A 113,569-nucleotide genomic window follows, 5' to 3' on the forward strand; every position below is an offset into this window, starting at 1 on the left:
CAGAGCGCTGACTCGGCTTCAACCTTCGGCATCACGCCGAAAGTGGCCATGGTCAGCTACAGCACCGGTGATTCGGGCACTGGCGACGATGTGGAAAAGGTACGCAAGGCCACGGCCATTGCCCAGAAACGGCGCCCTGACCTGATTATCGACGGTCCCCTGCAGTACGACGCGGCAGCCACCGAAAGCGTGGCAAAAAGCAAGGCACCGAAGAGTCCGGTTGCGGGCAAGGCAACGGTTTTTGTTTTCCCCGACCTCAATACCGGCAACACAACCTACAAGGCAGTCCAGCGCAGCGCCAATGTGGTGAGTATCGGCCCCATGCTCCAGGGCCTTCGCAAACCGGTCAACGACCTGTCGCGGGGTGCCCTGGTGGACGATATCGTCTTTACAATCGCGTTGACCGCCATCCAGGCGCGCCAGGTGGAGACACAGGGTCTGAACTGACGCAAACGGCCCGGTCAGGAATTCTTTTTCTTGCGCCGTGCCTTTTTGTCTTTCTTTCTGACGTGTTGCATCAGGCGCGCCTTTTTCTTCTTCTGGCGCGGCGTCAATGGGTTCTTGCGGCCCTCGAAAGGATTCTCCGGCGAGCGGAATTCGAAGCGGATGGGCGTGGCCTCGACCTTGAGCACATTGCGGAAGGTATTCTCAAGGAAACGCTGATAATCCCTGGGAACGGAATCCGTCTGGGTTCCGTGAACAATGATCCTTGGCGGACAGGACCCACCCTGGTGCGCGTAACGCAGCTTGATCCGGTGGCCCCGCACGATCGGGGGCGGGTGCTGTTGAACCGCATCCTGCAGGATTCTGGTCAGCTGGTTGGTGGACCATTTCGCCATCGCGGAGGCATACCCAGCATCAATGGACGCGTACAGGTCCCCCACCCCGGTGCCATGCAGTGCCGAGATAAAGTGGATCCTGGCATAGTCGAGAAAGCCCAGACGCCATTTGAGGGTTTCCTTGACCCGCTTCCGATCATCGGGGTCCATACCATCCCACTTGTTGACGGCAATCACCACCGCCCGACCCGCGTCCAGTGCAAACCCGATCAGGTGCATATCCTGGTCAACAAGCCCTTCCCGGGCGTCGATCACGATCACCACAACATGGGAATCCTCGACCGCCTGAAGCGTCTTGACCACGGAGAACTTCTCAACCGTCTCGCGCACCTGCCGCCGTCGGCGCACTCCCGCCGTATCAATCAGGGTGTACTGGGTGCCCCGGCGCTCATAGGGAATACGGATGCTGTCCCGGGTCGTTCCGGGCTCATCGTAGACCAGGACGCGCTCCTCACCGAGGATGCGGTTCACCAGAGTGGATTTGCCAACGTTGGGCCGGCCAATCAGCCCCACCCGGATACTGTCGGCATCCGCCTCAGGCTCATCCTCGTCGACGTCTTCCTCATCGCCGAGAAGGCTGTCCAGCAGCTGTTTTATACCCCGATTGTGCGCTGCGGAAATGCGGTGCACAGGGTCCAGACCCAGACCGTAGAACTCGCTCGCGGCCTGATCCTCATCCTGGCCATCGGTCTTGTTAACCACAAGATGGACCCGCGCCCCGGTTCGCCGCAGCTGGTCCGCGATCTGCTGATCGCCCGGAGTGAGGCCCGCACGACCATCAACCAGGAAAAGCACATCGTCCGCTTCCTCAATGGCCGCCAGTGACTGCCCGGCCATCAACTCATCCACGCCTTCCTCGTCACCGGCAAGCCCGCCAGTATCAATGGCGATGAACCTTCGCCCGTGGTGGCGCCCCTCGCCATACTGACGGTCCCTGGTCAGGCCGGGAAAATTGGCCACCAGGGCATCACGGCTACGGGTAAGCTGATTGAACAGCGTGGACTTGCCGACATTGGGCCGGCCGACAACGGCAATTACGGGAACCATCTCTGTTCTCAGGGCTCCACGATGCGATAGGAGGCGATCTGACCGCCATTACCGAAAAGAATGACACGGTCGCGGTAACGGACCATGGGCGAGCGGATGCCTTTCCCGTCAACCTGCGCCCTGCCGTCGATCGAACCATCGGCCTGACGGATGGCATAGAGGTAACCCTCGAAATCCCCGACGAGGACATGATCCCCGAGGGTGACAGGGGAATTGAGGCGGCGCCACTGAAGCTTATCATGGCGCCAGACCTCGCGCCGCGACGCCAGATCATAGCCAATCACCCGTCCATCATAGGCCGCCACAACAACATTATCGTTACCCACAGCGGGCGACCGGAGACTCGAAACCGAACGGCTCCAGCGCTCTTCCCCGGAACGCAGGGTGAGGGCGGCAACCTTGCCCTGGTACCCGGTGATATAAACCGTTCCATCACGGACAACCGGCGAGGAATCCACATCCACAATCCGCTCAAGTTCCGTGCGCCCCGATGCCGTTCCCAGGGCCTGCTGCCACTGGACACGCCCGGTGGTCACATCCAGGGAAACAACCCGACCATTATCAAAACCCGTGACGACCCGGCTGCCATCCACGTAGGGGGTTGCGTTCCCCCGGAAGCTCAGGACCGGCATATTGCTGTCATACTGCCAGCTGCGCTCACCATCGTCCTGGTCATAGGCAAGGACCTCGCCATCGATGGTCTGAACAATGACCTGGCGGCCATTGCTCTGGGGTGGGACCAGGGATTCATTGGGAAGTGCGGCTTCCCATCGGGGCTCGCCCGTGTGGGACAGGGCCATCAGCTTGCCGTTTCGCGTCACCACATAGAGATGATCGGAATCGGCTCCGACACCCGCAATCAGGCGGGCGTCCAGTTGCTTCCACCAGTCGCGGCGGCCCAGGCGCGCATCGTAGGCGCCAATATAACCATTTGCCGTCGATATGAAGACCTGGTCCTCAACCACAACCGGGGTCATGAAAAGGTATTCACCGTCGTGACCTTCGGCAAAACGCCGGCTCCAGATTTCGCGAACCGGCGCCTCCCCCGTCACCTCCGGCACGGCGGCAGGTTGCTCGCGTGGCTCCGTGGAGCTGCACCCCGACAGCACAATGCCGGCAAGGACGCAGAGAACGGGCAGAAAACGCTGCATTGGCCCCAATGGCACCATCAGGACGCCTCCGGCGCCGCAAGATCACTCAACTTGAGCTCCAGCAGACGGTCGTTACTATCTTCGTCCAGCGCTTCTCTGGCCGCCTGATAGGCCTGGCGGGCTGCCTGGTCGTTACCCATCGCATGCTGGGCATCGCCCTCGAGCTCGCGGTAAAGCGGCTGGAACTCACCCGCCTCACTGCCTGCCTGCAGGGTCTCCACAACACCCTCGTAATTACCGCTGGCGAACTGGGCGCGCGCCAGACGCAGCCGGATCACCCTGGGCAGTGGCTGCTGATGGGCCTGATCAAGCGCCCACTGCAGTTCCCCGGCGGCGGCTTCGGGGTTACCCTCGTCCATATAGACGCCTGCCGCAATCATGGCGGAGAAAACCGCATAGGGGCTGTCCGGGTACTTGTCCTTGAGGTTATCGAGGGAGTACTCCATGGTCGCCAGACGCTCTTCACTCTCCTGGTCTGACGACAGGGTGCCAATCACGCTGTCAAACCCCTGCCTCGCCTCGGCACGCGCGTTCGCTTCCCGGCTTTCCCAGTACTGCCAGCCCGCAACGGCGAGCACCGCGATGACAATCGCGAAGAGGATGCTCTGGCCGTTTCGTTTCCACCACTGTTTGAACGCTTCAAGTTCTTCGTCTTCAGCCAACGTTATGCTCCTTGATCAATTCGCAGCGCCGAGACGCTGATAGCAGGCCGCCGCCAGATCCTGGCGGGCGACCCTCACCTGTTCGGCATTGGTCATGTCCTTGAGGCTGACTTCACCCGCCGCCTTTTCATCATCACCAATGATGATCGCCAGTCTGGCGCCCGAACGGTCCGCCTTCTTCATCTGGCTCTTGAATCCCCCGCCCCCGCAATGGCTGACCACGGACAGGTCGGAACACTGGTCGCGCAGAGTCTCCGCCACGGCGAAGGCATCCTGGCGCAGTTCGTCGCCCATGGCCATCACATAGATATCCGGGCGGTCGTGAACCGACTCCGGAATCAGTTGCGAATTCTCCAGCAGCAGGATCAGCCGTTCCATGCCCATGGCAAAGCCGATGGCGGGCGTGGAACGCCCGCCCAGCTGCTCCACCAGGCCGTCATAGCGCCCGCCGGCACAAACGGTGCCCTGGGCGCCAAGAGCGTCGGTCACCCACTCGAAGACCGTCTTGCCGTAATAGTCCAGCCCACGTACCAGGTTGCTGTTCACGGTGTACGGCAGTCCGGTCGCATCCAGTAACTGGCACAGGCCCTGGAAATGGGCCCGGCTTTCCTCACCGATGTGATCGGCAAGCCTGGGCGCATCCTCGAGTATGGCCTGGGTTTCAGGCACCTTGGTATCCAGGATGCGAAGCGGGTTCGTGCCCAGCCGTCGCTGGCTATCCTCGTCAAGCTGCTCCCGGTGTTGTTCGAGATAGTCGGTGAGCGCCTGCTGGTACTGCTTGCGATCCTCAGCGGTGCCAAGGGAATTCAGCTCCAGGCGAACCTGATCCCGCAGGCCCAGAGCCTTCCACATCCGGGCGGTCATCAGCAACACTTCCGCATCAATGTCCGGCCCGGCCATGCCAAAGCACTCCACGCCAATCTGGTGGAACTGGCGGTAACGTCCCTTCTGGGGCCGCTCATGCCGGAACATGGGGCCCGTGTACCACAGCCGCTGGATCTGGTTGAAAAGGAGACCGTGTTCCTCCGCCGCCCGGACACAACCGGCGGTTCCCTCCGGACGCAGCGTCAGGCTGTCACCGTTGCGGTCCTCAAAGGTGTACATCTCCTTTTCGACAATATCGGTCACTTCGCCGATGGACCGTTGGAAAAGTTCTGTTTTCTCGACAATCGGCAACCGTATCTCACGGTATCCATAGGCACCGAGCACCTTGCCCAGAACCCGCTCGACATACTGCCAGCTCGCTGACTGGTCCGGCAGGATGTCGTTCATGCCCCGTATTGCCTGGATTTTTGCCAAGGTACTCCCCTGCTTTATTACTCCGCCCGCCGTGGTCAGCCTTTGGCGATAATGGATTCTTCTTCGGCTTTCTTGCGGGCAACCCGGTCGCGGATCTCACGCTCCAGGTCATCCACGAGTGTTGCCTTCTCGATCTTGCGGAACTTTTCGCCATCCCGATACATCAGGTGCTCGGGCGTACCGCCCGTAATGCCGATATCCGCTTCCTTGGCCTCACCGGGGCCATTCACGATGCAGCCGATAACGGCGACATCCATGGAGGTGTTCACATCCTCCAGCCGGGATTCCAGCTCGTTCATAGTGCCGATCACATCGAAGTTCTGCCGGGAACAACTCGGACAGGCGATGAAATTGATACCACGTGTTCTCAGCCGCAGGCTCTTGAGGATGTCGTAGCCAACCTTGATCTCCTCGACAGGATCCGCCGCCAGCGAGATGCGGATGGTATCACCAATGCCCTCGGCCAGCAGCATTCCGAGGCCAACCGAGGATTTGACCGCGCCCGAGCGGAAACCACCGGCCTCGGTAATACCCAGATGCAGGGGCTGCTCGATCTTGTCGGCAATGAGCCGATACGAATCCACTGCCATGAAGACATCCGACGCCTTCAGGCTGACCTTGAAATCCTTGAAGTCGTAGCGGTCGAGGATCTCGACGTGCCGCATGGCGGACTCAACCAGCGCCGCCGGGGTCGGTTCCCCGTATTTGCGCTGCAGGTCCTTTTCCAGTGAACCGGCATTGACGCCGATCCGGATGGGAATGCCCTTGTCCTTGGCCGCGTTGATGACCGCGCTGACCCGGTCTTCACGGCCGATATTGCCCGGGTTGATGCGCAGACAGTCGACACCCAGCTCCGCAACCCTGAGGGCAATCTTGTAGTCAAAGTGGATGTCCGCAACCAGCGGAACATCTACCGCCGCGCGGATTTTCGCGAATGCCTCGGCCGAATCCATATCGGGCACCGAGACCCGCACGATATCGGCTCCCGCCTCTTCGAGACCGCGAATCTGTGCCACGGTTCCCTCGACGTCACAAGTATCCGTGTTGGTCATGCTCTGTACGGCAATAGGCGCATCGCCGCCTACCGGCACGGAGCCAACATAGATCTTGCGGGAAGGCCGACGTTTAATCGGTGTCTGCTCATAATGCATGGTTAGAACCCTGTTCTGCCTAAAGCGCCAGTGTCGTCAGCTTGTACCGTTGGACGCCCCAAGCACAAACTGGGTGCGACCCGCTCTCACCGGGTAGTCCTCAAGGTCTATGGGCTCGCCCTTGAAGCGGATACCGGCAACCGCATCCACGTTACCGAGCAGCACTTCCAGCGGGCCGGGCCCTTCGTACTCAATGTCGCGTCCAGCTTCGGCAAGCGTAACAATGACACGCTCGCCTTCACCATTAACAACTTCCACCCAACAGGCATCATTAAAGCTGATTACCAGTGAAACCGTCTCAAGGGCCGAGGTCTCGCGGGGAGAAGATTCATTCGTCTGCTGTTGCCCACGCTCTTCAGGCGCATCAACAACGGGCACGGGTGCCATGGAGGTCGGTGAGGACTCGGTGGAAGCATCACCTTCGGGTCCCTCCGGCTCAGCCTCCTCCGATGCGGGCGTACTGCCCGCATCCTCATCACTGGTATCGCCATCCGGCTCTGTGGCGGCGGGGGATTCCCCCTGCTCCGCGCCCTGCTCACCGGTCTCGTCAATCAGATCCCCCGTCTCATCAGCAATCCAGGGGCCATAAAACAGCAGAACCCAGCCAACGATAAGAGCAGCAACAAGCGCTATCAGGGTGCCGACGACACGCCGCCGCCGCTCTTTCCTCAACTGGATGATTTCCGTCGTGCTGGGCTCCTTCTGCTGCTCCTCGCGCCTGAGCGGCGCAAGTTCGCGATCCAGCCGCATCACCAGGTCATCGCCATCCTGTTCGGTCAACCGTGCATAGGAACGCACATAGCCTTTCAGGAAGAGCTCACCCGGCATCGACTGGTAATCCCCCTCCTCGATGGCACGAATGATGGAGGGGCGCAGATGAAGCTGATCCGCTACAGCCTGTAGCTCCAGGTTATGCCGTTCGCGTGCCGCCCTGAGGGTTTCACCGACGGTTTCCGGCCCGTTTTCTTGTTTGGTGTTCTCGGATTCCTCGTCAGTCATCAGTCTTCATTGACCTGTATTCACGGTGTTCTTTCGAATCCGGGAACCGCTTGCGAAGCTGCAACGCGAGGCTGGCCACTTCATCTTGGTTCCCCTCGTGCTGTGCAATCCGGATTCCCGCCCAAAGAGAGCGCGGTGTATGGTTTGCCTGGCTGGACCTCCGGATACGCGCTTCCAGCTGATCGAACAGCGGCCGCGCCTCGTCATACCGGCCAGCATCCACCAGCGCGGCCACCGCACCAAGATGAGCCCGAAGGTTGCCACGATCAAGCCGCATTGCCCGCTTATAGGCATTCGCGGCCTCCACATGACGCCCCAGTTTGTCAGCAGCTCGCCCCAGATTGACGAACACGCCAGCACGCTCTTCAAAATCCATGTCCTTTGAAGCCTGCCTGAACTGTTCAAACGCCTCTTCATAGCGCTTTTGATTGTACAGGAATACGCCAAAGTGGGAACGGCCACGAGTATAGTCGGAATCATACTCAAGCGCCTCCCGGAAACGCGATTCAGCCAGTTGATACTCGCCCTGCTCCTGGCTGATCAGCGCCTTCGCGGCCAGAGCGGGTGCACTTTCATCATTGATTTCCAGGGCACGATCCAGGTGACGCCGGGCGCGTTCGTAATTCTCATCCTGAATGTAGGCTAGCCCGAGACGGACATAGGCCTTCTCTGCCTCTTTCTTGTCCGCCTCAGAGGAAAAAGCGCCCTGGCGCTGGGTGACGCAGGAAGTGAGACTGACAGCGACAAACGCAATCAGTATGGCCCCAAGGAAATATTTCGAGACTTGCCGGATCATCAACAACCTCTTTGATTCGCGCCCGGCCTGAATCAGCTTACTTCCTGATGCACCGGAATGTAACGCTGGCTTCGGCGGGTTCGATCCTCAAACTGACCCACGAGCTGTCCGCAGGCCGCGTCGATATCATCACCACGAGTGGTGCGTACCGTTGTAATATAGCCGGCCTGATTCAGGATGTCCTGAAACCGCTTGACGGCATTACCGCTTGGACGCCGGTAATCACTCTCGGGAAAGGGATTGAAAGGAATCAGATTGATCTTACAGGGCACGTCAACCAGAAGGTCAGCAAGCTCCCTGGCGTGCTCCGGCTGATCGTTCACGCCCTCCATGAGGGTGTACTCAATCGTTGCCCGACGACGGTCCGACAGGCCGGACAGGTAATTCCGGGTGGCCCTGAGCAGCTGGTCGATCGGATACTTGCGGTTCAGCGGCACCAGCTCATTGCGGAGCTCGTCATTGGCCGCATGCAGGGAAATCGCGAGTGACACGTCCGTCACTTCACCCAGTTTCTCCAGTGCCGGTACAACGCCGGAAGTACTCACGGTAACGCGCCTCTTGGAAATGCCGTAGGCCCAATCATCCATCATCAGGTCCATGGCATCCACTACATTGTCAAAGTTTAATAGAGGCTCGCCCATGCCCATCATGACCACATTGGTCACGGGGCGCTCCTTGGTCCGGTCAAAGGGCATAAAGGTCCGCAGCGCGGCCCACAGCTGGCCGATGATTTCCGCCGATGACAGGTTGCGGTTGAACCCCCGCTTGCCTGTGGAGCAGAAACTGCAGTCCAGGCTGCAGCCAACCTGCGAGGAGACACAGAGGGTCCCCCGTTCACCATCCGGGATCAGCACGGCTTCAATACTGTTGCCCTCGGCCATGCGCATGACCCACTTGCGCGTGCCGTCCTGGGAGACCTCATCAAGCAGGACTTCCGGTCCGCGGATCTCCGCCAGCTCTGCAAGACGCGCCCTGAGGGGCTTGCTCACATTGGTCATGGCCTCAAAGTCATCCACACCATACTGATGGATCCACTTCATGACCTGCCCGGCCCGGAACTTCTTCTCGCCGATATCGACGAAGAACTGCTCCATTTTCTGCCGGGGCAGCCCCAGAAGATTGACCTTGTCGTTGTGACCGTCGGATTCAGTCATGGTGTTTCAGACTCCAGCTGCAGACGCGAGATCAGATGGTGCGCGGGCAGATCTCGCTGTCATCAAAGAAATAGGCGATTTCGCGCTCTGCGGATTCCGGCGAATCGGATCCGTGAACGGCGTTCGCGTCAATGGTTTCCGCGTAATCCGCGCGGATGGTGCCCGCCTCGGCTTCCTTGGGATTGGTTGCGCCCATGAGCTCACGATTGCGGGCAATGGCATTCTCACCCTCGAGCACCTGAACAATCACCGGACCCGACGTCATGAACGCCACCAGATCCGGGAAGAACGGCCGTTCGCTGTGTTCCGCGTAAAAGCCCTCTGCCTGCTGTTGGCTCATGTGCAGCATGCGGGCGGCGACGATATTCAGGCCGGCCTTTTCAAAGCGGCTCTCAATGTCGCCAATAATGTTCTTGGATACGGCGTCAGGCTTGATGATTGAAAACGTCCGTTCGATAGCCATCAGGGAAGCTCCTGTTGAATGTGCGTAAGATGATTACGGCGCGAATTATACGCACCTCAGGCGCAAAGTCACACCGTCGCGCGCCGCCCCGCGGCATGGTCGCGAAGCCGCCCGACCGCCTCCACAACACGCCCGGCAGCCTCATCCACCTCCTCTGCGGTGGTGAAGCGGCCAAACGAGAAACGCAGTGACCCCTGGGCTATGGATTCCGGAAGGCCGATCCCCCGCAGGACATAGGAGGGCTCCATGGTGGCCGAGGCGCAGGCTGAGCCGGAAGAGACCGCCAGCCCCCGCAGGGCCAGGATCAGGGACTCACCATCAATGTCCTCGAAGCCCAGGTTCAGAATGCCGGGCACACGCTGGGTCTCATGGCCATGAACATGGACGCCGGGCAATTCGGCGAGTCCATCAAGGAAACGCGCCCGGAGCCGCTCCAGCTCCGCCCTTTCATCCTCCAGCTGCGCATCGGCGAGCGCGAAGGCATGCCCCATCGCGGCGATCTGGTGCGTCGCCAGGGTTCCGGAGCGCAGCCCTCTTTCATGCCCACCACCATGCATCTGGGCGGCCACCACCACATCCGGGGAGCGACGGACGTAAAGCGCCCCGACCCCTTTGGGTCCGTAGACCTTGTGTGCGGACAGCGCCATGAGATCCACAGGCATCCGGCTCACATCGAGCGCCATCTTGCCGGTAGCCTGAGCCGCATCCACATGGAATATCACGCCCTTCTCGCGCAGCATTGCGCCAACACGCTCAATGTCATTACAGACACCAAGCTCGTTGTTGACCGCCATCAGGGAGACCAGAATCGTATCCTCCCTCAGCGCATCAGCCACGGTATCCGGGGCAACGCGACCTGTATGATCGGGATCCAGCCAGGTCACCTCAAACCCCTGGGTCTCGAGCCACTCAAAACAGTCAAGCACCGCCTTGTGCTCGACACGCGATGTGATGATGTGGCGACCACGCTGCGACGCCGCCTGGGCCGCCCCCTTGATCGCAAGGTTGTCGGATTCGGTGGCCCCGGACGTCCACACCACTTCCCGGGCGTCACAGCCAATCAGCGCCGCAACCTGCTTGCGTGCCTGCTCAACGGCCGCTTCGGCCTGCCAGCCCAGTGCGTGGGAGCGGGATGCCGGATTGCCAAAAATGCCATCGGGCGTCAGGTACTTGGTGAGGGTTTCGGCAACACGGGGGTCAACCGGTGTTGTCGCCGCATAATCGAGGTAGATGGTCTTGGTCATGGGTTCCGTTTGCTGGTAACGATGGAAAGGTGAGGCTACAGGGCGCTGGCGCGGTGCTTATCGTCAGTGATTACGGCGCTGTCACGCTGGCGGCGATCCTGGCGTTCAGCCACTGCCAGTATCTCCGGCTTGCTGCCCAACTCCGCCAGGCTGATGCGACTGAGAAACTGGTGGATCTGCTCGCCAAGGTCCGCCCAGAGATGATGGGTCAGGCACATTTCGCCATTCTGGCAGTCGCCCTTGTGCTCACATCGGGTTGTATCGAGCGATTCATTCACCGCATCCACCACCTGCGCAACAAAAATCCCCTCGCCGCTTCGGCTCAGGCGATAACCACCTCCGGGTCCCCGAACGCTCGTAACGAGCTCGTTGCGTCTGAGGCGCGAAAAAAGCTGCTCCAGGTAGGAAAGCGATATGCCCTGGCGCTCGGAGATATCGGCGAGGGAGACCGGGCCGCTCCCCGAATGGATGGTCAGATCGAGCATCGCCGTTACCGCGTAGCGCCCCTTGGTCGTCAGCTTCATGGTGTCCGCCCAGTCCAGCCAGAGATGAGACTTTGATTATCAATTAACCAAGTAAAACAGTCAAGTATTTGAGCTGTCCCCACTTCCGGGCTTACCGTCGGGCTCGCTATCGCCACAATCAAAATCCTCCCGCGGGACCGGGGGCAGTTCGGAGGATTCCCGATAGCTCGAGTCCAGGTCTTTCAGAACGCGGCACATGTTCTCGACGCGCTCATCAACAACATGCATATGGTCCAGGATACTGCGGATGGAACGCGCAACCGGGTCCGGCATCTCCTCGCTCAGGCCATAGGCGTCGAAGCCGATTTTCTGCTCCATCGCCTTGCGACGCTGTTCATCCTCCTCGCTGGGCTTGGCCACGATCCTGCCCGGTATACCAACAACGGTGGCGCCTTCCGGAACCTCCTTGGTAACCACCGCGTTTGAGCCCACCTTGGCATTCCGCCCAATAGTAAAGGGGCCGAGGATCTTGGCGCCCGCGCCCACAACCACGCCATCCTCCAGCGTGGGATGGCGTTTGCCATGCCCCCAGCTGGTACCGCCCAGGGTCACGCCCTGATAGAGGGTGACATCATCCCCGATGACCGTGGTCTCGCCAATGACAACACCCATGCCGTGATCAATGAAAAACCGGCGTCCGATGCTGGCCCCGGGATGGATCTCGATACCCGTGAACCAGCGCGCCAGGGTCGAAAGGGTCCGGGCCAGCCATTTGAAGCCCCAGCCCCAGAGCCGGTGGTTCATGCGATGGAACATCAGCGCGTGCAGCCCCGGGTAATTGGTCAGGACCTCAAACGCATTGCGTGCCGCGGGATCCCTGTGGAAAACGCTCCGGATATCCTCGCGCAGTCGGTTAAACATTGGCGCCTCTGTCTCTGTCTGATCCTGGCTTTTCCGCCAGCCGGTCAACGCTGGTCAGAATCCCCCTGAGAATATTGATCTCCATCTGGTCCGGATGGGCACGCTGGAACAGCCGTCGCATTCGCACCATCAACTGTCTGGGACGCTCGGGGTTGTGAAATCCAGTGGTTATCAGGGTTCTTTCGAGATGCTCCAGGAAGTGTTCGGTTTCCTGAACAGTAGCAGCACGCTCTTCCCAGCCTGCCTGCGACGGGTCGTGAGTACTCGCCCACCCCTCTGCGGCCGACTCGCCCGAAAACAGCGTATGCATGCGCATCTCGTAGGTCATCACCTGAACGGCCATTGCCAGATTCAGGGAGCTGAAGTCCGGATTCGAAGGAATCTGCACATGGTAATGGCAGCGCTGGAGCTCCTCGTTGCTCAGGCCGTTGTCCTCGCGACCGAAAACGAGCGCGACCGGCCCCGCTTCGAGCCTGGCGCAGACCTGCTGCGCACAATCCCGGGGATTCAGCACCGGCCAGGTGAGAGTGCGGGAACGGGCGCTGGCGCCAATCACCTCCACGCAGTCGGCAATAGCCTCATCCAGGGTCTCGACCACTCGCGCACCATCCAACAGATCGCTGGCACCCGCAGAGCGTGCGAAGGCTTTTTCATGCGGGAACGCCTCCGGGCGCACGAGGACAAGCTCGGTTACGCCCATGTTTTTTATCGCACGGGCAACCGCACCGATATTGCCGGGGTGGGAAGTTTCCACAAGCACCACGCGAAGCCCCTGAAGCGACGGATATGACCCCATGCATTGATCCCGTTATCGATTTCCGACAAATCCCGGTGCCAATGCTAGCATGATCGACTCCTCCACCGCAGTGTCAGGGATTCTTCGTATACACCGATGTCACTGGACGATCGTGTTGCGCCCTCTTTTCTGTTATTATCCTGCGCCCCATCCGAGCAGGACCAAATTGGTAGCCCGATGCAGCCAGCAATCAAGATGGCCTTGCGCGCAGCAAGGCAAAGCAGCGATTTTCTCAAGGACCAGCATGCCCGCCTGGAGCCGGCCAGCCAGAAGGCCGACGCCCTCCTGCGCAGTGTGCGAGCCATTGAAAACACGGTATATGAGCGCAGTGTGGAATCCCTGCAGCGCGCCTACCGGGATCACTGGATCGCGCCCGCGGGCAGCATAGAGTCCAACGACTACGTCCAGACCTGGCATATTTTCCCGATCCTGGGGGAACAGAACTTTGCCCGGGGCCTTCCGGAGTTCGCGACCGCGGTTCTTCAGAAAATCAACGACCGGCCGGAAAACCTGGTCGTTCTGTGCCCCCTGACGGGTGAGGAATACGCATTCAGTCGGGGCTATGGCGCGGTCCTTAACAGCCGCCGCATCCGCATACGCAACAGCGACCACCTGGACCAGACACTGCTCAGCTGCAATCTGTTCACCCGCAGCCAGGGTGCGGACAGCAACCTGTGGCTGGACATGACGGGAACGCTGGTGAGAGAAGGCGCCGGCCTGCGCCACACTGGATGCGCGGTGCTGGATATGGCACGGGTAGCGGGCGGCTTTCTGGATGGCGTGGCACTGGTCAGCGAGGAGCGCCATGAACAGGTCATGGCAACACTGATCAGTCAGGAATCCGGTGCGCTGAGCGGGGATCTCAGGGGCAACCCCCTGAGCCGGAAGAGTCGCGAGCTGCTGATCGCCAACAGCCCCATCTTCCGCGAGATACTGAAGCAGTTCCAGCCCTACCGGCAGCGTCTGACCGGGGCCTGAGGCCCCGCGATCATCACTCCATGCGCTTGAGCCAATCCGGAGGCTCTTCGGTTTCCGGTTGCTCGTCTCCCGCGCCTTCTTTCTTCGGAACATAGAGATCGTCCCGATTAACACCAAGGACGACCAGCATGTTGGCTGCCACATAGATCGAGGAATAAGTGCCCACAACAACGCCGACAGAGAGCGCGAGGGCGAAATTCCGGATCATCTCACCCCCGAAGACCAGCAGAGCGATCAGCACAACCAGAGTCGTCCCTGACGTTACGAGTGTCCGGGTCAGCACCTGGTTCAACGAGGTATTGATGATCTCTTCCGGCCCGCCTTTGAGGATGCGCCGGAAATTCTCCCGTATGCGATCAGAAACCACGATGGTGTCGTTCAGGGAGTAGCCAATCACCGCGAGCAGGGCCGCCAGTACCGTCAGGTCAAAAGTCAGCTGGAAAACTGAAAAGACACCAAGGACCAGAAGCACGTCGTGGACCAGTGGCACTACCGAGGCAAGGCCAAACTTCAGCTGGAAGCGCATGGCCACATAGACAAGCACCACGAAAAAGGCCAGCAGCAGAGCAAGTCCGCCTTTCTCCCGCAACTCCTTGCCCACCTGGCCTCCGACGTATTCCGACCGTTGCAGCGAGATGTCCTGACCCTGACTGAGAGCCGAAACAACCTCTTCGCCGACGCTATCATCAAAGGTGGCAGGCAGGCGGATCAGCACCGCGGTATCGGAACCGAAGTTCTGGACCATGGGACCCTCGAAGCCAGCCTCATTGAGCGACTGGCGAACATCAGTCAGATCCGGCGCCTCGGCGTAGTCAAGCTCAACCAGGCTGCCGCCGGTAAAGTCCAGCCCCAGCGCAAGGCCACGCACCCCGAGGCTGACGGCAGCGCCAAGCACAAGAATGATGGAAATGAGGGCCGCAATCTTCCTGACCCCCATGAAGTCGATGTTGCTGATTGCCCTGGAAGACATCCTCGTTCCCCCGTCAGATTGACAGTGCGTTGATATCGCGACGTCCGCCAACGGTCGCATTCACGATGGCCCGGCTGACCATCAGCGCGGTAAACATCGACGTCAGGATCCCGATCAGGAGCGTCACGGCGAAGCCCTTGACCGGTCCGGTTCCCACGGCAAACAGGATGGCGGCCACCAGGAAGGTGGTGACGTTGGCGTCAAAAATGGACACGAAGGCACGGCTGTAGCCGGCATTGATGGCCGACTGGACCGGCAGCCCCTCGCGCAACTCCTCCTTGATCCGTTCAAAGATCAGCACATTCGCGTCCACTGCCATGCCCACCGTCAGAACGATACCCGCGATGCCAGGCAGGGTCAGTGTCGCGCCCAGGGCGGACATGATGCTGACAAGCAGCGTCAGGTTCACGACCAATGCGAGGTTCGCCAGCAGCCCGAAGAGCTTATAGATGGCCAACATCATCAGTGCGACCAGGATAAACCCGAGAATCACCGAATTGATGCCGGACTCAATGTTTTCCTGTCCGAGGCTTGGCCCAATGGTACGCTCTTCCACGAAATACATTGGCGCCGCCAGTGCGCCCGCGCGCAGCAGAAGCGCCAGTTCTGAGGCTTCACCCACACTTTCCAGCCCGGTCACGCGGAAGTTGCTGCCAAGCGTACTGCGGATGGTTGCAAGGCTGATAATGCTGCGCTCCGTTTCGCGAACCCGCTCGGTCACGGTCTCGCCGTCGACCTGGCGCTCCACTTCCTCGCTGCTGTGCTCAATGAACAGAACACCCAGCTGGCGCTGGATCGCGTCCCGCGTTGTGTCACGCATCATGCGGCCACCGGGGCCGTCGAGGGTGATGTTCACCTGGGGCTGGCCGTTTTCGTCAAATGACTGCTGGGCATCGGCAACGTTGTCACCGGTGATGATCACGTCACGCTCGAGCTCGGCAGTACGCTCCGGATTATTACGGAAAGGGAAGCTTTCCTTTCTCGAGGAAGGCGCATCAGACTTGGCCTCAAGCCTGAACTCGAGATTGGCCGTGGAACCAAGTACCCGTTTCGCTTCGGCCGTATCCTGTACGCCCGGAAGCTGAACGACGATTCGCTCCTCACCCTGCTGCTGGATCAATGGCTCGGCGACGCCCAGCTCGTTAACCCGGTTGCGCAGTGTTGTCAGGTTCTGGTTCAGGGCGTAATCCTGGATTTCGGCAACAGACTGGTCGGAGAGCTCGAGGTACAGCAGATAGTCCTCGCCGTCGGAATCACGCTCCAACCGGAACTGATCGTATTCGGAACGGACCATCGAATGTGCCTCGTCCCGGGTCTCCTCATCGGGAAATACAAAGCGCAGGCGCTGACCATCATCCAGGTCACCGCCACGGTACCGCACACGCTCTTCACGAAGCTTGCGCTTCATTTCACTGGCATAGACCTCAAGCCGGCGCTCAACAGCAGCCTCCATATCCACTTCCATCAGGAAATGCACACCGCCGCGAAGGTCAAGACCGAGGTTCATGGGCATGGCGCCAATGGCGCGCAACCATTCAGGCGTCGTTGGGGCCAGGCTCAGCGCCGCGACGTACTCTTCCCCCAGGGTCTCCTGGAGTGTCGACCTGGCGCTGAGCTGCGCCTCGCTGGTATCGAACCGAAGGAGCGCCACATCGTCGCCAACCTCGGGGTTGCGGTAATCAATCCCGGCGTCGCTCAGCGCGTTCTCCGCGCGCTCAAGAACCTGTTCATCCACGGTGGCACTGGCGCTGGAACCAGCCACCTGAACGGCGTAATCGTCTGGGAACAGGTTCGGCAGTGCATACACAAAACCGAGAAGAACCACAATTGCTACCAGAAGGTTCTTCCAGAGGGGATACTTGTTAAGCATCGGTGATCCTTGTTACGGGATAGTCGGGTTCAGATGTCCTTGAGCGTACCCTTGGGAAGCGCCTGAGCCACGGATTGACGCTGCACCTTGATCTCAACGCCGTCCGAGACTTCGAGCACGAGATAATCGTCGGTCAGACGGGTAATTCGACCGGCGAGACCACCGCCCGTCACCACCTCATCACCCTTATCGAGGCCGCTGACCAGCGCCTTGTGCTCCTTCGCCCGCTTGGACTGGGGACGCCAGATCAGGAAATAGAAGATCAGGATGAAGCCGCCAAAAAGAACAACCTGGGAAATCGCGCCGGGCCCGGCCTGGGGAGCGGCCATGGCGGTAGCGGGAAGCATGACCATTGAAAGCAGGGCAATAAGGGTGTGCCTGAAACTCATCGGGAATCTCCGCGTAACTGATAGAACCGGTTCGTAAAGGCCGACAATGTACCTGCTTGAATAGCCTCACGCAATCCGGCCATCAGTGTCTGGTAGTAGTAAAGGTTGTGGATGGTGGCCAAATGCGCACCGAGCATCTCACCACACCGGTCCAGGTGGTGAAGATAGGCCCGGGAGAAATGCCGGCAGGTATAACAATCGCAATAGGGGTCCAGGGGGCCCGTGTCATGGCGGTGGCGCGCATTGCGGATGCGCACGATGCCTTCGTGCACGAAAAGGTGTCCATTACGGGCGTTTCGGGTAGGCATCACACAGTCGAACATATCCACACCGCGGTTGACCGCCTCAACAATATCCTCCGGACGCCCTACCCCCATCAGGTAGCGGGGCGCATCCGGCGGCATACGCGGCTCAAGGCTTTCAAGAATCCGGTGCATTTCCTCGCGGGGCTCGCCCACGGACAGCCCGCCGATGGCATACCCATCAAAGCCAATGGCCTTCAGCCCCTCCAGGGAGGCATGTCGAAGCGACTCATGCATGCCGCCCTGCACAATCCCGAACAGCGCTGCTGGATTACCCTCATGAGCCGCCCGGCTGCGCGACGCCCAGCGCAGCGAGAGTTCCATCGACGCCCTGGCCTCTTCCTCGGTCGCCGGATAGGGCGTGCATTCATCAAAGATCATGACAATATCGGCGCCCAGCGCCTTCTGCACTTCCATGGAGCGCTCGGGAGTGAGCTGGACCTTGGCCCCGTCCACTGGCGACCGGAAAGCCACCCCCTCCTCGGTTATCCTGGTCATTTCGCCAAGGCTGAATACCTGGAAGCCACCGGAATCGGTCAGTATCGGCCGCTCCCAGCCGGCAAAATCGTGCAGGTCCCCATGTTCGGCGATCACCTCGGTCCCGGGGCGCAGCATCAGGTGGAAAGTGTTGCCCAGGATGACATGGGCCCCGATCGCCTCGAGGTCGCGCGGCGTCATGCCCTTGACCGTTCCATAGGTTCCCACCGGCATGAAGGCGGGCGTTTCCACATCGCCCCGGGGGAAGCTCAGCCGACCGCGCCGGGCCGGCCCATCGGAGACAAGGGTCTCGAAACGCATCTGTACGGGAGTGCTCATGAGTGGGTACTGCCGTCCTCTATCGCGTCGGGGTGGGGAAAGATCAGCATGGCGTCACCATAGCTAAAGAAACGGTAGCGTTCCGAAATCGCCGCGCGGTAAGCAGCCAGTGTCTGCTCGCGCCCCGCGAAGGCGCTGACCAGCATGATGAGCGTGGACTCGGGCAGATGGAAATTGGTGACCATGGCATCGGTGCTGCGGAAGCGGTAACCCGGATAGATGAAGATGTTGGTTTCGCCCGCGAAAGGCGCCAACCGACCACTGGCCGATGCCGACTCCAGCGCCCGCACGGCCGTGGTACCCACGGCAACAACCCGCCCTCCCCTGGCTCGGGTTTCGGCGACGGCATCCACCACCGACTGCTCCACCGACAGCCACTCCTGGTGCATATGGTGCTCTCGGATATCCTCGGTCCTGACCGGCTGAAAGGTTCCCGCTCCCACATGGAGCGTGACGAAGGTACGGCGAATGCCGCGCGCCTCAAGCCGTGCCATCACCGACTCATCAAAATGGAGGCCCGCCGTGGGCGCCGCCACCGCGCCGGGTTTCTCACCGAAAACGGTCTGATAGCGCTCCTCGTCCGTCACCTCGTCCGGACGATCAATGTAGGGTGGAAGCGGCATGTGGCCGACCGCTTCAAGCACCGCCATCACCGGGCTGTCCGTAAAACGGAGCCGGAAAAGGCCTTCCTCCCTCGCCTCAACAACGGCCTCATGGCCGCCCTCGAGGATCAGGCGCGCGCCCACCGCCGGGCTGCGTGAAACCTTCAGGTGCACGAGCGCCGCATCCGTCGCCAGGACCCGTTCAACCAGCATCTCCAACTGGCCACCGGACGCCTTCTTACCGTACACGCGCGCAGGGATAACCCGGGTATCGTTGAAAACCAGCAGGTCCTGCGGTTGCAGAAGATCAGGGAGTTCCTCGAAGCGCCGATGATCCACGGCGCCATCGGCGCCATCCAGGCACAGAAGCCGGCTGGCAGTGCGTTCTGCAAGCGGATAGCGAGCGATCAGCTCGTCCGGCAGTTCGTAATGGAAATCAGAGCGCTTCATCGGGTTTGAGGGTCCGGAGCCAAGGTGCGGGGAGCGTATTCGATCGGGATGTGGCTTGGCAAGCGGAGCTTATTACTCCGCAGGGGACTGCATGCATTCAGGGCAGTAAAGAGTACCCAGACGCAGATGATAACGGACTGTCGTGCCCGCATCGATTTCCTCGCCGCAGCTATCGCAGAGAGAGCCAATCTCCAGCGTGACCTCTCCATAGCCCGATACCGGAATTTCCATGTCGCCTATTTTCCGGTTCCAGGGCTCATCCTTGACAATATCCTCCCTGAAACTGTTTTCCAGACCACGCCATCGCTCTATCAAGTGTTCAGGCAGATTGTGGCGCCTCATGGATTCCACCATTATCGACTCTCTATAATCGAATAGATCATCGGATATCACCATCCAGTGATGAGCGTTGCGCGGCCTGTCTCCGAAATAAACCTTTTCTCCCGTAAACTTCTGCTTCATGAAAAGATACTGCTTTTCCTGCACCCGTTGCCGGGTTACGCCGTGAAAAAATGGGGAGAGCCGTTCATCCGAAAAAACCCGGATGTAGAAATCCTCAAGAATTTCTGACAGAACACGGCCGTTATCCAGTGCCTCCCACATTTCTGGATCCGGCGACAGGAACGTTTCTTTACGGCTTGTGGACGACTTCCTTTTAACACTGCCTTTTCCCGCCGGAACAATCGAGAGTCCTTCTATCGGTCTGCAAACACAGGGAAGAAAACATCCCTGCTCAACCTGTTCATCACTGAGTCCTTTCTGGGATTTTGGGGGCAGTCTCCCCTTTTCAGCAATGTGCATGCAGGTGTGACAGGATCCCTTGCGGCAGGAAAAAGGGAAATTCACACCCTGTCGCAGCATTGCTTCAAGCAGGGTTTCGTGCGGATCACAATCATAACTGCTGCCCGAATACTCAATCCTGAACATAACAATTGCTCACGCGTCAGTAATTATTTCCGATTAGTTCGTCGATTTTTGAGGCCGATTTGCGTGCCTCGAGAAAGATCCGTCCGAGGTTGACGCTTGGTTTGGCAGCTATGGCGAGAACCTTGTCACCGCCGGCCCTCACCAGGAGCATCAGTCCTTGAGAGCCTTCTATCAGCAGTTGCTTCATCTCGCCGCGGGCGATCTCGTCCGCGGCCCTTTCAGCCAGTGCAAGCAGCGATGCGCACATTGCCGCAAAGCGGTCCTCATCGGTATCTTTCCCCAGCACCGCGCCAATGATGTAGCCATCGGAGGTCATCGTGGCAGATGCTTCTATGTCGCTGGAGGAAGCATTCAACTCCCGCAAAACCCCCCTTGCTGACGTTGCCGCAGTTGCCGCACTTCCTTTTACAGGATTCTGTCCGGAATCAGTCGAGGCGCTCATAAAGTCTTCCTGTTCAATGTCGCACTGTCGGAGTTTTCTGGCCGGGCTTAACCCGACCAGACAACTGATTAAAGTCCAGCTTCAACCGTAGAGAGAGCCGTGCGTGCCTTTGTAAGGACCATGCCCAGATTGGCGGTTTTCCGGCAGACAAACGTCACCACGTGATCCTGATGGGCCTTGGCTCGCATGAATACGTGAATGAGGTTTTCGCTGTTCACAATGATTTCCTGGAAGTAATGGAAGTCATCAAGTGGCAAGCCCCTCGCTTTTTTGAACATGTTCTCGATGCTGACGACATTCGGTCCCTGGAAAAGATCGGCAGTAGCGGCAGCGAGCATTTCCAGAACTTCGTCCGGATGCGAATCCACCGTTTTGATTCCAAGAAGCATCCCGCTGGAGATGTCGACATAGCCTCCAGCAAGGCATTCGGGAATGGTTGTAATCGCTTCTTGTATGGTGTTATCGAGGTCAGACATCTATCGTCCTCCTTATCTTTTTTAAAGGTACGCGGAATCCGTCAGGATCCCTGCGCGGTTTTCGCCCGTTCCGTCAGAAACAGGGCAAATTTCTCCAGGAATTCCACCTGTGCTTCGGATTGAACCCAACGGGGCTCGATGCGCCGGACCATTTCCAGTGAATCCAGCGCGGCCATGCCTTCCCAGATCAGGCAGGAGGCAAGTACGGTTCCGGTACGACCGAGACCAGCCCTGCAGTGGACAGCGACAACGCCACCTTCATCACAGAGCCTCTGGATCCTTTTGCAAAGGCCCGCAGCCTGGGTGATTGAGGGGGCCGCCATGTCCTGGAAGGGTGACCAGAAATTGTCGATGCCGTACTCGGCCAGGGCTTCGGTGTCAGGTCTGGTTTCGGTCAGGGTGATCAGTGTGGTGACGCCAACCCGTTTCAGTGCTGCGAGGTCATGCTCAAGATCCTGAACAATTCCCGGTCTGGGTGTTCCAGCAAGCTGTCCTTTCTTGAGCCAGAGAAAACCTCTCGGGCCGAAACTGTCGCTGACAAAGGATCGTGCTTCCTCCGGGAGGGGCGGGGGCGCAGGCGTTTCAGGAGCGAGGGTCTCAGGGTCCGCATCGGGAGCGGCAACGGCGCAGGATCCGGTTCTCACGAAGCTTTGCCCGGCCTCGCTGACCGGAGACTTGAGAAAGTCGCTCGTTTTTGCCGCCTCATGAACGCTGCCTCCCGCAATTAAAACCATGCGTCCGCCAAGCATTGAGGCGTGAGAAAGATTGTGCAGCGCAATCAGGATTGAGCGCCGATGGGCCTCGGAAGCAATGTAATCCAATAGGCGCCGTGCTTCCTGATCATTCAGGCCGGTCGTTGGTTCATCCAGCAGAATCAGGCGGGCCCCTGTTGCCGCGAGCCTCATGGTGGCGAGATGTCTTTGCTGTGCCAGATTCAGGTGAATGGCCGGCTCGTCAATCCGATCAATAAGCTCGTGCAAACCGGCTGCTTCCAGAAGTCTCTGCGCCAGTTCGCGCTGCTGAATCGGGGACAGGGACCTGCGTTCGGGCAGATCCTGAATGATGTTTTCAAGGATGCTCGCCATCACCATTCTGGCGTTCTGTGCGGCGAGTACGGGCCGTTCCCCATCGCCCAGGGGGTTGCCAAGGTAATTCACACTGCCCCAGGTACGAAGGTTGGGGTTGGGATCGTTAAAACCGGCCAGGGTCCGGAGCAGTGTCGATTTTCCGGTTCCGCTGGGGCCAAGGAGAATGGTGACCTCACGGTCCGGAACCTCAAGATCGATACTTGCAAGTACGGTTTTCTCGCTGAAGGCCACGCCAAACCCGCTAAGCGAGAGAACCGACGGATTTGAGGCATCCTGTTCAGGGGTGTTCAACGCTTAACTCCAGGGTCCAGCATGGCCAACAACGCCTGCAGCAGAACGGTAATATCGTTTCTTTCGCGGGCATCGACTTCAAAAACCGGGGCCTTCACACCAAGCTCATTCAGCTTGGTGTGGTAGGAATACAGGCCAGGCCGGGCCTTCATATCCATCCGGGTTACACCGATGACCATGGAGCTTTTCTTGATGAAAGGGCGAAAGGCCTGGATAAAGAATTCCAGGTCAGCAAGTGGATCTTCCCGTTTGTTGTCGAGCAGCAGGACGAGGCCAAGCCCCCCGATTGTTATGATGTCCCACATAAAGCTGAAGCGTTCCTGGCCAGGAGTCCCGTACAGGTGGATTTTCTGTTCGCCTCCGACATCCAAAGTGCCGTAATCCATGGCAACAGTGGTCGTTTCCTTGCGCTCCGAAACGTCATCGCTCGCCTTGCTCTCGGTGCTGACCACCTCGATATCGCTGATGGTCTGTATTGCTGTCGTTTTCCCGGCCCCGACAGGACCGGCGAAGATGATTTTATGTTCCACAAAGAACTCCTAACGTCCGGAGAGCTTGCCGAGAAGCGAGGACAGGAGAGTCTGGTTGCGATGGGGCTCCAGTCGCGGCTCCTCTGGCTTACGGTTGATGGGGCGAGCAAAACCGGCAGCACGGGCTGCGCTGTAAATCTGGTACATTTCCTTGGCTGGAACTTTCAGCAGCCGGGACGCAAAGAAGATGGATGTCGGGTGTTGGTAGAACAGGGCCAGGCTTCTGAATGTATCGGGTGTTAAAGGCAGACGCGTCAGGTTGGGCCAGTAATCGAGCTGAACAACATCGTTCCAGCTACACCCCTCCATCAGGCGGCCCTTGGAGACATGAAAGGCGGTTTGCCACATCAGTTCGTCTATATTCCTTCCGACCCGGTTCGCGTAAGGCGCGCTGTCTTCTTCAGAGACAATGGTTACGCGACACTTGTCGGGGGGAAGCTGAAGGAGCTCTGGCAGATCCGGGCTGTCTGCAAAGTACTCGCCCCGGGTACTGAGAAGCACCAGGCTTCCATGTCCTTCGGCAGAAACCCGAATGTTCTGCTGATTCGCTAACGCCCGTCTAAAGCTGGTGATCAGGCAATCATCAGGGCTGAAAAACTCTGGAGCTGCCGCATTATTCGAGTTCTGGGGGTCTGCTCTTACGTCCATGCGCCTTCCCGGAAAGATGGGTTTATTTTTCTGATTTTTTCTTAACCATGATCCTGCTATTAAAAAATTAGCAGCTGTATCCGAGGGCAATTTCAGGTGTGCAATATCCGGCTATGGAGGGCGCCAGATACGACCTGTCTTGCAATAAACGTACTTCTGCCCTCCTGGGCAGATGATGCCAGGGACGCGCTTTCGCATCTGGAAACAACCCGAGCGCTGGGGGGGGGGGGCTATGGTAGGGACATTCGGAGTTGCAGCAGGCCCTCTGTGCACCAGACAGACCTATGACTCATCGATAATGATTTATCGTGGGTAATTTTCGTACGGGGGAATCAGGGTTGGTGCCGAGGGTGGGACTCGAACCCACAAGGCTTTCGCCACCTGATTTTGAGTCAGGCGTGTTTACCGGTTTCACCACCTCGGCGACGGAATCGGATTATACGCGTGCGCGGCAACAGGTCAATCAACCCGCGGCCAGGCGGGTTAATTGTTAGCCGGCCCATTTGCTGATACCGTTACGCTAAAAGGATCCGATCGTTAACCCATGATGAACGCACCGTTAATGCCCTCGGGCATCACCGCCATGGATCGCAAACAGCGACCGGCCGCGATACCGCCAATGCCGGACTACCATGCCCGTGTCATGGGCTACATGGCCGGCGGCGCCATCATCATGACCGGGGTACTGATCGACCACTTCCCCGCCCACCTGATATGGCTGGTGCCCCTCGCCCTGCTCTGGCCCCATGCCCTGTACTTCCTCAGCCGGGCACTGCTTCCCAAGCGGACCGCCGTAGTCCGCGAGCGCATCCTCCTTCTGGACGGCGTAATCATCGGGTCTCTGATTGTACAACTGCAGTTCAGTCTGATCCCCGCCATCATGCTACTGCTGATGGTCAGTTTCAGCTGCATCATCGTTGGCGGGCTGCGGGCGTGGGCCATGAACATGGTCGCCCTGGCCCTGGGTATCGCCGGTACCGTTGCGGTACTGGGCGCGGAATTCCAACCGGAAATACCCCTGACCCTGGCGATGGTCAGTGCCGTGGCAACGGCGGTCTACGTGTGCATCATGGCCTTCTATACCTACCAACAGGCCAGGGCCCTCGTGCTCGCCAAGTCCCAGATCCAGTACCAGCGGGAACAGTCCATTGCCCTGTCCCACAAGCTGGCCAAGTATCTCTCTCCCCAGGTCTGGCAGTCGATCTTCACGGGCGAACGGGATGTGCGCCTGGAGACCCAGCGCAAGAAACTGGCTGTCTTTTTTTCGGATATTCAGGGCTTCACCGAGCTGTCCGAGGAAATGGAGCCGGAAGGGCTTACCGACCTGCTCAACACCTACTTCACGGAAATGTCCCAGATCGCGCTGAAGTATGGGGGCACCATCGACAAGTTCGTGGGTGACAGCATCATGATCTTCTTCGGTGACCCCACCAGCCAGGGCGCCAAGAACGACACCATCGCCTGTGTGGCCATGGCGATCGAGATGCGCAAGCACATGACGGTGCTGCGCCAGAAGTGGAAAAGCCAGGGCATCCGTACGCCGCTGGAAATCCGCATGGGCATCAGTACCGGCTTCTGCACCGTGGGCAACTTCGGCGCGGACAACCGCATGGATTACACCATCATCGGCAAGGAAGTGAACCTGGCCAGCCGCCTGGAAGAGCTTGGAGACCCCGGCGAGATCCTGGTCTCCTATGAGACCTTCTCCCTGATCAAGGACAGGATCATGTGCCGCGACAAGGGCGAGATCACCGTTAAGGGTTTTGCCCGGCCCGTTCCCATCTACCAGGTCATCGACTTCCGCCAGGACATTGGCAACAGCCGCAGTTTCATCGAGCACGAAGGCGACGGCTTTGCCATGTACCTGGACTCGGAAAAGGTGGACGCCAACGAGAGGGAGCAGATCATCCAGGCGCTGGACAATGCCGCCCGCCACCTCCGCGAAGACTGACTACTGGCGGCATAGCCTGATGCCTGGCGCACTACCCGTGTCGGTTGAACGCCAGGGATTGATGTCCAGGCCACCCCGCCTGGTGTACCAGGCTCCCACGCTCAATCGCGCTGGACCAAGATGGTGCTGGAGGTCGGTGAAAATCCGCTCCACACAATGCTCATGGAAGTCACGCTGCTCCCTGAAGCCAATGATGTAGCCAAGCAACGCCCCCCTGTCGATGCGTGGGCCGTCATACTCAACCAGAAGCGTTCCCCAGTCAGGCTGGCCCGTCACCGGACAGAGACTGCGCAGAAGATGCGAACAGAGCCGTTCCTGAACCCGTTCGCCACGGGCTTCAACCAGGTGCGACAGCGGCTCATCCGCAGGCAGCACCACGCCACCGGCATCATCAATCAACGCAGCCTCACTCGGGCGAGCCTGCGCCTGACGCATTTCCTCTACCGGAAAGAGCCGCGCGCTGACCAGCGCCCCCGCCTTTTCCGAGAGGTCCGTTTCCAGGGTCCGGATCAACTCGACCTGGGTCGGAAAAACCCGGTTATTGAGCGAGTTCAGATACAGCTTGAAGGACTTGGACTCTATCAGACAGGGAGAATCCGCCGGCACCCGGAACTCACCCACGGCAACCCGCGGGACCCCGTCGGGCCTGAGCCAGCTTATCTCCCAAGCCTGCCACCGATCCTCTCCGTACCAGGGCCAACCGCCCTGACCAAGCCCCAGTTCCCGGCGATTATCGACGCGAGGGACCGGGAAAAGCAGCTCCGGATCGTAGCTTTCCGGATAGTTGGTGGTCCGCCCCAGCGGCATGTCATCCTGCGTCATCGTCCACTCCCGTTACTGGCGAATACCCTTGCCCCGGTCCAGCAGCCAGAGACTCAGGCTGAACAGGGCCACGGCGAAGATCACCAGCATACCAATCGCATAGAAAGGCGCCACGTCCGACGCCCCCAGAACCCCGTACCGGAACGCATTGACCATATAGAGAATGGGGTTGGCCATGGACAGCCCCTGCCAGAACGGAGACAGGAGATTGATGGAGTAGAACACGCCGCCCAGATAGGTCAGCGGCGTCAGCACGAAGGTCGGCACAATCGAGATGTCATCAAACTTGGTGGCGAACATGGCATTGATGAAGCCTCCCAGGGAAAACACCAGGGAGGTCAACAGGGCCGTGGTTACCACGAGCAGCGGGCTGTAGAAGTCCAGGGATGTAAAGAACAGCGACACCAGCATCACCACGAAGCCCACGATCAGGCCCCGCGCCATACCGCCGGCCAGGTAGCCGGTGAGAATCACCCAGTTGGGCGTGGGCGAGACCAGCAGCTCCTCGATGCTGCGCTGGAACTTCATGCTGAAAAAGGAAGACACCACGTTCGCGTAGGAACTGGTAATCACCGACATCATGATCAGCCCGGGAACAATGAACTCCATGTAGTCATAGCCTTCCATGGGGCCAATCCGGTCACCGATCAGGTTCCCGAAGATCACGAAATAGAGCGTCATCGTCACCGCCGGCGGCAGCAGCGTCTGGGGCCAGATGCGGGTAAACCGCCGCACCTCCCTCACAACAATGGTGATAAAGGCAATCCAGATCTGAAAGGGCGTCATTCAACCACCTCCCCGTTCTGCTCGGGCAGGTTCCTACCCACCATGCTCATGAACAGCTCCTCCAGACGATTCGAACGATTGCGCATACTGACGATGTCGAAGCCCTGCTCGGAAAGCTGACGGAACGCATCGTTCAGGCTGGCGCCCTTCTGTACCTCCAGCATCAATGCCCCTTCGTCATTACGGGTGCACTCAAAGCCCTCAAGGCTCGGGAGCGTGCCCGGATCATCCCGCACATCCAGGATGAAGTGCTCCATGCTCAGCTGGCGCAGAAGCTCATCCTTGGGCAGGTTCTGCAGTATCCGCCCCTGGTCGATGATCGCAATGTTACGGCACAGCGCCTCGGCTTCCTCCAGGTAGTGGGTGGTCAGGATAATCGTCACCCCCTCCCGGTTGATCCGCTCCATAAAGGCCCACATCGACCGTCGCAGCTCAATATCCACGCCGGCCGTCGGCTCATCCAGGATCAACACGCGCGGCTCATGCACCAGCGCCCGGGCAATCAGCAACCGCCGTTTCATACCACCGGACAGCATCCGCGCCGGCGAATTGCGCTTGTCCCACAGCCCCAGCTCACGCAGGTAACGCTCGGCATTGCGCGCAGCCTGCTTCAGGGGCATGCCGTAATAACCCGCCTGGGTCCGGACAATATCCCCGACCTTCTCGAACTGATTGAAATTGAACTCCTGGGGCACAACACCAAGGTAAGTCTTCAGGCGCGCCGGATCCTTGTCCAGATCCGCATCAAACACCGATACCTGCCCGGAGGTCTTGCGCACCAACGACGCCAGAACTCCAAGGGTCGTCGACTTACCGGCGCCGTTCGGCCCCAGAAGCGCAAAGAAATCCCCGGCTTCCACGCGCAGATCGATACCCTTCAGCGCTTCGAGTCCTCCCGGAAAGGTCTTGCGTAGATCTTTGATATGCAAAGCGTCTGTCATGCTACCCCCAAACTGAGGATGAAAACGGTGGAACGGGCTGGGGGCAGCCTTCCGGGAAGCTCTGGAGCCATGGATGGCGGAAGCGCAGCGTACATGGATGTATTCATAGCGATTCCCGGAAAGCTGCCCCCAGCCCGTTCCACCGTTTTCATCCGTCTCAACAGGCTGCAAATTATGGAGCCCAACAACCGCATTGCAACATCTTTATTCAATCTGCGACCTGTGTCCGGTCACTCCCCCGCATGGTTACCTACAATAACCCCAACGTCGATATCTGCGAGTCAAGTGATAGTGTGATAGGACATCCCGTGAGAGAAACCAAACTCAAACCCCTTCTGTTACCGGGCCTCTGCGCTTTCGTCCTGACCGGCTGCCTCGACAGCGATGACAGCAACGGCAACGACCGTAACATTGGAACCTTCACCCAAATCGGCGTTGAAAACCTCAGCTACGAGACCCGCAGCAGGTCAGGAACCACAGACGAAGAAGGCCGCTACAGCTACCTGCCGGGTGAGACAATCAGTTTCTCCATCGGCGACCTCCCGATTGCCAGTAACGTGCCGACTGCCCCTTTCCTGACCTCGATGGATTTCACCGAGGAACAGCGGCAGCGGCTACAGGAGGGCGATATCAGTGAGGAGGGCTTCCACACCCATCGCATAGCCGAGGAGGAGCTTGCCTCAAGCAACCGCATTGCCATCAACACGATGCGGCTGATTATGGCCCTGGGCGAGGATTTACAGACCGATCCCAGCAAACCGATCCGGATTACGGATCGAACCATCGAGCAGCTCAACCGCTACCTCGCCGAGAACGAGCCGGATATCGACTTCAGCCAACCCGTATTGTCCTTTGCCAGCCCGAGAACACCGAAGTACGACAAAAAGGGAAATCTGGAGGGTGGCTCAGTCGTAAACCAGATGCTCGATGAGATCTGCTTCGAGCCCGAGGGCGACGAACTCTGTGAGCCTCCGCCCACACGGAAGGAGATCAGCGAGACCACGGACGACGGGTTGAGGCAGGATCTGGAGCAGAAACGCCAACAGATCCTGGATGCGCGCCATACACTCAGCGAAATCAGTCAAAACGACGTCAAGAATTTCCTTTTGTCCGAAGCAAAAGACTTCAGGCTGGATCTGGAGGCGCCCTATTTCCTTGACCCGGACGCCGTGACATTAGCTCCCGACGAGACCGGCATTCAGGAAATACGCATCCGCCGCATCGGCTCCGGTGGGGTACAGCTTCAGGGCATTGGTGCCCTTGATGCGAGCGCTCAGGGCGATGCGCTCAACCTCCACAGCGTGGACTGGCAGAGCGGCGTGGTTGAGTATTCTCATCATGGCGATGCCGGGGATTCCGGAACAATCCTGGTCAACTTCAAGATTGAATCTCCGGACTTCGAGAATTACAGGTGGTTCCGAAAAACCGTGAAAGTGTGTGTCACAGAGAACAGCCAGTGCTCCCAGTAACACACAGCCCTCATCCGCTCATAAGGTGACGCCAGCTCCAGCGGGACCCCGCGCCAGTCACTTCGTAGCGGGACGCGTCAATGCCACCATACCCCAGCGGTTTACAGTTGGCGACCTTGAGGTCCCCGCCCTCTTCCTGCGCCTTCGCAAGGTCCACAATATGGCCATTCTTCAGCGGCGTATGGCTCTGGTCGGTGAGCACCAGAACACTCGGCCACAGGCGCCGCTTCGGGGTATGGGAAATAACGACGCCCAGCTCCCGGGTTGAGAGTTCAACAATAGTGCCCGTCGGGTACACACCCACCGCCTGGATGAACTGGTCCACCAGATCCTCCTGGAAGAGGCTGTTACGCCGTTCGAAGAGTTGCGATACGGCCTGGGCAGGCGTCAGCTGGCCACTGGTATCGCGGGGCTCAATCATGGATTCGTAATAATCCACGAGACCCACGATCTTGGCCAGCACTGGAATTTCCTCACCGCTGACCCCCTGTGCGAAGCCCGAGGCGTTGTGACGCTCGCGATGATAGCGGACGACATTAGCCACAACCCTGGGCAGGCCCGATGCTTCAACAATCCCCGCACCTAGCTCCGGGTACTTAATGTATTCCTGCCACTGACCTGCCGACATATGACTTTCACTGATACGCAGCGAAGCAGGAAGCTTGGCCTTACCAACATGCGCCAGGATTGCGCCCATCGAGAGCTTATGCAACACATCCGGGGCCAATCCAAGCTGACGCCCGAGCAGCAGTGCCCAGATACTGAGATTCAGCGAGTGCCTGTAGGTGTAGTTGTCACGGCTCTGGACGCGGCTCAACCACAACAGGGCGTCTGGATTACGGGCGACACTGTCAACCATTGAGCGCGCCACGGACTCAACCGCCTCCACATCCGGCCGCTGGTCGCCCCTTGTGATACTCTCACTGAGGCGATCCAGGGCCTGCTCCACATCGTCGAGCAACGGTTCCACATCCTTCAGTTCACGCTTGAGGGTGCGGGTTGTCTCGTAATGGTGTGGGTTACGGATCCGCACAGCGGGAAGCTTGACAACCCGCTCCTCCTTGCTCTTACCCGAAGCCTGGGGCTTCGCTGCGCCAGCCGTGGTTTCGGGCTTCTGGCGAACTTCCGCCACGTCCACAAACACATGGCGGCAACAGCGGATGAGCTGATCAATCTCCTGCTGATTGCGTATGTAGAAACCCTGAATCGGGAATGGCGTCTCATGCCATGGCCGGTCCAGATTGGCCACGAACATGCCGATTTCGAGTTCCTGTACGAGAAATTTTTTCCGTTGCACACCCATGGCTGCACCTCAAGCGCGGATTACCGTCTTCTTGCATTGTTTCAAATTGAGCGCGGGAAACAATCAGTTCGTCGTGAAGATCAGTAAACTTCCACCCTGGAAATGTAACGAGTATTTACACTCTGTGCTTTACTCGTCCAGGTCACAGACACTGTCGTCCAGTTCAGGCGGGCGTTGGGTCAGGCTGCCAAGGGGCGCAGCGCGCACCCGGAAGTTATAGGGAACTACCGAAGCTCGCAGGTAATCCGCATTGGCAGTTTCGTCACCCATCTCAATCTCGGTGTGACGGGGATAGCAGCTGACGGTCACCTCAACCCGCTCACCCAGCTCCAGAATGCGGTCACTGCCCTTTTCATCGGAAACGGTGATGCACTGGTGCTCTGTGGAATCGAGCAGCTCCCGATCCGTGTCCAGATCCAGTGCCGGATCCCCACAGGCGCCAATGGAGTCGGTGGAACAGGATTCCTCCATACCGGGATCCTTGATGCGCCAGACACGGCGGCTGCACTGGGTCTCCATGCGGATCGGCGTTGCCTTGTCCTGGCGCCAGTGCCAGGACGGATAATGCGCCGTGCGCCACGTGAGCCGCACTTTGCGCTCCTTGCCCGAGGATGTCGCTGCCTCAATAACCGAGTAGTGGGATTGGTAGGATGCGCAGCCCACGCCAACCAGCGGCAGAACAATAAGAACAAGCAAAGTCCGGTAGAAGCGCATCACCCGTGATCACCTCGGTTCAATCAATGAGTTGAAGGCCAGAGCCCACTTGCGGAAAGTCGTCATTATCCACAATCACGAAGAGTCCGCCATCGGACAGATCACGCATATTGAAAACCGGCTACCCGAAAGGATTATAACAGCTGCAACGCGGATTACCGGCAGGTGGCCACTGACCGAAAAAGGATAGCACCTGAGAATCATTTGCATTACAATGCGTACTATTAATGCGGACGTTCAACAAAAAGGAGATTCCGTCTATGCAGCGCGCCCTATCCGGCCTCGTCGTTCTGATCCTGATTGCAGCGGCTGGCTACCTCGGCCTTTCATCATTTCAGCAAACAGACACACTCACCCTCTATTCCGGGCGCGGCGAATCCATGGTCAAGCCCATGATCGAGCGGTTCGAGGAGAAGACCGGGATCAACATCGACGTTCGCTACGGCGATACCGCCCAACTCGCGGTACTGCTGCAGGAAGAAGGCGAACAGACCCCGGCCGACCTTTTCTGGGGCCAGGATGCCGGCGCCATGGGCGCACTCGCCAAGGGAAACCAGCTTCAACCGCTGCCGGAATCGCTCTATGCCGATCTACCCGCCATCTACAAGAGCAACACCGGCGAATGGGTTGCTGTTACCGGCCGGGCCCGCACCTTCGTCTACTCGCCGGAGCGCGTCTCCGAGGACGGGATGCCCGAGAGTGTCTTCGACCTGACCGGCGAGGCCTACGAAGGGCGCGTCGGCTGGGCACCCACGAACGGCTCCTTCCAGTCCTTTGTCACCGCCATGCGCCACCGCCACGGGGATGAGCGCACACTGCAGTGGCTGGAAGCCATGGATGCCAATGGCGCCAAGCGCTTCCGGAACAACAGCTCTCAGGTTGAAGGCGTTGCCGATGGTGAAATTGATTTCGGGCTTGTGAATAATTACTATTTGCCGCGATATAAGGCCAACGACCCCGATTTCCCGGCCGAGCAGGCCTTCTTTGCACCCGATGACATCGGCAACCTGGTGAACGTCGCCGGGATTGGCCTGATCAAGGATGCCGGGAACCCGGAAGAAGCCCTTGAGTTCATCCGCTTCCTCCTCTCGTCGGAAGCCCAGAGCTACTTCACGCAGACCGTTCACGAGTATCCGGTCCAGAGCGACGTCGAGCGGAACGAGAACCTGCAGTCCTTCGAATCGCTGCTTGAGGTTGCGCCCGAAATCAACCTGGATGAGCTGGAGGATCTTGAAGGCACCCTGGATCTTCTCCGGGAAGCGGACCTGATCTGAGCCGACGCCATGACGCTGTGGAGACCACATGGTAAAACGCCCGCCACTGCACATTATGGGGCCCTCCCTCCTGGTCGTGGCGGCCATGCTGGTTCCCCTTGCCTATCTGGTACTCAGGGCCTTCCAGGCGGATCCGGCCACCGTTGTTGAGCTGGTCTTCAGGGAGCGCAACCTCTGGCTGCTGATCAATACGCTGGCACTGACCGCCAGCGTGCTGATCCTGACCACGCTGATCGCGCTTCCGCTCGCCTGGATCCTCACGCGCACCCGGATTGCCCATAAACGCCTGCTTACCGTGCTCGGCGTTGTGCCCCTGGCGGTTCCCGGGTACGTCATGGCCTATGCGCTGCTTGGCGTCGGCGGACATTATGGGGTTACGGCGCAGCTCTTTGGCTGGCAACTGCCCCGGATTGATGGCTATACAGGCGCCGTGCTCGGCCTGAGCCTCTACACCTTCCCCTACCTCTTTCTGAACCTGCGCTCCGCGCTGCTCGGGCTGGATGCCAACCTGGAAGAAAGCGCCCGCAGCATGGGCTACAGCGAGTTCGCCATATTCCGCCGCATCATCCTGACCCAGCTCATTCCGTCACTGATGGCGGGCTGGCTGGTCATCGGTCTCTATACGCTGGGCGATTTCGGGGTTGTTGCGCTAATGCGCTACGAGGTCTTCAGCTACGCCATCTTTAACCAGTATTCCGGCGCCTTTGACCGCATCTATGCCGCCTGGCTGTCCCTGATGCTGCTCGCCATTGCGCTCGCTCTGGTCATGAGTGAAAGCCTCATTCTAAAGCGCCGACGCCTGGCCAGTGTCGGGCGCGGTGTGGACCGCCACCCGCGCCCCCATGAACTTGGACCCTGGCGCATCCCAGCCTATGCGTTCCTGGGCCTGGTGTTCGCGGCCTCCATCGGGTTGCCCTTGATGATCCTGGCCTACTGGCTGCTGATGGCGCCTCCAGACCCGCAGTTCTTTCTGGAGGTGCCGGTGGCCTTTGCCCGATCCGCCGGGGCCGCCATGCCAGCCGCCGTGCTTGCCGCCGCCATGGCCCTGCCCATCGCCTATTACTCGGTGCGCTACCCATCGCCACTGTCCAACATAGCGGAGCGTTCGGCCTACATCGGCTATTCCATCCCACCACTGACGCTCGCGCTCGCGCTGGTATTCTTTGCACTCCAGACAGCCACCTTCCTGTACCAGACACTGGCATTGCTGATCCTCGGCTGGACCCTGGCAACCGTGGCCCTGGCCCTGGGCCCCATCCGCAGCACCCTGATGCAGATGCGCCCCAGCTTCGAGGAAGCTGCGCACTCGCTTGGCCACAGCCCCAGATCCACCTTCGTGCACGTCGTCTTTCCCCATCTGCGCAAAAGCCTGTTCGCATCCCTGGCGCTGGTGTTCCTGTTCTGCATGAAGGAGCTTCCCATCACCTTCCTGCTGGCGCCAACGGGTTACACGACACTGGCCGTGACTGTATTCAGCCGCACCTCAGAGGGTATGATGGCAGAAGCGGCCCCCTTCGCCGCCGCCATCATCCTGTTCTCGGGGCTGTCCGTGGCACTCATTCTCAATCGTGAGGGGGCCCGGGCCTGACATGCTGGAGGAAACCTCTATTTATCCCATGAACCAAGATACTGACGACACCCAGCAGCGCCCGCCAATGGGCCCGCTGCTCAGTATCAGCAGCCTGAGCAAGCAATACCCCCGCACACAGGCACGGGCGGTCAACGATGTTTCCTTCAACCTTTATTCGGGCGAGATCCTGGCACTGCTGGGACCCTCCGGCTGCGGCAAGACCACAACCCTGCGCATGCTGGCCGGCTTTGAGACCCCGGATACGGGCTCAATCCACCTCAAGGATCGGGACATCACCTCACTGCCGCCCCAGAAACGCCACATCGGCATGGTCTTCCAGGATTACGCCCTCTTCCCGCACATGACGCTGGCCGAAAACGTGACCTTCGCGATGCAGCAAATCGCGCGCGACCAGCGCTATACCAAGGCCCTGGAATGGCTGGAACTGGTGGGACTGGGCGATCTGGCGGATCGATTCCCGGAGGAACTCTCGGGCGGTCAGCAACAGCGGGTGGCCCTGGTGCGCACCCTGGCCGCGGAGCCGGAGCTGGTGCTACTGGATGAGCCCTTCTCCAACCTGGACGCGGGGCTGCGGGAGCGCACCCGCAAGGAAATGCGGCGCCTTTTCAAAAAAACAGGCACCTCGGTAGTACTGGTGACCCACGACCAGGCCGAGGCCATGACCATGGCCGACCGGATCGGGGTCATGAAAGATGGCGATCTGCTGCAGCTCGGTCCGCCCCAGCAGGTTTACCGGGAACCGGCGAACGCCTTCGTTGCGGAATTCCTGGGCCACACCAACCTGCTCGAAGCGCAGGCCAGCGGCGAATCCGCCGCAACGCCACTGGGGCAGGTGGATCTCAATGCGCCGGCCGAAGGCAGGGTAACCCTCTCACTGCGCCCCGAGCATCTCGCCCTGGTACCCTCGGACGACAGCGACAGCGCGACGGTGGTGGATCGCGAGTTCCGGGGGCACGACTACTTCTACGTCCTGCAGCGGGGCGAGCAGCGCTATTGCGCCATCGTCCCCAACCACGAGCCGCTTGAAGTCGGCGACCGCGTACGCCTCAAGGCGCACCGGCAGGCTTCAGTGCTGCCCGCCGAGCAACAGCGGAAGCACTGACCTCAGTCTTCCCAGATGATCGTCTGGCTCCGGCTGTACCAGTCGTCCATCTTGTTCTGGTAGGCATCCTCGACCACATTGCGCTTGAGCTTCATCGTGGGCGTCAGGAAGTTGTTCTCAATGGTCCACTCATCACGCACGACCACCATGAACTTCAGCTGCTCGTGCGGGTCCAGACCCTGGTTCACCTCCTCCATCAGGTGCTCCAGCTGTTTATCCACCTCCTTGCGGTAATTCGGGTTTGAGATCCGCGGGCGGACGTCCTCGCCCAGCATCACCAACGCATAGGGGCTGGTCTGGTTTGCCCCGCTCACACAGGCCACTTCCACCATCGGGTGCGCCACCAGCTCGTTCTCGATCGGCGCCGGCGCCACATACTTACCCTTGCTGGTCTTGAAGATCTCCTTGATCCGGCCCGTCAGCTTGAGCCGCTTGAGCTCATCCTCCTCGCCCTTGTCACCGGTGGCGAGGAAACCATCCTCGGTCATGGTCTCGGCCGTCTTCTCCGGGTCCCGGTAGTAACCCATCATGGTTGCCGGGCTGCGGACCTGCACCTCGCCTTCCTCGGTGATGCGGGTCTCCACCCCGGGCAGGGGTTCGCCCACATAACCGGTGCGCGAGCGCCCTGGCATGGACATGTGAGAATAGGCAAAGTTCTCGGACATGCCATAGCCCTCAAGCAGCTCCAGCCCCAGGCGCCGGTACCACTCCAGGATCTCGCCGGCCAGCGGCGCGGACCCGCTTCCCGCGAATTTCACGTGCTCAAGCCCGAGGTTGGTCAGGATCTTCTTCTTGATCACGCGGTTCAGCAGCGGAATCTTCAGCAGCCGATCCAGCTTTTCGGGCGGCATCTTCTGGAAGACGCCGGCCTGGAACTTCGTCCAGATCCGCGGCACCGCAAGGAAGAGCGTGGGTTTGGCGCGCTGCAGGTCCTGCAGGAAGGTATCCAGCGTCTGCGCGAAATACAGGTGGAAGCCCGCGTAGAGCGACCCCAACTCCACAACGAAGCGTTCGAACACATGGGCAAGCGGCAGATAGGACAGCATGCGCTCATCCGGCGTCACATCCAGCGCCTGGATGCAGCCTTCCGCCGCATAGGCCATGTTGGCAAAACTCAGCATCACGCCCTTGGGTTTACCGGTACTACCCGAGGTGTAGACGATGGTCGCCATCTCATCCGGATCGCGTTCGGCCACCGGCTGCAATGGTGACTGCTGGGCCACGATCTCGTTCCAGGTGGGAAAGTCCGTCTCCGGGCTCAGTGGGTAGGAGATGCAGTGCATCGTCTCGGGAACACCCGGCTTCATCATCTCCCAGTCATCCAGCTTCCCCACAAAGGCCACTTCGGCCCCGCTGTGATCCAGGATATAGCGAACGGTCTCAGCGTTGAGCGTGGGATAGAGTGGCACGGAGACATGGCCGGCCATCCAGATGGCCCAGTCGGACATGATCCAGTGCGCGCAGTTCTTGGAGATAATCGCAATGCGGCTTCCCGCCGGCAGATCCATGGACTTGAGGTAAGTCGCCATGCGCCGCGCTTCGCCCACAGCCCGCCGCCAGGTATAATCCACCACCTCACCATTGCCCATGGGCTGACTCAGGTAGATTTCCTGGGCCTTCTGCTCCTCCCAGTACTGAACCTTGTCCAGGGGCAGGCTGAGTTTTCTCGCCATTGAAATTATCCTTATTGTGGTTGTTTCAACTATGGGAGACTATACAAACAAAATGGTGTCTCAGAAACCCGATAATGGAGTGCCTATGCTGGTCTGCACCAACTGCAGGCAGGGCCTGATGGACCCTATAAGAGATGACGAGGAACCCGAGTACACGGACCGCTACCAATGCGGCCACTGTGGCCATATCGCCACCATCCCCTCCGTGCTGATTGTCACCAGCCAGATCATCTCAGCCCTGCTTGGGGGCGGCATTACGGTCTACCTGTTGGTTCTTCATGGCGGCAACATGCTGCAACTCTGGCAGTATGGTGGCGAAGGGAGCCTGCTGCACGAGGGAGGGCTGGCAGTCGCCGCCCTGCTGCTGCTTGGCGGCTTTCTCTACATCATGGTCCGGGCCGCCAGCGGCATCGCACTGCGCGTACGCTACCGCCAGCCCCAGGGCAGCAGCTAGGCAAGCGCGCCCTCGGCATCAAGCAGCGCCTTCTTCCGTGCCGCTCCGCCCGCGTAATTACCCGTACCACCGCCGGAAGGGAGCACCCGGTGGCACGGCACCAGCACCGAGACCGGGTTATAGGCCACTGCCCGCCCTACCGCCTGGGCGGCGCCGGACTTGCCCAGCCGCGCGGCAATATCGCCGTAAGTCACCGTCTGCCCGGGCTGCAACCGAAGCAGCAACCGCCAGACGCTCTGCTGGAAGTCGGAGCCAATCATCTCCAGGGTTGGTATCCGTTTTCCTGTAACCTCAGGCCACTCCGCCAGCAGGGCCTGTAGTTCTTCAAGCCGGGCATCCGTCGGCTCCATCATTGCCGGCTTTTCACCCCAGAGCCGGGAAACCGCGTCCAGCTCTTCGTCCCGGCTTTCCGGATCATCGACAAACACCAGGCGCACCAGTGCATCGTCATGCCAGACCGTCAGCACCTCGCCCCAGGGGGAATTCAGGGTGCCGACCTCGACCCGCTCCGATTCCACCGGCTTCGCCAGCCAGATCACGTTCATTGGCGCTCCTTCCTGTTCCCCATAATGAGGACCTCGGTGCGATCCACATCCTCGGGGCCGAAATTCACCGCCCCGTCCTCAATGCTGTAGCTCAGCCGCCGCAACAGCGCCCGCCCGGACTGATGCTCCATATGGGCCACGACCATCTGGCTCCGGTCACGGGTATCCAGCAACTGCCCTTCCCCGGTGGCATAAACCACGAAGGCCACAATATCGTCACCCTGCGTCATGGCCCTGATGCTCTGAAAGATCAGGTCAAGCCGGTCCTCGTGGTCATCCCCGGCCCGCGGCGAGATATGGACGCCGCGCACGCCCCCGAGCCGGGAGAGCACAAAACCGCGCGGATAGAACGGCTCTGGCTCATTCACCAGCGCGTCGCGCACCACGGGCAGGGTCTCGCGCATCAAGCGATTCCAGGAGGCCATGGGCCGGTCATCCTGCACCTTCTCCGGCGGCGTCTGGCGCTGCATACTCTGGTCAACCGTGGTACAGCCGTTAACCACCACCATTGCGGCCAATGCAAGCAACGCTGCAACAAAACGCATCATGGGTTCCTTCACCGTAATCCCGCCCTGAAAGAGACAGCATAACCGATTCCGCCGCCGTGATCAGCAAACACTATATCTAGTAATCGCTGATTGACAGCAACACCACGCGAACCACTCAGCCCCCACGGATCAACAACCTGGCGCCCATCAAAAATTTCATCTCTCCGTCCCGGATTTTTTCTTGACACTATTCGGACCTGGACCACAATATACAGGCATCAACAACAACAAAAAGCCGATATATTGGGGTAAACAAAAATGACACCGCGTGTCAACAGGCCGGCATTCTCGCCGCTACCGCCCTCATTCCCGCTTATCATGGCGCCATATTCCCGCCGGAGGACCGTCACTCCGGGGCTCGGCGGCCCATGATCACCGATTGAACGAAAACACAATATATGGTGGTTGCACCGAGCAACCATTTTGATAAACACCAGGGACACCGAGGCCTTTACATGAACGCCAAGATTCAGGATCTCACCAACAACATCCCGTTTCAGGAAACCTCCAAAGACATCTGGGAAAGCAAGTACCAGTTGAAGACCAAGGCCGGTGAACCGGTCGACAAGGAGATCGAGGACACCTACACCCGGGTTGCTGAAGCCCTGGCCTCGGTGGAAACGGCCAAGAAGAAGGACAAGGTCCTCAAGGACTTCGTCTGGGCGCTGCGTAACGGCGCCATCCCGGCCGGGCGCATCATCTCCAACGCCGGCGCGGAAGCGCACAAGCCGTCCACGTCCACCATCAACTGTACCGTCTCCGGTACGGTCAAGGACTCCATGGACAACATCCTGGTGAAGAACCACGAGGCGGGCCTCACACTGAAGGCCGGCTGCGGCATTGGCTATGAGTTCTCCACCCTGCGCCCGCGCGGCGCGTACGTGGCCGGCGCCGGCGCCACCACCTCCGGCCCGCTGTCGTTCATGGACATCTTCGACCGCATGTGCTTCACCGTCTCCTCCGCCGGCGGGCGCCGTGGCGCGCAGATGGCCACCTTCGACGTGCACCACCCGGACATCATCGACTTCATCGAAGCCAAGCGCGAAGACGCCCGCCTGCGCCAGTTCAACCTCTCGCTGCTGATCACCGAAGACTTCATCGAGGCCGTTAAGAACGACACCGACTGGCAACTCTCCTTCCCCGTCTCCAGCGAGGAAGTCGAGAAGGAAGGCCTGGACCTGAACGACCCGAAACAGTTCGTCTACCGCGACTTCCCGGTCAAGGAAGGCTACGTCACCGACGGCAAGGGCCGCGTCGCCTGCCGGATCTACCGCACCCTCAAGGCGCGCGCGATCTGGGACAAGATCATGTCCTCCACCTACGACTACGCCGAGCCGGGCTTCATCCTGATCGACAAGGTCAACCGGATGAACAACAACTGGTTCTGCGAGAACATCCGCGCTACCAACCCGTGCGTGACCGCCGACACCTGGGTCCAGACCAGCAAGGGCCCGCGCCAGGTGAGCGAGCTGATCGGCAAGCCCTTTACCGCCATGGTCGACGGCCAGCCCCATGACAGCGGCGCGGAAGGCTTCTTCCACACCGCCGACAAGGAAACCGTCACGCTCAGGACCGCCGAAGGCCACGAGCTGCAGCTGACCAGCGATCACCGCGTGCGCCGCGTCAGCGCCTTCACCCGCCACCGCACCGAGACCGAATGGTGCGCCGCCGGCGAACTGACCCAGGGCGACCGCGTCCTGCTCAACGATCACCGTGAGATGGCAGACTGGGAAGGCGAGCGCACAGAACAGGAAGGCTACCTCCTCGGCCTGCTGGTCGGCGACGGCACCCTGAAGGACGACAAGGCCGTTCTCTCCGTCTGGAAGCCCGCCATGGCCGCCAACGGCGGCCCCACCGCCTCGGGCGTGGACGCCATGATGAGCTACGCCGAAGAAGCCGTGCGCACCCTGCCCCACCGCAGCGACTTCAGCGGCTGGCAGACCGTTGGTGGCCGCAACGAATACCGCCTGGCCACTGCCGCCCTGAAGCAGCTTGCCTCGGACGCCGGCATGGCACCGGGCAACAAGGCCATCACGCCCGAGATCGAGAAAAGCTCCGCCGCCGCCTATCGCGGCTTCCTGCGCGGCTTCTTCGACGCGGACGGCTCCGTGCAGGGCAGCCAGGCCAAGGGCGTGAGCGTCCGCCTCGCCCAGTCTGACATGGGTCGCCTGCAGGCCGCCCAGCGCATGCTCCTGCGCCTGGGCATCGCCTCCACCATCTACCGTGACCGCCGCGCCGCCTCCGAAGCCACCCTGCCCGACGGCAAGGGCGGCCAGAGCGAGTACACCATCCAGCCGCAGCACGAGCTGGTCATCACCGGCGAGAACCTCAGCCGCTTCGCGGACCAGGTCGGCTTTGTGGACACGGACAAGCAGGCACGCCTGAACAACAGCCTTGAAGGCTACCAGCGCAAGCTCAACCGTGAGCGCTTCGTGGCCCGTGTGACCGCCGTGGAAAAGGCCGGCTCCGAACCCGTCTACGACGTACAGGTTCCTGGAATCAATGCTTTCGATGCTAATGGTATTCACGCTCACAATTGCGGAGAACAGCCATTACCGCCCTACGGAAGCTGCCTCCTGGGCTCGGTCAACCTCACCCGCTTCGTGGAGTTCCCCTTCACCGAGAAGGCGCGCTTCAACTACGAGAAGTACCGCCAGGTGGTGGGCATCTTCACCCGCATGCTGGACAACGTGGTCGAGATCAACGGCCTGCCCCTGGACAAGCAGCGCCACGAGATTGAATACAAGCGCCGCCACGGCATGGGCATCCTGGGCCTGGGCTCCACGCTCACCATGCTGGGCATGCCCTACGGTTCCCCCGAGTCCGTGGCCTTCACCGAAGAAGTGAACAAGGAAATGGCCCTGGAAGGCTGGCGCGAAGGCGTCAAGCTGGCCGACGAGAAAGGCCCGGCGCCGATCATGAACGACGAGTTCGAGCTCACCGAGGAAATGCTCGAATGGCGCCCCGAGATGCGCGAAGACGGCTACAAGGCCGGCGACAAGGTGCCCGGCCGCATCCTGCACGCCCGCTACAGCCGCTACATGCAGAAAGTCGCCGAAGCCGAGCCGGAGCTGGTGGCGCAGATTGCCGAGAAAGGCGCACGCTTCACGCACCACACCTCCATCGCGCCCACGGGCACCATCTCGCTGTCGCTGGCCAACAACGCCAGTAACGGCATCGAGCCCAGCTTCTCGCACCACTACTCACGCAACGTCATCCGCGAGGGCCGCAAGTCCAAGGAAAAGGTCGACGTCTTCTCCTACGAACTGCTGGCCTACCGCGAGCTGATCAACGGTCGCGCCATGCCCTTCTCGGAAAACCCGGAAGAGCAGCTGCCCGAGTACTTCACCACTGCGGACGATGTCTCGCCCAAGCAGCACGTGGACATCCAGGGCGCGGCCCAGAAATGGGTGGACTCCTCCATTTCCAAGACCGCCAACGTCCCCACGGACTTCGCCTACGAGGACTTCAAGGACATCTACATGTACGCCTACGAACAGGGCCTGAAAGGCTGCACCACCTTCCGCTTCAACCCGGAAGCCTTCCAGGGCGTACTCGTAAAGCAGAAGGACCTCGAAGGCACACAATACGAATTCACGCTGGCAGACGGCAGTACCGTGAAAGTGAGCGGCGATGAGGACATTGAGTACGACGGCGAGATCCACAACGCCGCCAACCTCTTCGATGCGCTCAAGGAAGGCACCTACGGTAAGTACTGAACCGAATCCAGACTACGGAGACACGAACAATGACCGTCCGAATTGAACAGAAAATCGTCGACCAGCGCGTGCTCAAGGACGAGAACGCCGCCAACGAAGAGCAGCAGGCGGCGAGCCCGGAAAACCAGCCGCTGGTGATGAACGAGCACATCGAACGGCCCGAGTTCCTGCTGGGAACCACCTACAAGATCAAGCCGCCGATCGATGACCACGCGATGTACATCACCATCAACGACATCATCCTCAACGAAGGCACCGACCACGAAACCCGGCGACCCTACGAGGTGTTCATCAACTCCAAGAACATGGAGCACTTCCAGTGGGTGATCGCCCTCACCCGAGTGCTCTCCGCCGTGTTCCGCAAAGGCGGCGACGTGACCTTCCTGGTGGAAGAGCTGCGCTCCGTGCACGACCCCAGCGGCGGCTACTTCAAGAAAGGCGGCGTCTTCATGCCCTCGCTGGTGGCAGAGATCGGTTACATCATCGAGAAACACATGAAGGCCATCGGCCTGATTGAAACCGAAGAGATGAGCGAACTCACCCAGCGGATGATCGCCGAGAAAAAGGCCGCCTTCGAGGCCAATGGCGAACCCGCCTCCAACGCCGACGGCACCTACCCGCCCAACGCCACGGTCTGCGGCAAATGCCACACCAAGGCCATGGTGATGATGGATGGGTGTGAGACCTGTCTTGCCTGCGGCGAGAGCAAGTGCGGCTAACGCCGGAAACCAAACCCCCTGCGGTGTGAGCCCAGGGGGTTTTTTATTGGGGCTGATTGAGTGCGGGTAAACGAGAACTCAAGATATTACATAACGAAGCGCCGACAAACCTCCAACTGCCTGATTCCTGAAAAGAAAGGCGGTCGGCAGACAGAAAAGGCGCTGGCGCTATACCGACGTCGCGAATATCAATAATAAAGAGTTCTAACCATTACCTGTTATGCCTGAAAACTTAACTGGATCGCAGTCAATGGGTGTTTTTGAGGTTTTGCAATGAATCCACCGAGAGTATTTGTTTCCTATTCTCATGACTCTGCTGATCATAAGAGATGGGTACTAGATTTTGCCACTACTTTGCGGAATCGAGGTATTGATGCAGTTCTTGATCAATGGGACCTGAAACCAGGAGACGATCTTCCGCATTTTATGGAAACACAGCTGGAGTCAGCGCAGTATGTGCTGATGATTTGCTCAAACCGCTATGTGGAGAAGGCTAATGCAGGCGAGGGTGGAGTTGGGTACGAAAAAATGATCTTGACCTCAAACCTGCTCTCAAAAATTGATAGCGCAAAAGTTATCCCCATTATTAGGCAGCCAGCTGGCACGCACAACACTCCAACTTTTTTGCGCACGAAACTGTTTGTTAATTTTTCTAATGATGCTGAACTTGAGTTTAGCTTTGACGAATTATTGCGGCATTTGCTCGACGCCCCTCTGTTTGAAAAACCTGAGATAGGCTCGAATCCTTTTAAGCCAATGGAGAACTCCGCTCCGGATAGGAGTTCTGATGGGATAAAAGAGGTCATGAAAGCTGTTGCGCGGTGCTATAACAAGACATCGGCTTCTTATATCCAATTTCACAACCTTCTCAATGACTTGAGCATGCATAGGATTACTTCAGAGAAGTACTTATTGGAGGCTAAACAAGCAGGCCTTCTGACTGCAGTTCGGAACTTCCCTTCTCGAATAAGACTGACACCGGAAGGGAGAGAGTATCTTTTTGAACATGGTATTGTGGATAAATAAAGCATAACCAGTGCAGGCACGGCGACGCCCTTTACATTGCGCCTTCGGCTCCATTTCATGGCCGCGCATGCTGCAAGCGTTAAAGGCCTAGCTACGTCGCTTTTGGATTTGGTGTTTGGGCGCAGCTTGGCAGTAGTTTTCAGGCAAAACACAGCCGCCTGTCTGGCGGCGGTTTTGGCCGCTATTTCGGTGTTCAGGTTGCGGGGCAATCCGGCGCATTCGTCGTGCAGTTTCCGCTCATTCGGTGCTCTGGTTCCTGGCGCTATGGGTCGAGCTAGTACACAGTATCGGGAGTAGGCATTCAGTATTGGGTGCCAAACCAAAAAACAAGGGTAAACAGGCCCTTAACAAGTCGCAGCAGTACGCGGCCTACGGCCGCCGGACGCCCTTTCCATGGCTCCTTCGTCGCCATTCCAAGGTCGCCGCTGTGCTCAGCGTTAAATGTACGGGGAACTATGACTGAGAAGACCACCGCCAAGCTCTCATCTCTCATAGGGTCAATATTTCTGGCTATCCTGTACATCGTCGACATAGGCTTTGATGGGTGGGCATATGTTTTTGCCGCAGGAACTTGGGAAGGCGTGAAGCTAGCCGCAGATACGTTTTGGGGTATAGGCTTCCTCGTGCTTTTTATTAATCTATTTTTGATGTGGCGTGATATGTACAGGGAAGGGAAATGGGGTTGGTTTATCGCTACGGTTTTCTTGTTTTTCTTTAGTGCTCTTGCCTACTATTTCATTGAATACAGGAATCGTAACGTTCGAGATATTTGACTGTCGCCCAAGTTAGCAGCCTTCCGGTATGGGGCTCGCAAGCTGACGCCGCGGTGCTTACTGATAGAACGAGTCGCAACTATGAGTCTAGGTGAAGCCCTTACGATTTTATCAGGTCTTCTGGGGTTGTCAGGAACCATATTATTTTGTGTGGGTATTCTTGAAGTTCGTCGGCCTGAGCTAATCTGGCTTGCAATCAGGATGTATGGTGCTGGACAGCAAATGGCACTGGGGATGAGAGCGCAGCAGGTAGACTTCTTTTTTGGCTTGGTTCTAGTCGGCCTAGCGTTCATTCTGCAAACATTGGGGGTTTTGAGTTCAGGAAAGTACCTAGTTGGTGCCAAATCTATTGGGTGCCCCGCAACCCTGATATTATCTAGTTTTACTCTTTTTATTCTAGTGTATTTAGTGGTCTGGCTCTTAGTTAGAAAAAATAGACTGAAAAGCCTTAGATTCAGAATTGAGCAACATGACAAGAGCTAGAACTTTTTTAACAAGTCGCGCAAGGCGGACGCCCTGGTGGGCGCCGGCTTCGCTCTGCGTTATACCTAAATAGGCCGAAATGCGTGCCGACGTGAAAATTCGACGAATGTCACTGTCTGACCTCCCTGAGATTTCTCGCGTACAGCGGGAGTGCTACAACGAGAGCATTCTTGAATCTGTAGATTCATTTTCCGCAAAGCTCTCTGCTTCCCCTGATTTCTGTTTTATGGCTGTCCAAGGGGATCTGGTGGTGGGCTATGTTGTATCTTTGCCATGGGTGTTTGGCGAGATACCCGACTTGGACGGCGCCGAGTATCTTGTGCCTTCAAATGCGGATAGTTTGTGCATTCATGATATGGCGGTGACTCCCTCAGCCCGTAAGGTTGGCGCCGCGAAACAGATGTTAAACACTGTGCTAGATAGCGCAAAGCACAGGGGGTACAAACGGATATTCTTGGTTGCTATCCAAGGGGCGTCCTCGTATTGGATGCGCCATGGTTTCAAAGCTGTGCATGTAGGTGAGTCGCTTAAGAGGGATCTATCCGCATATGGAGAAGAAGCGGTATGTATGGCCAAAACCGAGGATTAGGTATAGCACCGTTATAGGCCGAGCATCGCCGAAGAAGGAGAAGAATTATGGGTCCCGAACATTTTGGCTGGGGTGGTTGGTGGGTGTTCCCCGTAGTCATGCCGCTCGTAATGATCATTTTTCTCATTATTTTTCTTTACATTGTGTTTGGTCGAGGTGGACCCAAGCCGCCGTGGTGGAATAACTCTGAGGGACCATCGAACCACAATAAGGATTCTGAAACGGCGATGGAGATACTCAAGAAGCGCTACGCCAAGGGTGAGATAACGCGAGAAGAGTTTGAGCAGATCAGAAAAGATCTTGAGAGTTAACTCGGGGGAGGATCTGAAAAGCGGATGCCTTCAACGGTGAGGGAGCATGATGAGATGGCCGCCAGAGGTCGGGCATAACCCCCTCTTTTGGGCTGGTCCTGAGCGGTCTTCATAGGGTTAGCAAGACATGAAGTTTTCGATGTATAGCGAGTCTGATCGACAGGAAATAGAGGCCCTGTTTACCCGGACGTTCTCTGATTCGGAAGGCCAGTCCGAGGGAAAGCTGATTGGGCAATTAGTGCATGAATTGATGATCGGGACCGAAACCGATGACATGCTCGGGTTCATCGCCACCGAGCAAGAGCAGATCGTCGGTTGTATCTTCTTCACTCGGTTGTCGTTCAGTTCCCCTGCTAAAGCTTTTCTGTTGTCACCAGTAGCAATAGATACAACTCATCAGGGCACAGGCATTGGCCAAAAACTGATTAAGTTTGGAATTAGGCACTTGGGTGCATTGGGTGTTGAGCTCATTTTTACCTATGGAGATCCCAGCTATTATTCAAAAGTGGGTTTCAGGCAGGTACCTGAAGAGGTTGCGGCAGCACCATTTAAACTAGCTCATCCAGAGGGTTGGCTGGGGCAATCATTAGACGGAGGCAGTCTTGAGTTCCCACTGGGACAGGCTAGTTGCGTTGAGCCATTCAATGATCCTCAGTATTGGTAAACCTATCTACCGGACCGGGAATCACATAACAATTCGCGTAAGACGTCCCTGACGGGCCGCCGCTTCGCTCGGTAATCCCCCCCCATTTTTAGAAGGCTTCAAAAGTAGAGCTCAGGCCACAGCGGCCAGTTCAAGCAGCGAGAGCTTGCGCTTGGTATGATGTGAAATGACAGCCAGGACGCCCAATAACCAGGACACCTACGCAAGCGTGGTGGCACTGCTTTAAAAAGCGGCCGCTTTGCGCTTTCTTAGATGGAAAAGGAAAAATATGTCAGCAGAGCGATCTGAAATCGAGCAGTTCATGCGGGGACTGGAACACCGGAATCCACACGAGCCGGAATTCCACCAGGCCGTGCAGGAGATCGCCGAGTCGGTGATGCCCTGGTATCTGGCGCATGAAGACTACCGGAAAGCACAGATTCTGGAACGGGTGACGGAACCGGATCGCATCATCAGTTTCCGGGTGTCGTGGGAGACGGATGATGGCGATATCCGGGCGAATCGTGCCTGGCGCGTCCAGTTCAGTCACGCGCTGGGCCCCTATAAGGGCGGCTTGCGTTTTCATCCAACGGTGACGCAAAGCGTTCTCAAGTTCCTCGGGTTCGAGCAGATTTTCAAGAACAGCCTGACCGGCTTGCCGATGGGCGGGGCCAAGGGTGGCTCGAATTTTAACCCCAAGGGCAAAAGCGAGCGCGAAGTGATGCGGTTCTGTCAGTCGCTGATGACAGAGCTGTATCGCCACATTGGTGAGGATGTGGATATACCCGCGGGGGACATTGGGGTAGGCACCCGCGAGATCAGTTTCCTGTTCGGCCATTACATGCGGCTTCAGAACCGCTGGACGGGGGTGTTAACCGGCAAGGGATGTTCTTTCGGTGGCAGCGCGGTTCGCATGGAGGCCACGGGCTACGGTTGTGTCTATTTCTGCGAGCACATGCTGAACCACCACGGTGAAGGACTGGAAGGCAAGTGCATCGCCATCAGCGGCAGTGGGAATGTCGCGCTCCATGCCGCCGAAAAAGCAGTCGAGAAGGGCGCAAGGGTTGTGACGCTCAGCGATTCCGATGGCTTTGTTTACGTCAGGGAGGGGCTCCAGCAGGAGCACCTCGAATTCGTGAAGGACCTGAAGCAGAACCGGCGGGGTCGAATCTCCGAATTCGCGGAAAACTACAGGGGCGCGGAGTTTCACGAGGGGGAAGATCCATGGAGGGTGACCTGTGACATTGCCTTGCCCTGTGCGACTCAGAACGAGCTGCAGGAAAACGATGCCGAGGCGCTTATCAGGAACGGCGTGATGGCTGTGTGCGAAGGCGCGAACATGCCGTTGACTGCCGGGGCAGCCCGGTTATTCGCCGCCCACAATATCCTGCATGCGCCGGGCAAAGCCTCGAATGCCGGCGGAGTCGCGGTCAGCGGACTTGAGCTGAGCCAGAATGCCATGCGCATCAGCTGGTCCCATGATGAAGTCGATTCGCTGCTGCAGAAGATTATGACGGAGATCCACTTGAGCTGTGTCCAGCACGGTACGAGCCACGGGCGAGTCGACTACGTGCGCGGGGCCAATATCGCCGGCTTCAAGAAAGTGGCCGACGCCATGCTGGCTTACGGTGTCTTTTAGCGCTATCAGCCCTGGGCGATCTCGGCCTGTGTCGGGAAGCGTCGCCCCTTGAGACGTTCCGTCGCGCCTTCGATGTCATCGACGAAAAGCAGCAGGAAATCCCCCTCCTGGGCCTCGGCAATGGCTTTTGCCACTGCATCCTGTTCACTCATGATCGTTTCGACCTGAATGGATGAGTCGGCATGCGTGGCACCGCGGTGAATGAGCTTCGCCGTCTCGCCGGTCTTGCGCCCACGGGCATCCGTCTCATAAACATAGAGAACATCGCACATACTGGCGAGCTGCCCGCCCAGGGCCCAGAGATCTTCGTCCCGCCGGTTGCCGGGTGCCGTGGCAACACCGATCCTGCGTTTGGTGGCCAGCCCATTGACCAGATGTTCAAGCGCCTCCAGCGCCGGGACGTTGTGACCGTAGTCGATAAGGCATTTCACCCCATCCGCCTCGAAATAGTTCGTGCGGCCCGGCATCTGCGCCGGTGTCGGATGGAAGGTCAGAAGCCCCGCCCGAACGTCGTCGATCTCTACCCCGTGGCTGATGGCGGCCGCGGCGGCGGCCATCGCGTTCTGTACGTTGAAAGGCGCATGGCCTTCGAAGGCGATCGGCACATCGTTGACTTCGACGATTTCGACCGTGACCTTGCCTTTCAGCAGAACGATCTTCCCGTTCTTCACGGTCAGCACCATGCCGTGGTTACTGAGGTGCTCGGCCAGCGCCGGATTATCGGGATTCATCGTGAAGTATATGATTTCACCACGCGCCCAATAGGTGCCGTGCTCCATCACTAAGGGGTCGTCGGCGTTGAGAACGCAGTACCCGCCTTCCTTCTTCACCGAATCGACGACGACGGTCTTGCAGCGGGCGAGTTCATCCAGCGTATGGATATCGTTTTCGCCCAGGTGATCGGAGGCGATATTCAACAGGACGCCGACATCGCATTCGTCAAAACCCAGTCCGCGACGCATGATGCCGCCGCGCGCGACTTCAAGCACGGCGTGCTCGACCGTCGGTTCCCGAAGCACGGCCTGCGCCGCCGCGGGGCCGGAATAGTCACCACGCAGGATGACATGGTTGTCGATCTCGACTGTACCGGTACACCCCATGCCGACGGAATGCCCTGCCTGGCGAAGGATATGCATCGTCAGGCGCGTCGTGGTTGTCTTACCGTTGGTACCGGTAATCGCGGTTATCGGAATCCGGCCGTTATTCGTCGGGTCGGGGAAGAGCATATCCACCACATGCTCGCCCACGGGACGTGGTGTGCCATGGGTCGGCGACATATGCATGCGGAAACCCGGTCCGGCATTGACTTCGACGATACCGGCTGACTGCTGATCCAGCGGTACGAACAGGTTTTCGGCCAGAAGATCGATGCCGATCACGTCGAGCCCGACAAGCCGGGCAACGCGTTCCATCGTGAAGCGCACTTCCGGGTGCACCTCGTCGGTCAAATCCGTTGCGGTACCGCCCGTCGAGAGATTGGCGGTCGATTTCAGATACGCGATCTCGCCTTTCGGCAGCACGGTATCCAGCGTATGGCCCGCCTGCTCCAGCATCCGGTGGGTCTGTGCGTCCACATGAATCTGGGTCAGCAGGTTTTCATGCCCCACACCACGGCGCGGATCGGCGTTCTCACTATCGATGAGTTGCTGGATCGTGTTGGTTCCATCGCCCGTCACATGAGCGGCCCGACGGCGTGCTGCGGCCACGAGTTTGCCGCCGATCACCAGAATCCGGTGGTCCTCGCCCTTGGTGTAGCGTTCCACAAGCACGGTTTCGTGCTTCGCATAGCCAGCTTCATATCCGGCTTTGAGATCTTCCAGAGAGTTGATGTTGGTTGTCACGCCGCGTCCATGATTGCCCGACAGCGGTTTGGTTACGACCGGCCAGCCGAGCCAATCCGCCGCGCTTTGCGCCTCCTCCCAGGAATAACAGGCTTGTCCGCGCGGCACCGGAATCCCGGCATCATCCAGTATCTGCTTGGTCCATTCCTTGGAGTCGGCGATCGAGAAGCCGATGATCCCGGATGAATCCGTCACCGTCGCCTGAAACCGCCGTTGTTTGACGCCGTGGCCAAGCTGCGTGTAGCTGGTGCCTTCGGTAAGATTGTAGGCCGGAATGTTTCGGGCCTTGGCAGCATTGATGATCGATCCGGTGGAGGGGCCGAGCGCGTTGGCGTCGCGAACCTCTTTCAGGCGATCGATAGTGGGACCGAGGTCCACGTCCTCGCTATCGTAGAGCTTCTGCGCGATCTCCACCGCAGCCTCGCCCGCGGCGAGGCCTGTGGCTTCGTCCCGGTAGCGATAGACCACGCTGTAGATTCCGGGGTCATAGCTATCGACGGTTTTTCCGTATCCGACCGAAAAGCCGACCAGGTTCTGCAACTCGATCGCGAGATGCTCGACCAGATGCCCGGCCCAGGTGCCCTCTCTGAGCCGCTGCAGAAAACCACCCGGTTCCCCAACCGAGCAACGGTGCTCGTTGATGCTGGGAATCAGGCTCAAAAGCTTAGCCGCTATCCCCGGAACCTGGTCGCTGGGCCTGTTTTCCAGTTCATCAATAGCGAGCCGCATGTAGATGGCTTTGTAGCGGCTATAGTAATTGGGCCCACGCAGGGCGCGGTGTTCAAGAATTCGCAATCCAGTGCTCCAGCCCTTCCGCCCTGAGCTCTTCGGGGCCCAGGACCCGCCGATTCGTCAGGTTAAATCCATAACCATCGACCAGCGCATGCATGATGATATTATGTACGGTAACAGCTTCCCCGTCCGAAAGATCGGACACGTTCGACCCTGATATCTGGGAACTGTCAACGATGATGACATGACCGGGCCCGAAAGCCCGCATTACATCACCCTCGAACAGGACAGCCGCATCCTCACCCAGACCGACGCCCAAGTATTCCGGGTTGGTGGCTCCCACTTCCATCAACCTCGAAAAGCGTCCACGCTCAAGGAAATGGGTATCAATGATGATGCCCTCAACCAGGCCGAAGCCGGCAGTCATCTGCACCGCGCCCTTGCGCAGGGAATCGTCAGCCGGACCGCCGTAGACCATGGTCTGGGACTGACAGGCCGCCCCGGCGCTCGTCCCCGCGATCACGGTGCCCGATTGATGCCCCGCACGGATCGTCTCCATAGCGGGAGAACCGCCGAGAACATACGTTAGCCGCATCTGGTCGCCGCCGGAGATGAAAACAATGTCCGAGTTCCGGATCATCTCAACGAATTGGTCCGACGCCGCGTCGCTGCGCTCGCGGATCCGGATGTCCAGTACTTCCGACGCGCCCAGGTTCGAAAACACCTCGCGATACGCGCCGAATACATCGTCGGGAACGCTGCTCGCCGTGGTGATGACACCGACGATTGGCGCCTCCTTTTTCGACAACAACAGCACACGGCGCAGTATCTCCGACTCGGACGTCTTGTCCTCCGCGCCGCCGATTGCGACAAGCGGCCCTCTGGGGGTAGTTTGGGCGGGTATGCTCATTGACTGCACTTCGAACCCCACAATTGAATTCTCTGGGTTAGTATACATGTATTATCGAGCCCATTGGCCGATGACGTAACCTTCTGGAGAATGAACATGATTCGCGGTTTTAGTCTCGCAATTCACGGCGGCGCGGGCGTTTTGCACCGCGATTGCATGACGCCGGAGCGTGAGGCCGAGTATCACGCCGCGCTGGACCGAGTGTTGAGCACGGGTGAAGCGGTTCTCGACACTGATGGTTCCGCGCTCGACGCCGTGACGCAGGCGGTGTGCGCCCTTGAAGACGAACCGCTTTTCAATGCGGGCCGCGGCGCCGTCTTCACGCGCGATAAGCAGCAGGAAATGGATGCCTCCCTAATGGATGGCAGCAATCGCCAGGCGGGTGCCGTCGCCGGAATTTTCGGGCCGAAGAACCCCATACTGGCTGCCCGTAGCGTTCTCGAGAACACCGATCACGTTTTCATGATTGGAGAGGGCGCACTTGCCGTCGCGCGCGCCGCCGGGCTTGAGTTCGAAGAGAAGGATTACTTCTTCACACAGGATCGGTGGGACTCATTGCAGGAGACGCTGAAGATGCGGGCGGAAGGGACGCTCGACGACGACCCCGCCCGCCGTCACGGTACCGTCGGTGCTGTGGCATGCGATCGGAACGGCCATCTAGCGGCGGCGACCTCCACCGGCGGCATGACGGCAAAGCGATCCGGTCGCGTAGGCGACAGCCCGGTAATCGGCGCCGGGACCTATGCCGATGACGCCACCTGTGCGGTATCGGGAACCGGCGATGGCGAAGCCTTCCTGCGCTTGTGTGCCGCCCATGAAATCGAGGCGCGCATGCGGCTCACCGGCGTAGCATTGGAACGCGCCGCCGAGGACGTGATAATGACCCAGCTTACAGCCTTGAACGGAACCGGCGGCATCATCGCGCTGGACCGCAACGGCGCCATCACGACGCCCTTCAACTGCGAGGGAATGTATCGCGGCTGGAGCGTCGAAGGGGACGGTCGAAAAACCGCAATTTACTGAGGGATCCGGCGAATTTCAGTGGGCACCACTGAAACGGAGCAGAAGCGACAGGATCAGAAACCATGTCCAACCTGAAAGATCCAAGAGTCCTCTTCGCTGCAGAGCGGACATTGCTTGCCTGGAACAGGACGAGCCTGTCTCTGATCGCGTTTGGTTTTGTCGTTGAGCGCGCGGGCCTGCTCCTGGATGCCCTTTCCTCTGCAGCTTCCCAGAGCACACTCACGTTCTGGCTCGGACTAGCCTTCATCGCGCTCGGTTCAGTTACCGCGGGCTACTCTGCGCATCAGTATTCAGTGGTCCTGCGCACCTTGAGCCCGGAGGAGTTCCCTGCCGAATACCAGGCCAGGTGGGGCCTGGTGGTTAATCGCCTGGTTGCCATCCTTGGTGTGTTGCTGATTATCGTAATCGCCCTTGGTCGTGGGTAGGTTATAGGGCCGCCTTAATGCTCATCACGATTGCAAGCTACAGCTTTCCATTCGAAGCTCACATTGCCCGGTCACGCCTGGAGTCGGAAGAGATCCCGGCCTTTGTCGCCGATGAGCACACCATCAACATGCAGTGGCTGTATTCGAACGCGCTTGGCGGCGTCAGGCTCCAGGTTCCCGAGGAGTTTGTTGAGCTCGCGCTTGAGATCCTGAATGAGGATCGGGAGCAGGATTTGGTTGAGGAAGTCGGAGTTGACGCCAGGTCCTGCCCGCACTGCGGAAGCACGGATACGGAGTTCCATCAGATCGGCCGGCGCTGGGCCTTTCTGGTTTTCCTGGGGCTGAATTTCCCGCTATTCCCAGTGAGGGATGGCATTCGGTGCAATCACTGTGGGAAAGTTTCCGAAACCTAGTTCCGGTGGCTTCAAGCTCCGTTCATCAGACAGAATGCCAGCCGGAGGAACAGCGAGGACAATTCGCCCATACGGCGGAAGGCTACAGGATTGTCTGCATCGAACAGAACGCAGAGTTTGCTGCACCCTTTTAGATTATGATGTAATACAATGTAGTCACAAAATTTAAGGGTACAGCCATGAGTGTCACTACAGTTCGCCTTCAGACAGAAATTGAGCAGAACCTGGAGGCAATCGCAAGCAGGCTTCATCGGAGCAAAGGCTGGGTGATCAACCAGGCACTTTCGGAATACATTGAAAAGCAACAGCTGGAACAGGAGCGTTGGAATCAAACGCTCGAGGCCATGGAGTCTGCCACCCAGGGAAAAGTGGTTGATGCCAGCGAGGTCCATAGCTGGCTCAATAGCTGGGGAACTGAAAACGAGCAGGAGGCACCGAGGTCAGGTAAGTGAAACTGGTTTACACGGATGAAGCCATTGAAGATTTGAAACGCCTCAGGCAGTTCATTGCAGCTCACGACCCCTCTGCTGCAGCCAGAGTAGCAGCAGAACTGGTAGCTAAAATCGAGTTACTGCCAGATTTCCCTAAAATGGGGGCGCCGGTTGAAGTGGCTCCAGTACCTGATTCCATCCGAGATATGGTTTTTGGCAAGTACATTGTCCGCTATTCAGTCCATGCCAGTGCCATCATCATTCTTCGGGTATGGCATGAGCTGAAGGGTGAACGGTAGCTATTTAACCAGCCGCTGAGCGGATCCAGAATTGCCACAAGGCTCCGAGCAAGCACGATGGAGGACAGGATGTCAGCCAACAGTATTGATCAGGACTATTTTCTCGCCAGTGATGAAGAGCTGGGACGACTCCAGGTCCAGGCACAGGTCTGGCAACCCGATGCAGAGTCGATGCTGGACAGGATTGGGGTTGGTTCAGGATGGGCCTGCGCCGACATGGGCTGTGGAGGTGCCGGCATTCTGGGCCCAATGTCGCGTCGTGCGGGTGACTCCGGATCGGTCCTGGGCTTCGACTCTGATCCGGGTCTTCTGGATTCAGCCGCTGCTTATCGGGAGACGGAAGATTTAAGCAACGTTTTGCTCCAGCTGGGTGATGTCACACAACCGGATCTTCCTCACGGCGCTTTCGATCTGGTCCATTCCCGCTTTCTCCTGCCGCATGTTGACTCGCCCGTTGACGTACTGGGCAATAAAGTCGCGCTGGCGAAACCAGGTGGTGTTGTCGCATCCCAGGAGAACGACCACAGCTCGTGGAACTTCTACCCACATTGCCCGGAGTGGGACGAGCTTCTGGATCTTCTGGAGCAAACATTTGCCTTGCGTGGCGACATCAACATCGGTCGCCGGACGTTCCATATGTTCAGGGAGTGCGGCCTGGAGGATGTACGGATTCGAACATCTGTCCAGGCATTGCAGGACCAGCACCCGTATATGCGCATGCCCCTGATTGGTGCTAAAGCAATGCGCGAGAGAATGCTTGAGGCGAAGCTTACAACGGCGCAGGAGCTTGATCGTTTAATCAACGGCGTCGAACAGGCGGTGGATGATCCCGACCGTGTTCAGTTCACCTTCACCCTTGTGCAGGTCTGGGGAAGGAAGAGTCCAACATGGAATTAGCCAATGTAGTCCCATGGGGCCGGTCTTTTGATGAGTACCGGGCAATGTTCGGGTTATCCGAAGACGACCTTAACGGTCAAATCCTTGGGTGTGGTGATGGCCCCGCCAGTTTCAATGCAGAGGCAACAGCACGTGGATGCGACATCACCTCCTGTGATCCCGTTTTCCAGTTCCCGGCTGAAGCAATACGCTACCGTATTGATGCGGTGTACCCGGAGATCATGGCCAAGATGAAGGAAGGGGCGGACAACTACATCTGGGACTCCCTCGGCAGCGTTGAGAAGCTGGGGGAGGTCCGGATGGCGGCCATGTCGAGGTTTCTTTCCGACTTTGATGCCGGTTACCGGCAAGGGCGGTATATTCCAGCATCATTGCCGTCGCTGCCCTTCCCTGACGCCAGCTTCGATCTGGCGCTCTGCTCCCATTACCTCTTCCTTTACAGTGACCATGTGGATGAAGCGACTCACCTGGCATCAATGCGGGAACTTTGCCGTGTTGCCTCAGAGGTCCGCGTCTTTCCCGTGATCTCGCTGGATGGAACGCCATCGAAGCATCTGGATGCGGTGATGACGGCGCTTTCCGAGGATGGTATTGATGTCTCATTCCAGCCCGTGAGCTACCGCTTTCAGAAAGGCGCTACGGAGATGTTGGTGGCAAGGGCCGATTAGTCAGTGGCTCCCGGCAGATGCACCTGCCCTGGGATTGGTCCGGGTGGATTTCACGTCTTTCAGGAGCGTATGGATATGGCGGATATAGTGCTGGAGTCAACGATCACATGCCCCAACTGCGGCCATCAGAAGGCGGAGACCATGCCCACTGATGCCTGCCAGTATTTTTTCGAGTGTGAATCCTATCGTAGCCTGCTGAAGCCAAAACACGGCGACTGCTGTGTCTTCTGTTCCTACGGCACAGTGCCATGCCCGCCCATTCAGGAGGGAGCAGGGTGTTGTCCGCCTGGGCAATAAGAGGGGCTGGCAATGCCGACTCCTGAGGAAATACTTCTAGGCCTGGAGGCGATTGCCAACGACTGGCTGTGGCTCGCGGCGTTGTGGCACCTCTACTTCGCTGCGATCGTGTTAGTACTCGCCTTCGGGGTTCGGCCGTCACGACGCACCACTGGTCTCTTGCTGACCCTGCCCCTGCTCTCCGTCAGCCTTCTGGCCTGGCTCTACGCCAATCCGTTCAACGGCGGGATCTTCGCTGTCGCCGCCCTCGCACTGGTCGTCGTCAGCATGAAGCTTCCACGTGCGCCCGTTCGCCTCGGTCCGCCCTGGCTGGCCGTACTGGGAGGGTTGATGGCCGGATTTGGGTGGGTATACCCGCATTTCCTGACCGACTCACAACCATGGCTCTACTTGTTTGCTGCGCCAACAGGCCTTTTGCCCTGCCCTACGACTTCAATCGTTCTTGGATTATCATTGGTTCTGGGCGGCCTTGGTTAAAAGCTGTGGTGTCTGATATTGGCTCTCGTGGGACTGTTTTACGGGGCCTTCGGCGCTGCAGGGCTCGGCGTTTCGATTGACTGGACGCTCTTCGCTGGCGCCTTGTTGATCCTGTATGCCGGTCTGTCTCAACGACTGATAACCGCAAGGGTCGTAGGCTAAAGTTGGCGACGGAAATCAATCCACTTGCGGAGCAACATTAATGCCAACCGCCACTGACAAGTCAGCCTTTTCCTGGCCGGTGCTCCTGGCGCACATACTGTTTCTGCTCGCCGCCTGGACGCTGTTCATCAAATACCTCTTCCCGGTGGCGTTCGCGCTTGCCGAGGGCATCGAGTGGCACACCTACATCTATTGGGATCTGTGGCCCATCGCCCATGTCTGGCTGGGCTGGGCATTGCTGGCACGCCCGGGCTATACCCGGGCGCTGGCGATTGGTATGGCACTGGTGGAAATCGCCATCATCGTCACGCTGTTTTGGCTCTTCCTGGCCGACCCGGAATGGTCGATCTGGCGGACCAACTGGTTCGTCAACAAGGTCTTTGTCCTGGCCTGCTTTGTTCTGGTGCTGTATGCGGCACTGCGGCACCCGGAGGGTTTCAGTGCATCCCGTTGATATGGCGGGAAACGGCGAGTGGATTTTGTGTATTATGTATGTGGTTTACTTTCATCTCGGAGAGCGCTATGGCAGGTGGATGGTCACGGGATGGCGCCGTTCAGGATCAAATCGACGCCAGCGTTGAAGATGCCGTACAACGCGCACGGAGCCAATTGGCTGACGGTGAGAGTGCCGTCAATTGTGAAGAGTGCGACCGCCCTATTCCGGAAGAGCGTCGCAAAGCGATTCCCGGCATTCAACTCTGCGTTGCCTGTCAATCCGCTCTCGAAAAGCAGGACGTTGCTTCAGGAGGCATTAATCGCCGCGGCAGCAAGGACAGTCAGCTCAGGTAATCGACAGCAAGCTCCTGAGCATCCTGCGCCACAAATCAGCGAAAATGTTCTGCACGATTAACCATATCGATCATGTGATCCGCCGCTTTAACGGTGAGCGGGTGTTGGGTGAAGCCGGTTCTCGGGGCTATATAGCTCGCCATTTCCCGGGCAACCTCAAGCTGGTGATCGGACCCTTCAGCAAGCAGCGTTATGATCAGGTTCTCCAGCGCAATCACGCGAACCCGAAGATGGACCAGTTGGGGGTTTGTCAATTCGGGAATATCAGCTTGCGCTTCGTCTGGAAACGCTCCACCTTCATCGTTCCATACCGAAAGAGCCTCCGGGAATTGCCGGGATTCTGCTTCCTCCGTGCTCGAGCTTGAAATAGCCATCTGCGAGTTCCTCCTGCCGAACCCTGTTTCTGAGGAATACCCAATCTAGCTCCAGAGCTCAGGCGCGTCTGTTCGGCGACGCACAGACCAGGCCTTCCGATGGACGCAGACTCTTGTAAAAGCATGCTTTGAACACCATGTTGATTAATAGGGCCAGGTTTTGGCCATCGACGACGCAAGGAGGATCGTTATGAGCGGTGACGAAAAGAAATGGGTACAGGCTTACGAAAAGTTTGCCGCACAGACCAAGGATTTTTTCGAGGAGTCCCGGGAAAAAACCGTGTCCTCACTGGAACACGCCCTGGAGCGCGCACGGGATCAACTGGTAAAAGCCGGTGATCTGACCCAGGAGGAAAGCCGGCAGATCAAGGCTTATCTGCGCCGCGATCTGGAACAGACCGCTACGGATCTCCGTGAAGCCGGCGATCGTGCCAGGAAAACGGCCAGCCCGGCCGCGATCCAGGCTGGGTTTCTGGATCTCACCCAAAGCATTGCCAAAGGGACCAGCGGTCTGTTCGACCGACTGGCCGAGTGGGCCGATACAACGGCGGCCTATCATACGGGCGAAGTGGCCGCGCAGGGTACCTTCCGGTGCCGGAACTGCGAGCATGAAATCCACTTTGCGGAGACCGGGCGCATTCCCCCATGCCCGAACTGCCATGGAACCGCGTATCGGCGCGTGGAATAGAACCGGCCTGAAGTAAGGATGGCGGTGGCGTCAGACCCAGGATTCCGGAGGCGTTTGCTGAGGCTGCACTCGAAATCCTGAACGGGGATTGGAAAAAGGATTTGCAGAATGAGTGAGACACTGCCAGTTATTGGCGCCACCATCACTTTTATCTTCGGGCTTCTGAGCCTGGTAATGCCGCTCCAGGTATCACGCACCCTCGGCATCGACCCGGAAGGCCCTTTGGGGCTCTCCGAAGTCCGCGGCACTTATTCGCCTGGGATCAATCCGGTTTTGACGGGTCGCGGAGCGGCACGAACATGGCAGGCCTTGCCGTGGAAGCGGTTACCGGGCCCGTCAGATTTTTTTACAGGTTTCCTGTCGCATTCCTCCCCTCTTTCCCTTAAGTAGCGCTCTACAGTGACTTTTCCCTCAAACCGGCATGGTTTCTGCTGTCTTCGATCGTTCAGGACAACCAGAGAACCAAGGAGTAAACCATGCAAACGATCAGACACACCTTCCTCGTTTCTGTTGGCGCCATTATGGCCACTGTCAGCTTTCATGCATCAGCTGCACTCGTGACCTATGACGGTATTGATTTCCCGGAAGGGGATGTCAGTTTTGCAGACGAAGTGATTACCTATAACCCATCCTACAGCGGTGGCAATGTGCCAACGGATTCGAACTACACGGATCCCCAGGAAGCCGTAGGCCCCCCGGATTACAGCGCCCCGAACGGGTCGGTTTCGCTGGGTTCCGGCGGGCTTCTTGAGCTGGCGTTTACGGATAACTCACTGACCAACAGCGGTACAAATGAGGATGACCTCCACGTCTTTGAGGTCGGTCCGGATGTGGAAGATACCTTCGTCGCCGTCCGCCCGACAGCGGAAACCTACAACCTGCTCAGCGCGAACTTCACGGCACAAAGCGATGGTTTCTTTTCAGTGGGGAGCGTAAGCGGTTCAACCTCCTCAATTGATATCGATTCCGTATTTACCGATTTTGCTGCGGGCGCACTGCAGTTCAATGCGGTCCAGCTGATCGATGATCCGAACGAAGGCAACACCGGGGGCTCAACGGTTGGTGCGGACATCGATGCTGTGGGCGCGATTGCCTCGGCGCCTCCCGTTAACCAGGTACCGGAACCGGGAAGCCTGGCGCTGCTTGCCGGTGGTCTGCTGGCCGGTGGCGCCTTCCGCCGTTTTGGTCGGCGTTAAAAGAAAGCCCCCACTACAGTTTCGGCCCTCGCCGCCCCGGATGAGGGCCGAACAATCGACACTGTCCCTTCCCCATCCCCGTCCGGCCCAGCTCAATCCGACTCATGACGACTGGGTATTAAACCTTGGCGGAACACTGATTTACCGTTACGTTGAACTCACAGGTGCGTAAGCACAGGCAGGACGGGCGATGAATGAACCAACCGATCACGACAGCCCTCAGGACAACATTCTAGAGGTGGTCGCCCAGACCCTTCACCAGGGTGACACATCCCGGGCTGAAACAGCGGCCATCAGCCTGGATAGCCATCTCGACAGCGACCTGGGCTTTGACAGCCTCACCCGGGCCGAACTTCTGGTGAATGCCGAGCGCCGCTTCGGGGTGCAGTTGCCGGAAGCGCTGCTCAATAACGCGCAAACACCTCGGGATATCCTCGACGCCGTTGCCACGGCACGCGGTGAACAACCTGCCGAACCGAGCATCGCGCGCCAGGATGGCACGGGCGCCCTGGCGCAAACGGACGCCGACCGCGAACATTTTACCGTCCCCCCTTTTGAAACCCTGCAGGAGGCGCTGCAGTGGCATGCCCGCAAGCATCCCCAGCGCACGTACCTGCATTGGGTCATCAGCGACAACGATGTCCGTGCGCTGAGTTTCGAAGACCTCCATAATGGCAGCCTGCGAGTCGCCAACGGCCTGTTCCGGCATGATCTGGAGGAGCGGAATACCGTGGCCCTGATGCTCCCGACCAGTCACGACTATTTCTACGGCTTTTTCGGCGCCCTCTATGCCAATGCCATCCCGGTTCCCCTCTACCCACCGGCACGCGAGGCCCAACTGGAGGAGCACCTGCGCCGACAGGCGGCCATACTGAATAACGCCCAGGCCCGGGTCATGATCACGGTTCCGGAAGCCAAGCGCCTGGCCACCGTCATCAAGGCGCTGGTACCCAGCCTGGAACACGTGGTCACGCCCGAAGACCTTTGGGGCAACCCCCTGATGTACCCGGTAGCCAACGCCGGCGGGAACGAGATCGCTTTCCTGCAATACACCTCCGGCAGCACCGGTAATCCCAAAGGAGTCCAGCTCAGCCACGCCAACCTGTTTGCCAACATTGGCGCGTGCACGGAGGTACTGGAGGTGGGGCAGGACGATGTCTTCGTCAGCTGGCTGCCCCTCTATCACGACATGGGCCTGATCGGCACCTGCCTCTCCAGTCTCTGGTTGGGCCTGCACCTGGTGGTGATGTCCCCCCTGCTCTTCCTGACCAGGCCCCGCTATTGGCTATGGGCCATCCATCACTTCGGCGGCACCCTCTCACCCTCGCCGAACTTTGGCTACGAGCTCTGCCTGCACCGCCTGACCGACGAGGATATGGAAGGACTCGATCTCAGCTCATGGCGTGTGGCCTTCAATGGCGCCGAAGCGGTCAGTGCTGACACGGTGGAGCGTTTTACCCGGCGTTTCGCGCCCTGGGGATTCCGTCCTGAGACCATGGCCCCCGTTTATGGCCTGGCGGAAAACTGTGTCGCCCTGACCTTTCCGGAAACATCGCGCAAGCCGGTCATCGACCGCATTGATCGCGCACGATTCCAGGAAGACGGGGAGGCAATACCCAACGACGCAGACCACGAAACCGTCCTGCGCCTTGTCTCCTGCGGCAAGCCCATCCCCCACCATGCCATCCGCATCATTGATGGGAATGGTCGCGAATGCGCGGAGCGACACGAAGGGTCGCTGCAGTTCACTGGTCCTTCGGCCACACGAGGCTATTACCGCAACCCGGAGAAGACGGCGGAGCTTTTCGATGGCGAATGGCTCAATACCGGCGACCGCGGCTACATCGCCAATGGCGAACTCTTCCTGACCGGACGCAACAAGGACCTGATCGTGCGCGCCGGGCGCAACCTCTACCCTGGCGAGATTGAGGAAGCGGCAGCGACGCTGGAGCATGTCCGGCGCGGCTGTGTCGCCGCCTTTGCCACCGGCATGGGGGAAAGCACCGGTGAGCGCCTGGTGGTCGTCGCGGAGACGCGCTCGACCGACCAGACAATACGCCAGCAGCTCAAGCACGATATCACTCAGATCACCCGTGACCGCCTGGGCATCGACGTCGACGAGGTGGTGATTGTCAAACCGCACAGTATACCCAAGACCTCCAGCGGTAAGCTGCGGCGAAACGATTGCCGGCTGCGCTATGAGCGCGGGGAACTAGAGCGCAAGGCACTGCCAGTGTGGCGCCAGCTGGTGCGCCTGGCCCGGACCGGTTGGCGCCAGGAGGGGGTCCTCGCCTGGCGCGAGATCAGGCGTCATCTCTATTCCGGTTGGGCCTGGTTCGCTTTTGGACTGACAGGCCTGTTGACGTTGGTGGGCGTCAACCTCATGCCTCGCCGTACCTGGCGCTGGCAGGTCGTCCACTTTTGCGCCAGGGCCCTGGGGTGGCTGACCGGGACGCGCCTGGTCGTCAGGGGTGGCGAAAAACTGAAGCCATTACCCGAAGGCTGCGTGGTGGTCGCCAACCACGCCAGCTATGTGGACGCCATCGTCATTGCCGCCCTGATGCCGGTACCGGTGAGTTTTGTGGCCAAGGCGGAACTGCAGCGTTTTGCCATCCTGCGCCGGCTGTTGCGCCTGATCGATGCGGAGGCAGTGGACCGCTCCACCGACCAAAGCAGCGTCCGTGCTTCCCGCCGCATTGCCGAGCGCGCCCATGGCCGCCGCCTGATGTACTTCGCGGAGGGCTCCTTCGACGCGGCTCCCGGCATCCAACCATTCCACATGGGCGCATTCATGACGGCGGCGGTCGCTCACCAACCGGTTCTTCCAATCGCCCTCAATGGCACACAGAAAAAGATGCCGGCGGATCGCTGGAATCCGCGCCCTGGCCCCGTAGAGGTGGTCGTGGGCGAGCTGATCTGGCCGGACGGCGACGACTGGGCCTCGGCCACGCAACTGCGCGAACAAACGCGCAATGCCATCGTCACCATGACCGGTGAGCCGGATCGTTTGGCCCGTCCCGAGTCGAGCCAGCCCCTACCAGCCAGAGACTCCGACAATTCCTCTTCCACCGACGTCGAAAATCGGGTTTAAAAAAGGGGCCCGGGTGGACCGTGAATCTTCTGCCCTGGATACCCCCAATCGCCTGTATTGTTTCGTTGCTTTATGTAAACGGATAGCGGCGCATCAGCGGAGATTTTCATCGTGAGCAACGAGGTTCTGGTGAGGATTTCGTTCTTGATGTGAGGCTGAAAGCACTTTAATCCGCCCCCTGTAAACCTTTGTAACCATCCGGTTACGAACACATTTTTCGTTTTTTGACATTCCCCATGGGCTCCCGTAGCTTTTCGAACTAACTCGACGTCCAGCGAGTTGATTAGTTGTCCTTTATCGGAGTCCCCAGCAGTTTAAAAGAGTGCTTCCAGGGTCGACTCCGGTGCTTTCGGGTATTTCTGTTCGGAGAATGCATGCGAACGGCCACAGGTGCACACGCTTTCAAACGAGCTTTCGTAATGGCCGCCCTTCTGCCATTGGCGTTTCCGCTGCCGGCCTCTGACGGCGAGCGCGGATACCGGCTGCTTGAGCTGGATGGCTACAGGGTGAAATGGGGCGAACAGGAACTCGGGGTCGGGGCGAACGTCAGTTACGCCTTCGCTGACGAGACGCTGCAGTTCGATGATGCGCGAAACTGTCGCAGTCTGACACCGATGAATGCGCTCTCCGCGCAGAATCTTCCCAGGGAAACACTGGCACGGGAAACTGCGGCGGCGTTCCGGGTTTGGGAGCGTGCTGCCGGGCTGTCATTCCATGAAGTCGACGATGCCCGGGATGCGGATATCGTCCTCGGTGCCCAGGGCCAGCCCCGCGGCCGCGCATTCACCAACGTCTCCTATGCGTCCGATCCGGAAGAGGATCTGCGCGCCATCGACCAGGCGCTTGTGTGCCTGAACCCCGATCACGAGTGGAAGGTCGGGTTCGACGGCGACACGGATGTTTACGACATCCGGTATACGCTGATTCATGAGATCGGGCACGCCATCGGCCTGGATCATCCCGGGGCATCCGGGCAGGTGATGGGGTTCCGCTATACAGAGGACTTCGCGGAGCTTCAGCCCGGCGACCTGGACGGCGTCCGTCAGCTCTACGGGCGTGGCGCCGATGAGGACAGGTCCGTAGTCCGGGTTAAAGCGGATGCCGACACTCTGGATGACGCCACACAGTCCGAGAACGCAAGAACGTTCTGAAGAGCGTTTGGCAACCATAGTCACCCTGGGGCATAGTCGGCTCAACATCGGTATGCTTTCCAGAGGCCAATAAACGTGGATCCCCTGCCCCAGGAACTGCTCGAAAAAGCCCGCCAATGCAAAAAAGGGAGACTCATGCTGGTCGGGGCATCCGGAACCGGCAAGAGTACCCTGGCCCGTGCACTGGGCATTGCTCTCGGCGAGCCTGGCGGGGAGGTGTACTGCCTGAATACCGACCCGAGCGCCCCCGCCTTCGGACCACCGGGGGCGATTGCCCTTGGCCGTATGCATCAGGATGACTGGTCACTGCTCCGGCTTGAGCCGCTCTGCAGTCTGGACGCGGTTCGGTTCCGCCTGCCTCTGGTGGCAGCAGCCAGGCGGCTCTTGGCGCATTGCCCAAAGGGGCTTCTGATCCTGGATACGCCTGGGGTGGTGAGCGGGGTCGCCGGCGCGGAGCTGATTCCAGCCCTGGCGGAAGTGGCCGGAATCGACCTCTGTGTGGTCCTCGAGCCGGAAGGTGGTTCCGTGCCCATTGCCGATGAACTAACGGGGATAGACGCCGAAGTTTTCCATCTTCCGGCTTCCCCGCGCGCCAGGGCCGGCACCCGTTCCTCACGCGGCCGCCGCCGGACTGAGCTCTGGCACGAGCATATGAGCCAAGCGCAGGCCCGGACCATCAGACCCGGTTCGTTCAAATTGCTGGGCACACCACCGCCTCTCGCGAACGAGCAGGCCTGGGAGGGACGCCAGATTGCATTGCTCCGGGACGGTGAATGCGTGGCCATGGGCGAAGTGTTAGAGAAGACCTCACCCAGTGAGTGGCGGGCCCTCTTGGCCGGGGACACGCAGGAGGCCAATCAGTTGCTCACACGGGACGCCATTCACCGGGACGGCAAGCTGCGCACGGCTCGCAAACAGTCGGCCTCCCCTCGGACCACTCGGAACAATGGCCTCAGCCCTGGCGCCAACGAGGTGAAGGTTGAACTGGGTGCGCTGACCAGCACGGCCACCGAGCCCCAGGTAGCTGTTCCGGTTGGGGATGTGACGGCGTCGCTGGTCAACGGCGCCGGCGGTGACGCCCTGTTGCAGGTGCGCATCAAGCACCAGGCCCGCAGCCTCCTGTTCGACATTGGGGACGCCGGCCGCATGCCGTTACGGGCCGCTCACCAAATCACAGACCTGTTCATCAGTCACGCCCACGCCGACCACATCAGTGGGTTCATCTGGCTGGTGCGCTGTCGCATCGGTCACTACCCGCCCTGCCGCGTATTTGGCCCCGTCGGTCTCACAAAGCAGCTGCTCGGCATGATGAACGGCATCCTGTGGGATCGGGTGGAAGACCGTAGCCCCGTTTTCGAGGTTCATGAGTGGCACGGCACCCACCTAGAGCGCTGGCGCATCCAGGCGGGCGAGGACCACCCTACCCCGCTCAACCCCCTCCCGATCAGCGACGGCATCATCCACCGGGAACCGGGCTTTCTCATCCGCGCCACCGAGCTGGACCACCGAACACCGGTTCTGGCCTACGCCTTCGAACCCCGACGCAAGCTCAAGGTACGCAGGGATAAGCTGGAGGAGCTCGGCGTCGCGCCCGGCCCGTGGTTGCAGCAGCTCAAGCGGGCCTATATGGCCAGCCGCTGGCAGGAACGGATTCCGCTGGGCGATGACCGTGAACCGACCGTGGATGAGCTGGCCGAGGCACTGCTTCTGACCGAGCCCGGCGACGCCCTGGTCTACGCCACCGATTTCCGCGAGAGCCCTGAGAACATCGACAGGGTCACCCGGCTTGCCCGCGGCGCGCATACCCTCTTCTGCGAATGCACCTTCATGGTGAGCGACCAGGCACAGGCGGAACGAACCCAGCACCTCACCACCCAAACCTGCGCCCACATCGCCAACAACGCCGATGTCCGCCAGCTCGTTACTTTCCATTTCTCCCATCGTTACGACAACCGGCGCTGGCAGCTCTACGAGGAGCTTCAGCGGTTTACTGACAAGGTGCTGATCCCGAACCAGCATCCACACTCAACCTGATAGAGTTGCTGACAGAAAACCCCGTCTGATACAAAGCTTTCACATTGACGCTTAAACCGTCGCGGAACAGTTTTTCGACAATCACGCATACGCCTTGAGGGTCCGCCGATTGCCGCGACATCGCCACCAGGGATATGGGCATGACTGAAAGCCACTATGATGTGATCATCGTTGGCGCCGGACTCGCCGGCTGCACGGCAGCACTGCTCTACGCCCGTCGTGGCCTGCATGTTGCTCTCGTCGAAAAAAAGCGCGATCCCTCCGATTACAAGAAGATCTGCACACACTACCTTCAGCCAAAGACCATCCCCCTTCTCAAGAGCCTGGGGCTCTATGATGAGGTCATGGAAGCTGGTGCTACGTTCTCTCAAATCGTGCTGAAAACGCCCTGGGGTGATGTGCCGGCGCCTCGATACGGCAGCGATACCCATGGTCTGAACATTCGTCGCGAACTGCTTGATCCGATCTTTCACAAAGCCGCTATGGCGGAATCCGGTGTCGACTGGTGGGGCGGCTACAGCGTTTCAGCGCTTCTCTGGGACGGCGACCGCGTCCATGGCATCCAAATCCGGTCTGACCAGGGGGAGAACCGGGAATTCTCGGCCCCCCTGGTGATCGGCGCTGACGGTCGGGACTCAACTGTCGCAAAAATGGCGGGGATCGCAAGTCGGTTCTTTTCCAACGAGCGTTTCTCCTACTATCAGTATTTTCGGAATCTCGAACCCGCGCCGGACAACGAGACACAGGTATGGGTCCTGGACGGTGGGGGTTCCTATGTCACAGCCTTTCCTAACGATGACCTCACGCTGGTGAGCTGCTATGTGCCGGAGCGCTATTTTCATCAATGGCGCAGTGATGTAGAAAGCCATTACCGCGCGTTCGTTGCGCGCGCCCCGGAGGGCCCCAACCTTGACCGTGCCGTGCCAGCCAGTCGCATACGGGGAATGCGGAAGGCACCAACCATCCGCCGCACGCCATCGGCCCCCGGACTGGCTCTGCTGGGTGACTCCGCACTCGCGCTTGATCCGTTGGTGGGAATTGGCTGCACCTGGGCCATGGAATCCGCCTTCATGCTGGTAAAGGCCACTGCAAAGGCACCCACGGATGCCACATCACGGACGACCAACCGCGGGTTGGATCGCGCGTTGCGCCAGTACCGCTGGCGTCACCGCCTCTATTTCGGGCTTCAGTCAGCGCTGTTTATACCGTTATCGAAGGCCAGGCCCTATGGGCGCACTCTTAAATGGGTACTGCGGATGAGTCGGCGGGCAGATCAGCCCGACAGAATTTGAACAACCGTTGATCCCAGTCGTCATTCCTCCAGATTTCTCTGGTGCGGGCATGGCAGGAGCCGACTGACCCGATGGCTGCCGGGTCGTGTTGCAAGTCGGCTCGTGCACTCACTGCCCTGCGATGTAATGCTTGCCCGGAGTGCCACGCCCTCACCCCGCGGCGACCCCGACTTCCATGGTAACGGGCTCCCCTTCCCCTGAATCGACCTCTGCGGCCTCCAGGAGGCGCACCCGATCCGCCGAAATGCTGTTCTCCACACCCTCGTCGACCAGGGCCTCCCGCACCGCTTCTGCGCGGGCGTCAGCAAGCGCCTTAAGGTCGGCATCGGTAACGGATTGCGCGGCGACAACACGCTCGGCCAGATGGTTGCGATAGGATAGTACGTCGAACCCATCTTCCTCCGATGACTCATCCTGAGCCCCGGTGAAACGCGCCCGGACTGTCTCCAGATCCGTATCCGGGTAATGGGTTGTGAACAATGTCTCGACAGCGTCCTGGCTGGAGGCAGCCGTCAGGCTGGGATCCGTGACCTCGCGATCCGCCTCGGCCAGACGCTGCTCGAGGGCACCCACGGCTTTCCCCTGCTGCAGGGACGGGCCATCAGTGCTCGGGTTGAAGGGACCCGCGAGCTCCAGGATCAACTCCGGGCGCTCATTGAGCGCCTCGCGGAGCTTGGCAACGCGCTCGCGCTGGGGCGGCGTCAGGTCGCCGCGGCCCGCTGGGAATTCAACCCGACCCAGGTCCTCCGAGTCAGCGCCGACGAGGCTGGCGAGGAAACGGAACGGCGCCTGGACGACGGACGTAAGGGTCTTGTTCAGTGCCTGGCGGATCACCTGGCCGAAGTCGAAGTCGGGCTCGCCAACATTCCCGCTCACCGGGAGATCGAGATCAATGACGCCGTCGCTGTCCTTGAGCAGCGCTATGGCAAGGTCGAGTGGCAGGTCCATTGCATCGCTGGAGGCCATCTTCTCGCCAAGCTTCAGATCATGGAGGACCAGGTTGTTGCTGCCGTCGAGCTGCCGATCCTTGACCACATAGTCAAGATCAAGGTCCATGGTACCCCCCGCGATCTTGCGACCGGCAAATTGCACGGTGTAGGGGGAATACTCCGGGATCTGAAGATTACGGAAGGTCAGACCAAGATCGGTCTCACGCATGGGGTCCCAAGCGTGGATGGTGCCGCCGATACGTGCCAGCCCGTAGTCCGCGACCTGGCCTTCCAGGTTTACCTCTGCGGCCTGGGCCGAGCTGGTGCTCAGCGTCGATATCTGTCCATTCAGAGTATGGATACTCGTTGCGAACGGGAGTGGCAGCGAGTTATCCGCAAACTTGAGGGAACCCTCGGTCAGTTCGATGCCCTCAATGGTGATCCCGAACGGGTCCGCGTCTTCTTCCGACTCGGTGTCGTCCCCCTCTTCCTTCGCGTCCGGGGACCTATTCTCCACCATAAGTTGTCCAAAGTTGGTGGTCCGGTCCTCGTTGATGACCACCCGGCCGGACAGACCGTCAACAGTGATGGGGGCAGTGTCGAGCTGGCTATCTCCGACACGCAGGTCAAGCTGCTCTGTCCGCAGGCTCTGCCAGCCAATGAGAGCGTCATCATCAGAGCCATCGCCAATACTCAGCGCGTCGATCCCCGCGGAACCCCGGAATGCAAACGGCTCCTCTGCCTCTGTGCGAATTTTCCCGCTCAGATTCAGTGCCCCGCTGTCGATCCGCACAGCCGCGGACTGGCGCAGGTAGGGTTCGGCCTGTACCAGTGCCAGCTCATCAATGCCGGCCTCGCCCTGGAGGGCGAAGGACGGCAGAATCTGAAGCGTGCCGTCGAATGCGAGCTCACCGCCTCCCGCGAGCTGACCGCCCATACTAATCGGAAACCGAGCACCTTCCTGCAGCGAGAATTGGTCCATCGATAGCCCGAACTCCTGCAACGCCAGCGTCACCTGGTTCGTCTGGTCACCCTCGGCACCTGCCCCGCCCTCGAGATTGTCAGCAAAGCGCAGAATCCCGCCCTCTACGCGCAGGTCATCAATCCGAAGCGCTGGCAGCGACCCGGATTCCTCTTCTTCCGACGCCTTTCCAGAGGACTCGGGCTCTTCTTCCGCACCCTTGTCAGAGGACCCCGTAAACAGTCGGGAGAGGCGGGTTTCACCCGAGGCGAAGCGTTCCTCCTGAATCACCGGTCCCTCAAGGCGAATTGTCTCCAGGGTCCAGGCCATGTTGACGATGCTCGACCAGCTGAGATCAACGAACAGCTGCTTCCAGGCAAGCAGTTGCCGGTCGCCCTTGTCGTCGAGCACGGCCCCGTCGATCTGCAACGTGAGCGTATAGGGGTTGCTGTGCACCGCTTCAATGCGGAGCTCGCGCCCGAAGTCCTCGCGCGCTGTCTTGACTGCAAAGTATTCCACGAGCCAGGGCAGGCCAAGAAAGCCCAGCAAGGTGTAAACGAGAACCAGCACAAGCACCCAGAACCGGATCCGGCGCGGATTGATCCATCGGGTTCTCAGATAACAACCGAATTGGGAGAGTGAGCCATTGTCCATAAGGGCGCGCCATTTTCCATTGGAATGATTGGTACCTGACAGCATAAACTTCCGTATGCCCAGCGTCACCAGCTGGACGCACACCTACCGGCTGCCAGTGCCCGGCTTAGTCGTCGAGCTCTGCTATGCTGCGAATCACATCATTCAGAGGAGCCTCCTATGTCCGAAGAAGCCCTGAAAACACTCTCCGACAGGGCCAGTGAGGCCCATGCACGCATCCAGTCAACGTATCAGCACATTAATCCGGTGGTGGGCGTACGCCGCGGCATGCGCGACAATGGTATTCCCGCGGATGCCATGACGATTGAATGCCTGCAGACCCGCCGGCGCATCCTGTTGGTCCTGCACGACGGGGAACCCGATGTCGTGCTCTATCAGTTCGGCAGCATGGACGAGGACGCGGGCGACGATTTCGAGCGTATTGCACTAAGCGAGGTGGGTACTGAGAAGCTCTTTGAGTGGATGCGGGACTACTTGTCGGACAGCGGCTCATGAGGTTCGGAAAGCCAGCGTTTTAACGGCTCAAGGGGCAGCGGATGGCATAGCCAGTATCCCTGGAAGCGGTCGCAACCGATGCGCTTGAGGACACGGGCGGTGCCCTCGTCTTCCACGCCTTCCGCGACCAACTCATAGCCCAGGCCGTGGGCCATATTGATGGCCGTCTGCACAATGACCCTTGAACTGTCACTCGTACAAAGGTCCTTGATCAGGGAGCGGTCCAGCTTGATCTCCGTAGCGGGCAATTGCTTCAGGTAGGACAGCGAGGAATAGCCGCTGCCGAAATCATCAATGGCAACCTTGACCCCAAGCTCGGCCAGCTTCTCCAGCGCGATCCAGCCTTTCTCCGGATCATCCATGGCCGCCGTTTCCGTCAACTCCACTGTGAGATGGTCAGCCGGGACCTTATAACGCGCCAGCGTCGACTCGATCAGGTCCCGGAGGTCGTTGGAGACCAGGTCGCGGGCAGAAATATTGATCGACATGGTCAGCGACGGGTTGTCCGCCAGAAGAACCGAAAGATCCCGGATCCCACGGTCAAACGCCCAGCGCGTGAGGTGGGTGATCACCCCGGTTTCCTCAGCGAGCGGGACAAAATCCGCGGGATAGACCCAGCCGCGTTCGGGATGATGCCAACGGATCAAGGCCTCCACGCCGGTAATGGCGCCGCTGGCCAGACACGCCTTGGGTTGATAGTGGAGCTCGGTTTCATCCCGCTGCAACGCATCCCGCAGATCCGACATCAGGGTAAGACGGCTTTCGCTGTAGATGTCGTAACGTCGGGAATAAAAGCCGACCTCGAAGTTATCCCGCGGCGTGATTTCCATGCCCACATGGGCATTGCGAATGAGGAGTGCGGCGTTACTGCCATGCGCGGGATAGGTGGCGGCACCAAATTTCGGGTGCAGTTCAATCGCCAGGTTATCCAGTTGCACGGGCTCCGAGAGCTGCTTAAGTGCCCTGTCCAGGCCCTTGAAGTCATCCTTTACCCTGTTCACATCCACCAGCAAGCCGAAGCTGTCCCCGGAGAGCTGGTACACCTGCTCGACCTGGCCCCTGTCATCCCGGCGACTGTGCACAACCGGCAGCTCAGAAGCCAGCGCCCTCATGTTCCGGGCAATGCGCTGGAGCAGGCGTTCACTGCGGTTCAGTCCGAGCGTCCGGTTGATCTCATCAAGGCGGGTGATGCGGCACACGCCAACCATGTAATGCCCTTCCGGGTCACTCTGCAACCGCTCGTTCACCATCCGTTCAAACCGGTTACGGTTGGGCAGGCCCGTCACGGCATCATGCATCATAGCGTTTGCCAGCCAGTTATACGCTTCATGCCTGGCTTTTTCCTTACGCAGGCTCTCGGCCTGAGCCTGGATTTTGTCCTCCCGCTCGCGGTAGAGGCGATCCGCCAGGGCCAGGGTCAGGATGAATGCCTCCAGCCCGGAGCCAACCTGCATGGCATACTCGGTCATGAAGTTATCCGGGAAAAACCCCATGGCGCGACCCCCCGTGGCCAACACGCCAATAGTGAGCGGCGTCCAGGCAATGGTGAAGAACATGCCTGCACGCACGCCCTTCGCCCAGGTAATGGGACCTGCGACAAAAAGCAGCGAGAAAAAGAAAAAGGAAGAGATCGCCGAAATCTTAATGGCAACGTTGTAGCTCAACACCAAGGCCGCCATCAGGTTGAAGATCTCAAAATAGATCATGGCCCGAATCGCAATGTCCAGCAGGGGGCTGTGGGATTTGATTCGGAGAAATTCCCGGCAGAACAGGACAGAGAACAGTGCCAGGATGGGCATTGAGAGCAGCAGCACTCGACCGTGGACCACCGGGAACTGCGGGTAGATGTGCTGAAAGCTGTAGCCGTGTATTGAGCTGAAGAACAGCAGGTAACCAGCAATCGCCAGGGCGTAGAAAAGGTACAGCCGTTCGCGCAGCTTCAGGAAGACAACCAGGTTGATCAGGATAATGACCAGAATGGCGCCGTAGTAGAAGAAATGCAGTTTCTGTTCCCGCGTAGCAGTCTCAAAGAAGTTGTGCTCGCGCCAGAGGCGAAGCGGCAGAATCATCGAGCCTTGGGTCTGTACGCGGATGTAAAGGGTCCTGGCCTGCTCCGGCTCCAGATTGAAGCGCAGAAGCATACTCGGATGATCAATGTCGCGGGGATAGAAGGGGCGGGTATCGCCGGTGGCGAACTCACGAACGACTCTGCCCTCGTTCAGCAGATGGAAAGTCACGTCGTCCAGCTGCGAATAGGCAAGCTCCGCGACCATGTTGAGGTTTTCACCGGTGTCATTGCGGACGGAGAACCTCAGCCAGTATGGCGAGGACGTAATGCCAAGGGTGGCATTGCCTGACTCGGCCAATTGCCATTCGTCTTCGGGCCACTCACGGATCTGCTCAAGGTCTGCCCCGCCGGAAGGGTCCTCCAGGTAGTGGAAATGCGCCTGGATAGGCGCGGACGGGGTGATCTCGACCGGTCCCGGTTCCGCCAGGGCCGCACTCGGCACACAAGCCAGCGGCGCCGCGAACACAACAAAAAGCAGTAAGCGGGAAATAATCACTATTCAGCCAACCAGGTATTCCGTGATCAAAAATTCAAAGAACCGCTTTCAGTCTAGTCAATTTTATTCAAGGCGCGGTTCAGGAACCCTGGTTTCGAGAATTCCTTCCTGGCTCAGGATTCAGGTCGAGCCCCTTCAAGGGGCGGAAGGTGGTATTTCGACCGCAATTCCGGCAATCGGCCACTCTCCTCGAGTTCACCCAACAACTGATCCAGTGCCTCAGCTGAGATAGGGCTACCCTTTCTCACCAGGGCGCGCAGCTCATAGACCTGGTCCACACGCTCACTGACTTTCACAAGGTTCCGGGCTTCCGGACGGCGGTGGAAATAGAGGTTGAGGAAGGAGCGCGGCACTATGGCCACCTCGGCCACCGAAGGCCGGTTCAGAAGAATCAGCTGTAGATTCCTTTCCAGGCTGCTCGACAACAATATATTGAACTGCGTATCCAGAAAGCCTTCATCAGCCACATAATCAGCAAACTGATAGTGGTAGCCCAACATCCCGACCAGCCGCCTGTCCTCAAGATTGCGGAAGAAGGCCTCACCGTCCGCGCGCTCGCTGTGGGCCACAAAAACCTCTTCGTCGCGGGCGATTACACGCGTCCGGGAAACCGGACGATCGGCCCATTCCCAGCGAGGGTCCTCGAAAAGGATAACGTCATACAACCCCTGATCATGATCGTGATAGCGGCGTTTGGAGGACGTGTGGAAGAACTTGAATTCATGCTGGTCCTGGATCTCATTGAGGGCAGCAATAACATCAACTGTCAGGCCGGTGTGCTCTCCTTTTTCCAGAATGACAAAAGGCGGAAACCGGTAACCACCAACACGGACGGTTTCGGCGAGAGCGGAGAATGGAATGACCAGCGCGAGGCAGATCAAGATCGACCCGATACGAGACACGTTTCTGATACCTTCTCCGGTAGATGTAAACGCCAGGGCGGCCAATTCTGAAGTAGTCTAAAACAATGCTAGCAGACCGGCAGCAAACAGACCCTCACGATGATACCGGCAGAAAATCGGGTTGCATTGATTTCCGACACAGATCCGGGATTCAGGCGTCTGCGTAGCATTGATGCGGGAAGGGTCCCGTAACACACTGGGTTCAGAACACCATCCAGTCCATTGTTGTACCGAGAGAGGAATATATGGCCGATGACACCTATACGCCACCCAGGGTTTGGAAATGGGAGGCGGGCAGCGGCGGCAGGTTTGCCAACATCAACCGCCCGATCGCCGGCCCCACCCATGAGAAAGAACTCCCTGTGGGCAAACACCCCCTGCAGCTCTATTCGCTGGCGACTCCCAACGGCGTCAAGGTCACCGTGATGCTCGAAGAGCTGCTGGCCCTGGGTTATGAGGATGCGGAATACGACGCCCACCTGATCAGGATCACCGAGGGGGAGCAGTTCAGCAGCGGCTTCGTCAGCGTCAATCCCAACTCAAAGATTCCGGCGATGTGGGACCAGAGTACCAATCCGCCCGTGCGTGTTTTCGAGTCCGGCGCGATCCTGCTCTATCTGGCGGAAAAGTTTGGCGCCTTTCTCCCGTCAGACTTCGTTAAGCGAACCGAGTGCCTGTCCTGGCTCTTCTGGCAGATGGGTACTGGCCCCCTGCTTGGCGGCGGCTTTGGCCATTTCTATGCCTATGCCCCCGAGTATTACGAGTACCCGATCAACCGCTTCACGATGGAGGTCAAGCGCCAACTCGATGTCCTCAACCGGCAGCTTGCCGACCACCAGTACATAGCAGGCGATGAATACAGCATCGCGGACATGGCGATCTGGCCCTGGTACAGCGCTGTCGTCCGCAATGAGGCCTACAACGCGGCGGAATTTCTTGAGGCGCACACCTACAGTAACGTCCTGCGCTGGGTCGAAGAAGTCGGGCAAAGACCGGCCGTTCAACGCGGACGGATGGTGAACCGCGCCTGGGGAGACCCGGCGGGACAGTTGCGGGAACGGCATGATGCGAGCGATTTTGAGACTAAAACGCAGGACAGGATCGACGCGTCTGAAGGCGATTAATTCAACGTCTCCAGGCAGATAACACCCACACCAATAACCAGTAGCGAATTTGCCGGACCGGGGCTCAGACCCCGGTCCTGTAAAGCCTGAACCATCCACTTCAGCGTATCCGCACCTTTCCTCCGTTGAAGCAGGTCAAGTATAGTTGCATACTAAACCTACTATCACCGTTTGCTATCGGCACGGCCGCTGAGGCTAACTATTCCCCGGATAAGGAGATCTGCCATGACCGTCCATAGTCTTGCGAGACGCAGTCAAACCGTTCTCCGCGAGCTGCCTTATTTTCCTTACCTGATCATCCCACCGAACGTTGACGTTCCCTGGTCCGAGCTGGGCTATGGCAATTATAAAACCACGAGAGAGGCCCTCACGGCCTTAACAGAAGCACTGCTGCCGGTTTACCACCCGTTTGCCCCGGTGCCGCATATTCCGATTGTCATGCCGCCAGCATCCAGCGTTGCCCCGGAGCGTACCCGCAGGGAGGAGGTCTGGTTTTTCCTGAATGGCATCTGCACCAACGAGACCGTGCTTCGGCTCAACGGCGAGGCCCTTGCCAGCATTTTCGGGCGCCAGATCAGTCTGCTGCATAACCCGACCGACGGCGTTGTGCTGGACCTGCTTGAATGTGTGGCGGGACGCACCTACGAGATTTTTGAGCCAGTCAGCCGCAGCGTGGCCGATATTCTTGAGACCGTGCTGAAGATCCAAAAGAAGAAAGTGGTGCTTATCGCCCATTCCCAGGGGGGCATCATCGGCTCCCAGGCCGTCAACCGGTTACGGGAACGGCTACCGACGGAAGACAGGGAGTACCTGCGCCACCTGGAACTCTACACCTTTGCCAGCGCGGCCACCCAGCTGGAAGCGCCGGAAGTCTACGCTGAGCATTTCTATAACAGCCGGGACTACGTGTCGCGCATTGGTGTTGCCAGCCACGAGCACCAGATCAGTGGTCGCTTCTTTACCCTGGAGGCCACAGGTCACCTGATGAACGCCCATTACCTCTATCACTTCGTGTCCGGGCGCTATGAGCCCGAGGATGGGGGCGAAGGAAGCCGTCTGGCTGGCTATATGACGGCAGGCCCTGGCACGGACTGATAAACCCCATATCCCCGGATCCCCGGATCACGCGTCCCGGATTTTGTAGCCCTGTTTCGGCAGGTGAACGTGGAGCACGCCCAGATCGTCAGTATCACGGCGCAGCACCCAATCGTACTCATTGGCTGCCACCAAAACCCCCGTGACCGGCTCGCGCGCGTAGTCATCCGGGGCAATTGAAACGGTCTTACCCAGCATGGGGTCGCTACCCTGTTCCGAAATCGCGCGTGGCTCGCTGGATCGAGCACTGTCCAAAGCCTCGTCCGCAGTCAGCGCAGTCGGGCTGCCATGGCCAAACGCCTTGATCCGGTCCATCCAGGCATTGACCCTGGGATAGGAACGGATCACGGGTTTTTCGGCGAGGTCGCGCACATACCAGAGCCCATGGTAGGCCGAGAAATCCGCAATGCAGGGCGAGTCGCCAAACAGGAAATCCTTTTCCAGCATGCCTTCCATCCGTTCAAGGTGCTCTTTCACCCTCTGGCGGGCCTGCTTGGGCGCCATGGGTTGGACGCGCGCCTTGCGGCCGATGGCGATGCGGTCCTTCAGAAACCGCAGCGCATTCATGGTAGAGGTGCTTTTTGCCAGCTTGACCAGCATCCCCGGCCCACTGGCGGAAATGATGCATGCCAGGAAAACCTCAAGGTCCGCATCGCGCACGAATGCCTGGACATCCTCGCTGCTGTCTTCCACCACCAGCTCCGGCCTATTGCTCAGCGCCGCTATTTCGCGCGCAATGGTGCGGGTATCACAGAACACGTCGGCACCGATCTGTGCCACGGGAATCTTGCGGTAACCGCCCGTGAGCGCTTCCAGTTTCGGACGCGGCGGCATCTCGCGTACCGTCACCGACTGCCAGCTCAGACCGGCATAGCCGAGCATGGGCCGGATTTTTTCGGAGAATGGGGACATGGGGTAATGGTGAAGGATCAGGTCAGGCATGGGGCATCCTTTCTTGGATTCAATGGCTTGGAATCGGTCTGGTGCGCCACTATAGGCACATCAACATGCAATTCCCAAACCCCTTCCGACGCGATGGTTCGCCTAGGAGGTCAACGACAGAAGCCACTCGGGTTCAAGCATGACGTGGCTGTGTTCATTGCCGACACCCACCTGCCCTTCCTGGATGGTGCACTGCAGGGCCATACCCTTGTCCGCCATATCCGCGAGCGCCTGGGTGCCATCCCTGGGCAGATTGATGACCTCCAGATTGTCATAGCGGCCAAGCTTGCCGTGCAGCTTCTGCCACCATACGTCCACGATACGCCCCCCGTAGGCATAGACCCTGACCCGGCGCGCCCTGTTGCACGCCTTGCGAATCCGGTCCTCGTCCGGCAGGCCAAGCTCAATCCAGAGATCAATCTCCCCGGTCAGGTTTCGATCCCAGAGCTCGGGTTCATCATCGGTGCTGAGCCCACGGGTGAACTCGAGGGTCTCACTGGCATTCAGGGCAAATGCCAGCAGCCGCACCATCAGCCGCTCGTCATTCTCCGACGGATGCTGCGCCAGCGTCAGTGAATGGTCGCCATAGTACTGGCGATCCATATCCGCAATAGTCAGCGCTGCCTTACATATCGTTGCTTTGAGTGCCATGGCACGCATCCTAACACTGGATCCGCTTTTCCCTGATATACATCATCCTACCTCCCTGCCTTTTCCGCCTACACTGGGCCTGACGCTTCGGAGCAGGCCCCAACATGTCACCAATCAGAATTGCCCTGGTCAGTACGCTTGCCCTCCTTACGGGACTCTGGATTCTGGCGGAATACCTGGCCCCCGGAGGCTACCGCAGCCTTCATCCGTTCTTCACGCAATACACGGGCGCAATGGGTCTGGCCATGATGAGTTTGGCCATGGTCCTGGCGACGCGCCCGAAATGGCTGGAGCGTCCTCTTCATGGTCTGGACAAGATGTACCGTCTACACAAGTGGCTGGGGATAACAGGACTGGTTTTCATGCTCGCTCACTGGTGGTGGACACCGGGTGAGCAGTTGCGGCTTCGCAGGGGGTGGGCTGAGGCAACGCCGGAAGGGATCCGCGCATGGCTCCAGGCGCAGGAGGCCATTGCGGAATCCATTGGCGAGTGGACTTTCTACGCGATCCTTGTGCTGATCATCCTGGCATTACTGCGTTGGTTTCCTTACCACCTGTTCCAGAAAATCCATAAATTACTGGCCGTTGCCTACCTGCCCATTGTCTACCACAGCGTGGTGCTGATGCGTTTTGAGTACTGGTTCCAGCCGGCTGGGTTGGTCATGGCAGCCCTGATGATCGCGGGGACTGGTGCTGCCGCAATTGTCCTTACGGGTCGCATCGGCCTGAGCCGCAAGGTCCAGGGCACCATCCGTTCACTCACCTTCTATCCGGAGCTGTATGTCATTGAGGGGGAAGTGGAACTGAAGGGGGGCTGGCCCGGCCACAAACCGGGGCAGTTCGCCTTTCTTACCAATGAACGGCACGAGGGAGCCCACCCTTACACCATCGCATCGGACTGGGTACCGGAAGAACGCTGCCTTGTCTTCATCGTCAAGGAACTTGGGGATTACACCAATCAGTTGCCGCGCCAGCTCAAGAAAGGCATGCCGGTTACGGTGGAAGGGCCCTATGGCTGCTTCGATTTCGAGGACAACCATCCACGGCAGATATGGGTTGCCGGCGGCATCGGAATTACCCCGTTCGTGGCGCGCATGAAGTACCTGGCGCATCACCCCGACGAGCGCAAACCGGTCGACCTGTTCTTTGGCACCAATGAATACGAGCAGGATGCCGCGGACAGGCTGGTCACGGATGCGGAGGCCGCCGGCGTGACACTGCATCTGTACTTCACGCCACGCGACGGATTTGTGACCGGGGAAATCATCCGCTCAACAGTGCCGGAATGGCATGCAGCAAGTGTCTGGTTCTGCGGCCCAGCCGCCTTCGGCAAGGCGGTGAAGCGCGATCTGGTCAACAATGGCCTGGCCCGCGCGGATTTCCACAGGGAACTGTTCAAAATGCGCTGAGCCAAAGACTCAATGGATATCGACCACCTTCCCCCGGTTACCGAACGCCCGGGTCTGCAGCTCGCGAAAGCTGTCTTCAAAATACCGGACAACCCGGTTTGGGGCATGCACCATGCTGGTGTCCGAGATAAGCCCGAACTGCACGGTCCCCGCATAGCTCAGTATGCTCAGCCCCACCCCGAGATGACCCGACTGCGGCACCCAGACGAGTGGCTGCAGAATGCGTGCCCCGGCAATAGTCAGTGGCGATTGTGGCCCCGGCACGTTGGTCATCACCAGGGAGGACTTGTCACTCAGGGTATCCAGGGCAAACTTTTCAAGCGCGGCGGGCCCATACCCCAGGAGCTCCAGGAGCCCGAAGGTAACCCTTGGCTGGGCGGAGCTTTTGCTCTCCAACAGGGCCGCTTTTACCTTCTGGAAGCGCTTCATGGCATCGGGCTCATCCAGGGGCAACTCCACCAGGACCAGCCCGAAACGGTTGCCCAACGACTTGATCGGCTCATCCCTGGGGCGGAGATTAAAGGGAATGGTGACGTGTATATTACCCTTGATGTAGCGGTCCGCCTCGTTCAGGTAGCGCCGTAATGCGCCGGCAACACAGGCAACCAGCACATCGTTCACGGTTGCTTCCAGCTGGTGCGCCAGCTCCTTGACGTCAGCCAGCGGCAGCGGATCCGCCCAGGCCACCCGTTTGCGCCCGGACAGTTCGGCGTGCAGCCGGGTATTCGGATCCTTCGGCATCATGCCAAGGTTGGCCAGTTCCTCGGCAATGTGCCTGCCTTCCTCAAGCCAGTGCGTGAAGTGCTCCGGATGGCGAGCCAGCTCCATCCCTTCCTCGACCAGTTCATGGCCCAGGTGGGCACCCTGTTGCGCCAGTTTCCGGAACGGAGCGGTCAGCGATTCGACCAGATTCTGCGCCTTCGGCGGATGGTCCTGCTTCTTGTCCGGCACCCAGCCCTCCTCGGCCAGGGACATCAGCACCTGCACCAGCGCAAGGCCGTCCGCAATGCAGTGGTGAAGGCGCGAGATCAGAGCCGCCCCACCCTGATAACCGTCAACGAGATGGAACTGCCAGAGCGGATGACGGAAATCCAGGGGGGTGCTGGCGAGATCCGCGACGAGCTCCTCCAGCGCCGCCTGGTCCCCGGGATCCGGCAGCGCGATATGATGCAGGTGGTTGTCGAGGTTGAAGTGGGGATCATCTTCCCAGAACACCTTACCGTCCTGCTCCACCACGCGCTGGGAAAACCGGTTGTAACGAAGCAGCCGTTTCTCGAGCAACTCCCTAAACTGGTCGATATCCACCTGGCGGTCAAGAACCAGCACGCCGGTGATCATCATGGGATTATCGTCCCGCTCCATGTGGCACCAGGCCGTATCAACCGACGTCATCTGTTCCAGTCTGTCACTCATAGATTACCTTCGATGTCTCGTCCCCAGATTTCTGGTTTTTTTCCTCGTCTTAACTCTCTAATCTTAGAGCCAGAAATCCACGCTCTTCGTTGACGTGCGTCAACATTTGGCATGGCGACAGGAGCAGGTTACCCGAAGCCCTCCAGTTTCTTTATAATCGGGGGCGATTCCATCCCAACACCGACAAAAAGAGTGACTCCATGAGTGAAGCGACACAGCCCTGGAACCAGCCCATGCCAGAGGAGCAGTTCAACCTGATGCGGGACATCCTGGCGGCACCGAGTCCCATCGGGCTGGAGGCGGCCATGACCTATGGCGTGCTCAAACCCTACCTCGAGCGCGTCACGCCGAGCGACTGGCACATTCACCAGTTCAAGGGAACGGCCGGAATCGTACTGGATACCCATCCCGGCCGGGACGATATGTTCAAGGTGATGATCATCGGCCATGCGGACAAGATCCGCATGCAGGTACGCAGCATTGGTGATGACGGCAAGATCTGGATCAACAGCGACTCCTTCCTGCCTACCACCCTCATCGGTCACGAGGTCAAGCTGTTCAGCGAGGACCCGGAGAACCCGGGCAGCTACCGTGTGATTGAAGGTGGCACCGTGGAGGCCCTGGGTGCGATCCACTTTGCGGACCCAACCGTGCGCAGCGGCGAAAAAGGCATCAAGAAGGAACAGCTCTACCTGGAGCTCCAGATCCACGGCGAGAACAAGAAGCAGCAGGTGGAAAACCTGGGCGTTCGTCCCGGCGACTCCATCATCATGAATCGCCCCATCCGCAAGGGCTTCAGCCCCAACACCTTCTATGGCGCCTATCTGGACAATGGCCTTGGCTGCTTCGCCACGGCGGAAGCCGCACGCCTGGTTGCGGAAGCCGGGGGCACCCAGAAGATCCGGGTGATGTTCGCCATTGCAACCTACGAGGAGATCGGCCGTTTCGGCAGCCGGGTCCTGGCGGGTGAACTCAAGCCTGACGCGATCATTGGCGTGGACGTAAACCACGACTACAAGGCCGCGCCTGGCATTGGTGACCGACGCATGAACCCCCAGGAAATGGGCAAGGGCTTCACCATGTCCGTGGGCGCGATTGCCAGTGAACAGCTGAATCGGTTCTTCGAGACGACCGCCCGCGAACAGGGCATCCCCTTCCAACGGGACGTTGTAGGGCCGGACACCGGCACAGACGGCATGGCCGGCGTGCTGGCAAGTGTGGACTGCGCGGCGACGTCCATCGGCTTCCCGATCCGGAACATGCACACCATTTCGGAGTCCGGGAACACCCAGGACGTGCTGGCGGCCATCCACGCCATCAAGGGAACCCTCCAGGCGCTGGATGCACTGTCGGACCCGCACCGCGAGTTCAAGGACAACCACCCGCGCCTGGATCAGGCAAGCGGCCTTGGCCACCAGGGCAGCGACAAGCCGAAAGGAGCTGATTCCGAGTCCGAAGCCGGTTCCTGAACCGGCTCGGGCCAAATACGGCAACATAGTCCGCAACCCCTAACAACAACAATACTCACAGGGAATCGCTTCTATGCAGTCCAGCCCATTGATTTCCATAGGCTTGCCGGTATCGCTGTTCATTATCATGATCGGCATCGGCATGACGCTGACGCCGCGTGATTTCCGCCAGGTCGCCGTCTATCCCAAAGGCATCATTGTCGGAACACTCGCGCAGATCCTGCTCATGCCGGCCCTGGCCTTCCTGCTGATTCCGCTTTTCGGGCTCTCCCCGGCGATTGCTGTTGGGCTGGTGATTATCGCGGCCTGTCCCGGCGGCACCACGTCCAACCTGTTCGCACTCATGGCGCGAGGGAACGTAGCCCTGTCCATTGTTCTGACCGTGGTTGCCAACCTCATCACCATCATCTCCCTGCCGCTTCTGGCCAACCTGGCCCTGGGGATGTACATGGACGCCAGTGAAGACATCTACCTGCCTTTGGATCGCACCATTGGAACCCTGGTGCTGATCGTGCTGCTTCCCATCGCTATAGGCATGGGCCTTAAGAGCTATTTCCCTGAAAAGGCCCACCGGGCGGAAGGCGCGGTCAGCATCTTCGGCGGCTTAGTGCTGGCAGCGCTGGTGGTGATCATTGTCTACGGGGCACGCGATGAACTCGGCTCCCTGCTGACCCAGGCCGGGCCGGCGACCGTGACGTTGATCCTGCTGGGCATCGGCGTCGGACTCCTGGCTGGGCGCATCGCGGGGCTCACCCAGCGCGAGTCCATGGCGGTTGCCATGGAACTGGGCATCAAGAACGCCACCATCGGACTTCTGATCACCGTCAACCTGCTCGGCTCGGAAACCATGTCGATTCCCTCGGCCGTATATGGCGTGTTGATGTTCTTCTTCGGCTTTCTGTTAATCTTGCTGGGGCGGCGCATTATACCCCAGCCGCTTAAAGGTCACTGAAACAACCATGGAGAGCCCGGATGCCTGCCATTGCCTTTGAATCCCGGAACGGCCACACACTGAAGGGCAACATTGAACTGCCACCGGGTGGCGTCTGGCGGGCAACCGCCATCTTTGCCCATTGCTTTACCTGTGGCAGCGAGGTGCGAGCCGCCCGCACTATCACCTCGGCACTCGCAGGTGCCGGCTTCGCGGTGCTTCGGTTCGATTTCACGGGACTCGGCGAAAGCGAGGGTGAGTTCGCGGACACCAACTTCTCCAGCAACCTGGACGACCTCGAGGATGCCGCCGGGTGGCTGGGCAGTCATTACGCCGCACCCCAGCTTCTTGTGGGTCACTCCCTGGGTGGTTCAGCGGCGCTGGCAGTCGCGGAACGGTTGGACAGCGTCCGCGCCATTGCAACTATCGGTGCCCCGGCCAGCCCGGACCATATACTCAAGCAGTTCGGCGAGGATCTGGAGCGGATCGAGGAAAACGGCAGCGCCCAGGTCAACCTGGCGGGCCGCCCGTTCCGCATCCGCAAAGACTTCATCGACGACGCCCGGGACCACGACCTCAGCGAACGCCTCCACAAGCTGCGCCGGGCGCTTCTCGTGATGCATGCCCCGCACGACACCATCGTGGACATCGACAATGCCGAAGCCATCTACACCGCCGCCCTGCACCCCAAGAGCTTTATCGGCCTGGACGACGCTGACCATCTCCTGTCCCGCCGGGCGGACGCCGAGTATGCCGCCCAAGTGGTCTCGGCCTGGGCCGCGCGCTTCCTTGAACCGGAAACCACCCCGGCCCCCGAAGGCGCCCGCGTAATCGGCCGCACCGAGGATAACTTCCTCTGCCGCGTCCAGGCCGGCCCCCACGAACTGGTGGCGGACGAACCCAAAGCCAATGGCGGCACCGACCGCGGCCCGGATCCCTACGGCCTGCTGGCCTCGTCACTGGGCGCCTGTACTGTCATGACCATCAACATGTACGCCCGCCACAAGAAGCTCCCCGTGGACCGGGTTACCTGCGAGGTATCCCACCGCAAGATTCACGCTAAGGACTGCGAGGAATGCGAGACAACATCGGGCAAAGTGGATGAACTGGTGCGCCACATCTGGATTGAGGGGGATGTAACTGAGGAACAGCGCCAGCGAATGCTGCAGATTGCCGGCAAGTGTCCGGTTCACCAGACGCTGAAGAGTGAAATCCGGATGCACGACGAACTTATGGAAGAATAAGTCCCGGATTGATACTTATGAGTTACCGCTAACGCCATTCGGCCAGTCTGACGGGAACCCGCCGGGCGCCCCAGCGGCCTGGGTCCCCATCGAAAACACCAGCACATTGGGTACCGCACTTAGTGCAGTGTCCGTCTGCCGTCAGGTTCCAGTCGCTGAGCACGAACCAATCACGGCCGATCAGCTTCTGGCCGCAGTGGTGGCAGTAGGTGCTGCCGCCTGTCTCATCGTGCACGTTGCCGGTATAGGCGTAACGTACGCCGTTTTTCATGGCGATCTCCCTCGCCCGGGTCAATGTTTCCGGCGGCGTACGAGGGTAATCCATCATCTTGAAATCCGGATGGAAGGCCGTGAAATGCATGGGGATATCCGGCCCCAGGCGTTCCACCACCCACCGGGTCATTTGATCAATCTCCTCGCTGGAGTCGTTCTCCCCCGGGATCAGGAGCGTTGTCAGCTCAAACCAGACGTCGGTCTCATTATGGACGTACTCAAGGGTGTCCAGCACCGGCTGGAGCTCGCTGCCCGTGATCTTGCGGTAGAACCGCTCGGTGAAGGCCTTGAGGTCGAAGTTGATCGCGTCCATATAGCGGAAGAACTCCTTCCGCGGCTCTTCACAGATATAGCCGGCCGTCACCCCCACTGCCTTGATGCCCCGCTCATGGCAGGCCTGGGCAACGTCGATGGCGTATTCGTGGAAGATGATCGGATCATTATAGGTAAAGGCAATGCTACGGCAGCCCAGATCCTCGGCGGCGCGCGCGATGGTCTCCGGGTCCGCCTGGTCCGCAAGCGTATCCATCTCCCGGGACTTGCTCATATCCCAGTTCTGGCAGAACTTGCAGAACAGGTTGCAGCCGGCGGTGCCGAAGGACAGGACCGAGGTGCCGGGCAGATAATGGTTCAGGGGTTTCTTCTCAATCGGGTCGACGCAGAACCCGCTGGAGCGCCCGTAGGTCGTGAGCACAATCTGGTCGTCATGGCGGGCACGCACAAAGCACAGCCCCTGCTGGCCTTCCTTGAGCTTGCACGCACGCGGACACAGGTCGCACTGGATACGACCATCGTCCAGCTGGTGCCAATAGACCGTTGGAAAGCGATCTGTCGGGATATTATGAGTCATGGTCATCTCCCGCCTGACTGGTGTTATATTAACCATTATAGGGCTGCAGAAGGAGGTTAACCATGGATTCACAGATTCGACCGCCAGCGGTTGCCGGTCTTTTCTATCCGGACAACGCGGAAGTACTGGCTACCCAGGTTAACGGCTTTCTTGACAACGCCGACAGCACCATTGACCCGCCCAAGGCTCTGATTGCCCCCCATGCGGGTTACCCTTTCTCCGGGGCCGTTGCCGGACGCGCCTACGCGCCCGTGCGTGGCAATGCGGATCGTTTCTCCCGCGTGGTGCTGCTGGGCCCCAGTCACAGGGTCCCCTTCCGCGGCATGGCCGCCAGCCGGGCGGATTATTTCGCCACGCCCATGGGCAACGTCCGGATCGACCAGGAGACCCTGTCCCGGCTCGCGACTGAGCGGGATGATGTGGTCTACCGCGAGGACGCCCATGAGCGCGAACACGGTCTGGAAGTGCATCTGCCGTTTCTCCAGGCACTGCTGGGTGATTTTTCCGTGGTTCCGTTGGTGGTGGGCGACGCCGGTCCGGAAGCCGTGGGCAGTCTGCTTGAGTCAGTATGGGGCGGGCCTGAAACACTTATCGTAATCAGTTCGGACCTGAGCCATTTCATGGATTATGACAGCGCGGTCCGGCGCGACAGGGCAACGTCCGAAGCCATTGAGAAACTGCGTTACGAGGATGTGCACGAAGGGGATGCCTGCGGCCGCCACCCAATCAACGGCCTGCTCTGGCTGGCCCGCAGGAAGGGCATGGAAGGCCGGATTCTGGATCTGAGGAACTCAGGCGATGCCGGGGCTCCGAAAAACAGCGTGGTAGGATATGGTGCCTATGTCTTCAACTGATTACCTGACGCCAGAGCAACGCCAACAGCTTCTGGAGCCGGCGCGCACAAGCATCCGGGAAGGACTGGAGACCGGTCAGCCGAAACAGATGGACCCGGCTGACTGGCCAATGCCCCTGCAGGTGGAAAGGGCGAGCTTCGTGACCCTTTACAGCCTGAACGGCAGCCTCAGGGGCTGCATTGGCGCCCTCCAGGCCTACCAGTCGTTGGTGCAGGATGTTTCAGACCATGCCTATGCAGCGGCTTTCCGAGACCCGCGATTTTCGCCCTTGAAAGCAGAGGAGCTGGAAAGAATTCGTTTGAATATTTCAGTCCTGACAGTGCCCGAATCCCTTGAGGTTGCCTCCGAGAAAGACCTTCTGGCCTGGCTTACCCCGGGGGAGGACGGCCTGATCCTGGAGGATGGTCCGTACCGCAGCACCTTCCTGCCCGCCGTCTGGTCTTCGCTCGATACACCGGAAGCCTTCGTGCGGGAACTGAAGCGCAAGGCTGGCCTGGGGGCGGATTACTGGTCACCAACCATCCGATTCCGACGCTACCGGACCGAGTCCTTCGGTGAGGAAGACGCCTGATTAGCCCCTGAAGACGGGCGCGGCGGCAACCACCACCAGCTCCAGGCCACCAGAATGGCAAACCCCGTATAGCCCATCACAAACACCCACCAGGGCAGGTCGTAAAAAAGCAGGTTTCCAACCCAGGATTCAATCAACCCCTGCTGCTGGGATGATTCGCCCGCGGCCCTGCGCAGCTCATGTTCCCAGAGGGTCAGCGGACAGAGACGACCCAGCCAGGCCTGAACCACCACAATGCCAATGGTCACCAGATGGATGCCCCGAACCCAGATGTTGCGGACCCAACGCCAGCCGCGACAGCCACCGACGATGAACAGCAGCTGCCCTACGACCACAAAGGCCACAATGCCCGCATGGATCAGCAGCACCAGATCCGCCAGTACCCCTGGGAACGGCAGTGACTCATAAAAGGTTGTCGCATCCATAAACCGCCCTTACCGCAGCAGGGCCACGCTCTTGATCTGCGCGTAAACGTTGCTGCCCGATTCCAACCCCAGCTCCACCGCCGACTTGCGGGTGATCCGTGCCAGCATGGGCACCGTCCCGACCCTGAGGCGGACCGTGGTCTGGGCACTGCCCTCATCCACCATGGTATCAACGGTGGCGGGGAAAAGATTCAGGATGCTGGTGTCCGTGGGTCGACCCAGGGTGATGCTTACATCCCGGGCCAACACCTGTAGACGGGCGGGGCTGCCCTTGGGCAGATCCTGGCGTACGGCAACGAAACGTCCCGCCGCCGTATCCAGCCAGGTCAGGCCGAACTCCGCATCATGCCCAGCGACCGTCGCATCAATCACAGTCTCGGTATCCGGCCCGTGAGCCAGAGGCAGATCCAGGCGCGAGAACAGGGCCTTAGCGTCTCCCGTCGCTCGCGCGCGCCCTTCCTCCAACAGCACCATGTGGTCCGCCAGCCGGGCCACCTCATCCCGGGCATGGCTCACATAGATCACCGGCATCGAAAGCTCACGGTGCAGGCGCTCCAGGTAAGGCAGTATCTCCTGTTTCCGATCCTGGTCCACAGCGGCCAACGGCTCATCAAGGAGCAGTATTGCCGGGTCCGATGCCAGCGCCCGCGCAATGGCTACCCGCTGCTGCTCCCCTCCGGAGAGCTGGTGGGGGCGGCGCTCCAGCAGGTGGCCAATACCGAGCAGTTCCACCGCCTGGTCCAGGGCAACCGGCGGGGCGTCGTCGCCTAGCCGCCTGAGGCCATATGAGAGGTTCCGGGCCACGGTCAGGTGCGGGAACAGACTCGGCTCCTGGAACACGTACCCCAGGCGGCGTTTGTGGGTGGGCAGGAAACGCCGTTCGTCCTGCCAGCATTCGTTTCCGATCCAGAGATGGCCCCTGGCATCCCGCTCAAGGCCCGCCATAGCTCGGAGCAACGTTGTCTTGCCGCATCCGGAGGGGCCAAAAACTGCGGTAATACCCTCCTCCGGAAGGGAAAGATCCACATCGAGGGAGAAATCGCTCCGTTCAACCCGCAGCCGTGCCTCAATGCTCATGGTTTGATCACCCAGAACCGGCGGTTCAGCGCGTAGACGGCCACCAGCATCAGGAAGGACATCAGCAGCAATCCGCCGGAAAGCCAGTGGGCACGGGTATAATCCAGCGCTTCCACATGGTCATAAACGGCAATGGAGACCACCTGGGTACTACCGGGGATATTACCGCCTATCATCAGCACCACTCCGAACTCACCGAGCGTATGCGCGAACCCCAGCACGGCAGCAGTGAGGAAGCCGGGCGCAGCCAGGGGCAATGCGACCGTAAGAAAACGGTCCAGCGGGGAGGCGCGCAGCGTGGCGGCAACCTCCATGGGCCGTCGGCCCACGGCACTGAAGGCGTTCTGCAGTGGCTGGATCACAAACGGCATGGAATAGAGCACGGACCCGATCACCAACCCAGCGAAGGTAAACGCGAGCGACTGGCCGCCAAGCGCCTCCATCAGCCCACCAACAGGGCCGGCCGGCCCCAGGGCAATCAGCAGGTAGAAGCCCAGAACCGTGGGGGGCAGCACCAGTGGCAACGCAATAATGGCCTCCACCACAAAACGGAATCGCCAGCGCGTTCGGGCCAACCACCAGGCGAGCGGGGTGCCGACAAGCAGCAGGATCATGGTGGTGATGGTCGCCAGCTTCAGGGTTACCCAGAGCGCGGTCAGGTCAGCCTCGGTCAGAATCATGGCGCCTCATATCCGAATTCCCGAAAAACAGCGCGGCCCTGCTCACTGCCCACAAACGCCAGGAACTCCCTGGCGGCCTGATTATCCTCGATGAGCACTGCCTGCTGGTCAATCGGGTCATGGAGCGACGATGGCACGCGCCAGCACGAGCCTTCGCCTGAGCCCCCCATCACCTTCAGCTGCGATGCGGCTACAAAACCGAGTTCGGCATTGCCCGTTCTCACGAACTGGAAGGTCTGGGCAATATTCTCCCCCATGACCCGGCGTCCCTCGGTGGCCCCCCAGAGTCCCCGTGCCTCAAGAACCTGGCGCGCCGCACGGCCATAGGGCGCAAGCCTGGGATTGGCGAGCGCCAGGTAACGATAGCTTCCTTCCTTCAGAACCCGCCCTGCCGCATCCACATAATCCGGCTCCGGGCTCCACAGCACCAGTGCGCCCCGCGCATAGGTGAAACGGCTGCCGTCGACTGCAACGCCTTCTTCCACCAGCCGCCGGGGACGCTCTACATCCGCCGCCAGGAAGGCATGAAAGGGAGCCCCATTGCGGATCTGTGCGTAGTGTTTACCCGTGGAGCCGAAAGCAAGAACCACCTCATGCCCGGTCTCCACCTCAAACCGCTCTGCCAGTGCCCTGGCCGCTCCCGTAACATTACTGGCGGCCGCCACGCGGATCTCATCCGCCCACAATGGGTGGGCCCCTACCAGAAAGAACAGGATGGTCAGCGCTACCAGCACCCGATTGTTACCACGCAATCCCTTTCACCCCAACAATGCCGATTTCAGGCTCAAGTCTACCAGAGCTGCCTCCAACGCGGGGCGCCAAAATGGTATACTGTCCGGCCATTCCGGAAACCATCATCCCCCAATCAACAGGGCTGTTTATGCGCGTCATTATCCGCTATTTCTTCCGCACGCTGCGTCTGATCCTCACGCCGATCGTCCTTATCAATGAGAAGTTCACTACCCCCAAAGCCGTTTCCCGCAGCGCCGAGGAGCAGGCACGCGTAGAACGCACGACGCGCAACCTGGCGCTCTACCAATTCAGCGCCTGCCCGTTCTGCATCAAGGTACGCAAGGAAATGTCACGCCTGGGCCTGCCCATCGAAACCCGCGACGCCCAGCACAACGCGGAACACAAGGCAGCGCTGGAAGCCGGTGGTGGTCGGGTCAAGGTGCCGTGCCTGTTGATTGAGCACGACAACGGCGAGCAGCAGTGGCTGTACGAATCCGACGACATCAATGCCTGGCTGCGGGAGCATTTTGAGCCCCAATCAGCGTGAAAGACTTGCAAATGGATGCGAATTGACGCGACAGTAATGGCACAGCCTTGGCAATACTCGTAGTATGTTGGGCATGGATCAAAAGCAAGGAATTGCTGCATGCTGCGTCAGGTCTCGCGTTTCACCGGCTTATTGTGCCTGCTCACCACGACCGTCTGGGCCGGCGATCTTGATTTCAGCGCCCTGAGTGACAGGGCGCAAAAGCTCGCTGAACAGCCCTATGCGGCGCCGCCTCAGCGCATCCCCGAATTCCTGCTGAACCTGGATTTTCACACCTATCACAGCATTCGCTTCAAGCCGGAGCACAGCCTTTGGCGGGAAGCCGATTCCAACTTCCAGGTTATGCTCGTGCCGCCCGGCCTGAATTATTCCCACCAGGTGCCGATCAATATTATTGACTCGGAGGGCACCCATCCCGTGCCCTTCGACAAGAGCCACTTCACGTACCCCGATCAGGAGATCGAGAAACGAACCCCCTCCGATCTTGGCTATGCCGGCTTTAAGCTGACATTCCCCTTCAACGAGCCAGAAACCCAGAATCAGTTCCTGGTGTTTATCGGAGCCAGCTATTTCCGGGCAGTGGGGCGGAACAACAACTTCGGGCTCTCCAGCCGGGGGCTGGCAATCAATACCGGAATGCCCAGCGGCGAGAAGTTCCCCTCCTTCGTGGAATTCTGGCTCGAACGGCCGGCACCGGATGCCACCTCGATGCGGATCTACGGCCTGTTGGATGGGGAGTATATAACCGGCGCTTACCGCTTCACCGTCACGCCAGGGGAAACCACCCGCGTCAAGGTCAAATCCAGGCTGTTTCCACGCCAGAGCCCCCAGTTGCTGGGCATAGCACCCTTAACCAGCATGTTCTATTACGGAAACCATGGAGGAAAGCCCCAGGGCGAGTGGCGTCCGGAAGTGCATGACTCGGATGGACTTCTCATTCATGACGGTGAATCCGGGGAGTGGCTCTGGCACCCGCTGCGTAACCCGGCGACCCTGGCCATGGATTACTTCCAGACGACAGACGTCCGGGGTTTCGGGTTGATCCAACGCGACCAGTCCTTTCACAGCTATATGGACCCGGAAACGCATTACCAGAGCCGCCCCAGCGCCTGGATCGAGCCCGAAGGCCAGTGGGGCGAGGGCCAGGTGGTTCTCGTACAACTGCCCACCTCGGACGAAACCAACGACAATATTGTTGCCTTCTGGTCCCCCGGGAAGAAAGTTTCCGGGAAGCAGCCGCTGGACTTCACCTATACCTTTCATTTCGGTGACTCACGAGTGCCGGACGAGCCCATGGCCCGGGTCGTGGATACCTTTGTTGGCGATGGCTCCCGGATCGGAGGTGGCAATGAGGTTGGTGCGGTGCGGATCATTGTGGATTTCGCCGGAGGTCCGCTGTCTCCTCTAGAAGAAGGTGCCCAGGTGGTGGGCGATGTCTCCGTTCAGGACGGCGGCGAAATCATCGAGCAGTTCGTGGAGTACATTCCGCAGCTCAACCGCTGGCGCCTGTCGATCCTGGCACGGCCCGATGGAACCTCCGCTATGTTCCTGAGGGCCTTCCTTCGACAGAACGAAAAGACCCTGAGCGAAACCTGGACCTACAGGCTCCCGCAAGGCAGCGAGACATTCAATAACGGCTAGTTAAGGAGGACAGGATGCGAGCCGCTAGAAGCGTGGACACTCTGGAACGGGTTCTGGCCTATATGGAAGAGTCAGGAATACCGATAACCCGGGAGGTGGAAAAAGAGGTTGTTAAAACAATCATAGGTGCGCTGGAGCGCAACGAGGATGACCTTTTCGAGACAGTCATGACCACTGTAGCAAACCGGTTTTCCCTTGCCTCACCCCACCAGCCGCCACCAACCCCGCCGATAAAACGGGGCAGCATCGGCTATGGGGACTACTGATGACCGGGCAGATCCCGCTCCTCACCCTTGCCCAGGCAGAACCAGCGGCGCATCAATGGCGCCGCACTGCCACGCTGCGCCGGGCACTGATAACAGTGGTTATCCTTGCGCAGACGCTCGTTGCCACCTACTTCATGCTCTGGATACTCCCCTACCATGGCAGTACCTACGTGGAACTGGGCATGGTTGTTACCTTTGCCATCCTCTTTGCCTGGATTTCAGTGGGTTTCTGGATTGGCGTCCTGGGTTTCTATTACCGGCGCCGGGGCGGGGATCCACTATCACTGCTTAACCAGCATTCCGAAGTAACCCTCTGCAGCACCCCGCTGGCGCGAACCGCTATTGTCATGCCGATTTACCACGAAACCGTGGAACGGTGTTTCGGGGGCATCAAGACACTGTACCGAAGCCTGGAACGAACCGGGCAGTTGCACCACTTCGATTTCTACATCCTGTCAGACAGCCGTGACCCGGATGTATGGCTCCGGGAACAGACCGCCTGGACCTCGCTGTGCGCCGAACTCGGCGCCGACAACCGGCTTTTCTACCGGCGGCGCACCCTCAACCTGAACTACAAGAGCGGCAACGTCGCGGACTTTCTGCGCCGCTGGGGGCGGCTCTACGACTACATGGTCGTGGTTGACGCCGACAGCCTGATGGAAGGCCGGACCCTGGTCCGGATGGTACAGCTGATGCAGCGTCACCCGCAGGTAGGCATCCTTCAGAGCAGCCCCACCCTGATGAACGGGCAATCGCTCTTCGCCCGGGTCCAGCAGTTTGCCAACCAGCTCTACGGGCCACTGTTCACCACGGGTTTGGCCGCCATCCAACTCGGGGACGCCGCCTTCTGGGGCCATAACGCCATCATCCGTGTCCATGCCTTCTCAGGGCACTGTGGTTTGAGAAAGCTCCCGGGATGGGGCCTGTTCAGGGGCCCGGTCATGAGCCACGATTTCGCTGAAGCGGCCTACATGGGGCGCAGCGGCTACGAAGTCTGGCTGGAACCGGCGCTCACCGGGAGTTACGAAGAATCCCCGCCAACGCTGGTGGACGAACTTGGCCGGGACAGGCGCTGGGCCAAGGGCAATATGCAGCACCTCTGGCTGATGCTGCGCAGCAAGCGGCTGCGCTTCGCTCACCGCATGGCCTTTCTCAATGGCATCATGGCCTACCTGGCCTCGCCGTTGTGGCTTTGCTTCCTGATACTGACAACCATCGAGACCACCCGCCTCACCCTATGGCCCATTGACTACTTCCCGGACCGACATCAACTCTTCCCACTGTGGCCTGAGTGGCACCCGGAATGGGCCATCGGTCTGGTCGGAACCACCCTCGCGCTCCTGTTCCTGCCCAAGTTTCTGGCCGTGGCAGACGCCCTCCTCAGTGGTCGAGCACGGGATTTCGGAGGGGGGTTCAAACTCCAGAAGAGTGTCTTTCTTGAGATCATTATCTCAGCGCTGCTGGCGCCTATCCGGATGCTGTCCCATACCCATTACGTGCTTGAGGCACTCCTGAACCGTGCCCTGAGCTGGGCAGGCCAGAACCGTTCCCTTGAGACCAGTTGGCGGGCGGCCTTCCTGAACCAGGCACCCGGAACACTCATAGCACTGAGTTGGTCGTCCTTCGCCTGGTGGCTGGATCCCATGTTTTTCCTTTGGTCCCTGCCCGTCGCGATGCCGCTTATTCTGGCGGCCCCGACCTCGGTCATTCTCAGCCGCACCCAGCTCGGCCTGGACGCACGCGAAGGGGGATGGCTGCTGATCCCGGAGGAGACCAGAGGTTCCCGCCTGCTGGACGATCTCAATCCTCCCTTGAGTCTACCCGGCGAAGCGCTGCACGAATCCGCGTTTGAGGGGGCGGTTCTCCATCCATACCTCAACGCCATACACCGACATCTGGCCCGCCCCCGCTCCGGCAAGGCACGTCGGGCGCACCTGGATGAGCTGTGCGGGAAGTGCCTCGAACTGGGGCCGGACTACCTGGACAGGCGGGAAAAAAGCCTGCTGGCGCAGGATTCGATCTCACTCGAACGGCTGCACCAACAGGCCTGGCGAGCCCCGGAGGACTCTCCGTGGCGCCGTCTGATCGACGAGCACGACCTCAGCCGACGACCGGTACACCAATCCAGGCCGGATGCAGCCAGATCGCAAAGATCACATAGATCGCCAGCCCCAGCACAATAACGATCGCGTCATTGAAGCGCGAGGCCGGAAGACGGGGGATATCCCTTGGGGTGCGGCGCTTGAGCGATATGCGGTCGGCCACCGCCCAGGCGAGGAAGCCACCGAACAGCAGCACGTCCGCCAGCATGCCGTTGGCCAGGAGGTGGCCGAGTGCCCAGGCTTTCACGGCCACCAGCATGGGATGCTTGAGGGTGCTGCTGATTTTGCCGGGAAAGTAGGTTGCGATAAACATGGGGAACGCGACCAGCATCAGCAGCATGGTGATGTGCGACATCCAGGCCGGCGCTGTATAGAGCACCACCGGATCCATGCGTGTGGCACCGTAACCCTTGATGATGAGCACCAGGCCGATGATCGCAATCACCGAGAAAATGCCCTTGAAGGGCCATTCCCCGAGGCTCCGCACCATGGCGTCGCGTTTGCCCGGGGCAACGATGGAGAGTGAATGGATTCCGAGAAAGAGTACCAGGCCGAGCACCAATAGTGTCATGACGTCATTCCTTGTTGTGGTTCAATCATTTATGGCACCCGAACACACTACCCTGAAACACAATATCCGCAACCCCTGAAACAGGGAAAGCGGGGCAGGTGGCCCCGCTCCGCCATCCCCATCAGCGAAGAACGCCCCGCTTCTCCAGGCGCTCCATGTTGTTGACCATCGCCCAGCGCCCACCGTTTTCCTCGACCCGTTTTTCCCAGGAAGCCAGGCGCTGTTCGTATTCCTGCGGGTTCTCGTTATCACTGCGCTGGCGCTTCACGTTGATCGCCACCACCTGAACGTCACTCAGGTTCAGCTTCATGTCACGCTCAAGCCTGGGCGGCACGTCCTCGTGCAGGTCCGACAGGAGAAACAGGTGCTTCTCTCCGGCATCAACCTGTTCCAGGTAGTCCCGCGCCAGCAGCACACCGCCAGTGATATCGCTGTGGTAGCTGGGCGTCTGGAAATTCTCCATGAACCCGGTGACTCGCCGCTGGAAGACCCGCTTCTGCTGACTGGCGACACTGGGGCGCTCGTCAAAAGTCACCTGGGCAACGATGTTGCGCTCGGTGAAGCTGCTGTTGTCGATGAAGCCGACCGCCAGCGAGTCCCCGGTGTCCAGCTGTGACAGCAGGTAGTTGGTCAGCCGGCGCGCCTGGTCCCGCTCGGCGGCATAGCTGTCGGAAATATCCATCAGGACAAAGGCCGCCCGGCTGTGGTTGGTTGGTTCAGCGCATCCGAACAGCAACAGGCTCAGCAGCACGGCGGTGATCAGGCGCAGCCCCTGAAGGGCCACGCGTATTTTGGGGTTGGTTACATCGATCATGGCTCAGGCCTCCCCGGTTGTGAGTGGCAGTTCCGCCTCAGCAAGCTCGGACTCATCTGTTTCCTTGCGGCGACGCTGGCTCTTGGCCGCTTTACCCGGCTTGCGCTTTTCACCCTCTTTCGCCTCGGTTGCCTCGGGCGCCTGCTCGGTTACTTCCGGCTCGCGCTGTTGCGGCGCCCTCGCATCCAGACGGGACTTCACCATCCGCTCAATGCTCAGCGGCACCATGATGAAAACGTCGTACAGGTTCACCAGCATCTTGCTCAGGTGATTCGAAAACCCGCCGATCAGGCGCAGTGTGACGCGCAGCGTGCGGAGAACACCCAGGGCAACCAGGCCCAGGACGGTGCGCAGCGAGTGCATGAACGACTCCAGCGGAATACCCACGAATGCCAATGCAAACGGCAGGATGAAACCGAGCATCATCTGGCCGATGGAGGGAATCCAGCGGAACTGGGACTCGGCCGCTTCCGCGCCCGCCAGGGACCCGGCCAGGGCTTCACGATCCAGTGCCAGCAGATCACGCATATAGGCCAGTGAGGACTCGATCCCTGCGAAGATCACCAGGATCGTCAGCGCCGCAATCCCCATGTACTTGCGCATACGGTCGTCCAGGTTGCGGATAACCGGAAACAGCTTCGTGACCTGCAGTGCTTCGAGCAGGAAGAGCCCCATGGTGATCTCCACCATGATGATCACCAGCGCCGCGATGTCCGACGTAGGCATGGAACCGATGTAGCTGTTACCGCCCACCATCTCGGCCATGGGCATGGCGATCAGATGGAAGTTGATGATGCCGCCGAAGGCCGCAATGGTCAGCACCAGGCTGGAGATGAAGAACTGTGTCAGCGAGGACGAGGTCAGCGCGTTAACCGCCTTGTTCTCGCCCTTGCGCATGCTTTCATACTCATCCATGCGCCGGTCGATGGTCTTGGCGCTGTCTTCCAGGCCGGTGATGGTCTGCTGGACCTTCTGCATGTTCTGGTTCAGCGACCGCCATTCCGGGCGCATGCTCTTGAGGATGCCGTGACGTTCGTTGGTGTCGTCCTGGTACGCCTTGAGCGTCTGCTCATGGGAGTTCTCCACGACTTCCTTGATGTTCTCAAGGATATTCGCCACGGCCGGATCCCCCGAGCTGGGCAGGTTCTTGATGGTATCCATCACCTCCTGCCAGGCCGGCGGCAGTGGCTTGTTCTCGATCGAGTTGTGATAGTCCGACTCGATCCTGTCCAGGGTCTCGGTGAGCTTGCGGTGCAGCACCGGATACTGGCTCAGGTCCCGCTCGACGATGGTATTCACGCGAACGAATTCACGCTCGATGGCGTTTTCCGCCTCTTCACGGCCCTGGGCCAGGAGCACGTCGTTGTTGCGCTTGATCACCCGCTCTTCAAGCTGGCGAATGCTGCCGCTGGCAACACGCAGTGTGCCGTGGATGGCACGGCCCGTGCTGCGCAGCAACTGGTGCGCATGCGGGCGGCCCGCATAGAGCAGGGTAATGATGATCACCAGCCAGATCGCCAGGGACAGGGCCGGTGAAGCAGACCAGATTGTGAGCATGTCGGTGAACATGATGTTCCCCCTCGTTTCATGGTTTAAAAGCCCGGCAGACACCCGTCTGCCGCTTCGACACCTGAAGTATCCGTAATGCCGGTGAATAATCTGTGAGTAACCAACAACCGAAGGGCAAACTTTGTTGGCTTTCTGTAGCACGGGCGCTGGGGCGGCGCTGCGCTGCTACACTCGAGACAGAATCGTGACTGAAAAGTAACCACCAATGGCCACCATTTTCTGGGTTGAAGACCAGTCCCACTGGGTCGACAGGTTCCGGCCCGTGCTGGAAGCCACCGAATTTGATGACCGCCCCACGGAGGTCCGGGTCTTCAAGTTCGCGGAGGCGGCCTGCCAGCACATCCGTCTGGCGGATGCCAGCAACGGACCGGACCTGGCCCTTCTGGACGCCAACATGAACGGTAACCACGAGGCCGGTTTCTCGGTCTCCCGCGCCCTGCTGCGCAAGTGGCCGGACCTGCCGATCATCTACCTGTCCGAGCACAGCGGCACCGGCATTGAGCAGCAGGCCATCGAGACCAACGGCGCCCAGGACTTCATCGCCAAGCACCAGCACAACATCGAGCAGGTGCTGTGCTGGCGCATCCGGGCCACCCTGCGCCAGAAGACCATGAAACAGCCCGGGCAGGCGCAATCCGGCAATGTATTGAAAAGCGGCGACCTGACCCTGGATACCACCACCTGGGAGGCCTACTGGAATGGGCAGAAACTGATGAACCCGACCAACTCCAGACGCCCCCTGCCCCCGACACCGCGCAAGATACTGCGCTATCTGGTGGAAGCCTCGCCCACGCCCCTGAGTACCCTGCAGGTGGCGGACAAGCTGGATGCGGACCCGGAGCGCTTCTCCTACGCCAACTACCGTCAGCACATCCGTACCCTGCGCCGCTCCATCGACCAGGCCATGGGTGGCCAGGAGCGTTTTTTCGAGTTGTGCCGGGATGGTGAGGGCATCGTCACTTTCGGCGATGAAGGCGCCTACTGCTGGAAGCCGGTTACAGGAGTGAACGCATGAAGGACGAAACCGTCGAGGCGCCTGACGACCAGGTCCGCAACATCACCTTTCCCTGGCCAGGCACCCTGGGCGCCCTCGCGGCGATCAGCTACCTGTTGCTCACCCTCAAGCCGTCACTGGCCGCCTTCTACGGGTTGCCCGACCTCTGGTTCCAGCCAGATCTGGGCGTCCCGGTCGCAGGCGCCGTCATGATCGTCATACTTTTCGACCTGCGCCGCTACCACCGGGAATTCGTTCGACAACGCGCCGACCTCAAGGGCCTGAAGCAGGAGGTCCAGGAGCTCTGGGAGAGCAAGAAACGCCTTCAGCTCAAGGCGCATACCTATTCCGACCACGCGGACAAGCTCAAGCGCTTCATCAGCGACAAACTGCTGGAGTACATCGAGTACGACGAGAAGTTCCTGCACTTCAAGAGCATCGCCGCCGAGGTCCGCCACAATGGCGTTATCAGCTTCGATAAGGTCCAGACCACCCTGCAACGGATCGAAGACGAGGCCGATGCCCCGGAACAGGTTTCGGACGTACGGGCAGCCCGAGACGCCATGCGCTACCTCTGGGACCTGCTCGACCTGTCCACCGCCGACAACCTGGCCCTGCACATCGGCAACCTGCTGTGCGAGTGTGAGGAACACTACTACCAGCAGGTGCTCAACACCGAGGACGACGAAGCCCCCCTGCCTTACGACCCGGTCTACTCCCCCCGCCGAGCCGCCTGGCGGGCCCTGGACCAGGTCTGTCACAAGGGGCTTCCCGAGCCCTTGGATGAAGCGGATTACGTGCTGGACGACGGCCAGTGGCACATTCAATTGGCGCCGGTGAACGCCCTGCTCGGCAACGAGAACCACCTGGTCCTGTTGCTGGAGAACCTGCTCAAGAACGCCCAGTTCTATTCCCGCAAACGCGGCTACAACAGCCCCTTCGCCCCGGTGGCCATGACCCTGACTGAACACCAGGGCAATGCGCGCCTGCGCATTTACAACCGGGGCCCGCACATCCGCGACGAAGACCGCCAGAACCTCTTCCAACTGGGTTTTTCCACCCGCCGCGCCCGGGACCACCATGGGCGGGGCCTGGGGCTCTACTTCGTCAATGAGATCGTGAAGGGGTATGAAGGTCATATCGCGGTTCATAACATTGAAACGCCCGAGGCCCAGTACGCAGTGCGTATTGAGCTGGAAAACGGCGAGGTGATGACCGAGTTGGTGGACGTGGCGGTTGAAGACGGCAAGCCCCGCTGCCGGGTCGGGGACAACGAGGCCTCAGCCACCTGGGACTGGACCTTCCCCGCGCCCCTTCGCAGCGTGGAAGTCACCACCACCGGCAACCAGACCACACAGCGCCTGGAAGACTTCGCCAGCAAGGGCAAGCAGGGCCGCTTCGACCCCGGCAACCCGGAACGCCCGCAATGGCGCATCAGCTACCAGCCCAAGCGCAATGCCCACCAGCTCGTGTTTGAACCCCTGGACATCAGTGGCGTGGAATTCGATATCCGCCTGCCCACGGCCCAACAGCGGCTGGACAATTCCGAGCTGGCGCTGGACGACGACATCGACGCGGAAGTGGAGCGGCTGGACGAGCATTTCCGCTCCCCCGAAGCCGGGCATTGAAACCCAAACCGCCATTAAAAAGAGTCGCCACGACAGCCTGAAAAGCGCTATTCTGGTAATCCGCTGTTAATCAGTCATGACCGGAGGCGGACCGTGCGCCCACTCATCGGTATCACCGCTTGCACCCGAACCGTTTCCGGGGTCGCCAGTCACTGCGTGCAGAACAAGTACGTTGAGGCGGTTGCCGAGGCAGCCCAGGCCACACCGATACTGATTCCAGCCCTGGGGGAGACCACTGATGTATCCGGGCTGTTGTCCCGCCTTGACGGCATTCTCGCTACGGGCAGCTCGACCGGCGTCGACCCGAGGCGCTATGGCGGCAATCCCCGTGAACAGAGCCCCGAGGGCCTCGATATAGCGCGGGACGCCACTACCCTGCCCCTGCTTCGAGAGGCGGTCCGTTCCAGCGTTCCGGTACTGGCCATCTGCCGGGGGCATCAGGAGCTGAATGTGGCCCTTGGCGGAACACTTCATCAGTTCGTCCAGTCAGTGCCTGGCAAGCGTGATCACCGGGAAGATGAGAGTGTGCCGGAAGAGCAGCGATATGGGCCTTCCCATTCGGTGTCGCTGAGGAGCGACGGTTATCTCGCCAGGCTATTCCAGACCGACAGCATAGCCGTCAACTCACTCCACGAGCAGGGAATCGATACCCTTGCGCCCGAGCTCATAGCCGAGGCCTGGACGGAGGATGGCTTGGTCGAGGCGATCCGTGCGCCCCAGGCCCCGGCGTTCACCATCGGTGTGCAATGGCATCCCGAGTGGCAGGCAGCCCACACGCCCTACTCAAGGGAACTCTTCCAGGCGTTCGCCAGCGCCTGCCGGACACGAGCGAGCGACCGCAATGCGTCAGTCGTCGGCTAGCCCCAATCGCCGCTGAGCGGCCTGGAGAATGAACTCGAATAGCTGGGGGTACTCGTATCCCCCGTAGCGCATTGCGCTCGCCAGCATCCCTTCCTCGCCCCACATCGGATGGGCGTTCACGTCGATCAGATGCGGCGCCCCATCCTGATCAACCCGAAAATCGAAACGCGCGTAATCACGGCACCCGATGCGCTCGAACAGACGCTTCGCATGCGTCATCATCTGTTCGTTCAGTGCCCCGGCGTCACTTTGCCGCAAGCGCACGGAACGCCAGTAGAGCGAGTGCGGATCGTTTTTGGATTCGTGGGTCAGTATGGGGGCGTGGCTATCACCGAGGGACGAAAAGTCGATTTCGATCGGTGGCAGCGCCAACAGGTCAATACCCGGATTGCCAACAACCGCGACACTGTATTCGGGGCCGGGAAGATACTCCTGCAGCAGCAGTAACGGGTTATTCAGTTCCACACGCAACTTTTCAATGACCTCCCGGGCTTCCCGGGCATTATGCACAATCGAGGCATCCGAAATACCAATACTGCCGTCTCCGGCATTGGGTTTGATGAAGCTCGGAAAGAATTCAATGTCCGTGATCCCGCTCCCGGAGGCATCCAGTAACCGGCCCTCCGGCACAGGAATCCCGAGATCCCGCGCCAGGGCGTAGACCAGGAACTTGTGATGACAGAGGGCCATGCACTCGGGTGAGGCGCCAACGTAGGGTAATTCCAGCATTTCGAGCATGGCCGCGACATGGGCCTGGTGCTCGGGCTTATTGCGGTACCCGGTATTGCACAGATTGAGCACCAGGAATGGTTTCGCGGTGCGCAGAGACTCCCAGAGCTGATCATGGTCGTCCAGGAGCCGGAACTGGTAATTGCTGAGCGTAGCGAGCACCTCTTCAAGCCGTTCAACGGCCTGAAAATCATGTGCATCAAAAGCGTTGCTTGGATTGTATTGATACGGCAATCGGGGATCACCCAATAAAACCGCTACATCCCTGGATTGTGTCACGTCTTCAGCCCCCTCCATGTCCAGCCGTTCCGCCACTATCATTGATACGTGGCGCCGATGTATTGACCCGCGTCAAACACTGGCCTTCAAACCTCTCACTGGCGGAGAAACTTGCTATAAAGCACCAACGGATTAGCATGGGGCGATGCTGCAGGAGGACGATGTACCATGAACACACCGTATACGAGAAATGACTCCAAAGCCGAACTCCGTGAAGCCCTTGTGCGTACAGCCATGGAAATGAACCGCAAGGGCCTCAACCAGGGCCGTTCCGGCAACGTCAGCGCCCGGTTTGAGGAGGGCATGCTGATCACCGCTTCCGGGTGCCATTTCGACGAAATCACACCGGAGCATATTGTGGAGACGGATCTGGACGGCCATTACAGGGGCCCGCTCAAACCCTCCAGCGAGCGCTCCTTCCATGCGGCCATCTATCGCCACCGGCCGGACGCCGGGGCCGTGGTCCACGTACATTCGCCCTGGGCTACGACAATCGCCTGCATGCGCCGGCCTATTCCCGCCTTCCACTACATGGTTGCCGTTGCCGGCGGGAAGGATATCCCCTGTGTTCCCTACGCCACCTTCGGAACGGACGAGCTCGCCGGACATGTGGGCAACGCCATGGCCAATCGGGACGCCTGCCTGATGGCCAACCACGGCCAGGTTACACTCGCGAACAGCGTCCCGGCGGCGCTGGATCTGGCCATGGAGGTGGAGCTGCTGGCACGCTGCTACGGGCAGGCCCTGAGCATCGGAGAGCCGTCCATACTCGATGACGGCCAGATGGACGAAGTACTCAACCGCTTTCAGAGCTATCGCGGAAACGCTCAAGCCAGCGACCAACGCTGAATCAGGGGCTGTATATGATCTGGTTTCTGACGGCACTGATCATCGCCATTATAGGGATAACCCTGTTGTTGCGGGGCAAAAGCCTTGCCTACCTGGACTCGGAACCCCTCACACCGGCGGAGCACAATCCTTCACCCGCGCATCGTGAGGCGCTCCGGATGATCCGGGAAATGAACCGGGCCGGTAAGGGACTGCGCGGCAGGGAGCGGCTCAATGCAATGCGGGCATTTATGGACAGCATGAGCGATGGGCTTGCGCTCGTCTCTGAGTTCCGCCCAGCTCAGCCAGAGACGGCCCCCAGGGGTGAATGGGTAATCGCCCCGAACGCCAGGCCTTCCCGCCGGATCCTCTACATCCATGGCGGCGCCTGGATGGCGGGGAGCCCCAGGAGTCACCGGGCCATAACGGACCGATTATCCCAACTCGCCAATGCCTGCGTATTTGCCGTGGATTACCGTCTGATGCCGGAACACCGATACCGGGATGGACTCAGGGATTGCCAGTCCGCGTACCAGTGGCTGCTGGGCAATGGCCCCGACGGGCCGGCAACCGCTGAGTTCATGGCAGTGGCGGGTGACTCCGCGGGCGGAAATCACACCCTGTCGCTGATTGCCTGGATCAAGGAGCAGCACCTGCAACAACCGGATGCGGCGGTAGCCCTCTCGCCCTCGACGGACCTGACATTCACCGCTCCCAGCCTCAGGAATAACGTCAAAACAGACCCCCTCCTGGGTCCTGCCTTCCGCCCTTTAACCCGGCTGCCCCTGCCGCTGTTGTGGTGGGGAACATTCCTTTTCTTCCGGATGTCTCCTTCCAATCCCCTGCTTTCTCCTTTGCGCGCGGACCTTTCCGGGCTGCCCCCAACCCTCATTCACGTCAGCGATTCCGAAATGCTCGTCGACGATGCCCGCCGCTACACCCACAAGGCCCGCGCTGCCGGATCGCCGGTGGAACTCAGGATCTGGCCCGGCATGTTCCATGTCTGGCACATCTTCACACCCTGGCTGCCGGAAGCTGATGACGCGATGAAAGAAATCGGTGATTTCCTGAACCGGAGTGAACAACTGGAGGCACAATAATGGATGTTGACCTCACCAAATGGGACCGTAATTTCAGGCGCGCCCTGCTCGGCGCAGCGGTGGTCTTCGGCCTTCTTGACTACTGGTTCAGCGGCGACAACCTATGGTTCCGCGCCGGATTTGTCATAACCGTTGCCGGCCTGGTTGGCTATTTCACCAATTTCCTGGCCATCAAGATGCTGTTCCAGCCCAAGCAGGGCCAGGTTCTCGGCTGGCAGGGGCTGGTGCCCAAGAACAAGGACCAGATCGCAAAGAGTCTTGCCCAGAGCGTTCAGAAACAGCTGCTCTCGCCCGACATCATCCTTGCCTACATCCAGGAACGGGACCTGATCGAGTCGGGCACCAACACCATTGCCGACTGGATCGACCGCAACCTGCAGGATCCGGAAGTGCGCACCCGCATCACCCGCCTGCTGGTGGACCTGATGCAGGACAGGGGGCCGGAGGCCCTCACCCGCTCCATGGATTACGTGGAGGAAGCCCTGAAGGCGGCGGCGCGCAACCCGGAGGCCATTGATGCCTGGTGGCAGGAAATCCGCGGGGAAATACAGGCATTCCTGGAATCACCGGAAAACCGGGTCTGGCTCGCCAATAACGCCCGGCAACTGCTACAGCAGGAAATTCCCCGGATTTCCGACTGGCTGAACAAAGCTCTGGAGAACTACCTCAGGGAGAAACGGCGGCTGGGCAGTGTCGGTCTTGGCATCAAGAACATCTTCTCCTTCGATCAGGACGCCATCAGCCAGATCCTGGAGCGTTTTGCCAGCGACGAGGGTGTCTCGGACGACTTCATGACTCTGCTGGATGCGGTCGTCGACGAACTTCAGCGCGAGCTGGAATCACCAGAGGTACAGCAGGCAATCCAGGCCCGGCTGGAAACCTGGATTGACCGGGTTGGCACCACCTTCCGGGACCGGGTACTGCCCGCCCTGATCAAACAGACCGACAACTACCTCAACGATGAAGCGAACTGGCACCAGATCGAGGAAACGCTCATCAACGCCCTTCAGTGGACGAAGAAGCAGGCCCTGTCCGTGCTCAATTCCGACGCGGGCCAGGCATGGATTACCCGTGTCATCGAGCGGGCCGTGCACCAGCTGAACGTGACCAATCTGGTGGAGGAACAGGTCAAAAGCCTGGACACCGACGAACTGGAAAAGATGGTGCTCGACAACACGGGCGGCAACCTTACCGTTATCCAGGTTCTCGGTGGCTGCCTGGGGGTGATTGCCGGGACCGTCCAGGTCCACATTGCCTTTGCTGTCCCCATTGGCGGACTGCTTGCCGTGGTCTGGGTAGCCTGGCGGCTCAACGAACGCCGGTGTGCGAGGGCAGAGCAGCCCTGGCCGGGAGCTTGACGTCCTGGAAAAACGGGGCATCAACGCTCCCGAGCGTCGGATCCTTTTACACACAAGAGCAGAGTTAAATCTGCTCGCTGCGGGAAGCATCGTATAGCTCGCCGAAAGCCCGGGGTTTACCGGAATCTGGCTCGAAATTTGTATCTTTCTGGTTGATGCAGATATTTGGACTGTTATCTGCGGGGTTTTGAACACCCCTTACCAGGGAAAAGGTGCAAAGACAGACATGAGCTACGACTTCCCTGCCGGCGTCAGTCGGAATTCCACCAGCTCAGCTCGGGTTCCCCGCGCACTGGTCCCAGCCTTACTGCTTCCTTTACTGACACTGAGCGGATGCCACGACGATTCGTCAGGCCATAATGATAATCAACCCCCGCAGACACAAACTCTCAGCGGCGTCGTTTACAACGGCCGAGTAGCGGGCGCGACCCTTGTTATCACGGATGACAGCCCGAGCCAGACACAGCTTCAAACCACGACCGCAGACGATGGCAGTTTCAGCCTGGAGGTTCAAAGCGCCGACCCGAGCTATCGGATCGAGACCAGCAGCGGCACACTCAACGGCCAGGACTATCAGGGTCAGTTGGTGGCACTGTGCTCTGACAGCCCCTGCCACGTCACGCCCTATTCCACCGTCGTCGAATCAATGGTCAGGCTCCATGGTTTCAATACGGGTGATGCAAAAGCCCATCTCTCCAGTCTCCTGCAGTTTGATGGCGACCCATTCGCGCGGGAACTACGTGGCGACCCGGTGGCTGCGACGGACTGGGATATGGCAGGCGTTCGCAGCGCAATTGATAACGGCAGAAGCCTGCAGTCGTGGGTCACTGACATGCTCGATTGGGTCCAGCAACCGGGATCTCCCGCACCCGTCGGACCAACCGATGATGACGGTGGGACCGGGGATGATGGCGGAACCGGAGATGACGGTGGAACCGGGGATGACGGTGGAACCGGGGATGACGGTGGAACCGGGGATGACGGTGGAACCGACGATGACGATGGATCCGACGATGACGGTGGGTCCGACGATGACGGTGGGTCCGACGATGACGGTGGGTCCGACGATGACGGTGGAACCGGGGATGACGGTGGAACCGGGGATGACGACGGGGACAAGGATGACGACGGGGACAAGGATGACGACGGAGACAAGGATGACGACGGAGACAAGGATGACGACGGGGACAAGGATAACGACGGGGACAAGGATGACGACGGAGACAAGGATAACGACGGGGACAAGGATAACGACGGGGACAAGGATGACGACGGGGACAAGGATAACGACGGGGACAAGGATGACGACGGGGACAAGGATAACGACGGGGACAAGGATAACGACGGGGACAAGGATGACGACGGGGACGATGACGGCGACGGGGGTAACGGATTCCCCCCTAGCTGGTTCGAGCAATTCTGGTAGGGGAACCGATATCCGTCTGCCCGCAGCTTCCGGACACATGAGGAATGCGCGCTAGGCCTTCTGGCGCTCCTGGAGCAGATCCAGCATCTCGCGTGGATCGACGACAACGGTTTCCTCGTCCGTGGCGGGAAACACAGCCAGCGTCACGCCATCGGCTTCCATACCGGGAAGCCAGCGCTCGAGCCAGCTCTGGAGGTCCACGGAGTCGGGTGAGCAGTCCGCCCACTCGCCGGTCGCCCAGTCAGCCGCAAAATCGGGATGGGGCCAGACCGGCAGGCACTGCTCACCGTCAGAGGACATCATGACCATGCCCTTATCGCTGCTCAGGATCCAGACGTTCTCCTCGCGCACGATGGTATCGAGCAGGTAATCGTGACGCTCATCGGCGGATTTTCCGGCGACGGCCCTGAAATCCTCGGCACTCAGTGTATAACTCATAGACCCTCCCAATAATTGCCCTATTGTGCGGGATCGGACGCCAAAACGTAACCGTTGCTCCCAACCGCCTTTCCCATTGACGCCGGTCAATATGGAATACCGAGACTGCGCCTACATTGGAGGCAGTTGGTCTTTGCTCATAACCATGAGAGCCGTCAGGACCTATTACCAGCGATCAAGTGGAGGAATTCACCATGGAAGCCAAGAAACAGGAACCACAAAAAACAGAGGTTTCGCCCCGCGGTTCCGGCGGGCTCAAGAGCCTGCGTGAAGAAATGAATCACGTATTCGACCGTTTCAGCAATGCCCAGTGGCCCCTTTTCGGTGGCCGGCGTGCTGATGATGCCCTCTCCGGAAGCATTGGGAGTTTCGACCCATTTGCCAGCATGGGGATGCCTTCGCTCTGGGGAACGGACTCTGAGCTTGGCCGTGCGGACCTGAGTGAGACCGACGAGGGCTACGAACTGCAACTGGACCTTCCCGGCATGAAGAAGGACGACATTCAGGTTGACCTTACGGATGGCCTGCTGACCGTTTCCGGGGAGCGCAGCGACGAGCGGGAGGACGAGCGCAAGGGGTATTACTTCAGCGAACGCTCCTACGGTTCGGTGCGGCGCAGTTTTCGGGTCCCGAATTCCGTGAAGCTCGAGGACGTCAAGGCACAGTTCAGCGATGGAGTGCTCACACTGACCATGCCAAAAACCGAAGAAGCCCAGAAAAACGCCCGCAAGATCGAGATCGAATAATCTTGCATAGGGCTAAAGGAGAACAGAAGTGATGAGCGATACCCCTCAGAAACTCCTCGTTGCAGTGGACGGATCAAAAGGTTCAGGCGAAGCCGTTTCCCTGGCCTGCGGACTGGCGAAGCGTCTCGGTGTCCCGGTGGAGCTCGTCTTTGTTTTCCAGACCGCTTCAGAAGCGCTTATCGGACTTCCCGGTGGCGGCATCAGCCGGGAAGACCGCAAGTTTTTCGTTCCTGGTGCCATTGAAAAACTGGAAGAGGAAGCCAGTGAAGCCGTTTTCAGAGCCGCCAGAAAGGCTGTTGGTGACGCGGATGTCACCATTGAGGAGAAGACGATTTTTGGTCTCCCGGCGGACATGCTGCTCAACCACGCCGATGAGGTCCCCGGCGCCATGATTGTGATGGGAAGACGCGGGCACTCGAACGTGACCGAGCTTTTTCTGGGCAGTGTCAGCCAACGGGTGATTCACAAAGCGAAATGCCCGGTGCTTCTCGCCCCCTGAGTCGCATTACCGATGCCGTCCCACAGATGGACCTGTGGGATATCGCCCGTTGCTTTTGACCTCCATCCCGAATCCGCCTACCCTCCCTCACTCGCAACTCCGCCCGCCACAGTAGCAGGATCCTGAATGACCACGCCCGGCCACAACAACCAGGCCCCCTTCTGGGAACTGAAGACGCTGGATGAAATGACGCCGGAGGAATGGGAATCTCTCTGCGATGGCTGCGGACGCTGCTGCACCCATAAGCTGGAAGACGAGGACACCGGAGACATATTCGCCACCCAGATCGCCTGCCGCCTGCTCGACTGCGAGCAGTGCCTGTGCAGTGACTACCCCAATCGCCTGGAACAGGTGCCGGACTGCCTTCAGATTACCCCGGAGATCGCCCGCACGGCCAGCTGGCTGCCATCGAGTTGTGCCTATCGGCGCGTCGCGGAAGGACGGGGCCTGGCCTGGTGGCACCACCTGGTAAGCGGCACACGGGAAACGGTTCATACCGCCGGCATTTCAGTCCGGGGCCGCGTCATGCCGGAGCAGAGCATTGATCCGGATGATTATGAGGAACACATCGTCACCTGGATCCAGAACGAACCCTGATCCGCTTATGCCTTCAGTTCCATGTGAAGGCTGATGGTACGCAGTACCCGCTCCCGGTCGATCCACCCCGTGACACGCCCGTTCTCCATCACCGGAATCTGGTTCAGGTTGTGCTCGGTCATCAGCTGCAGCAACTCAGCGGCCCCCGTGTCCGGGTCGATGTGGATCAGGGTTTCGAGGGGCGTCATGATCTCCTCCACCCGCGTCTCCGGCCACTGGTCACGGTGGATCTTCCGGGCATCACTGAGACTCACCAGCCCCAGCATCCGATGCCCGGACGCCACCATGAAGGCACGCTGGCCTGCAGGAAGTACCTGGTTCTGAACCCACTCACTCACTGATGTATGGGACTCAACGGCGGGGACGTGAGGATCAGCAAGGTCGCGGGCGCGGATACCTGCAAGTCGGTTCTGCAGATTGAAGTTCTGGCCGTGGCCCTCGGCCATGTTAAGCAGAAACCAGGCAATGAGCATAATCCAGATACCGCCAAGGAAGTTGCCAACCACCAGGATGTTCCACAGCCCCACGCCGAAGAGCCCATAAGCGACCAGACGGCCCCCGGCAACGGCAGCACGGACTCCCTTGCCGGCATCACCGGTAACTTTCCAGACCACCGCCCGGAAGACCCGGCCCCCATCCAGAGGGAATCCCGGAATAAGGTTAAACAGGGCGACCATCATATTGATCATGGCCAGCCAGCCAAACCCGACGGCCACCGGCTCATACCACTGGCTCGCAACCCCGGACAGGACCGAAAAGACCAGCGCCAGCACAAAGCTGACAATGGGCCCGGCGACGGCAATCCAGAACTCATCCGTGGCGTTCTCACTGTCCTTGTTGAGCTGGGCAATGCCACCGAAGATGAACAGCGTAATCGCGCTCACCGGCACGCCCCGCTTGATGGCGACCAGGCTGTGGCCAAGTTCGTGAGCAACGATGGACGCGAAGAACGTCAGTGCCGTGAACAACGATGTCACGAGCGCTTCCATCATCGTCCAGTCCGGGTACTCCCGTTGCAGACCCGCCGTCATGGTGATCATCAGCAACGCAAAGATGATCAGCCAGCTGGCGTGAACCTCAATGCGGATGCCACGGAAATGGCCCAACAACAGTACGGACTTGAACATGCGGGTGTTTTCTCCTTTTGATTCACTGTACAACCGGATCAGCCAATAGTGTAGCCGCGATCATGTTTCACCAAAACGCGGAACCAAGTATGCTTTCGCGTAAATTCAATGCCCCGCAAGGGAGCCTTCCCAGTAATGGATGAAACAAAGGATAACGGCTGGGGGCCTTTGTCAGCACTGCCGGGAAATCCATTGATCTGGGTGCTGATCCTCGGCGAGCTGTTTGTATTCACCGCCCTCTTCGCATTCTACGGCGGCGCGCGCGCTGCGGAGCCCCAAATATTCCAGGCCTCGCAGCGCATGCTGGATCCTCTTGCCGGCGGTATCAACACCATGGTGCTGCTCACCAGCGGTCTTTTTGCTGCCCTGGCGATTGAGGCTCTGGCGCGGGATGAAGTCAGTCTTTGCCGGAGATGGCTCACCAGCGCAATAGGCCTCGGCTCAGTGTTCTGCGCCGTAAAGATCTGGGAATACTGGGACAAGATCAGCCAGGGCCTGATGCCGGACACCAATACCTTTTTCACCTACTACTACATGCTGACCGGTTTCCATTTCATCCACGTGGTCGTCGGCCTTGTCCTCCTGGCACTGGTCCTGCGCTTCACCTCCATGGAGAACGTTGAGACCGCAGCCGCCTTCTGGCACATGGTGGACCTGATCTGGATCTTCCTTTACCCACTGCTCTATCTGTTGCGCTGAACCATGACGACGAACCTGCCCGGACAACGACGGCTGCTCCAGACCTGGCTCATTCTCATGGTGCTGACCGGCGTCTCCATGATCGGCGCTCTCATCCCCATGGGTGAAGACGGCAATCGTCTGGCGTGGACAGGCGTCCTGATGATCATTGCCGCTGCCTACTACAAGGCCCACCGAATCGTGATGGTCTACCTGAACCTGCGGGCATCCTCACCAGGATGGAAGGGGGGACTCATCGCCTACCTGATGCTGACGACCCTGGTGATTCTGGGAAGCTATATGCTCAGTGAACCCGGGTTTCCATAAGACCACCTACCCTTCTCTCGGTCAGCCGCTGAACATCAGCCCCACGCCCAGGAGGTAGAGCACCATGATCGCCAGACTCTCGGCGCCGATTCCCCCAACACCATACCGTTCCCGGCGGATCAGGCCCATGATCAGTATGGCGGCCATCAGCAGGGTCAGGGTCACCCAGCGCTCCATATCAGTGGACATGGTGTGGTAGATCGAGCCGTCCCTGTAGGCGATGTCCGAGGCCGCCATGAAGAGCGTGTCGAAGGCATTGCCACCGATGATGCCGCCCACCGCCAGCGTCAGCGCCCCTCGCCTTACCGCCGCAATCGAGGTCACCAGTTCCGGGATGGAAGTACTGATCGCGGTGAGCAGAACGCCGACAACGGTCTGGCTCAACCCAGCCTCAGTACTGATTGTGGTGGCCGCCGGTTCCAGCACCAGGCCGGCCAACCCGAGCGTTGCCATCAACACGGCAAACTCCGTCCAGAGGCGGAGCAGCGGCGGTAATCGGCTCATGGCCTCCGGCTTGTCCTCCCGGGTATCCCCGGTGATGGAAGGGCGCCACATCGGGCTTTCCCAGGCGCCCTGGATCAGCTGGGTACCATAGAGATAGAAGCCAAGCAGTATCGGGGTAACCGGATGGATGTGCCAGAAGGTGACATCCGGCAGATTCGGCGCCAGAACGATCAATGATAAGAGCGCAATCAGCAGCCCGTTCTGCATCATGTTTGGAGCAGAAGCTGCGGCATGCTCCAGGTTGGCCCGCCGGTAGGCCATATCGGCAATCGCCAGGAAAAAGGTCTGTACCGCGATGCCGCCCAGGGCGTTACTGACCGCCAATTCCGGGTGCCCCCGGTACGCCGCCGTCACTGAGAGTACCGAACCGGACAGCGAGGTGGCCGCCCCCAGCAGCACGGCTCCGGCCGTCGCCTCACCGAGGCCCGTGCGATCGGCAAGCTGGTCCACCACCCGGGTAATGCGCGTCCCCGCGATCGTAATGACCAGTGCACAGACGCTGAACACCAGGACTCCCTGTAGCAGAGTCCAGCTGTCAGGGTTGAAAATCGCCACCAGCGTCCTCCAGTTTCCGCAGTGCGTACTTTTCCCTAAGGGAGCTCAAGCAAGGGAGCTCACATTCCCTTTGCTCTTTCGGCACGACATTCATCGGAACCCATTTCAAATTCCCGACAGGGCCACGGGCGGTTTTCATAGATCGTACACATGAACGTCTCCCGATCCAAAGCGGAGCACCAACCATCCTCCAGACGCAACATGGTTTCACCCCCCCACTTATCGACAGCGATATGCCGTTCAGGAACACCGGTGTCGGAAATAATCATGACCTCTAAACGGCAGCAGCAAGCCCGACAATTTGAACAGGAAATCTCAGGTTCGGTTACATTCTTTGCGGGAATAGTCATCGATCTATCGTCATTATCTGAGTTGGCTGTCATTGCTGCCTTCACGCTTGAGGGCTTGGGCGTCGTCTGTCTGTAACCGTACAGACGACACTTTGGCTTAAGTTTATTCTTATTTCATCGGACGATCATTTCTACCGTCGCCAGTGCCAATACAGCTCACGCTTCACGCTGAGCTGCTGGTTGCGATCAATCTGCGAGAATAGCATGACAACAGCCCACATTAACGGGATCGGCACAGCAGTACCCGAGCACGATATTCATCAGCCCATTAATGCCGTGTTGCGCACCATGCTCCCCGACCAGCGCGCACGTCGGGTATTCGACCGCATGGCTGAGCATTCCGGCATTGGCCATCGCTATTCCTTTATGCGTGCAGACGGACGAGTGGATGAACAGGAGGTGGATGCGGGCGGCTTCTACCCGCGTGGCAACTTTCCCAGCACCAGTGCACGTATGGCACTCTACGAGACGGAAGCTCCGCGTTTGGCGAAGAGCGCCGTGGCGGCCCTGGAACGTGAACTCCCAACGGGTATGCTGGATGAGATTACTCACCTGGTGGTTGCGTCATGTACAGGCTTTACAGCACCGGGCCTGGACCTGCAGCTGGTGACAGGTCTGGGCCTGCGACCCGACGTACAACGTACTATGATTGGCTTTATGGGCTGTTCTGCGGCCGTGCCCGCCCTGCGAGTGGCGTATCAGGCGGTACAGACGGACCCAGTCGCCCGTGTCCTGGTCGTCAATCTGGAGTTGTGTTCGC

114 protein-coding genes and 1 tRNA gene (2 of these 115 cut by a window edge) are annotated in these 113,569 nt (G+C 59.5%); 60 read left to right on the forward strand and 55 right to left on the reverse strand.

The annotated features are described in order from the left end of the window. Positions 1-447, forward strand: the 3' end of a protein-coding gene (pta, locus tag DES49_RS08530) for a phosphate acetyltransferase (RefSeq protein ID WP_133735980.1). The gene continues 1,689 nt to the left of window position 1, outside the view; the window shows 447 of its 2,136 coding nt (coding positions 1,690-2,136); its start codon lies beyond the left edge, outside the window; the stop codon is at positions 445-447. A 14-nt stretch (positions 448-461) separates the two neighbouring features. Here the strand turns inward: pta and der are convergent, their stop codons facing one another. From der to trmJ, 13 genes are all read right to left on the reverse strand, one after another. Then, positions 462-1,886: a ribosome biogenesis GTPase Der gene (gene der / locus DES49_RS08535; RefSeq protein WP_133735981.1), complete on the reverse strand. Its 1,425-nt coding sequence runs from the start codon at positions 1,884-1,886 to the stop codon at positions 462-464. 8 nt (positions 1,887-1,894) lie between these two features. After that, positions 1,895-3,055 (reverse strand): outer membrane protein assembly factor BamB, encoded by a 1,161-nt coding sequence (bamB, locus tag DES49_RS08540; RefSeq protein WP_133735982.1) that lies wholly within the window; start codon positions 3,053-3,055, stop codon positions 1,895-1,897. Continuing rightward, a complete protein-coding gene (locus tag DES49_RS08545; protein ID WP_166646039.1) occupies positions 3,055-3,699 on the reverse strand; it encodes a YfgM family protein in 645 nt (214 codons plus the stop codon). Before DES49_RS08545 ends, bamB begins: the two co-directional genes overlap by 1 nt. 15 nt (positions 3,700-3,714) lie before the next feature. Beyond that, positions 3,715-4,998, reverse strand: coding sequence for a histidine--tRNA ligase (gene hisS / locus DES49_RS08550; protein WP_133735984.1), 1,284 nt, complete (start codon positions 4,996-4,998; stop codon positions 3,715-3,717). Between the two features lie 35 nt (positions 4,999-5,033). Then, positions 5,034-6,149: a flavodoxin-dependent (E)-4-hydroxy-3-methylbut-2-enyl-diphosphate synthase gene (gene ispG, locus DES49_RS08555; RefSeq protein WP_133735985.1), complete on the reverse strand. Its 1,116-nt coding sequence runs from the start codon at positions 6,147-6,149 to the stop codon at positions 5,034-5,036. 36 nt (positions 6,150-6,185) lie between these two features. Next, the gene (locus DES49_RS08560) at positions 6,186-7,148 is read right to left on the reverse strand and encodes a RodZ domain-containing protein (protein WP_133735986.1); all 963 of its coding nucleotides are present in this window, start codon (positions 7,146-7,148) and stop codon (positions 6,186-6,188) included. After that, positions 7,141-7,944, reverse strand: coding sequence for a type IV pilus biogenesis/stability protein PilW (pilW, locus tag DES49_RS08565; protein WP_133735987.1), 804 nt, complete (start codon positions 7,942-7,944; stop codon positions 7,141-7,143). The genes DES49_RS08560 and pilW overlap by 8 nt, the downstream gene beginning before the upstream one ends. Positions 7,945-7,976: 32 nt before the next feature. Next, entirely contained in the window at positions 7,977-9,098 is a 1,122-nt protein-coding gene (rlmN, locus tag DES49_RS08570) for a dual-specificity RNA methyltransferase RlmN (RefSeq protein ID WP_133735988.1), read from the reverse strand. 31 nt (positions 9,099-9,129) lie between these two features. After that, positions 9,130-9,561 (reverse strand): nucleoside-diphosphate kinase, encoded by a 432-nt coding sequence (ndk, locus tag DES49_RS08575; protein ID WP_133735989.1) that lies wholly within the window; start codon positions 9,559-9,561, stop codon positions 9,130-9,132. Positions 9,562-9,629: 68 nt separating this feature from the next. Continuing rightward, positions 9,630-10,805 (reverse strand): IscS subfamily cysteine desulfurase, encoded by a 1,176-nt coding sequence (locus DES49_RS08580; RefSeq protein ID WP_133735990.1) that lies wholly within the window; start codon positions 10,803-10,805, stop codon positions 9,630-9,632. Positions 10,806-10,840: 35 nt separating this feature from the next. Next, positions 10,841-11,329: an Rrf2 family transcriptional regulator gene (locus DES49_RS08585; protein WP_133735991.1), complete on the reverse strand. Its 489-nt coding sequence runs from the start codon at positions 11,327-11,329 to the stop codon at positions 10,841-10,843. Positions 11,330-11,389: 60 nt separating this feature from the next. Further along, positions 11,390-12,190 carry a serine O-acetyltransferase gene (gene cysE, locus DES49_RS08590; RefSeq protein ID WP_133735992.1) on the reverse strand — a complete coding sequence of 267 codons (801 nt, stop codon included), beginning with the start codon at positions 12,188-12,190 and terminating at the stop codon, positions 11,390-11,392. Continuing rightward, positions 12,183-12,986 carry a tRNA (cytosine(32)/uridine(32)-2'-O)-methyltransferase TrmJ gene (trmJ, locus tag DES49_RS08595; RefSeq protein WP_133735993.1) on the reverse strand — a complete coding sequence of 268 codons (804 nt, stop codon included), beginning with the start codon at positions 12,984-12,986 and terminating at the stop codon, positions 12,183-12,185. Before trmJ ends, cysE begins: the two co-directional genes overlap by 8 nt. Before the next feature lie 177 nt (positions 12,987-13,163). Between trmJ and DES49_RS08600 the strand changes: the two genes are divergently transcribed. Then, entirely contained in the window at positions 13,164-13,964 is an 801-nt protein-coding gene (locus DES49_RS08600; RefSeq protein WP_166646040.1) for an inositol monophosphatase family protein, read from the forward strand. A 13-nt stretch (positions 13,965-13,977) separates the two neighbouring features. Here the strand turns inward: DES49_RS08600 and secF are convergent, their stop codons facing one another. The 12 genes from secF to DES49_RS08660 form a co-directional block, all read right to left on the reverse strand. After that, positions 13,978-14,934 carry a protein translocase subunit SecF gene (gene secF, locus DES49_RS08605; RefSeq protein ID WP_133735995.1) on the reverse strand — a complete coding sequence of 319 codons (957 nt, stop codon included), beginning with the start codon at positions 14,932-14,934 and terminating at the stop codon, positions 13,978-13,980. 13 nt (positions 14,935-14,947) lie between these two features. Further along, a complete protein-coding gene (gene secD / locus DES49_RS08610; RefSeq protein WP_133735996.1) occupies positions 14,948-16,804 on the reverse strand; it encodes a protein translocase subunit SecD in 1,857 nt (618 codons plus the stop codon). Positions 16,805-16,833: 29 nt separating this feature from the next. Then, positions 16,834-17,193, reverse strand: coding sequence for a preprotein translocase subunit YajC (yajC, locus tag DES49_RS08615; RefSeq protein ID WP_133735997.1), 360 nt, complete (start codon positions 17,191-17,193; stop codon positions 16,834-16,836). After that, a complete protein-coding gene (gene tgt, locus DES49_RS08620) occupies positions 17,190-18,293 on the reverse strand; it encodes a tRNA guanosine(34) transglycosylase Tgt (RefSeq protein ID WP_133736154.1) in 1,104 nt (367 codons plus the stop codon). Before tgt ends, yajC begins: the two co-directional genes overlap by 4 nt. A 14-nt stretch (positions 18,294-18,307) precedes the next feature. Then, positions 18,308-19,363, reverse strand: a complete 1,056-nt coding sequence (gene queA / locus DES49_RS08625; RefSeq protein WP_133735998.1) for a tRNA preQ1(34) S-adenosylmethionine ribosyltransferase-isomerase QueA — start codon at positions 19,361-19,363, stop codon at positions 18,308-18,310. 72 nt (positions 19,364-19,435) lie between these two features. Then, complete coding sequence (locus tag DES49_RS08630; RefSeq protein WP_133735999.1) at positions 19,436-20,290, reverse strand: 2Fe-2S iron-sulfur cluster-binding protein; 855 nt, start codon at positions 20,288-20,290, stop codon at positions 19,436-19,438. 16 nt (positions 20,291-20,306) lie between these two features. Further along, the gene (locus tag DES49_RS08635; RefSeq protein WP_133736000.1) at positions 20,307-20,732 is read right to left on the reverse strand and encodes a roadblock/LC7 domain-containing protein; all 426 of its coding nucleotides are present in this window, start codon (positions 20,730-20,732) and stop codon (positions 20,307-20,309) included. Positions 20,733-20,800: 68 nt separating this feature from the next. Continuing rightward, on the reverse strand, positions 20,801-21,208 hold the full coding sequence (locus DES49_RS08640) for a hypothetical protein (protein ID WP_133736001.1): 408 nt from the start codon (positions 21,206-21,208) through the stop codon (positions 20,801-20,803). Between the two features lie 41 nt (positions 21,209-21,249). Continuing rightward, positions 21,250-22,587, reverse strand: coding sequence for a phosphatase domain-containing putative toxin (locus DES49_RS08645; protein WP_133736002.1), 1,338 nt, complete (start codon positions 22,585-22,587; stop codon positions 21,250-21,252). Then, entirely contained in the window at positions 22,584-23,117 is a 534-nt protein-coding gene (locus DES49_RS08650; protein ID WP_133736003.1) for a GTP-binding protein, read from the reverse strand. Before DES49_RS08650 ends, DES49_RS08645 begins: the two co-directional genes overlap by 4 nt. A 9-nt stretch (positions 23,118-23,126) precedes the next feature. After that, positions 23,127-23,618: a hypothetical protein gene (locus DES49_RS08655; protein WP_133736004.1), complete on the reverse strand. Its 492-nt coding sequence runs from the start codon at positions 23,616-23,618 to the stop codon at positions 23,127-23,129. A gap of 486 nt (positions 23,619-24,104) precedes the next feature. Continuing rightward, positions 24,105-24,189, reverse strand: a tRNA-Leu gene (locus DES49_RS08660). A gap of 120 nt (positions 24,190-24,309) precedes the next feature. On the opposite strand from DES49_RS08660, the gene DES49_RS08665 reads away from it, so the two are divergent. Beyond that, the gene (locus tag DES49_RS08665; RefSeq protein WP_424955226.1) at positions 24,310-25,716 is read left to right on the forward strand and encodes an adenylate/guanylate cyclase domain-containing protein; all 1,407 of its coding nucleotides are present in this window, start codon (positions 24,310-24,312) and stop codon (positions 25,714-25,716) included. Here the strand turns inward: DES49_RS08665 and queF are convergent, their stop codons facing one another. From queF to DES49_RS08680, 3 genes are read right to left on the reverse strand one after another with little or no spacing between them, the layout of a single operon-like run. Next, complete coding sequence (queF, locus tag DES49_RS08670) at positions 25,717-26,538, reverse strand: NADPH-dependent 7-cyano-7-deazaguanine reductase QueF (protein ID WP_133736005.1); 822 nt, start codon at positions 26,536-26,538, stop codon at positions 25,717-25,719. A 12-nt stretch (positions 26,539-26,550) separates the two neighbouring features. After that, the gene (locus tag DES49_RS08675; RefSeq protein ID WP_133736006.1) at positions 26,551-27,324 is read right to left on the reverse strand and encodes an ABC transporter permease; all 774 of its coding nucleotides are present in this window, start codon (positions 27,322-27,324) and stop codon (positions 26,551-26,553) included. Continuing rightward, the gene (locus DES49_RS08680; RefSeq protein ID WP_133736007.1) at positions 27,321-28,265 is read right to left on the reverse strand and encodes an ABC transporter ATP-binding protein; all 945 of its coding nucleotides are present in this window, start codon (positions 28,263-28,265) and stop codon (positions 27,321-27,323) included. Before DES49_RS08680 ends, DES49_RS08675 begins: the two co-directional genes overlap by 4 nt. Positions 28,266-28,573: 308 nt before the next feature. Between DES49_RS08680 and DES49_RS08685 the strand changes: the two genes are divergently transcribed. Beyond that, complete coding sequence (locus DES49_RS08685) at positions 28,574-29,734, forward strand: hypothetical protein (protein WP_133736008.1); 1,161 nt, start codon at positions 28,574-28,576, stop codon at positions 29,732-29,734. A gap of 10 nt (positions 29,735-29,744) precedes the next feature. Here the strand turns inward: DES49_RS08685 and DES49_RS08690 are convergent, their stop codons facing one another. Both DES49_RS08690 and DES49_RS08695 read right to left on the reverse strand, forming a co-directional pair. Then, positions 29,745-31,037, reverse strand: coding sequence for a cyclic di-GMP phosphodiesterase (locus DES49_RS08690; RefSeq protein WP_133736009.1), 1,293 nt, complete (start codon positions 31,035-31,037; stop codon positions 29,745-29,747). A gap of 129 nt (positions 31,038-31,166) precedes the next feature. After that, positions 31,167-31,754: a hypothetical protein gene (locus tag DES49_RS08695; protein WP_133736010.1), complete on the reverse strand. Its 588-nt coding sequence runs from the start codon at positions 31,752-31,754 to the stop codon at positions 31,167-31,169. 257 nt (positions 31,755-32,011) lie between these two features. Here DES49_RS08695 and DES49_RS08700 point away from each other — a divergent pair, with 257 nt between their 5' ends. The 3 genes from DES49_RS08700 to DES49_RS08710 are packed head-to-tail and all read left to right on the forward strand — an operon-like array spanning position 32,012 to position 35,718. Continuing rightward, positions 32,012-33,025 (forward strand): iron ABC transporter substrate-binding protein, encoded by a 1,014-nt coding sequence (locus tag DES49_RS08700; RefSeq protein WP_133736011.1) that lies wholly within the window; start codon positions 32,012-32,014, stop codon positions 33,023-33,025. Positions 33,026-33,053: 28 nt separating this feature from the next. Continuing rightward, positions 33,054-34,613, forward strand: coding sequence for an ABC transporter permease (locus tag DES49_RS08705; RefSeq protein WP_243864975.1), 1,560 nt, complete (start codon positions 33,054-33,056; stop codon positions 34,611-34,613). Positions 34,614-34,641: 28 nt separating this feature from the next. Further along, on the forward strand, positions 34,642-35,718 hold the full coding sequence (locus DES49_RS08710; RefSeq protein WP_166646041.1) for an ABC transporter ATP-binding protein: 1,077 nt from the start codon (positions 34,642-34,644) through the stop codon (positions 35,716-35,718). Positions 35,719-35,720: 2 nt separating this feature from the next. Here DES49_RS08710 and DES49_RS08715 read toward each other — a convergent pair whose 3' ends face one another. After that, entirely contained in the window at positions 35,721-37,391 is a 1,671-nt protein-coding gene (locus tag DES49_RS08715) for an AMP-binding protein (RefSeq protein WP_166646042.1), read from the reverse strand. Between the two features lie 118 nt (positions 37,392-37,509). Between DES49_RS08715 and DES49_RS08720 the strand changes: the two genes are divergently transcribed. Continuing rightward, entirely contained in the window at positions 37,510-37,845 is a 336-nt protein-coding gene (locus DES49_RS08720) for a hypothetical protein (RefSeq protein ID WP_133736013.1), read from the forward strand. On the opposite strand, the gene DES49_RS08725 is transcribed toward DES49_RS08720, so the two are convergent. After that, positions 37,842-38,390: a methylated-DNA--[protein]-cysteine S-methyltransferase gene (locus DES49_RS08725; RefSeq protein ID WP_133736014.1), complete on the reverse strand. Its 549-nt coding sequence runs from the start codon at positions 38,388-38,390 to the stop codon at positions 37,842-37,844. The genes DES49_RS08720 and DES49_RS08725 overlap by 4 nt on opposite strands. Beyond that, positions 38,387-38,938 (reverse strand): hypothetical protein, encoded by a 552-nt coding sequence (locus tag DES49_RS08730; RefSeq protein WP_133736015.1) that lies wholly within the window; start codon positions 38,936-38,938, stop codon positions 38,387-38,389. Before DES49_RS08730 ends, DES49_RS08725 begins: the two co-directional genes overlap by 4 nt. 455 nt (positions 38,939-39,393) lie before the next feature. On the opposite strand from DES49_RS08730, the gene DES49_RS08735 reads away from it, so the two are divergent. The 8 genes from DES49_RS08735 to gdhA all read left to right on the forward strand — a co-directional run bounded on the left by DES49_RS08735 (position 39,394) and on the right by gdhA (position 48,840). After that, on the forward strand, positions 39,394-42,657 hold the full coding sequence (locus DES49_RS08735; RefSeq protein ID WP_133736016.1) for an LAGLIDADG family homing endonuclease: 3,264 nt from the start codon (positions 39,394-39,396) through the stop codon (positions 42,655-42,657). 29 nt (positions 42,658-42,686) lie between these two features. Continuing rightward, on the forward strand, positions 42,687-43,376 hold the full coding sequence (locus tag DES49_RS08740; RefSeq protein WP_133736017.1) for a TSCPD domain-containing protein: 690 nt from the start codon (positions 42,687-42,689) through the stop codon (positions 43,374-43,376). A 273-nt stretch (positions 43,377-43,649) separates the two neighbouring features. Beyond that, positions 43,650-44,402, forward strand: coding sequence for a toll/interleukin-1 receptor domain-containing protein (locus DES49_RS08745; protein ID WP_133736018.1), 753 nt, complete (start codon positions 43,650-43,652; stop codon positions 44,400-44,402). 455 nt (positions 44,403-44,857) lie between these two features. Beyond that, on the forward strand, positions 44,858-45,175 hold the full coding sequence (locus DES49_RS08750) for a hypothetical protein (protein ID WP_133736019.1): 318 nt from the start codon (positions 44,858-44,860) through the stop codon (positions 45,173-45,175). Between the two features lie 589 nt (positions 45,176-45,764). Then, positions 45,765-46,247 (forward strand): GNAT family N-acetyltransferase, encoded by a 483-nt coding sequence (locus DES49_RS15830; RefSeq protein ID WP_166646043.1) that lies wholly within the window; start codon positions 45,765-45,767, stop codon positions 46,245-46,247. A gap of 47 nt (positions 46,248-46,294) precedes the next feature. Beyond that, positions 46,295-46,558 carry an SHOCT domain-containing protein gene (locus DES49_RS08760; protein ID WP_133736021.1) on the forward strand — a complete coding sequence of 88 codons (264 nt, stop codon included), beginning with the start codon at positions 46,295-46,297 and terminating at the stop codon, positions 46,556-46,558. 127 nt (positions 46,559-46,685) lie between these two features. Beyond that, positions 46,686-47,222, forward strand: coding sequence for a GNAT family N-acetyltransferase (locus tag DES49_RS08765; RefSeq protein ID WP_133736022.1), 537 nt, complete (start codon positions 46,686-46,688; stop codon positions 47,220-47,222). 268 nt (positions 47,223-47,490) lie between these two features. Further along, positions 47,491-48,840: an NADP-specific glutamate dehydrogenase gene (gene gdhA, locus DES49_RS08770; RefSeq protein WP_133736023.1), complete on the forward strand. Its 1,350-nt coding sequence runs from the start codon at positions 47,491-47,493 to the stop codon at positions 48,838-48,840. Between the two features lie 5 nt (positions 48,841-48,845). Here the strand turns inward: gdhA and cphA are convergent, their stop codons facing one another. Both cphA and DES49_RS08780 read right to left on the reverse strand, forming a co-directional pair. Further along, positions 48,846-51,476, reverse strand: a complete 2,631-nt coding sequence (cphA, locus tag DES49_RS08775) for a cyanophycin synthetase (protein WP_133736024.1) — start codon at positions 51,474-51,476, stop codon at positions 48,846-48,848. Continuing rightward, positions 51,463-52,323, reverse strand: a complete 861-nt coding sequence (locus DES49_RS08780; RefSeq protein ID WP_133736025.1) for a cyanophycinase — start codon at positions 52,321-52,323, stop codon at positions 51,463-51,465. Before DES49_RS08780 ends, cphA begins: the two co-directional genes overlap by 14 nt. Before the next feature lie 96 nt (positions 52,324-52,419). Here DES49_RS08780 and DES49_RS08785 point away from each other — a divergent pair, with 96 nt between their 5' ends. The 11 genes from DES49_RS08785 (at position 52,420) to DES49_RS08835 (ending at position 58,204) form a co-directional block, all read left to right on the forward strand. Beyond that, on the forward strand, positions 52,420-53,346 hold the full coding sequence (locus DES49_RS08785) for an isoaspartyl peptidase/L-asparaginase family protein (RefSeq protein ID WP_133736026.1): 927 nt from the start codon (positions 52,420-52,422) through the stop codon (positions 53,344-53,346). A 62-nt stretch (positions 53,347-53,408) separates the two neighbouring features. Next, positions 53,409-53,771, forward strand: coding sequence for a YidH family protein (locus DES49_RS08790; RefSeq protein WP_133736027.1), 363 nt, complete (start codon positions 53,409-53,411; stop codon positions 53,769-53,771). A 17-nt stretch (positions 53,772-53,788) separates the two neighbouring features. Next, complete coding sequence (locus DES49_RS08795; protein WP_133736028.1) at positions 53,789-54,184, forward strand: putative signal transducing protein; 396 nt, start codon at positions 53,789-53,791, stop codon at positions 54,182-54,184. Between the two features lie 179 nt (positions 54,185-54,363). Beyond that, on the forward strand, positions 54,364-54,636 hold the full coding sequence (locus DES49_RS08800; RefSeq protein ID WP_133736029.1) for a CopG family ribbon-helix-helix protein: 273 nt from the start codon (positions 54,364-54,366) through the stop codon (positions 54,634-54,636). Next, positions 54,633-54,914: a type II toxin-antitoxin system RelE/ParE family toxin gene (locus tag DES49_RS08805; RefSeq protein ID WP_133736030.1), complete on the forward strand. Its 282-nt coding sequence runs from the start codon at positions 54,633-54,635 to the stop codon at positions 54,912-54,914. Before DES49_RS08800 ends, DES49_RS08805 begins: the two co-directional genes overlap by 4 nt. 69 nt (positions 54,915-54,983) lie before the next feature. After that, positions 54,984-55,811: a methyltransferase domain-containing protein gene (locus tag DES49_RS08810; protein ID WP_166646044.1), complete on the forward strand. Its 828-nt coding sequence runs from the start codon at positions 54,984-54,986 to the stop codon at positions 55,809-55,811. Continuing rightward, on the forward strand, positions 55,802-56,479 hold the full coding sequence (locus DES49_RS08815) for a class I SAM-dependent methyltransferase (RefSeq protein WP_133736032.1): 678 nt from the start codon (positions 55,802-55,804) through the stop codon (positions 56,477-56,479). The genes DES49_RS08810 and DES49_RS08815 overlap by 10 nt, the downstream gene beginning before the upstream one ends. Before the next feature lie 75 nt (positions 56,480-56,554). After that, positions 56,555-56,776: a GDCCVxC domain-containing (seleno)protein gene (locus DES49_RS15625; protein WP_133736033.1), complete on the forward strand. Its 222-nt coding sequence runs from the start codon at positions 56,555-56,557 to the stop codon at positions 56,774-56,776. A gap of 12 nt (positions 56,777-56,788) precedes the next feature. Continuing rightward, positions 56,789-57,253, forward strand: a complete 465-nt coding sequence (locus DES49_RS08825; protein ID WP_133736034.1) for a hypothetical protein — start codon at positions 56,789-56,791, stop codon at positions 57,251-57,253. 202 nt (positions 57,254-57,455) lie between these two features. Further along, positions 57,456-57,869 carry a hypothetical protein gene (locus DES49_RS08830; RefSeq protein ID WP_133736035.1) on the forward strand — a complete coding sequence of 138 codons (414 nt, stop codon included), beginning with the start codon at positions 57,456-57,458 and terminating at the stop codon, positions 57,867-57,869. Positions 57,870-57,937: 68 nt separating this feature from the next. Continuing rightward, positions 57,938-58,204 carry a DksA/TraR family C4-type zinc finger protein gene (locus DES49_RS08835; protein ID WP_133736036.1) on the forward strand — a complete coding sequence of 89 codons (267 nt, stop codon included), beginning with the start codon at positions 57,938-57,940 and terminating at the stop codon, positions 58,202-58,204. A gap of 35 nt (positions 58,205-58,239) precedes the next feature. Here the strand turns inward: DES49_RS08835 and DES49_RS08840 are convergent, their stop codons facing one another. Next, positions 58,240-58,578, reverse strand: coding sequence for a hypothetical protein (locus DES49_RS08840; protein ID WP_133736037.1), 339 nt, complete (start codon positions 58,576-58,578; stop codon positions 58,240-58,242). Between the two features lie 190 nt (positions 58,579-58,768). On the opposite strand from DES49_RS08840, the gene DES49_RS08845 reads away from it, so the two are divergent. The 7 genes from DES49_RS08845 (at position 58,769) to DES49_RS08875 (ending at position 68,030) form a co-directional block, all read left to right on the forward strand. Then, entirely contained in the window at positions 58,769-59,266 is a 498-nt protein-coding gene (locus tag DES49_RS08845) for a zinc ribbon-containing protein (RefSeq protein ID WP_133736038.1), read from the forward strand. 108 nt (positions 59,267-59,374) lie between these two features. After that, positions 59,375-59,656, forward strand: coding sequence for a hypothetical protein (locus tag DES49_RS08850; protein WP_133736039.1), 282 nt, complete (start codon positions 59,375-59,377; stop codon positions 59,654-59,656). Between the two features lie 86 nt (positions 59,657-59,742). Beyond that, positions 59,743-60,462, forward strand: coding sequence for a PEP-CTERM sorting domain-containing protein (locus DES49_RS08855; RefSeq protein WP_133736040.1), 720 nt, complete (start codon positions 59,743-59,745; stop codon positions 60,460-60,462). Positions 60,463-60,652: 190 nt separating this feature from the next. Continuing rightward, positions 60,653-63,553 (forward strand): AMP-binding protein, encoded by a 2,901-nt coding sequence (locus DES49_RS08860; protein WP_133736041.1) that lies wholly within the window; start codon positions 60,653-60,655, stop codon positions 63,551-63,553. Between the two features lie 419 nt (positions 63,554-63,972). Further along, positions 63,973-64,704 carry a matrixin family metalloprotease gene (locus DES49_RS08865; protein WP_133736158.1) on the forward strand — a complete coding sequence of 244 codons (732 nt, stop codon included), beginning with the start codon at positions 63,973-63,975 and terminating at the stop codon, positions 64,702-64,704. A 135-nt stretch (positions 64,705-64,839) separates the two neighbouring features. Continuing rightward, complete coding sequence (locus DES49_RS08870; protein ID WP_133736042.1) at positions 64,840-66,738, forward strand: Clp1/GlmU family protein; 1,899 nt, start codon at positions 64,840-64,842, stop codon at positions 66,736-66,738. A gap of 140 nt (positions 66,739-66,878) precedes the next feature. After that, positions 66,879-68,030, forward strand: a complete 1,152-nt coding sequence (locus tag DES49_RS08875) for an NAD(P)/FAD-dependent oxidoreductase (RefSeq protein WP_166646045.1) — start codon at positions 66,879-66,881, stop codon at positions 68,028-68,030. A gap of 150 nt (positions 68,031-68,180) precedes the next feature. On the opposite strand, the gene DES49_RS08880 is transcribed toward DES49_RS08875, so the two are convergent. Continuing rightward, positions 68,181-70,619: a DUF748 domain-containing protein gene (locus tag DES49_RS08880; RefSeq protein WP_243864977.1), complete on the reverse strand. Its 2,439-nt coding sequence runs from the start codon at positions 70,617-70,619 to the stop codon at positions 68,181-68,183. Positions 70,620-70,733: 114 nt separating this feature from the next. On the opposite strand from DES49_RS08880, the gene DES49_RS08885 reads away from it, so the two are divergent. Then, positions 70,734-71,069, forward strand: a complete 336-nt coding sequence (locus DES49_RS08885; RefSeq protein WP_133736044.1) for a hypothetical protein — start codon at positions 70,734-70,736, stop codon at positions 71,067-71,069. Here DES49_RS08885 and DES49_RS08890 read toward each other — a convergent pair. Next, entirely contained in the window at positions 71,045-73,633 is a 2,589-nt protein-coding gene (locus tag DES49_RS08890) for an EAL domain-containing protein (RefSeq protein ID WP_243864979.1), read from the reverse strand. The two genes, DES49_RS08885 and DES49_RS08890, sit on opposite strands and share 25 nt — an antisense overlap. Positions 73,634-73,746: 113 nt before the next feature. Next, positions 73,747-74,535, reverse strand: coding sequence for a substrate-binding periplasmic protein (locus DES49_RS08895; RefSeq protein ID WP_166646046.1), 789 nt, complete (start codon positions 74,533-74,535; stop codon positions 73,747-73,749). Between the two features lie 245 nt (positions 74,536-74,780). Between DES49_RS08895 and yghU the strand changes: the two genes are divergently transcribed. Together yghU and DES49_RS08905 are read left to right on the forward strand one after the other, a co-directional pair. Next, complete coding sequence (gene yghU, locus DES49_RS08900) at positions 74,781-75,659, forward strand: glutathione-dependent disulfide-bond oxidoreductase (protein ID WP_133736046.1); 879 nt, start codon at positions 74,781-74,783, stop codon at positions 75,657-75,659. Positions 75,660-75,884: 225 nt separating this feature from the next. Beyond that, a complete protein-coding gene (locus DES49_RS08905) occupies positions 75,885-76,754 on the forward strand; it encodes an alpha/beta hydrolase (RefSeq protein WP_133736047.1) in 870 nt (289 codons plus the stop codon). A 27-nt stretch (positions 76,755-76,781) separates the two neighbouring features. Here the strand turns inward: DES49_RS08905 and DES49_RS08910 are convergent, their stop codons facing one another. Further along, on the reverse strand, positions 76,782-77,696 hold the full coding sequence (locus tag DES49_RS08910) for a glutathione S-transferase family protein (protein WP_133736048.1): 915 nt from the start codon (positions 77,694-77,696) through the stop codon (positions 76,782-76,784). Between the two features lie 102 nt (positions 77,697-77,798). After that, positions 77,799-78,347, reverse strand: a complete 549-nt coding sequence (locus tag DES49_RS08915) for a YaeQ family protein (protein ID WP_133736049.1) — start codon at positions 78,345-78,347, stop codon at positions 77,799-77,801. Positions 78,348-78,451: 104 nt separating this feature from the next. On the opposite strand from DES49_RS08915, the gene DES49_RS08920 reads away from it, so the two are divergent. Next, positions 78,452-79,756 carry a ferredoxin reductase family protein gene (locus DES49_RS08920; RefSeq protein WP_133736050.1) on the forward strand — a complete coding sequence of 435 codons (1,305 nt, stop codon included), beginning with the start codon at positions 78,452-78,454 and terminating at the stop codon, positions 79,754-79,756. Positions 79,757-79,765: 9 nt separating this feature from the next. Here the strand turns inward: DES49_RS08920 and DES49_RS08925 are convergent, their stop codons facing one another. Then, entirely contained in the window at positions 79,766-81,169 is a 1,404-nt protein-coding gene (locus DES49_RS08925) for a WS/DGAT/MGAT family O-acyltransferase (protein ID WP_133736051.1), read from the reverse strand. Positions 81,170-81,369: 200 nt separating this feature from the next. Between DES49_RS08925 and DES49_RS08930 the strand changes: the two genes are divergently transcribed. From DES49_RS08930 to DES49_RS08940, 3 genes are all read left to right on the forward strand, one after another. Continuing rightward, positions 81,370-82,638: a M20/M25/M40 family metallo-hydrolase gene (locus DES49_RS08930; RefSeq protein ID WP_133736052.1), complete on the forward strand. Its 1,269-nt coding sequence runs from the start codon at positions 81,370-81,372 to the stop codon at positions 82,636-82,638. Between the two features lie 73 nt (positions 82,639-82,711). Then, positions 82,712-83,590, forward strand: a complete 879-nt coding sequence (locus DES49_RS08935) for a bile acid:sodium symporter family protein (protein WP_133736053.1) — start codon at positions 82,712-82,714, stop codon at positions 83,588-83,590. A gap of 20 nt (positions 83,591-83,610) precedes the next feature. Beyond that, the gene (locus DES49_RS08940) at positions 83,611-84,813 is read left to right on the forward strand and encodes a bifunctional alpha/beta hydrolase/OsmC family protein (RefSeq protein WP_133736054.1); all 1,203 of its coding nucleotides are present in this window, start codon (positions 83,611-83,613) and stop codon (positions 84,811-84,813) included. Positions 84,814-84,841: 28 nt separating this feature from the next. On the opposite strand, the gene amrS is transcribed toward DES49_RS08940, so the two are convergent. Then, a complete protein-coding gene (amrS, locus tag DES49_RS08945; protein WP_424955227.1) occupies positions 84,842-85,936 on the reverse strand; it encodes an AmmeMemoRadiSam system radical SAM enzyme in 1,095 nt (364 codons plus the stop codon). Between the two features lie 62 nt (positions 85,937-85,998). Here amrS and amrB point away from each other — a divergent pair, with 62 nt between their 5' ends. Both amrB and amrA read left to right on the forward strand, forming a co-directional pair. Then, the gene (gene amrB, locus DES49_RS08950) at positions 85,999-86,790 is read left to right on the forward strand and encodes an AmmeMemoRadiSam system protein B (protein WP_133736056.1); all 792 of its coding nucleotides are present in this window, start codon (positions 85,999-86,001) and stop codon (positions 86,788-86,790) included. Next, entirely contained in the window at positions 86,777-87,361 is a 585-nt protein-coding gene (gene amrA / locus DES49_RS08955) for an AmmeMemoRadiSam system protein A (RefSeq protein ID WP_243864982.1), read from the forward strand. The genes amrB and amrA overlap by 14 nt, the downstream gene beginning before the upstream one ends. Here amrA and DES49_RS08960 read toward each other — a convergent pair. The 4 genes from DES49_RS08960 to modA are packed head-to-tail and all read right to left on the reverse strand — an operon-like array spanning position 87,325 to position 90,295. Then, positions 87,325-87,786: a DUF2784 domain-containing protein gene (locus DES49_RS08960; RefSeq protein ID WP_133736058.1), complete on the reverse strand. Its 462-nt coding sequence runs from the start codon at positions 87,784-87,786 to the stop codon at positions 87,325-87,327. The two genes, amrA and DES49_RS08960, sit on opposite strands and share 37 nt — an antisense overlap. A 9-nt stretch (positions 87,787-87,795) precedes the next feature. Next, positions 87,796-88,863 (reverse strand): molybdenum ABC transporter ATP-binding protein, encoded by a 1,068-nt coding sequence (modC, locus tag DES49_RS08965; protein WP_133736059.1) that lies wholly within the window; start codon positions 88,861-88,863, stop codon positions 87,796-87,798. Then, positions 88,860-89,540 (reverse strand): molybdate ABC transporter permease subunit, encoded by a 681-nt coding sequence (gene modB / locus DES49_RS08970; protein ID WP_133736161.1) that lies wholly within the window; start codon positions 89,538-89,540, stop codon positions 88,860-88,862. Before modB ends, modC begins: the two co-directional genes overlap by 4 nt. After that, on the reverse strand, positions 89,540-90,295 hold the full coding sequence (gene modA, locus DES49_RS08975) for a molybdate ABC transporter substrate-binding protein (protein ID WP_133736060.1): 756 nt from the start codon (positions 90,293-90,295) through the stop codon (positions 89,540-89,542). Before modA ends, modB begins: the two co-directional genes overlap by 1 nt. Positions 90,296-90,423: 128 nt before the next feature. On the opposite strand from modA, the gene DES49_RS08980 reads away from it, so the two are divergent. The 4 genes from DES49_RS08980 to mdoH all read left to right on the forward strand — a co-directional run bounded on the left by DES49_RS08980 (position 90,424) and on the right by mdoH (position 94,912). Further along, positions 90,424-90,822, forward strand: a complete 399-nt coding sequence (locus DES49_RS08980) for a glutaredoxin family protein (protein WP_133736162.1) — start codon at positions 90,424-90,426, stop codon at positions 90,820-90,822. A 99-nt stretch (positions 90,823-90,921) separates the two neighbouring features. Next, entirely contained in the window at positions 90,922-92,463 is a 1,542-nt protein-coding gene (locus DES49_RS08985; RefSeq protein WP_133736061.1) for a glucan biosynthesis protein G, read from the forward strand. Between the two features lie 14 nt (positions 92,464-92,477). Then, positions 92,478-92,729 carry a hypothetical protein gene (locus DES49_RS08990; RefSeq protein ID WP_133736062.1) on the forward strand — a complete coding sequence of 84 codons (252 nt, stop codon included), beginning with the start codon at positions 92,478-92,480 and terminating at the stop codon, positions 92,727-92,729. Further along, positions 92,729-94,912: a glucans biosynthesis glucosyltransferase MdoH gene (mdoH, locus tag DES49_RS08995; RefSeq protein ID WP_133736063.1), complete on the forward strand. Its 2,184-nt coding sequence runs from the start codon at positions 92,729-92,731 to the stop codon at positions 94,910-94,912. Before DES49_RS08990 ends, mdoH begins: the two co-directional genes overlap by 1 nt. Here mdoH and DES49_RS09000 read toward each other — a convergent pair. From DES49_RS09000 to DES49_RS09010, 3 genes are all read right to left on the reverse strand, one after another. Further along, positions 94,830-95,402 (reverse strand): NnrU family protein, encoded by a 573-nt coding sequence (locus DES49_RS09000; protein ID WP_133736064.1) that lies wholly within the window; start codon positions 95,400-95,402, stop codon positions 94,830-94,832. The genes mdoH and DES49_RS09000 overlap by 83 nt on opposite strands. Before the next feature lie 121 nt (positions 95,403-95,523). Then, the gene (locus DES49_RS09005) at positions 95,524-96,216 is read right to left on the reverse strand and encodes a VWA domain-containing protein (protein WP_133736065.1); all 693 of its coding nucleotides are present in this window, start codon (positions 96,214-96,216) and stop codon (positions 95,524-95,526) included. A gap of 3 nt (positions 96,217-96,219) precedes the next feature. After that, positions 96,220-97,785, reverse strand: a complete 1,566-nt coding sequence (locus tag DES49_RS09010) for a hypothetical protein (RefSeq protein ID WP_133736066.1) — start codon at positions 97,783-97,785, stop codon at positions 96,220-96,222. Between the two features lie 205 nt (positions 97,786-97,990). Here DES49_RS09010 and DES49_RS09015 point away from each other — a divergent pair, with 205 nt between their 5' ends. From DES49_RS09015 to DES49_RS09025, 3 genes are all read left to right on the forward strand, one after another. Then, positions 97,991-98,800 carry a response regulator transcription factor gene (locus DES49_RS09015; RefSeq protein ID WP_133736067.1) on the forward strand — a complete coding sequence of 270 codons (810 nt, stop codon included), beginning with the start codon at positions 97,991-97,993 and terminating at the stop codon, positions 98,798-98,800. Then, positions 98,797-100,407, forward strand: coding sequence for an ATP-binding protein (locus tag DES49_RS09020; RefSeq protein ID WP_133736068.1), 1,611 nt, complete (start codon positions 98,797-98,799; stop codon positions 100,405-100,407). Before DES49_RS09015 ends, DES49_RS09020 begins: the two co-directional genes overlap by 4 nt. Before the next feature lie 93 nt (positions 100,408-100,500). After that, positions 100,501-101,268, forward strand: coding sequence for a gamma-glutamyl-gamma-aminobutyrate hydrolase family protein (locus tag DES49_RS09025; protein WP_133736069.1), 768 nt, complete (start codon positions 100,501-100,503; stop codon positions 101,266-101,268). Here DES49_RS09025 and DES49_RS09030 read toward each other — a convergent pair. Next, entirely contained in the window at positions 101,254-102,231 is a 978-nt protein-coding gene (locus tag DES49_RS09030) for a D-alanine--D-alanine ligase family protein (protein WP_166646047.1), read from the reverse strand. The two genes, DES49_RS09025 and DES49_RS09030, sit on opposite strands and share 15 nt — an antisense overlap. Positions 102,232-102,444: 213 nt before the next feature. Between DES49_RS09030 and DES49_RS09035 the strand changes: the two genes are divergently transcribed. The 4 genes from DES49_RS09035 (at position 102,445) to DES49_RS15495 (ending at position 106,988) form a co-directional block, all read left to right on the forward strand. Further along, the gene (locus DES49_RS09035; protein ID WP_133736071.1) at positions 102,445-103,125 is read left to right on the forward strand and encodes a class II aldolase/adducin family protein; all 681 of its coding nucleotides are present in this window, start codon (positions 102,445-102,447) and stop codon (positions 103,123-103,125) included. Positions 103,126-103,139: 14 nt separating this feature from the next. After that, the gene (locus tag DES49_RS09040) at positions 103,140-104,204 is read left to right on the forward strand and encodes an alpha/beta hydrolase (RefSeq protein WP_133736072.1); all 1,065 of its coding nucleotides are present in this window, start codon (positions 103,140-103,142) and stop codon (positions 104,202-104,204) included. Then, a complete protein-coding gene (locus DES49_RS09045; RefSeq protein ID WP_133736073.1) occupies positions 104,204-105,562 on the forward strand; it encodes a DUF445 family protein in 1,359 nt (452 codons plus the stop codon). The genes DES49_RS09040 and DES49_RS09045 overlap by 1 nt, the downstream gene beginning before the upstream one ends. A 226-nt stretch (positions 105,563-105,788) precedes the next feature. Next, entirely contained in the window at positions 105,789-106,988 is a 1,200-nt protein-coding gene (locus DES49_RS15495; RefSeq protein ID WP_166646048.1) for a hypothetical protein, read from the forward strand. Positions 106,989-107,039: 51 nt separating this feature from the next. Here DES49_RS15495 and DES49_RS09060 read toward each other — a convergent pair whose 3' ends face one another. Beyond that, positions 107,040-107,426 (reverse strand): DUF2750 domain-containing protein, encoded by a 387-nt coding sequence (locus tag DES49_RS09060; RefSeq protein WP_133736074.1) that lies wholly within the window; start codon positions 107,424-107,426, stop codon positions 107,040-107,042. 194 nt (positions 107,427-107,620) lie between these two features. Here DES49_RS09060 and DES49_RS09065 point away from each other — a divergent pair, with 194 nt between their 5' ends. From DES49_RS09065 to DES49_RS09075, 3 genes are all read left to right on the forward strand, one after another. Beyond that, positions 107,621-108,172 carry an Hsp20/alpha crystallin family protein gene (locus DES49_RS09065; protein ID WP_133736075.1) on the forward strand — a complete coding sequence of 184 codons (552 nt, stop codon included), beginning with the start codon at positions 107,621-107,623 and terminating at the stop codon, positions 108,170-108,172. A 31-nt stretch (positions 108,173-108,203) separates the two neighbouring features. Further along, positions 108,204-108,671, forward strand: a complete 468-nt coding sequence (locus DES49_RS09070) for a universal stress protein (RefSeq protein WP_133736076.1) — start codon at positions 108,204-108,206, stop codon at positions 108,669-108,671. A gap of 126 nt (positions 108,672-108,797) precedes the next feature. Beyond that, positions 108,798-109,268, forward strand: coding sequence for a YcgN family cysteine cluster protein (locus DES49_RS09075; protein WP_133736077.1), 471 nt, complete (start codon positions 108,798-108,800; stop codon positions 109,266-109,268). A 5-nt stretch (positions 109,269-109,273) separates the two neighbouring features. On the opposite strand, the gene DES49_RS09080 is transcribed toward DES49_RS09075, so the two are convergent. Continuing rightward, positions 109,274-110,395 (reverse strand): site-2 protease family protein, encoded by a 1,122-nt coding sequence (locus DES49_RS09080; protein ID WP_133736078.1) that lies wholly within the window; start codon positions 110,393-110,395, stop codon positions 109,274-109,276. Positions 110,396-110,530: 135 nt separating this feature from the next. Between DES49_RS09080 and DES49_RS09085 the strand changes: the two genes are divergently transcribed. Together DES49_RS09085 and DES49_RS09090 are read left to right on the forward strand one after the other, a co-directional pair. After that, a complete protein-coding gene (locus DES49_RS09085; RefSeq protein WP_133736079.1) occupies positions 110,531-111,094 on the forward strand; it encodes a cytochrome c oxidase subunit 3 family protein in 564 nt (187 codons plus the stop codon). A 3-nt stretch (positions 111,095-111,097) separates the two neighbouring features. Next, positions 111,098-111,400 (forward strand): cytochrome C oxidase subunit IV family protein, encoded by a 303-nt coding sequence (locus DES49_RS09090; protein WP_133736080.1) that lies wholly within the window; start codon positions 111,098-111,100, stop codon positions 111,398-111,400. A gap of 21 nt (positions 111,401-111,421) precedes the next feature. On the opposite strand, the gene DES49_RS09095 is transcribed toward DES49_RS09090, so the two are convergent. Together DES49_RS09095 and DES49_RS09100 are read right to left on the reverse strand one after the other, a co-directional pair. After that, positions 111,422-112,459, reverse strand: coding sequence for a sodium:calcium antiporter (locus DES49_RS09095; protein ID WP_133736081.1), 1,038 nt, complete (start codon positions 112,457-112,459; stop codon positions 111,422-111,424). A gap of 59 nt (positions 112,460-112,518) precedes the next feature. Further along, complete coding sequence (locus DES49_RS09100; protein ID WP_133736163.1) at positions 112,519-112,809, reverse strand: YkgJ family cysteine cluster protein; 291 nt, start codon at positions 112,807-112,809, stop codon at positions 112,519-112,521. Between the two features lie 204 nt (positions 112,810-113,013). Here DES49_RS09100 and DES49_RS09105 point away from each other — a divergent pair, with 204 nt between their 5' ends. After that, positions 113,014-113,569: the 5' portion of a type III polyketide synthase gene (locus tag DES49_RS09105; RefSeq protein WP_133736082.1), read on the forward strand. It continues 539 nt past the right edge of the window; the window shows 556 of its 1,095 coding nt (coding positions 1-556); it begins with the start codon at positions 113,014-113,016; the stop codon falls past the right edge of the window.

Source organism: Halospina denitrificans (assembly GCF_004364635.1).
Lineage (GTDB): Bacteria > Pseudomonadota > Gammaproteobacteria > Pseudomonadales > Oleiphilaceae > Halospina > Halospina denitrificans.

Excerpts from the sequence above, each read along its gene's own strand:
- der (WP_133735981.1), bottom strand. The coding sequence starts at position 1,886 with ATGGTTCCCGTAATTGCCGTTGTCGGCCGGCCCAATGTCGGCAAGTCC.
- bamB (WP_133735982.1), bottom strand. The coding sequence starts at position 3,055 with ATGGTGCCATTGGGGCCAATGCAGCGTTTTCTGCCCGTTCTCTGCGTC.
- ispG (WP_133735985.1), bottom strand. The coding sequence starts at position 6,149 with ATGCATTATGAGCAGACACCGATTAAACGTCGGCCTTCCCGCAAGATC.
- DES49_RS08560 (WP_133735986.1), bottom strand. The coding sequence starts at position 7,148 with ATGACTGACGAGGAATCCGAGAACACCAAACAAGAAAACGGGCCGGAA.
- pilW (WP_133735987.1), bottom strand. The coding sequence starts at position 7,944 with ATGATCCGGCAAGTCTCGAAATATTTCCTTGGGGCCATACTGATTGCG.
- rlmN (WP_133735988.1), bottom strand. The coding sequence starts at position 9,098 with ATGACTGAATCCGACGGTCACAACGACAAGGTCAATCTTCTGGGGCTG.
- ndk (WP_133735989.1), bottom strand. The coding sequence starts at position 9,561 with ATGGCTATCGAACGGACGTTTTCAATCATCAAGCCTGACGCCGTATCC.
- DES49_RS08580 (WP_133735990.1), bottom strand. The coding sequence starts at position 10,805 with ATGACCAAGACCATCTACCTCGATTATGCGGCGACAACACCGGTTGAC.
- DES49_RS08585 (WP_133735991.1), bottom strand. The coding sequence starts at position 11,329 with ATGAAGCTGACGACCAAGGGGCGCTACGCGGTAACGGCGATGCTCGAT.
- cysE (WP_133735992.1), bottom strand. The coding sequence starts at position 12,190 with ATGTTTAACCGACTGCGCGAGGATATCCGGAGCGTTTTCCACAGGGAT.
- trmJ (WP_133735993.1), bottom strand. The coding sequence starts at position 12,986 with ATGGGGTCATATCCGTCGCTTCAGGGGCTTCGCGTGGTGCTTGTGGAA.
- DES49_RS08600 (WP_166646040.1), top strand. The coding sequence starts at position 13,164 with ATGCAGCCAGCAATCAAGATGGCCTTGCGCGCAGCAAGGCAAAGCAGC.
- secF (WP_133735995.1), bottom strand. The coding sequence starts at position 14,934 with ATGTCTTCCAGGGCAATCAGCAACATCGACTTCATGGGGGTCAGGAAG.
- secD (WP_133735996.1), bottom strand. The coding sequence starts at position 16,804 with ATGCTTAACAAGTATCCCCTCTGGAAGAACCTTCTGGTAGCAATTGTG.
- yajC (WP_133735997.1), bottom strand. The coding sequence starts at position 17,193 with ATGAGTTTCAGGCACACCCTTATTGCCCTGCTTTCAATGGTCATGCTT.
- tgt (WP_133736154.1), bottom strand. The coding sequence starts at position 18,293 with ATGCGTTTCGAGACCCTTGTCTCCGATGGGCCGGCCCGGCGCGGTCGG.
- queA (WP_133735998.1), bottom strand. The coding sequence starts at position 19,363 with ATGAAGCGCTCTGATTTCCATTACGAACTGCCGGACGAGCTGATCGCT.
- DES49_RS08630 (WP_133735999.1), bottom strand. The coding sequence starts at position 20,290 with ATGTTCAGGATTGAGTATTCGGGCAGCAGTTATGATTGTGATCCGCAC.
- DES49_RS08635 (WP_133736000.1), bottom strand. The coding sequence starts at position 20,732 with ATGAGCGCCTCGACTGATTCCGGACAGAATCCTGTAAAAGGAAGTGCG.
- DES49_RS08640 (WP_133736001.1), bottom strand. The coding sequence starts at position 21,208 with ATGTCTGACCTCGATAACACCATACAAGAAGCGATTACAACCATTCCC.
- DES49_RS08665 (WP_424955226.1), top strand. The coding sequence starts at position 24,310 with ATGATGAACGCACCGTTAATGCCCTCGGGCATCACCGCCATGGATCGC.
- queF (WP_133736005.1), bottom strand. The coding sequence starts at position 26,538 with ATGACGCAGGATGACATGCCGCTGGGGCGGACCACCAACTATCCGGAA.
- DES49_RS08675 (WP_133736006.1), bottom strand. The coding sequence starts at position 27,324 with ATGACGCCCTTTCAGATCTGGATTGCCTTTATCACCATTGTTGTGAGG.
- DES49_RS08680 (WP_133736007.1), bottom strand. The coding sequence starts at position 28,265 with ATGACAGACGCTTTGCATATCAAAGATCTACGCAAGACCTTTCCGGGA.
- DES49_RS08690 (WP_133736009.1), bottom strand. The coding sequence starts at position 31,037 with ATGGGTGTGCAACGGAAAAAATTTCTCGTACAGGAACTCGAAATCGGC.
- DES49_RS08700 (WP_133736011.1), top strand. The coding sequence starts at position 32,012 with ATGCAGCGCGCCCTATCCGGCCTCGTCGTTCTGATCCTGATTGCAGCG.
- DES49_RS08705 (WP_243864975.1), top strand. The coding sequence starts at position 33,054 with ATGGTAAAACGCCCGCCACTGCACATTATGGGGCCCTCCCTCCTGGTC.
- DES49_RS08710 (WP_166646041.1), top strand. The coding sequence starts at position 34,642 with ATGAACCAAGATACTGACGACACCCAGCAGCGCCCGCCAATGGGCCCG.
- DES49_RS08715 (WP_166646042.1), bottom strand. The coding sequence starts at position 37,391 with ATGGCGAGAAAACTCAGCCTGCCCCTGGACAAGGTTCAGTACTGGGAG.
- DES49_RS08720 (WP_133736013.1), top strand. The coding sequence starts at position 37,510 with ATGGACCCTATAAGAGATGACGAGGAACCCGAGTACACGGACCGCTAC.
- DES49_RS08725 (WP_133736014.1), bottom strand. The coding sequence starts at position 38,390 with ATGAACGTGATCTGGCTGGCGAAGCCGGTGGAATCGGAGCGGGTCGAG.
- DES49_RS08730 (WP_133736015.1), bottom strand. The coding sequence starts at position 38,938 with ATGATGCGTTTTGTTGCAGCGTTGCTTGCATTGGCCGCAATGGTGGTG.
- DES49_RS08735 (WP_133736016.1), top strand. The coding sequence starts at position 39,394 with ATGAACGCCAAGATTCAGGATCTCACCAACAACATCCCGTTTCAGGAA.
- DES49_RS08740 (WP_133736017.1), top strand. The coding sequence starts at position 42,687 with ATGACCGTCCGAATTGAACAGAAAATCGTCGACCAGCGCGTGCTCAAG.
- DES49_RS08745 (WP_133736018.1), top strand. The coding sequence starts at position 43,650 with ATGAATCCACCGAGAGTATTTGTTTCCTATTCTCATGACTCTGCTGAT.
- DES49_RS08750 (WP_133736019.1), top strand. The coding sequence starts at position 44,858 with ATGACTGAGAAGACCACCGCCAAGCTCTCATCTCTCATAGGGTCAATA.
- DES49_RS15830 (WP_166646043.1), top strand. The coding sequence starts at position 45,765 with ATGTCACTGTCTGACCTCCCTGAGATTTCTCGCGTACAGCGGGAGTGC.
- DES49_RS08760 (WP_133736021.1), top strand. The coding sequence starts at position 46,295 with ATGGGTCCCGAACATTTTGGCTGGGGTGGTTGGTGGGTGTTCCCCGTA.
- DES49_RS08765 (WP_133736022.1), top strand. The coding sequence starts at position 46,686 with ATGAAGTTTTCGATGTATAGCGAGTCTGATCGACAGGAAATAGAGGCC.
- gdhA (WP_133736023.1), top strand. The coding sequence starts at position 47,491 with ATGTCAGCAGAGCGATCTGAAATCGAGCAGTTCATGCGGGGACTGGAA.
- DES49_RS08780 (WP_133736025.1), bottom strand. The coding sequence starts at position 52,323 with ATGAGCATACCCGCCCAAACTACCCCCAGAGGGCCGCTTGTCGCAATC.
- DES49_RS08785 (WP_133736026.1), top strand. The coding sequence starts at position 52,420 with ATGATTCGCGGTTTTAGTCTCGCAATTCACGGCGGCGCGGGCGTTTTG.
- DES49_RS08790 (WP_133736027.1), top strand. The coding sequence starts at position 53,409 with ATGTCCAACCTGAAAGATCCAAGAGTCCTCTTCGCTGCAGAGCGGACA.
- DES49_RS08795 (WP_133736028.1), top strand. The coding sequence starts at position 53,789 with ATGCTCATCACGATTGCAAGCTACAGCTTTCCATTCGAAGCTCACATT.
- DES49_RS08800 (WP_133736029.1), top strand. The coding sequence starts at position 54,364 with ATGAGTGTCACTACAGTTCGCCTTCAGACAGAAATTGAGCAGAACCTG.
- DES49_RS08810 (WP_166646044.1), top strand. The coding sequence starts at position 54,984 with ATGTCAGCCAACAGTATTGATCAGGACTATTTTCTCGCCAGTGATGAA.
- DES49_RS08815 (WP_133736032.1), top strand. The coding sequence starts at position 55,802 with ATGGAATTAGCCAATGTAGTCCCATGGGGCCGGTCTTTTGATGAGTAC.
- DES49_RS15625 (WP_133736033.1), top strand. The coding sequence starts at position 56,555 with ATGGCGGATATAGTGCTGGAGTCAACGATCACATGCCCCAACTGCGGC.
- DES49_RS08825 (WP_133736034.1), top strand. The coding sequence starts at position 56,789 with ATGCCGACTCCTGAGGAAATACTTCTAGGCCTGGAGGCGATTGCCAAC.
- DES49_RS08830 (WP_133736035.1), top strand. The coding sequence starts at position 57,456 with ATGCCAACCGCCACTGACAAGTCAGCCTTTTCCTGGCCGGTGCTCCTG.
- DES49_RS08835 (WP_133736036.1), top strand. The coding sequence starts at position 57,938 with ATGGCAGGTGGATGGTCACGGGATGGCGCCGTTCAGGATCAAATCGAC.
- DES49_RS08840 (WP_133736037.1), bottom strand. The coding sequence starts at position 58,578 with ATGGCTATTTCAAGCTCGAGCACGGAGGAAGCAGAATCCCGGCAATTC.
- DES49_RS08845 (WP_133736038.1), top strand. The coding sequence starts at position 58,769 with ATGAGCGGTGACGAAAAGAAATGGGTACAGGCTTACGAAAAGTTTGCC.
- DES49_RS08850 (WP_133736039.1), top strand. The coding sequence starts at position 59,375 with ATGAGTGAGACACTGCCAGTTATTGGCGCCACCATCACTTTTATCTTC.
- DES49_RS08855 (WP_133736040.1), top strand. The coding sequence starts at position 59,743 with ATGCAAACGATCAGACACACCTTCCTCGTTTCTGTTGGCGCCATTATG.
- DES49_RS08860 (WP_133736041.1), top strand. The coding sequence starts at position 60,653 with ATGAATGAACCAACCGATCACGACAGCCCTCAGGACAACATTCTAGAG.
- DES49_RS08865 (WP_133736158.1), top strand. The coding sequence starts at position 63,973 with ATGGCCGCCCTTCTGCCATTGGCGTTTCCGCTGCCGGCCTCTGACGGC.
- DES49_RS08870 (WP_133736042.1), top strand. The coding sequence starts at position 64,840 with ATGCTGGTCGGGGCATCCGGAACCGGCAAGAGTACCCTGGCCCGTGCA.
- DES49_RS08875 (WP_166646045.1), top strand. The coding sequence starts at position 66,879 with ATGACTGAAAGCCACTATGATGTGATCATCGTTGGCGCCGGACTCGCC.
- DES49_RS08880 (WP_243864977.1), bottom strand. The coding sequence starts at position 70,619 with ATGCTGTCAGGTACCAATCATTCCAATGGAAAATGGCGCGCCCTTATG.
- DES49_RS08885 (WP_133736044.1), top strand. The coding sequence starts at position 70,734 with ATGTCCGAAGAAGCCCTGAAAACACTCTCCGACAGGGCCAGTGAGGCC.
- yghU (WP_133736046.1), top strand. The coding sequence starts at position 74,781 with ATGGCCGATGACACCTATACGCCACCCAGGGTTTGGAAATGGGAGGCG.
- DES49_RS08905 (WP_133736047.1), top strand. The coding sequence starts at position 75,885 with ATGACCGTCCATAGTCTTGCGAGACGCAGTCAAACCGTTCTCCGCGAG.
- DES49_RS08910 (WP_133736048.1), bottom strand. The coding sequence starts at position 77,696 with ATGCCTGACCTGATCCTTCACCATTACCCCATGTCCCCATTCTCCGAA.
- DES49_RS08915 (WP_133736049.1), bottom strand. The coding sequence starts at position 78,347 with ATGGCACTCAAAGCAACGATATGTAAGGCAGCGCTGACTATTGCGGAT.
- DES49_RS08920 (WP_133736050.1), top strand. The coding sequence starts at position 78,452 with ATGTCACCAATCAGAATTGCCCTGGTCAGTACGCTTGCCCTCCTTACG.
- DES49_RS08925 (WP_133736051.1), bottom strand. The coding sequence starts at position 81,169 with ATGAGTGACAGACTGGAACAGATGACGTCGGTTGATACGGCCTGGTGC.
- DES49_RS08930 (WP_133736052.1), top strand. The coding sequence starts at position 81,370 with ATGAGTGAAGCGACACAGCCCTGGAACCAGCCCATGCCAGAGGAGCAG.
- DES49_RS08935 (WP_133736053.1), top strand. The coding sequence starts at position 82,712 with ATGCAGTCCAGCCCATTGATTTCCATAGGCTTGCCGGTATCGCTGTTC.
- DES49_RS08940 (WP_133736054.1), top strand. The coding sequence starts at position 83,611 with ATGCCTGCCATTGCCTTTGAATCCCGGAACGGCCACACACTGAAGGGC.
- amrS (WP_424955227.1), bottom strand. The coding sequence starts at position 85,936 with ATGACTCATAATATCCCGACAGATCGCTTTCCAACGGTCTATTGGCAC.
- amrB (WP_133736056.1), top strand. The coding sequence starts at position 85,999 with ATGGATTCACAGATTCGACCGCCAGCGGTTGCCGGTCTTTTCTATCCG.
- amrA (WP_243864982.1), top strand. The coding sequence starts at position 86,777 with ATGTCTTCAACTGATTACCTGACGCCAGAGCAACGCCAACAGCTTCTG.
- DES49_RS08960 (WP_133736058.1), bottom strand. The coding sequence starts at position 87,786 with ATGGATGCGACAACCTTTTATGAGTCACTGCCGTTCCCAGGGGTACTG.
- modC (WP_133736059.1), bottom strand. The coding sequence starts at position 88,863 with ATGAGCATTGAGGCACGGCTGCGGGTTGAACGGAGCGATTTCTCCCTC.
- DES49_RS08980 (WP_133736162.1), top strand. The coding sequence starts at position 90,424 with ATGCGCGTCATTATCCGCTATTTCTTCCGCACGCTGCGTCTGATCCTC.
- DES49_RS08985 (WP_133736061.1), top strand. The coding sequence starts at position 90,922 with ATGCTGCGTCAGGTCTCGCGTTTCACCGGCTTATTGTGCCTGCTCACC.
- DES49_RS08990 (WP_133736062.1), top strand. The coding sequence starts at position 92,478 with ATGCGAGCCGCTAGAAGCGTGGACACTCTGGAACGGGTTCTGGCCTAT.
- mdoH (WP_133736063.1), top strand. The coding sequence starts at position 92,729 with ATGACCGGGCAGATCCCGCTCCTCACCCTTGCCCAGGCAGAACCAGCG.
- DES49_RS09000 (WP_133736064.1), bottom strand. The coding sequence starts at position 95,402 with ATGACACTATTGGTGCTCGGCCTGGTACTCTTTCTCGGAATCCATTCA.
- DES49_RS09005 (WP_133736065.1), bottom strand. The coding sequence starts at position 96,216 with ATGATCGATGTAACCAACCCCAAAATACGCGTGGCCCTTCAGGGGCTG.
- DES49_RS09010 (WP_133736066.1), bottom strand. The coding sequence starts at position 97,785 with ATGTTCACCGACATGCTCACAATCTGGTCTGCTTCACCGGCCCTGTCC.
- DES49_RS09015 (WP_133736067.1), top strand. The coding sequence starts at position 97,991 with ATGGCCACCATTTTCTGGGTTGAAGACCAGTCCCACTGGGTCGACAGG.
- DES49_RS09020 (WP_133736068.1), top strand. The coding sequence starts at position 98,797 with ATGAAGGACGAAACCGTCGAGGCGCCTGACGACCAGGTCCGCAACATC.
- DES49_RS09035 (WP_133736071.1), top strand. The coding sequence starts at position 102,445 with ATGAACACACCGTATACGAGAAATGACTCCAAAGCCGAACTCCGTGAA.
- DES49_RS09040 (WP_133736072.1), top strand. The coding sequence starts at position 103,140 with ATGATCTGGTTTCTGACGGCACTGATCATCGCCATTATAGGGATAACC.
- DES49_RS09045 (WP_133736073.1), top strand. The coding sequence starts at position 104,204 with ATGGATGTTGACCTCACCAAATGGGACCGTAATTTCAGGCGCGCCCTG.
- DES49_RS15495 (WP_166646048.1), top strand. The coding sequence starts at position 105,789 with ATGAGCTACGACTTCCCTGCCGGCGTCAGTCGGAATTCCACCAGCTCA.
- DES49_RS09060 (WP_133736074.1), bottom strand. The coding sequence starts at position 107,426 with ATGAGTTATACACTGAGTGCCGAGGATTTCAGGGCCGTCGCCGGAAAA.
- DES49_RS09065 (WP_133736075.1), top strand. The coding sequence starts at position 107,621 with ATGGAAGCCAAGAAACAGGAACCACAAAAAACAGAGGTTTCGCCCCGC.
- DES49_RS09070 (WP_133736076.1), top strand. The coding sequence starts at position 108,204 with ATGAGCGATACCCCTCAGAAACTCCTCGTTGCAGTGGACGGATCAAAA.
- DES49_RS09075 (WP_133736077.1), top strand. The coding sequence starts at position 108,798 with ATGACCACGCCCGGCCACAACAACCAGGCCCCCTTCTGGGAACTGAAG.
- DES49_RS09080 (WP_133736078.1), bottom strand. The coding sequence starts at position 110,395 with ATGTTCAAGTCCGTACTGTTGTTGGGCCATTTCCGTGGCATCCGCATT.
- DES49_RS09085 (WP_133736079.1), top strand. The coding sequence starts at position 110,531 with ATGGATGAAACAAAGGATAACGGCTGGGGGCCTTTGTCAGCACTGCCG.
- DES49_RS09090 (WP_133736080.1), top strand. The coding sequence starts at position 111,098 with ATGACGACGAACCTGCCCGGACAACGACGGCTGCTCCAGACCTGGCTC.
- DES49_RS09100 (WP_133736163.1), bottom strand. The coding sequence starts at position 112,809 with ATGACTATTCCCGCAAAGAATGTAACCGAACCTGAGATTTCCTGTTCA.